Source organism: Roseibium aquae (genome assembly GCF_008711285.1).
Classification (GTDB): domain Bacteria; phylum Pseudomonadota; class Alphaproteobacteria; order Rhizobiales; family Stappiaceae; genus Roseibium; species Roseibium aquae.
In genome coordinates this window covers 1-114557 of sequence record NZ_VXDC01000012.1, presented here as the reverse complement: position 1 = coordinate 114557, position 114557 = coordinate 1, and the positions used below count along the sequence as shown (strand labels likewise).

Annotated in this window: 99 protein-coding genes and 4 tRNA genes; 84 read left to right on the top strand and 19 right to left on the bottom strand. The window is 61.4% G+C overall.

The window, feature by feature from the left end; translation table 11 throughout:
• Positions 1 to 69: 69 nt before the first annotated feature.
• Complete coding sequence (locus tag F0184_RS17685) at positions 70 to 888, bottom strand: substrate-binding periplasmic protein (RefSeq protein ID WP_172972158.1); 819 nt, start codon at positions 886 to 888, stop codon at positions 70 to 72.
• Positions 889 to 1113: 225 nt separating this feature from the next.
• Positions 1114 to 2367: a tyrosine--tRNA ligase gene (tyrS, locus tag F0184_RS17680; RefSeq protein ID WP_150497528.1), complete on the bottom strand. Its 1254-nt coding sequence runs from the start codon at positions 2365 to 2367 to the stop codon at positions 1114 to 1116.
• Between the two features lie 336 nt (positions 2368 to 2703).
• Here tyrS and F0184_RS17675 point away from each other — a divergent pair, with 336 nt between their 5' ends.
• On the top strand, positions 2704 to 3309 hold the full coding sequence (locus F0184_RS17675; RefSeq protein ID WP_150497527.1) for a thiamine phosphate synthase: 606 nt from the start codon (positions 2704 to 2706) through the stop codon (positions 3307 to 3309).
• A 94-nt stretch (positions 3310 to 3403) separates the two neighbouring features.
• Here the strand turns inward: F0184_RS17675 and F0184_RS17670 are convergent, their stop codons facing one another.
• From F0184_RS17670 to F0184_RS17660, 3 genes are all read right to left on the bottom strand, one after another.
• Positions 3404 to 4201 (bottom strand): substrate-binding periplasmic protein, encoded by a 798-nt coding sequence (locus F0184_RS17670; protein ID WP_150497526.1) that lies wholly within the window; start codon positions 4199 to 4201, stop codon positions 3404 to 3406.
• A 336-nt stretch (positions 4202 to 4537) separates the two neighbouring features.
• Positions 4538 to 5947 carry a type I glutamate--ammonia ligase gene (gene glnA / locus F0184_RS17665; RefSeq protein ID WP_150497525.1) on the bottom strand — a complete coding sequence of 470 codons (1410 nt, stop codon included), beginning with the start codon at positions 5945 to 5947 and terminating at the stop codon, positions 4538 to 4540.
• Between the two features lie 115 nt (positions 5948 to 6062).
• The gene (locus F0184_RS17660; protein ID WP_150497524.1) at positions 6063 to 6401 is read right to left on the bottom strand and encodes a P-II family nitrogen regulator; all 339 of its coding nucleotides are present in this window, start codon (positions 6399 to 6401) and stop codon (positions 6063 to 6065) included.
• 408 nt (positions 6402 to 6809) lie between these two features.
• On the opposite strand from F0184_RS17660, the gene F0184_RS17655 reads away from it, so the two are divergent.
• The gene (locus F0184_RS17655) at positions 6810 to 8330 is read left to right on the top strand and encodes an NAD(P)H-hydrate dehydratase (protein WP_244299308.1); all 1521 of its coding nucleotides are present in this window, start codon (positions 6810 to 6812) and stop codon (positions 8328 to 8330) included.
• A gap of 110 nt (positions 8331 to 8440) precedes the next feature.
• Positions 8441 to 8525 (top strand) — tRNA-Leu (locus F0184_RS17650).
• Positions 8526 to 9547: 1022 nt separating this feature from the next.
• Here the strand turns inward: F0184_RS17650 and F0184_RS17645 are convergent.
• Positions 9548 to 10822, bottom strand: coding sequence for a hypothetical protein (locus tag F0184_RS17645; protein WP_150497523.1), 1275 nt, complete (start codon positions 10820 to 10822; stop codon positions 9548 to 9550).
• Between the two features lie 512 nt (positions 10823 to 11334).
• Here F0184_RS17645 and tig point away from each other — a divergent pair.
• The 47 genes from tig (at position 11335) to F0184_RS17410 (ending at position 62937) form a co-directional block, all read left to right on the top strand.
• The gene (gene tig / locus F0184_RS17640) at positions 11335 to 12684 is read left to right on the top strand and encodes a trigger factor (protein WP_150497522.1); all 1350 of its coding nucleotides are present in this window, start codon (positions 11335 to 11337) and stop codon (positions 12682 to 12684) included.
• 225 nt (positions 12685 to 12909) lie between these two features.
• Positions 12910 to 13545, top strand: a complete 636-nt coding sequence (locus F0184_RS17635; RefSeq protein WP_150497521.1) for an ATP-dependent Clp protease proteolytic subunit — start codon at positions 12910 to 12912, stop codon at positions 13543 to 13545.
• A 265-nt stretch (positions 13546 to 13810) separates the two neighbouring features.
• Positions 13811 to 15076, top strand: coding sequence for an ATP-dependent Clp protease ATP-binding subunit ClpX (gene clpX, locus F0184_RS17630; protein WP_150497520.1), 1266 nt, complete (start codon positions 13811 to 13813; stop codon positions 15074 to 15076).
• 391 nt (positions 15077 to 15467) lie between these two features.
• The gene (lon, locus tag F0184_RS17625; protein WP_150497519.1) at positions 15468 to 17894 is read left to right on the top strand and encodes an endopeptidase La; all 2427 of its coding nucleotides are present in this window, start codon (positions 15468 to 15470) and stop codon (positions 17892 to 17894) included.
• 185 nt (positions 17895 to 18079) lie between these two features.
• The gene (locus F0184_RS17620) at positions 18080 to 18355 is read left to right on the top strand and encodes an HU family DNA-binding protein (protein ID WP_150497518.1); all 276 of its coding nucleotides are present in this window, start codon (positions 18080 to 18082) and stop codon (positions 18353 to 18355) included.
• A 230-nt stretch (positions 18356 to 18585) separates the two neighbouring features.
• Positions 18586 to 18661 (top strand) — tRNA-Val (locus F0184_RS17615).
• Positions 18662 to 19164: 503 nt separating this feature from the next.
• A tRNA-Asp gene (locus F0184_RS17610) sits at positions 19165 to 19241 on the top strand.
• Positions 19242 to 19290: 49 nt separating this feature from the next.
• Positions 19291 to 19367, top strand: a tRNA-Asp gene (locus F0184_RS17605).
• 432 nt (positions 19368 to 19799) lie between these two features.
• Positions 19800 to 20165, top strand: a complete 366-nt coding sequence (locus F0184_RS17600; protein ID WP_150497517.1) for an NADH-quinone oxidoreductase subunit A — start codon at positions 19800 to 19802, stop codon at positions 20163 to 20165.
• Positions 20156 to 20737: a NuoB/complex I 20 kDa subunit family protein gene (locus F0184_RS17595; protein WP_150497516.1), complete on the top strand. Its 582-nt coding sequence runs from the start codon at positions 20156 to 20158 to the stop codon at positions 20735 to 20737. Before F0184_RS17600 ends, F0184_RS17595 begins: the two co-directional genes overlap by 10 nt.
• Positions 20738 to 20811: 74 nt before the next feature.
• Positions 20812 to 21417: an NADH-quinone oxidoreductase subunit C gene (locus F0184_RS17590; RefSeq protein WP_150497515.1), complete on the top strand. Its 606-nt coding sequence runs from the start codon at positions 20812 to 20814 to the stop codon at positions 21415 to 21417.
• Between the two features lie 14 nt (positions 21418 to 21431).
• Positions 21432 to 22616: an NADH-quinone oxidoreductase subunit D gene (locus tag F0184_RS17585; protein ID WP_150497514.1), complete on the top strand. Its 1185-nt coding sequence runs from the start codon at positions 21432 to 21434 to the stop codon at positions 22614 to 22616.
• Positions 22617 to 22619: 3 nt separating this feature from the next.
• Complete coding sequence (locus F0184_RS17580) at positions 22620 to 23615, top strand: FkbM family methyltransferase (protein ID WP_208998547.1); 996 nt, start codon at positions 22620 to 22622, stop codon at positions 23613 to 23615.
• 25 nt (positions 23616 to 23640) lie between these two features.
• On the top strand, positions 23641 to 24846 hold the full coding sequence (locus tag F0184_RS17575; protein WP_150497513.1) for an NADH-quinone oxidoreductase subunit E: 1206 nt from the start codon (positions 23641 to 23643) through the stop codon (positions 24844 to 24846).
• Positions 24847 to 24856: 10 nt separating this feature from the next.
• Positions 24857 to 26158 carry an NADH-quinone oxidoreductase subunit NuoF gene (gene nuoF / locus F0184_RS17570; RefSeq protein ID WP_150497512.1) on the top strand — a complete coding sequence of 434 codons (1302 nt, stop codon included), beginning with the start codon at positions 24857 to 24859 and terminating at the stop codon, positions 26156 to 26158.
• A 27-nt stretch (positions 26159 to 26185) separates the two neighbouring features.
• Positions 26186 to 28255 (top strand): NADH-quinone oxidoreductase subunit NuoG, encoded by a 2070-nt coding sequence (nuoG, locus tag F0184_RS17565; protein ID WP_150497511.1) that lies wholly within the window; start codon positions 26186 to 26188, stop codon positions 28253 to 28255.
• A gap of 15 nt (positions 28256 to 28270) precedes the next feature.
• A complete protein-coding gene (gene nuoH, locus F0184_RS17560) occupies positions 28271 to 29323 on the top strand; it encodes an NADH-quinone oxidoreductase subunit NuoH (RefSeq protein ID WP_150497510.1) in 1053 nt (350 codons plus the stop codon).
• Positions 29320 to 29556, top strand: a complete 237-nt coding sequence (locus tag F0184_RS17555; RefSeq protein WP_150497509.1) for a hypothetical protein — start codon at positions 29320 to 29322, stop codon at positions 29554 to 29556. The genes nuoH and F0184_RS17555 overlap by 4 nt, the downstream gene beginning before the upstream one ends.
• A gap of 22 nt (positions 29557 to 29578) precedes the next feature.
• Positions 29579 to 30067 carry an NADH-quinone oxidoreductase subunit NuoI gene (nuoI, locus tag F0184_RS17550; protein ID WP_150497508.1) on the top strand — a complete coding sequence of 163 codons (489 nt, stop codon included), beginning with the start codon at positions 29579 to 29581 and terminating at the stop codon, positions 30065 to 30067.
• Between the two features lie 92 nt (positions 30068 to 30159).
• Positions 30160 to 30774: an NADH-quinone oxidoreductase subunit J gene (locus F0184_RS17545; protein ID WP_150497507.1), complete on the top strand. Its 615-nt coding sequence runs from the start codon at positions 30160 to 30162 to the stop codon at positions 30772 to 30774.
• Positions 30775 to 30879: 105 nt separating this feature from the next.
• Positions 30880 to 31188, top strand: a complete 309-nt coding sequence (gene nuoK, locus F0184_RS17540) for an NADH-quinone oxidoreductase subunit NuoK (RefSeq protein WP_150497506.1) — start codon at positions 30880 to 30882, stop codon at positions 31186 to 31188.
• 6 nt (positions 31189 to 31194) lie between these two features.
• Complete coding sequence (nuoL, locus tag F0184_RS17535) at positions 31195 to 33189, top strand: NADH-quinone oxidoreductase subunit L (protein WP_150497505.1); 1995 nt, start codon at positions 31195 to 31197, stop codon at positions 33187 to 33189.
• On the top strand, positions 33189 to 34733 hold the full coding sequence (locus tag F0184_RS17530; RefSeq protein ID WP_150497504.1) for an NADH-quinone oxidoreductase subunit M: 1545 nt from the start codon (positions 33189 to 33191) through the stop codon (positions 34731 to 34733). Before nuoL ends, F0184_RS17530 begins: the two co-directional genes overlap by 1 nt.
• An 18-nt stretch (positions 34734 to 34751) precedes the next feature.
• Positions 34752 to 36191 (top strand): NADH-quinone oxidoreductase subunit NuoN, encoded by a 1440-nt coding sequence (gene nuoN, locus F0184_RS17525; RefSeq protein WP_150497503.1) that lies wholly within the window; start codon positions 34752 to 34754, stop codon positions 36189 to 36191.
• 8 nt (positions 36192 to 36199) lie between these two features.
• Positions 36200 to 36979, top strand: a complete 780-nt coding sequence (locus F0184_RS17520) for a biotin--[acetyl-CoA-carboxylase] ligase (RefSeq protein ID WP_150497502.1) — start codon at positions 36200 to 36202, stop codon at positions 36977 to 36979.
• 40 nt (positions 36980 to 37019) lie between these two features.
• Complete coding sequence (locus F0184_RS17515) at positions 37020 to 38699, top strand: ribonuclease J (protein ID WP_150497501.1); 1680 nt, start codon at positions 37020 to 37022, stop codon at positions 38697 to 38699.
• Between the two features lie 33 nt (positions 38700 to 38732).
• Positions 38733 to 39137 carry a methylmalonyl-CoA epimerase gene (gene mce / locus F0184_RS17510; protein WP_150497500.1) on the top strand — a complete coding sequence of 135 codons (405 nt, stop codon included), beginning with the start codon at positions 38733 to 38735 and terminating at the stop codon, positions 39135 to 39137.
• 7 nt (positions 39138 to 39144) lie between these two features.
• Positions 39145 to 39417, top strand: coding sequence for a DUF1467 family protein (locus tag F0184_RS17505; protein ID WP_150497499.1), 273 nt, complete (start codon positions 39145 to 39147; stop codon positions 39415 to 39417).
• A gap of 614 nt (positions 39418 to 40031) precedes the next feature.
• Entirely contained in the window at positions 40032 to 41360 is a 1329-nt protein-coding gene (proS, locus tag F0184_RS17500; protein WP_150497498.1) for a proline--tRNA ligase, read from the top strand.
• Between the two features lie 72 nt (positions 41361 to 41432).
• On the top strand, positions 41433 to 42734 hold the full coding sequence (locus F0184_RS17495) for a lipoprotein-releasing ABC transporter permease subunit (protein WP_150497497.1): 1302 nt from the start codon (positions 41433 to 41435) through the stop codon (positions 42732 to 42734).
• On the top strand, positions 42734 to 43477 hold the full coding sequence (locus tag F0184_RS17490) for an ABC transporter ATP-binding protein (protein ID WP_150497496.1): 744 nt from the start codon (positions 42734 to 42736) through the stop codon (positions 43475 to 43477). The genes F0184_RS17495 and F0184_RS17490 overlap by 1 nt, the downstream gene beginning before the upstream one ends.
• Before the next feature lie 689 nt (positions 43478 to 44166).
• The gene (gene dnaE / locus F0184_RS17485) at positions 44167 to 47646 is read left to right on the top strand and encodes a DNA polymerase III subunit alpha (protein WP_150497495.1); all 3480 of its coding nucleotides are present in this window, start codon (positions 44167 to 44169) and stop codon (positions 47644 to 47646) included.
• A gap of 205 nt (positions 47647 to 47851) precedes the next feature.
• Positions 47852 to 48655, top strand: coding sequence for a 30S ribosomal protein S2 (gene rpsB, locus F0184_RS17480; RefSeq protein ID WP_150497494.1), 804 nt, complete (start codon positions 47852 to 47854; stop codon positions 48653 to 48655).
• 144 nt (positions 48656 to 48799) lie between these two features.
• Positions 48800 to 49717 carry a translation elongation factor Ts gene (tsf, locus tag F0184_RS17475; RefSeq protein ID WP_150497493.1) on the top strand — a complete coding sequence of 306 codons (918 nt, stop codon included), beginning with the start codon at positions 48800 to 48802 and terminating at the stop codon, positions 49715 to 49717.
• Positions 49718 to 49785: 68 nt separating this feature from the next.
• Positions 49786 to 50505, top strand: a complete 720-nt coding sequence (gene pyrH, locus F0184_RS17470) for a UMP kinase (protein WP_150497492.1) — start codon at positions 49786 to 49788, stop codon at positions 50503 to 50505.
• A 112-nt stretch (positions 50506 to 50617) separates the two neighbouring features.
• On the top strand, positions 50618 to 51181 hold the full coding sequence (gene frr, locus F0184_RS17465; RefSeq protein ID WP_150497491.1) for a ribosome recycling factor: 564 nt from the start codon (positions 50618 to 50620) through the stop codon (positions 51179 to 51181).
• Positions 51182 to 51219: 38 nt separating this feature from the next.
• Positions 51220 to 51987: an isoprenyl transferase gene (locus tag F0184_RS17460; RefSeq protein ID WP_150497490.1), complete on the top strand. Its 768-nt coding sequence runs from the start codon at positions 51220 to 51222 to the stop codon at positions 51985 to 51987.
• Positions 51984 to 52853 (top strand): phosphatidate cytidylyltransferase, encoded by an 870-nt coding sequence (locus tag F0184_RS17455; RefSeq protein ID WP_150497489.1) that lies wholly within the window; start codon positions 51984 to 51986, stop codon positions 52851 to 52853. The genes F0184_RS17460 and F0184_RS17455 overlap by 4 nt, the downstream gene beginning before the upstream one ends.
• Positions 52854 to 52866: 13 nt before the next feature.
• Positions 52867 to 54108, top strand: coding sequence for a 1-deoxy-D-xylulose-5-phosphate reductoisomerase (gene dxr, locus F0184_RS17450; protein WP_244299305.1), 1242 nt, complete (start codon positions 52867 to 52869; stop codon positions 54106 to 54108).
• A gap of 108 nt (positions 54109 to 54216) precedes the next feature.
• The gene (rseP, locus tag F0184_RS17445; protein ID WP_150497488.1) at positions 54217 to 55353 is read left to right on the top strand and encodes an RIP metalloprotease RseP; all 1137 of its coding nucleotides are present in this window, start codon (positions 54217 to 54219) and stop codon (positions 55351 to 55353) included.
• A gap of 168 nt (positions 55354 to 55521) precedes the next feature.
• Positions 55522 to 57900: an outer membrane protein assembly factor BamA gene (gene bamA, locus F0184_RS17440; RefSeq protein ID WP_150497487.1), complete on the top strand. Its 2379-nt coding sequence runs from the start codon at positions 55522 to 55524 to the stop codon at positions 57898 to 57900.
• Between the two features lie 98 nt (positions 57901 to 57998).
• The gene (gene lpxD, locus F0184_RS17435) at positions 57999 to 59036 is read left to right on the top strand and encodes a UDP-3-O-(3-hydroxymyristoyl)glucosamine N-acyltransferase (protein WP_150497486.1); all 1038 of its coding nucleotides are present in this window, start codon (positions 57999 to 58001) and stop codon (positions 59034 to 59036) included.
• 50 nt (positions 59037 to 59086) lie between these two features.
• Positions 59087 to 59551 carry a 3-hydroxyacyl-ACP dehydratase FabZ gene (gene fabZ / locus F0184_RS17430; RefSeq protein WP_150497485.1) on the top strand — a complete coding sequence of 155 codons (465 nt, stop codon included), beginning with the start codon at positions 59087 to 59089 and terminating at the stop codon, positions 59549 to 59551.
• Positions 59552 to 59557: 6 nt separating this feature from the next.
• Positions 59558 to 60355, top strand: coding sequence for an acyl-ACP--UDP-N-acetylglucosamine O-acyltransferase (gene lpxA / locus F0184_RS17425; protein ID WP_150497484.1), 798 nt, complete (start codon positions 59558 to 59560; stop codon positions 60353 to 60355).
• Between the two features lie 6 nt (positions 60356 to 60361).
• Positions 60362 to 61228, top strand: coding sequence for an LpxI family protein (locus F0184_RS17420; protein ID WP_150497483.1), 867 nt, complete (start codon positions 60362 to 60364; stop codon positions 61226 to 61228).
• On the top strand, positions 61221 to 62414 hold the full coding sequence (gene lpxB / locus F0184_RS17415; protein WP_150497482.1) for a lipid-A-disaccharide synthase: 1194 nt from the start codon (positions 61221 to 61223) through the stop codon (positions 62412 to 62414). Before F0184_RS17420 ends, lpxB begins: the two co-directional genes overlap by 8 nt.
• A gap of 208 nt (positions 62415 to 62622) precedes the next feature.
• Positions 62623 to 62937 (top strand): Dabb family protein, encoded by a 315-nt coding sequence (locus F0184_RS17410; protein ID WP_150497481.1) that lies wholly within the window; start codon positions 62623 to 62625, stop codon positions 62935 to 62937.
• Positions 62938 to 63204: 267 nt separating this feature from the next.
• On the opposite strand, the gene gltA is transcribed toward F0184_RS17410, so the two are convergent.
• Positions 63205 to 64497 (bottom strand): citrate synthase, encoded by a 1293-nt coding sequence (gene gltA / locus F0184_RS17405; protein WP_150497480.1) that lies wholly within the window; start codon positions 64495 to 64497, stop codon positions 63205 to 63207.
• A gap of 264 nt (positions 64498 to 64761) precedes the next feature.
• Positions 64762 to 66183 carry a glutamate--tRNA ligase gene (gene gltX, locus F0184_RS17400; protein WP_150497479.1) on the bottom strand — a complete coding sequence of 474 codons (1422 nt, stop codon included), beginning with the start codon at positions 66181 to 66183 and terminating at the stop codon, positions 64762 to 64764.
• A 151-nt stretch (positions 66184 to 66334) separates the two neighbouring features.
• Between gltX and F0184_RS17395 the strand changes: the two genes are divergently transcribed.
• Positions 66335 to 68656, top strand: coding sequence for a ComEC/Rec2 family competence protein (locus tag F0184_RS17395; RefSeq protein WP_150497478.1), 2322 nt, complete (start codon positions 66335 to 66337; stop codon positions 68654 to 68656).
• A gap of 17 nt (positions 68657 to 68673) precedes the next feature.
• On the opposite strand, the gene F0184_RS17390 is transcribed toward F0184_RS17395, so the two are convergent.
• The 4 genes from F0184_RS17390 to F0184_RS17375 are packed head-to-tail and all read right to left on the bottom strand — an operon-like array spanning position 68674 to position 72559.
• Positions 68674 to 69501 carry a heme ABC transporter ATP-binding protein gene (locus tag F0184_RS17390; RefSeq protein WP_150497477.1) on the bottom strand — a complete coding sequence of 276 codons (828 nt, stop codon included), beginning with the start codon at positions 69499 to 69501 and terminating at the stop codon, positions 68674 to 68676.
• A 12-nt stretch (positions 69502 to 69513) separates the two neighbouring features.
• Entirely contained in the window at positions 69514 to 70620 is a 1107-nt protein-coding gene (locus tag F0184_RS17385) for a FecCD family ABC transporter permease (RefSeq protein WP_150497476.1), read from the bottom strand.
• A complete protein-coding gene (locus tag F0184_RS17380) occupies positions 70617 to 71552 on the bottom strand; it encodes a heme/hemin ABC transporter substrate-binding protein (RefSeq protein ID WP_244299303.1) in 936 nt (311 codons plus the stop codon). Before F0184_RS17380 ends, F0184_RS17385 begins: the two co-directional genes overlap by 4 nt.
• Entirely contained in the window at positions 71549 to 72559 is a 1011-nt protein-coding gene (locus tag F0184_RS17375; protein WP_244299309.1) for a hemin-degrading factor, read from the bottom strand. The genes F0184_RS17380 and F0184_RS17375 overlap by 4 nt, the downstream gene beginning before the upstream one ends.
• Before the next feature lie 373 nt (positions 72560 to 72932).
• Between F0184_RS17375 and F0184_RS17370 the strand changes: the two genes are divergently transcribed.
• The 8 genes from F0184_RS17370 to lexA all read left to right on the top strand — a co-directional run bounded on the left by F0184_RS17370 (position 72933) and on the right by lexA (position 80251).
• Positions 72933 to 75038: a TonB-dependent receptor domain-containing protein gene (locus F0184_RS17370; RefSeq protein ID WP_150497475.1), complete on the top strand. Its 2106-nt coding sequence runs from the start codon at positions 72933 to 72935 to the stop codon at positions 75036 to 75038.
• A gap of 53 nt (positions 75039 to 75091) precedes the next feature.
• Complete coding sequence (locus tag F0184_RS17365) at positions 75092 to 75547, top strand: hypothetical protein (protein WP_150497474.1); 456 nt, start codon at positions 75092 to 75094, stop codon at positions 75545 to 75547.
• 9 nt (positions 75548 to 75556) lie between these two features.
• Positions 75557 to 76240 carry a MotA/TolQ/ExbB proton channel family protein gene (locus F0184_RS17360; protein ID WP_150497473.1) on the top strand — a complete coding sequence of 228 codons (684 nt, stop codon included), beginning with the start codon at positions 75557 to 75559 and terminating at the stop codon, positions 76238 to 76240.
• Positions 76230 to 76613, top strand: coding sequence for an ExbD/TolR family protein (locus F0184_RS17355; RefSeq protein WP_172972156.1), 384 nt, complete (start codon positions 76230 to 76232; stop codon positions 76611 to 76613). Before F0184_RS17360 ends, F0184_RS17355 begins: the two co-directional genes overlap by 11 nt.
• Positions 76614 to 76617: 4 nt before the next feature.
• On the top strand, positions 76618 to 77031 hold the full coding sequence (locus F0184_RS17350; RefSeq protein WP_208998545.1) for an ExbD/TolR family protein: 414 nt from the start codon (positions 76618 to 76620) through the stop codon (positions 77029 to 77031).
• The gene (locus F0184_RS17345; protein WP_150497471.1) at positions 77028 to 78149 is read left to right on the top strand and encodes a TonB family protein; all 1122 of its coding nucleotides are present in this window, start codon (positions 77028 to 77030) and stop codon (positions 78147 to 78149) included. The genes F0184_RS17350 and F0184_RS17345 overlap by 4 nt, the downstream gene beginning before the upstream one ends.
• Before the next feature lie 332 nt (positions 78150 to 78481).
• Positions 78482 to 79324: an FkbM family methyltransferase gene (locus tag F0184_RS17340; RefSeq protein ID WP_172972155.1), complete on the top strand. Its 843-nt coding sequence runs from the start codon at positions 78482 to 78484 to the stop codon at positions 79322 to 79324.
• 204 nt (positions 79325 to 79528) lie between these two features.
• Positions 79529 to 80251, top strand: a complete 723-nt coding sequence (gene lexA, locus F0184_RS17335) for a transcriptional repressor LexA (protein ID WP_150497469.1) — start codon at positions 79529 to 79531, stop codon at positions 80249 to 80251.
• A gap of 138 nt (positions 80252 to 80389) precedes the next feature.
• On the opposite strand, the gene F0184_RS17330 is transcribed toward lexA, so the two are convergent.
• Positions 80390 to 81934: an alpha/beta fold hydrolase gene (locus tag F0184_RS17330; RefSeq protein WP_208998544.1), complete on the bottom strand. Its 1545-nt coding sequence runs from the start codon at positions 81932 to 81934 to the stop codon at positions 80390 to 80392.
• Between the two features lie 166 nt (positions 81935 to 82100).
• Here F0184_RS17330 and F0184_RS17325 point away from each other — a divergent pair, with 166 nt between their 5' ends.
• Positions 82101 to 82388 (top strand): hypothetical protein, encoded by a 288-nt coding sequence (locus tag F0184_RS17325; RefSeq protein ID WP_150497468.1) that lies wholly within the window; start codon positions 82101 to 82103, stop codon positions 82386 to 82388.
• Positions 82389 to 82576: 188 nt separating this feature from the next.
• On the opposite strand, the gene F0184_RS17320 is transcribed toward F0184_RS17325, so the two are convergent.
• The gene (locus F0184_RS17320; protein WP_150497536.1) at positions 82577 to 82903 is read right to left on the bottom strand and encodes a PilZ domain-containing protein; all 327 of its coding nucleotides are present in this window, start codon (positions 82901 to 82903) and stop codon (positions 82577 to 82579) included.
• Positions 82904 to 82968: 65 nt separating this feature from the next.
• On the bottom strand, positions 82969 to 83472 hold the full coding sequence (locus tag F0184_RS17315) for a hypothetical protein (RefSeq protein WP_150497467.1): 504 nt from the start codon (positions 83470 to 83472) through the stop codon (positions 82969 to 82971).
• Between the two features lie 235 nt (positions 83473 to 83707).
• On the opposite strand from F0184_RS17315, the gene flgB reads away from it, so the two are divergent.
• From flgB to F0184_RS17230, 17 genes are all read left to right on the top strand, one after another.
• Positions 83708 to 84085 carry a flagellar basal body rod protein FlgB gene (gene flgB / locus F0184_RS17310; protein ID WP_150497466.1) on the top strand — a complete coding sequence of 126 codons (378 nt, stop codon included), beginning with the start codon at positions 83708 to 83710 and terminating at the stop codon, positions 84083 to 84085.
• A 4-nt stretch (positions 84086 to 84089) separates the two neighbouring features.
• Positions 84090 to 84512, top strand: a complete 423-nt coding sequence (gene flgC / locus F0184_RS17305) for a flagellar basal body rod protein FlgC (RefSeq protein ID WP_150497465.1) — start codon at positions 84090 to 84092, stop codon at positions 84510 to 84512.
• Positions 84509 to 84850: a flagellar hook-basal body complex protein FliE gene (fliE, locus tag F0184_RS17300; protein WP_150497464.1), complete on the top strand. Its 342-nt coding sequence runs from the start codon at positions 84509 to 84511 to the stop codon at positions 84848 to 84850. The genes flgC and fliE overlap by 4 nt, the downstream gene beginning before the upstream one ends.
• A gap of 40 nt (positions 84851 to 84890) precedes the next feature.
• The gene (gene flgG / locus F0184_RS17295; RefSeq protein WP_150497463.1) at positions 84891 to 85679 is read left to right on the top strand and encodes a flagellar basal-body rod protein FlgG; all 789 of its coding nucleotides are present in this window, start codon (positions 84891 to 84893) and stop codon (positions 85677 to 85679) included.
• A gap of 23 nt (positions 85680 to 85702) precedes the next feature.
• On the top strand, positions 85703 to 86167 hold the full coding sequence (gene flgA / locus F0184_RS17290; protein WP_150497462.1) for a flagellar basal body P-ring formation chaperone FlgA: 465 nt from the start codon (positions 85703 to 85705) through the stop codon (positions 86165 to 86167).
• Position 86168: 1 nt separating this feature from the next.
• Positions 86169 to 87269 (top strand): flagellar basal body P-ring protein FlgI, encoded by a 1101-nt coding sequence (gene flgI, locus F0184_RS17285; protein WP_150497461.1) that lies wholly within the window; start codon positions 86169 to 86171, stop codon positions 87267 to 87269.
• A 150-nt stretch (positions 87270 to 87419) separates the two neighbouring features.
• The gene (locus tag F0184_RS17280; protein ID WP_244299301.1) at positions 87420 to 87956 is read left to right on the top strand and encodes a MotE family protein; all 537 of its coding nucleotides are present in this window, start codon (positions 87420 to 87422) and stop codon (positions 87954 to 87956) included.
• Positions 87956 to 88660, top strand: coding sequence for a flagellar basal body L-ring protein FlgH (gene flgH, locus F0184_RS17275; protein WP_150497460.1), 705 nt, complete (start codon positions 87956 to 87958; stop codon positions 88658 to 88660). Before F0184_RS17280 ends, flgH begins: the two co-directional genes overlap by 1 nt.
• A 20-nt stretch (positions 88661 to 88680) precedes the next feature.
• The gene (locus tag F0184_RS17270) at positions 88681 to 89223 is read left to right on the top strand and encodes a flagellar basal body-associated FliL family protein (protein WP_208998542.1); all 543 of its coding nucleotides are present in this window, start codon (positions 88681 to 88683) and stop codon (positions 89221 to 89223) included.
• A complete protein-coding gene (fliP, locus tag F0184_RS17265; protein WP_150497459.1) occupies positions 89223 to 89963 on the top strand; it encodes a flagellar type III secretion system pore protein FliP in 741 nt (246 codons plus the stop codon). Before F0184_RS17270 ends, fliP begins: the two co-directional genes overlap by 1 nt.
• Positions 89964 to 90298: 335 nt before the next feature.
• Positions 90299 to 91234 carry a flagellin N-terminal helical domain-containing protein gene (locus F0184_RS17260; protein WP_150497458.1) on the top strand — a complete coding sequence of 312 codons (936 nt, stop codon included), beginning with the start codon at positions 90299 to 90301 and terminating at the stop codon, positions 91232 to 91234.
• A 693-nt stretch (positions 91235 to 91927) separates the two neighbouring features.
• Positions 91928 to 93577, top strand: a complete 1650-nt coding sequence (gene fliF / locus F0184_RS17255; protein ID WP_150497457.1) for a flagellar basal-body MS-ring/collar protein FliF — start codon at positions 91928 to 91930, stop codon at positions 93575 to 93577.
• Positions 93577 to 94212 (top strand): hypothetical protein, encoded by a 636-nt coding sequence (locus F0184_RS17250; RefSeq protein WP_150497456.1) that lies wholly within the window; start codon positions 93577 to 93579, stop codon positions 94210 to 94212. The genes fliF and F0184_RS17250 overlap by 1 nt, the downstream gene beginning before the upstream one ends.
• The gene (locus F0184_RS17245) at positions 94212 to 95735 is read left to right on the top strand and encodes a MotB family protein (RefSeq protein ID WP_208998541.1); all 1524 of its coding nucleotides are present in this window, start codon (positions 94212 to 94214) and stop codon (positions 95733 to 95735) included. Before F0184_RS17250 ends, F0184_RS17245 begins: the two co-directional genes overlap by 1 nt.
• Positions 95732 to 96958 (top strand): chemotaxis protein, encoded by a 1227-nt coding sequence (locus F0184_RS17240; protein WP_150497455.1) that lies wholly within the window; start codon positions 95732 to 95734, stop codon positions 96956 to 96958. The genes F0184_RS17245 and F0184_RS17240 overlap by 4 nt, the downstream gene beginning before the upstream one ends.
• Positions 96959 to 96961: 3 nt before the next feature.
• Positions 96962 to 98239, top strand: coding sequence for a flagellar hook-length control protein FliK (gene fliK / locus F0184_RS17235; RefSeq protein ID WP_150497454.1), 1278 nt, complete (start codon positions 96962 to 96964; stop codon positions 98237 to 98239).
• The gene (locus tag F0184_RS17230; protein WP_208998540.1) at positions 98172 to 98771 is read left to right on the top strand and encodes a transglycosylase SLT domain-containing protein; all 600 of its coding nucleotides are present in this window, start codon (positions 98172 to 98174) and stop codon (positions 98769 to 98771) included. Before fliK ends, F0184_RS17230 begins: the two co-directional genes overlap by 68 nt.
• Before the next feature lie 63 nt (positions 98772 to 98834).
• On the opposite strand, the gene F0184_RS17225 is transcribed toward F0184_RS17230, so the two are convergent.
• Entirely contained in the window at positions 98835 to 99656 is an 822-nt protein-coding gene (locus tag F0184_RS17225; RefSeq protein WP_150497453.1) for a DUF1194 domain-containing protein, read from the bottom strand.
• A gap of 146 nt (positions 99657 to 99802) precedes the next feature.
• Between F0184_RS17225 and F0184_RS17220 the strand changes: the two genes are divergently transcribed.
• A complete protein-coding gene (locus tag F0184_RS17220; protein ID WP_208998539.1) occupies positions 99803 to 103021 on the top strand; it encodes a 2Fe-2S iron-sulfur cluster-binding protein in 3219 nt (1072 codons plus the stop codon).
• Between the two features lie 4 nt (positions 103022 to 103025).
• Here the strand turns inward: F0184_RS17220 and F0184_RS17215 are convergent, their stop codons facing one another.
• From F0184_RS17215 to F0184_RS17205, 3 genes are read right to left on the bottom strand one after another with little or no spacing between them, the layout of a single operon-like run.
• Entirely contained in the window at positions 103026 to 104384 is a 1359-nt protein-coding gene (locus F0184_RS17215) for a TRAP transporter large permease (RefSeq protein WP_150497452.1), read from the bottom strand.
• 4 nt (positions 104385 to 104388) lie between these two features.
• A complete protein-coding gene (locus F0184_RS17210) occupies positions 104389 to 104931 on the bottom strand; it encodes a TRAP transporter small permease (protein ID WP_244299298.1) in 543 nt (180 codons plus the stop codon).
• On the bottom strand, positions 104932 to 105975 hold the full coding sequence (locus tag F0184_RS17205; RefSeq protein ID WP_150497451.1) for a TRAP transporter substrate-binding protein: 1044 nt from the start codon (positions 105973 to 105975) through the stop codon (positions 104932 to 104934).
• Between the two features lie 379 nt (positions 105976 to 106354).
• Here F0184_RS17205 and F0184_RS17200 point away from each other — a divergent pair, with 379 nt between their 5' ends.
• From F0184_RS17200 to F0184_RS17175, 6 genes are all read left to right on the top strand, one after another.
• Positions 106355 to 107872 (top strand): malonate--CoA ligase, encoded by a 1518-nt coding sequence (locus tag F0184_RS17200; RefSeq protein WP_150497450.1) that lies wholly within the window; start codon positions 106355 to 106357, stop codon positions 107870 to 107872.
• A gap of 664 nt (positions 107873 to 108536) precedes the next feature.
• Complete coding sequence (locus F0184_RS17195) at positions 108537 to 110138, top strand: ABC transporter substrate-binding protein (RefSeq protein WP_150497449.1); 1602 nt, start codon at positions 108537 to 108539, stop codon at positions 110136 to 110138.
• 67 nt (positions 110139 to 110205) lie between these two features.
• Positions 110206 to 111189, top strand: a complete 984-nt coding sequence (locus F0184_RS17190; protein ID WP_150497448.1) for an ABC transporter permease — start codon at positions 110206 to 110208, stop codon at positions 111187 to 111189.
• Positions 111190 to 111305: 116 nt separating this feature from the next.
• On the top strand, positions 111306 to 112220 hold the full coding sequence (locus F0184_RS17185) for an ABC transporter permease (RefSeq protein ID WP_150497447.1): 915 nt from the start codon (positions 111306 to 111308) through the stop codon (positions 112218 to 112220).
• Positions 112221 to 112223: 3 nt separating this feature from the next.
• On the top strand, positions 112224 to 113207 hold the full coding sequence (locus F0184_RS17180; protein ID WP_150497446.1) for an ABC transporter ATP-binding protein: 984 nt from the start codon (positions 112224 to 112226) through the stop codon (positions 113205 to 113207).
• Positions 113200 to 114189 carry an ABC transporter ATP-binding protein gene (locus F0184_RS17175; RefSeq protein WP_150497445.1) on the top strand — a complete coding sequence of 330 codons (990 nt, stop codon included), beginning with the start codon at positions 113200 to 113202 and terminating at the stop codon, positions 114187 to 114189. The genes F0184_RS17180 and F0184_RS17175 overlap by 8 nt, the downstream gene beginning before the upstream one ends.
• Positions 114190 to 114557 lie beyond the last annotated feature (368 nt).

The following is a 114557-nucleotide window of genomic DNA, read 5'->3' as shown; positions in this document are numbered from 1 at the left end:
TCATCGATCCGGATCACGTTGCTCATCTCTTTGCCGTCGTCGTCATCAGTCATGCCATGCTCCCTTCAATCAGAATAAAGGGAACCGTACCAACCTGAAAATGTGCGAAAAATTTTGTACGTTATCCCGGTAATCCGGTCTTGAGATGACCCGCTTGTGCGCCTCCCAAAGATCAGCAAGCAACTGTCCGCCGGGATCTTTGATCTTGGAGGTGATCAAAAACATTGGTGTGTTCCGGTAGGTGGCATGCTGAATAGCCGACACGCCCTCGATGCCCTTCGAATTGATTTGAAAGGCGGGACCGTAGTTCAGCAGATAGTCGGCGCGGCCGGCAAGCAGGAATTTGATGGCCGCCCCGTGATCGGGGATATCATAGACCTGAGCATTGCTTTCCTCGCTCCTCAAATATCCCGCAAGCCCTCCATAGTCATATCCCGTGATGAGAACCAGGGACTTGCCTGCGAAATCCTCCTGGCGCCGGATTTCTGGCACGTTGTGCAAACCATACACGTTCAAGGGGAGCACTTCGATCGGCTGGGGACTGACGTTCACCTTGCCTTGAAACTCCGGATAGCTTTTCGCGCCCCAAAGGAGGTCGTGTTTTCCGTCCGCGACAACGTGGACATAGCGCCGGATGGGAAGGGGGGTAAAGGAGATGCCGTATCCGGCCTCGGTTGCGACGGCAGACATGTGGTCGGGCAGAAATCCCTTGATCTTGCCCTGCACAATATCGACCGAGGGCGGAAAGGAAAAGACGGCCATGGAGATCTGCCGTTTTGCCTGATCCGCCTCGGCCCGGTCTGACGCAAGCGGAGTGAACCCTCCAAACAGGGCAAGGCAGCACAAAAAGCCCAAGGCTCTGGAATGCAAGATCTTTCCGCGCCGCATCTGTGTTTCCCCCATGTGTTTTTGGCCAGATTGAAGCAAGAAATAGAATTAAACGTTCAAATCCTTTTCCTTGGCCAAACACATTTCTTTTCTCTTGTGCATCCCTACCGTACTTCCGGCGAATTAAATATTCGCTTAATTGGCGTGCATACAAGCTTGAACAGGACACTGATCCGGTCGAAGGGCCGCTGCGGAACGCGTTGGGCGGCCGGGTTCGTCACGCCGTCAAACCGGCTTGAGCAACACGTGCTTCTTCTTGCCCAGCGACAATTTCACGACGCCATCTGCCGTTACGTCGTCCAGGGTCAACTGGCGGTTCGCATCCTGCTCGACAGCGTCGTTGATCCTCACGCCGCCGCCCTTGATGTTTCGGCGGACATCGCCGTTCGAGGCGCAAAGACCGGCGAGAACGAAGGCGCTCAGAACGCCGAGCCCGGCTTCCAGCCCGGATCGGGCGATCTCGACTGTCGGCAAGCCTTCGGCTGACTGGCCTTCCTCGAAAGCCTTGCGCGCTGTTTCCGCAGCCTCCTCGGCCTTGTTCCGGCCATGCATCAGTGCGGTAGCCTCGGTTGCGAGAATCTTCTTCGCCTCGTTGATTTCGGACCCTTCCAGCGCGGCAAGGCGTTTGATCTCGTCCATTGGCAAGATGGTGAAGAGCTTCAGGAAGCGTTCGACATCCGCGTCCTCGGTGTTCCGCCAATACTGCCAGTAGTCATAGGCCGAAAGCTGCTCTTCATTGAGCCAGACGGCGCCGTCGGCGGTCTTGCCCATCTTGGCGCCGGAGGAGGTCGTCAGCAGGGGCGAGGTGAGGGCAAAAGCCTCGACCGCGACCTTGCGGCGGATCAGATCAACCCCGGACAGAATGTTCGACCATTGATCGGAGCCGCCCATCTGCAGGCGGCAGCCGGTGCGGTTGTAGATCTCCAGGAAGTCGTAGCCCTGCAGCAGCATGTAGTTGAATTCAAGAAAGGAAAGATGCTGCTCGCGCTCAAGGCGCAGGCGAACCGAATCGCGCTGGATCATCTGATTAACGGAGAAATGCCGGCCGATGTCGCGCAGGAAATTCATGTAGTTGAGGCCAAGCAGCCAATCGGCGTTGTCCATCATCAAAGCGTCGGTCGGACCGTCACCGAATGTCAGAAGCTTGTCGAACACCTTCCGGATGCCGGCTTTGTTGTCCTCGATGGTTTCATCCGACAGCACTTTCCGGCTTTCATCCTTGCCGGTCGGATCACCGACCCGCGTCGTGCCGGAGCCCATCAGGGCAATCGGACGGTGCCCGGTCTGCTGGAGCCAGTACATCATCATGATCTGGACAAGCGACCCGACATGAAGACTCGGGGCCGTGCAATCAAATCCGATATAGGCAGTCACCGTTTCCTTGGCGCACAGCGCGTCCAGCCCCTTTGGATCGGACACCTGATGGATATATCCGCGCTCGGACAAAACCGTCAAAAACTCCGATGTGTACTCGCTCATGTGCCATGTCCATGTTTGTCAATCCGATCCGGGGGCAGACCCGATGGATGTGGCTCTATACCGATGGGCGGGCAAAGTAAATTCCAACGGTTCCGTGCCTGGGACGAGCTTGTCCGGCCGGGCGCGCAAAGAGATCGAGTGGCGGCCGCTTCCTTCGCCGCCGACAGCCCGAAACGGGGGCGGTCAGCAAGCCAAGCCCGGCCCGCAAGCCCAGGCGGCAAGCCCGGGTGGCAAGCCAAGCCGAGACCGAAAGATTGTGTTTTGCCGCTGCCTGTCGTAGTCGGGCCTTCCCGAAAACGGGCGCTTTCGCCCGTGCCGCCCATGAACGGAGCCCTCATGACCCTCGATCCCTTTTACCTCATCGTCGGCCGGGCCACCTGGATCGACCGGCTTGCACCGCTCGGCCTCAAGCTGGTGCAACTGCGCGTCAAGGACATGGAGGGCGAGGCCCTGTTACATGAGATCATCACCGCGAAGGCGGCAGCGGACCGGTTTGGCGTCACGCTGGTGATCAACGATCACTGGCAAGCAGCGATCGAGGCTGGCTGCCAATGGGTGCATCTGGGACAGGAAGACCTGCTTGAGGCGGACCGTGCCGCGATCAGGGCCGCCGGCCTGAAACTCGGTCTGAGTTCCCATGACGGTCCGGAACTCGAAGCCGCGCTCGCGGCGGACCCCGACTATATCGCGCTGGGGCCAATTTTTCCGACGACGGCGAAACAGCTGAAATGGGAGGCCCAGGGACTGGAGAAATTGCGGACCTGGAAGAAGAAGATTGGAGAAATGCCGCTGGTCGCGATCGGTGGCCTGACGCCGGAACGCGCCGTCGCCGCGCTCGAGCACGGGGCGGATAGCGCCGCGGTGATCACGGATGTGGTCGGCGCTGAGGATCCGGATGCCCGTACCCGGCAGTGGCTGGATGCGACCAAACGCTGGCGGTGATCCAAGAGAGGATGGTCCGGCCTTGGATTGATCCGTGCCGGCAGAACAACCGCGGGGATGGCGTGCCCCGGGTCCGATCAGGCCAGGATGGTTTTCAGGAACATGCAGCCATTTGAGCCTGGCTGTGCGGTTCATTGAATGCCTGGATCGGCGGCTCAAGGCCGGCGGCTATGAAAATCCGGTCAACGGTTCCGTTCACGCGGAGCTGGTAAATCGCGCAATTGAGATCCTCAAAATACCGGGCGTGATCGCCGGTTCTTGGCACAGAAAAATACCGGCCATTCAAAAGAACCTCTTTATAGGGCGCGGGTTCGAAATGTCCGTCAAACGGCAATCCTGCAGCTTCCGCATTCTCCCGGAACAAGGATGAATTGTCGCTGATAACAAGATCGATGCGCCCGGCGGCGAGCATCTTGATGAGGATTTTTTCGTCGGTGGCTTCGATCTTCCGCAACTGTCCGCTTTCGTTGAACCGCGGATAATAATAGGCACCCGCCCTGTGGCCGATGAGGTAGGGGGCGAGGTCGTCAAAAGACCGCGGGTCGGCATCGCCGTCCTTTCTCCGGATGAACGAGACCTCACGCCGCTCGTAGCCATATGGCATCGGAGACAGAAATGCGGCCCTGTCTTCATCCATGGAGTGCCGGATGAGCATGCCGGCTTTGCCCTGTTGTGCAAGAACGATGCTTCGTTTCCACGGCACGGTCACATATCTGGCCGTGTTGCCGGTTTCCGCCATGATGGCTTCGACAAGGTGGAAGACGGGTCCGGAAATCCGGCCGTCCTCAACAATCAGGTCGGGTGGCCGGTTTCGGATTTCAACAGTAATGGTGGCCGCCTTCGCTGATGCGAGGCCCAGGAGCGAAATCGCAAGGATGGCCAAGACTTTCACGGCATGCTTCCCAAGGGTTCAGCGCGATTGTTCCGGCATCGCCATGAATATAGGGTAAAGGGCTGGGACACCCACCAACGCGGCGGGGCGGAGGCACGTTCGTTTTTGTTCTCGTGTTGACGAACCGGGCCCTAATCCCATCCCATCGTCAGGTGAATGGACGGATTGCCAACCTAATGCACTGCGGCAGGGTGCAAAGGTCGGCGTCTCGCTGCAAAAGGCGCGGTTCTCCAGAACCGCCGTACCCGCGCTTTGCGGCGGTTCAATAAAGATCTGCCCGCAACAAAAAACCCCGGCCTGTTGGCCGGGGTCTTCCAGTCTTGAGCCTGATTGGGATCAGACGGAGTAGTACATGTCGAACTCGACCGGGTGCGGGGTCATTTCGAAACGCTCGACTTCTTCCATTTTCAGCTCGATGTAAGCGTCGATCTGGTCGTCGTCGAACACGCCGCCAGCCTTCAGGAACTCCCGGTCCGCATCGAGGCTCTCGAGCGCTTCGCGGAGCGAACCGCACACGGTCGGGATCTCGGCGAGTTCTTCCGGCGGCAGGTCGTAAAGGTTCTTGTCCATCGCGTCGCCCGGATGGATCTTGTTCTTGATCCCGTCGAGGCCGGCCATGAGCAGCGCGGAGAAGCACAGATAGGGGTTCGCGGAAGGATCCGGGAACCGGACCTCGATGCGCTTGGCTTTTGGCGACGAGGTGAACGGGATCCGGCAGGACGCGGACCGGTTGCGCGACGAGTAAGCCAAGAGAACCGGCGCCTCATACCCGGGAACCAGACGCTTGTAGGAGTTGGTCGACGGGTTGGTGAAGGCGTTGAGGGCCTTGGCGTGCTTCAGAACACCGCCGATGTAGAACAGGCAGGTTTCCGAAAGGTCCGCATAGAGATTGCCCGCGAAGACCGGCTCGCCGTCCTTCCAGATCGACTGGTGGCAGTGCATCCCTGTGCCGTTGTCGCCAAAGACCGGCTTCGGCATGAACGTTGCGGTCTTGCCGTAGGCGTGGGCAACCTGGTGAACCACGTACTTGTAGATCTGCATGTGGTCGGCGCAGGTCGTCAGCGTATTGAACTTCATGCCGAGCTCGTGCTGGGCAGCGGCCACTTCGTGGTGGTGCTTTTCCGTTGCCACGCCCATGTCGGCCATCACGGAGAGCATTTCGGAACGAATGTCCTGGGCACTGTCGATCGGCGGGACCGGGAAATAGCCGCCTTTGGTACGCGGGCGGTGGCCAAGGTTTCCAGTCTCGTATTCGGACCCCATGTTGGACGGCAGCTCAACCGAATCCAGCACGAAACCTGTATTGTAGGGGTCGGCGTTGAAGCGGACGTCGTCGAACATGAAGAACTCGGCTTCCGGACCGACATAGATGGTGTCGCCGATGCCCGAGGCCTTGACATAGGCTTCCGCTTTCTTGGCGGTCATGCGCGGGTCGCGGTTGTAGCCTTCGCCGGTGACCGGGTCGACCACGTCACAGAATAACGCCATGGTGGACTGGGCGAAGAACGGGTCGATGTGAGCGGATTCCGGATCCAGGATCAGCATCATGTCGGACTCGTTGATCGCTTTCCAGCCGGCGATGGACGAACCGTCGAATGCCACGCCTTCGGCGAACATCTCCTCATCGACAAGGGCTACGTCCATCGTGACGTGTTGCATCTTGCCCTTTGGGTCGGTGAAGCGCAGGTCGACGAACTTGACGTCCTTGTCCTTGATTTCCTTCAGCACTTCTGCGGCTGTTGTCATTTGTAGTCATCCCTTGTCGTTGTGAACTGTGGGTCTGGGTCGTCCCTGGCCGGTCCTTCCTGCGGGGTCGGGCCGGTGCGGGAGAGGGGGGATCACGGCAGGGCCGCGGAGAACATCAGATGGCGTCCATGCCGGACTCGCCGGTCCGGATGCGCACGGCCTCCTCGATGTTTGAAACAAAAATCTTTCCATCGCCGATCCGGCCGGTTTGGGCCGCGGAGCGGATGGCTTCAACGGCCTTGTCGACCATGTCCGCGCCAAGGACGATCTCGACTTTCACCTTGGGGAGAAAATCGACGACGTATTCAGCGCCACGGTAAAGTTCCGTGTGCCCCTTCTGACGTCCGAAGCCCTTGGCCTCGGTCACCGTAATGCCCTGGAGGCCAACTTCCTGGAGAGCTTCCTTCACTTCGTCCAACTTGAAGGGCTTGATGATCGCTTCGATCTTTTTCATCACGTTAAATCTCTCCAAATCGCCTGGTCGAAAACTTGAGTGGACATCCCGCGCCTGCATCGTCCCGAACCGGAAAGGTCGGGTGTCGTGTATTTAGCATGATCCGTGCCAAACGGATCGGTCCGCCGTGTTTTTGTAAGGGATGCGGATTTCCGCCAAAAAAAAGAGCAGCTGGCGCGCGTCAATCCGATCAGCCTGCACGCTTGCGGGTTTTATTTGCATAAAAATTGCTCAAAGTGAACATGAAATAGGCAAGTCAACGTGACCTTCGGACTTTCTCACTCGACCAGAGGCCGGTTTCTGTGTCAATCAACATCCCATGACGGGCATGCCCTGGAACGCATCGGGCAATTGCCGGGCAATCAGCAGGCTGTCGCCGGACAGTGGGCAGGAGTGTTGGGGACGCCGATGGACGAAAACCCTCAGGAAACCGGGTCGGAACTTCTCACGCCGGAGGAAATGGGGGAGGCCGACCGGTTGACCGTCGATGCGGGCGTGCCCGGACCTGTGCTCATGGAACGGGCAGGGGGCCATGTGGCCGAAGCGGTCATGCGCCGCTGCCGGGCCGGTTCGAAAATCCTGATCCTCAGCGGGCCGGGCAACAACGGCGGCGACGGCTTCGTGGCCGCGCGGGTTCTTCATGAAGCGGGATACCGGTGCCAAGTTTTTCTGGCCGGGGAGGTGGATCGCCTGGCGGGCGATGCGCGCCTTGCCTTCGACGCCCTGCCGGTCGCCGTCTCGCCGCTTGATCCGGACCTGGTCGCCTCGGTCCTCCCGGGTGCCGCGGTCGTGGTCGACGCTTTGTTCGGTGCGGGGCTGGATCGGCCGCTGGACGGGGCGGTGGCCCAGCTGATCGACGCGGTGAACAAAGCGGATGTCTTTGTGATCTCGGTCGATCTGCCATCCGGCATCAATGGGGAAACAGGCGCGGTGATGGGGTGCGCCGTCGAGGCGAAAGAGACCGTCACGTTTTTCCGCTTTAAGCTAGGCCATTTTCTGCTGCCAGGCCGGCTTGCCTGCGGCCGCCTTGTGTGCGGACAGATCGGCATCGACCCCGCCGTGCTCGACAAGATCGCCCCTTCGGCATTCCGCAATACGCCGTATTTGTGGCGGTCCGCCTGGCCCCAGCCCGCCCTTGATGGGCATAAATTCACCCGTGGCCATGCCCTTGTCTTTTCCGGGGGGATGACGACATCGGGTGCCGCGCGTCTTGCGGCCGGGGCTGCTCTTCGGTGCGGCGCCGGATTGGTCACGCTCGCCGCGCCGCCCTCCGCCGTCATGGTCAATGCCGCCCATTTGACGGCGGTCATGCTGACCCCGGTGGCGGGTCTTGCCGGTATTGAGGCCGTTTTGGAGGATCCGCGGCTGAATGCGGCTCTGATTGGTCCCGGTTACGGCGTGTCGCCGGAAACCCGGCAGGCGGTCGGGATCCTGCTTGGGTCGGGCCGTGCGGTCGTTCTCGACGCGGATGCCTTGACGAGCTTCGAAACCGAGCCGCAGGCGCTGTTTTCCCGGATCAGGCAGGCTGCGGGGCCGGTAGTGCTCACCCCGCATGGCGGCGAATTTCGCCGGTTGTTTCCGCATCTGGCTGGCCGGGACAAGCTGTCGGCCGCGCGCGCGGCGGCCGCGGACAGCGGAGCAGTCGTCGTCTACAAGGGCGCGGATACCGTTATCGCCAGTCCGGACGGCACAGCGGCGATCAACGGCAATGCGCCCGCCTGGCTGGCCACAGCAGGATCCGGAGACGTTCTGGCGGGCATCATTTGCGGTTTGCTGGCGCAGCGCATGCCGGCTTTTCAGGCGGCATCCATGGGCGTGTGGTTGCATGGGGCGGCGGGAAGCGCGGCAGGGCCCGGCCTCATCGCCGAGGACATTGCTCCTGCCTTGCGTCCGGTGTTGGCTCGCCTTGTGGAAAACCCGGAGGGCTGAGCGCGCAAAAAACGGCGCGGGTGCTTTCCACCCATCAAAGCCGGTGCTATAGAGGCCGCGCTTCGCTGGCGGTCCACCGTTTCAGGCCCGACCGCTTCGAGCGATGCAACGCGGATGTGGCGGAACTGGTAGACGCACTGGATTTAGGTTCCAGCGCCGCAAGGCGTGGGGGTTCGACTCCCTCCATCCGCACCATTTTTCTCGTAAAATCTCGGTTTGACGTGGCCGGTTGGCTTGGCGCGGGTCGGGTCCGGCGGACGATTTCCTGTTGATTGGCGTTCGTGCAGAAGGACTGACCGTTTCAGCGGTCTCGGTTCGCGTCGAGACCGAAGGGCACGTGAGTGGATCGCTTGCGCCGCGGTCCTTGCCGCTTCAGCATCATCGGGAATGCGACTTTGATTTTGCAGCCGCCGGTTTTGCTAGAAAAAAACCTGCCACAGAGGCCGGAGCCCCAGGGCAGGCTTGAAGGTGTGTGCACGTGGCCCCATCGACCACTGGCGTCAATATCGGCTTGTCGATTTATTTCGCAATACTGTAAAAAATACCAGAATGTTGATCAATCACGCGTTGCTGTCTCCCGGAACGGGCGGGAAAGACCTTCCATTGGCGGTCGGATTTTGGTGGATTTATTCGCGGATAAGATGCGGATAGGGACTTTCCAAAACCATGGCGAGGCATCGCCGTCGCCGAAATATCAAGTAAATTCGAAAGAATGCCAGGAGATTACCGTAAGTTTCTAGGTTTCCGTCCGGACTTTCGGTAAGAATTTGATAAAGGCGGCTAAATAGCCTTTCGACCATCCGGAAAACCGGAGGGCAATGTGCACGTACCCCAGACCACCGACCCCGTACACGGTGGAGCGTTGAAAAGCGCGGGAACCGGATCCGCTCTCCAGGTTGCGAGCGGATCCGGTCCTGATGTGTTCCGGACACCGGGGCCGGGTCTCTCGCGGGCTGCTTCAGGCTGTGGTGGCGTCTTTGGGGCGAAGAGGGTCGTCCGGTCACCTGAACCTGAACAATCCATTTTCAGCATGTCCGCCCCTGCGGGACTTGCGCTGCGGAGGAGCCGACTTGAGCAGGCGACCCTCCTCGACTTGCGGAGCAGCCCGGTCCCACGAAGACTTGCAAGGATTCCGGCGGCTTCGGATCGTGGTGCGGCTCTGCGGGCGCAAACCGCATCTGGCGCTGCCAAGCGGGGTTGTCACGCGACAAGGCGTTTCAGATCCCGGCTGACGGCGGGATCAGGTGGCGCAGGATATGGCTTTGCAGATCCGGCGAAACGGGCACAGCCTCTGGGCCGTATATCTCCAGAAGGACCCAATCGCCGCGCCGGGTGCTCGCAAGGGCCAAAATCGCCGGATTGCCTGGCGCTTGCCATTCGTAGAAGTAGAGCTCGCCGAGCAGGACATGGGGCAGAAACTGCATCAGATCGGTGCCTGCCCTGACGCCGGCGCCTCGCAGGGCTTCGGGGGTCATCAACGCGCGCAGAGGTTGGCCCGCTGCCAGCGGCGGCGATGGAAAGGGACGGCTGCGTCTTGCAAGATCGGAGACGGATTTGAACCACCATTGCAGCGCCTGAAGAGAACGGACTTCAGACAACGCGCGCCGGGCCGCCGCGTGCTCTGCCCTCTCCAGTGCGTCAAATCCGGTTTCGACGGTGTAGAAAAGCCGTGCCGGTGAGATCCGCCCGCCGATCAGGCCGGACAGGCCCGGATAGTCTTTCAACGGGGCTGTCTTGAAGAACCTGGACAGCGCGCGCACTGTGGCGCTTTCGATCACCTGGTCGAAGACATCCACCCGCTCGCAGTCCTGAAGCTGGCGCAATTCGGCCGGTGTCATGAAGCACTGGCCGGGCGGAAGCTGATCGAGCCGCGCGAGCGTTTGGACAGGCACGCTTGCGTGAAACAGGCTCCGTGCCAGTTGTTCGCGCTCAAAGTCCCGAAGCTGTTGCCCGAGATCCTGCCGGGCGTCCGGCCCGCGTTGGGCGGCGCCCCGGAACCGGTCGAGCGCGATCGATAGAAGGCCCAGCCGCCCTTGGGCGGTTTGCCGGACCAGTCTGCGCCACAGGCCTGGCGTGCGCCGTGTCAGATCCAGCAGCAGCCACTGGGAAGCCCCGAACGGGGTGGCAAGCCGTGTGAGAACTGTGGGCTGGCTGGCCAGGTAGTCCATAAAGGCGAGTTCGGAGCGGGGGCCGGGGAGAGTGAGCGGCCCCAGGCTGCGCGGCAAATGTGCCAGAAGGCTCACGGTTTCCGAAACGGCGCCGAACGCGGGCGCATCGAACAAGGGCCAGTCGATGACCATGTCGATCGGCCGGTAGCCATGGCGCAAGAGCGCGCAGCCAAACCCCTGGTCCCAGTATCGATACAAGACGGCGTCGCCGCCCGCCGTTTCGCGCAGTCCTTCGCCGGTCCATTCGTAACTCGCGTATACGGGCGGCGTATGGGGCGTGAGTTCCCCGAAAAGGGGAAGGGGCGCGTGTCCTTTTCCTGCCATGCGGCCTCCGCAACGCCATCACGTCCATTCAGGAGGCGGCGATTCTACCGCCCCTTCAACGGACCAGTGCTCGTTCTGCTGCAGTCATGCACAGATCATGGAGAAATATCCGTTTAAATTCCAATATCTTATCAAGTTCATGCTTGTCATTTTCCGCATGTCTTGCGCTGAGGCATCCTCCGGGGAGGCGGCAGCCGAGCAGGCGGCGCATCACGTCCGCCCGCTAGGGCCGCCGCCGGGCGCTGGTCACCTGCCTAGGGCAGGGAGGTCCGTCCCGGACGCGCCGCATCAAGTGCCGGTTTCCCTTCGGTCGCGGACTGTTGCTCTTGACACCTAACGGTCCCTCCGGTATCGCGCTGTCCATCGTGCGTCGCGGCTTTCGCCGGGACCGGCCATGCCATTTCGGATCGCCTGCCGGTTCGCAAAAGCGGTATGGCGGAAAACGGATTCACCAGGAAACAAACCCTCCGGGGCGGTTGTCCGCCCGGGACTGAGGATGAAGCAAAAACATCATGCAGGTCACCGAAACCCTCGCCGAGGGCCTCAAGCGAGAGCTCAAAATCGAAATCCCGGCCGGCGACCTGGCCGCCAAGCTCGATGCCTATATGGAGGACATGAAGTCCAAGGCTCAGATCAAGGGCTTCCGGCCGGGCAAGGTGCCAGTGGCCCACCTCAAGAAAATGTATGGCCGTCAGGCCATGGCTGAGATCCTGTCCAACACGATCCAGGAAACCTCGCGTCAGGCGATCGAGGAGCGGGACGAGCGTCCGGCTCTCAATCCGGATATCGACCTTCCCGAAGATGAGGCCGAGAAGATCCTCTCCGGCGAAGCCGATCTTTCCTTTTCCATGAAATACGACATCCTGCCGAGCTTTGAGATCATCGACTTTTCGACGATCGAGATCGAGCGTCCGGTGGTCGAGGTTGCGGAAACGGAAGTCGATGAGCGGCTCAATGAGATCGCCCAGAACAGCAAGCCGTTCGAGCAGAAGGATGGCGCCGCTGAAAATGGCGACCGGGTGACGATGGCGTATGTGGGCAAGCTCGAAGGCGAGCCTTTCGAGGGCGGGGCCGACGAAAATGGCCAGCTCGTGCTTGGATCGGGTCAGTTCATTCCCGGCTTCGAAGAGCAGCTCGTGGGTGTGAAGGCCGGGGACGAAAAGACGATCGACGTCACCTTCCCGGAAGACTATCCGGCAGCGCATCTGGCCGGCAAGACAGCTCAATTCGACATCACCGTCAAGCAGATCGACGCGCCGGGCGACATCGTTCTGGACGACGACTATGCCAAGTCGCTGGGGCTCGAATCCATCGACAAGCTGAAAGAGATCGTCCGTGACCAGATCGAGGGCCAGTTCGGCCAGATGACCCGTCAGCGGGTAAAGCGCCAGCTTCTCGACAAGCTGGATGAGGTCTACACGTTCGACCTTCCGGAAAAGCTGCTGAATTCCGAGTTCGACGTCGTCTGGCGGCAGGTCGAGGAAGACATGCAGCGCAGCGGCAAGACCTTCGAGGACGAGGAAACGACGGAAGAAGAAGCGCGCGCGGAATACCGCAAGATTTCCGAGCGCCGCGTCCGTCTTGGTCTCGTTCTGTCGGAGATCGGCGACAAGAACAGCATTCAGGTCACCGATGAAGAGCTTCAGCGGGCGCTTTACGACCGCGTGCGCCAATTCCCGGGGCAGGAACAGCAGGTGTTCGAGTTCTACAAGAACAATCCGCAGGCTCTGGCTTCGTTGCGCGCACCGATCTACGAAGAGAAGGTCGTCGATTTCATTCTCGAACTGGCGAAGGTCAGCGACAAGACGGTGACCAGGGAAGAGCTGGAGAAGCTCATCTCCGACGACGAGGAAGTGGCCTGAGCCTCTTTCTGGTAATAGGTGTGTGGACGCGGCGGGGTTTTAACTTTGCCTTCATGCCGCGTCTGAGATGGCTTTGCGTTGAGGGCGACATCCCCTATGTATGGGGTGTCGCTTTTTTCGAATGAGGACCTTCGTTCCGGCGTCTGGCAGTTTGGGCCGTTGGTCTCCCCGCACTAGGTTTTGGACGATATGTCCACGTGTCCCCTCAAAGCATATGGATAAGGTATGAAGGATCCTGTCGATACTTACATGAGCACTCTCGTTCCCATGGTCGTCGAGCAGACCAACAGGGGCGAGCGGGCTTTCGACATCTATTCGCGGCTTCTAAAGGAGCGCATTATCTTCATCACCGGCCCGATTGAAGATCACATGGCGGCGCTGATCAGTGCGCAGCTCCTTTATCTGGAGTCGGACAATCCGACGAAGGAGATCTCGCTCTACATCAACTCTCCCGGTGGTCTTGTGACGTCCGGGCTGGCGATTTACGATACCATGCAGTTCATCCGTCCGTCGGTCTCCACCTTGTGCATCGGCCAGGCGGCCTCCATGGGGTCTCTGCTGCTGGCGGCCGGTGAAAAGGGGCATCGCTTCTCTTTGCCGAACGCGCGTGTGATGGTGCACCAGCCGTCGGGCGGGTTCCGCGGCCAGGCCGCCGACATCATGCTTCACGCCCAGGAAATCCTTGCGATGAAGCGCCGGCTCAACGAGATCTACGTCAAGCACACCGGACAAACCCTCGATCAGGTTGAAGAAGCGCTGGAGCGCGACAACTTCATGACGGCTGAAAGGGCGAAAGAGTTCGGAATTGTGGATAGCGTGATCAGCGACCGTGCCTCGCTCATGGAAGACGGGCAAGGCTAGGCACCAGGACGGGAAACGCCCCTGATATTGGCTGTTGGCCCGTCGTGAAAGTCCGGGATAGACCCTGGTCTCTGTCTTCGCCTTAAACCTATGTTGATTTTTAGTGGCGAAGCATGGTGACATCAGCGACGATGGAAGCTAAGCGCTCCAGGGCGTCCCATTGACCGCCGGTCAAGGCTCACGCGGGCCTGAACCGGCCAGAAAAGGAAAGACCTTGAGGTCCGCAGTGGATATCATGGCTTTCGAGAAACGCGGGGTTGAATAGATGACCAAGGCCAGCGGCAGCGATTCCAAGAATACGCTTTACTGCTCCTTCTGCGGCAAGAGCCAGCATGAGGTGCGCAAGCTGATCGCCGGCCCGACTGTTTTCATTTGTGATGAATGTGTCGAGCTGTGCATGGATATCATCCGTGAGGAAAACAAGTCCTCGCTGGTGAAGTCCCGGGATGGGATCCCGACTCCTCAGGAAATCCGGAATGTTCTGGATGATTACGTGATTGGCCAGGGCAAGGCGAAGAAGGTCCTGTCGGTCGCCGTTCACAACCACTACAAGCGCTTGAATCACGCCTCCAAGAATCCGGACGTGGAACTCGCCAAGTCCAACATCCTGCTGGTCGGCCCGACAGGCTGCGGCAAGACCCTGCTGGCTCAGACCTTGGCGCGGATCCTCGACGTTCCGTTCACAATGGCCGATGCGACCACGCTGACGGAAGCGGGTTATGTGGGTGAGGATGTCGAAAATATCATCCTGAAGCTGTTGCAGTCCGCCGATTACAATGTGGAACGGGCCCAACGCGGCATTGTTTATATCGACGAGGTCGACAAGATCAGCCGGAAGGCGGACAACCCGTCGATCACGCGGGACGTGTCTGGGGAAGGCGTCCAGCAGGCGCTGTTGAAGATCATGGAGGGCACGGTCGCGTCCGTTCCCCCGCAAGGTGGCCGGAAACACCCCCAGCAGGAATTCCTGCAGGTGGATACGACGAACATTTTGTTCATCTGTGGCGGCGCGTTCGCGGGTCTCGACAAGATCATCTCCGACCGTGGCACACAGACGTCCATCGGTTTCAAGGCGAAGGTCCACGCTCCGGAAGACCGCCGGATTGGGCAACTCTTCTCCGAGCTTGAGCCGGAGGATCTCCTGAAATTCGGTCTGATCCCGGAATTTGTCGGACGCTTGCCGGTGATCGCGACCCTTGAGGATCTCGACGAAGAGGCCTTGATCACCATCCTTACCGAACCGAAGAACGCGCTTGTCAAGCAGTATCAGCGCCTATTCGAGATGGAGGAGGTCGAGCTGTCGTTCCACGAGGAAGCGTTGCGCTCGGTTGCCTCGCGGGCGATCGAACGCAAGACTGGTGCCCGCGGCCTGCGGTCCATTCTGGAAGCGATCCTTCTGGACACGATGTACGAACTGCCGGGCCTGAAGGGGGTCAAGGAAGTGGTGATCTCGCCGGAAGTGGTGAAGGGCGAGGCCCGGCCGCTGTACATCTATGAAGACCGCGAGGAAACGTCGGTCAACAGCGCCTGACGGCTGCTTCGGCACAGATTGAGCCCGGTTCTCGTCGAGTTTTGGCCAAGCGTCGGCTTATTGACGAGGATACGTGGAAATGCCGCCGATGGGCGGCATTTTCGTGTTCTGCCGGCCGGGCCGGACTTTGCTTCCGGGCTGAGTGACACAGGGGCGGGCCGAAGTGAGTCGTCAACAGGGATTGATTTGGGTGCTTGTGAGCGCGCCTTGACACTGACCTGAGAGGTGTCCACCTATAAGCATATCGAAACGGTCCGGCGGCGTAGCGGATGCCCACGATGGGGTTTGCTGCTCCGGCCACGCAAGGTTTAATCCTTGCGGCCGTCCCTCCAGTGCCTGGCACCGCCTCTTGCGATTTTGGGGGTACCGGCACCCAGCGAAAGGATAAAAGATGAGCGACCCAGAAACCCGCTCCTTCAATGAGGACGGCTCGGCCGTCTACCCTGTGCTACCCTTGCGCGATATCGTGGTTTTCCCGCACATGATCGTGCCGCTCTTCGTGGGCCGTGAAAAATCCATTCGCGCGCTCGAAGAGGTCATGACCAACGACAAGCACATTCTTCTGGCGACCCAGATGAATGCGGCGGACGATGATCCCAATCCGGACCAGATTTACAATGTGGGCACCCTTGCGACGGTCCTGCAGCTGCTGAAACTGCCTGACAACACCGTGAAGGTGCTTGTCGAGGGTGGTGCGCGCGCGCAGATCGGCGCCTATGGCGAAAGATCCGATTTTTACGAGGCGATGGCGACGGTGCTGCCGGAGCGCGACGGCGAGGATGTCGAGGTCGAGGCGCTGGCCCGTTCGGTCCTGTCCGAATTTGAAAACTACGTCAAACTGAACAAGAAGGTGTCCCCGGAGGTCCTGGGCGCGGTCAATCAGATCGACGATTACTCCAAGCTGGCCGATACAATCGCGTCCCATCTTGCGATCAAGATTCCGGAAAAGCAGGAAATACTCGGGGTCGTCTCGGTATCCGAGCGGCTGGAGCGTGTGCTCGGCATGATGGAGAGCGAAATTTCCGTTCTTCAGGTGGAGAAGCGCATCCGCTCGCGCGTGAAGCGCCAGATGGAAAAGACCCAGCGCGAATATTATCTGAATGAGCAGATGAAGGCCATTCAGAAGGAGCTTGGTGATAGCGAGGATGGCAAGGACGAGGTCGCCGAACTCGAGGAAAAGATCCGGAAGACCAAGCTGTCGAAGGAAGCCAAGGAGCGGGCCGCCGCCGAGATCAAGAAGCTCAAGCAGATGAGCCCGATGTCGGCCGAAGCCACCGTGGTGCGGAACTATCTCGACTGGCTGATCGGCATTCCCTGGAACAAGAAATCCAAGGTCAAGAACGACCTGTCGCTCGCCGAAAAGGTTCTCGATACCGACCACTACGGCCTCGACAAGGTCAAGGAACGGATCGTTGAATATCTGGCCGTTCAAAGCCGGGCCAACAAGTTGCGCGGACCGATTCTCTGCCTTGTCGGGCCTCCGGGCGTCGGCAAGACCTCGCTCGGGAAATCCATCGCCAAGGCAACGGGCCGTGAATTCGTGCGCATGTCCCTGGGCGGCGTGCGCGACGAGGCGGAGATCCGCGGCCACCGCCGGACCTATATCGGCTCCATGCCGGGCAAGGTCATCCAGTCGATGAAGAAGGCCAAGAAATCGAACCCGCTTTTCCTGCTCGATGAAATCGACAAGATGGGCATGGATTTCCGCGGCGATCCGTCCTCGGCATTGTTGGAAGTGCTGGATCCGGAACAGAACTCGTCCTTCATGGACCATTATCTGGAGGTTGAATACGACCTGTCGGATGTGATGTTCGTGACTACGGCGAACACGCTCAACATTCCGGCACCGCTGATGGACCGGATGGAGATCATCCGCATCGCGGGCTACACCGAGGATGAAAAGGTCGAGATCTGCAAACGGCACCTGATTCCGAAGGCGGAGAAGGATCACGGTCTGCGCGAAGGGGAATTCGCTATCGAGGAAGAGGCCCTTCGGTTTGTGGTTCGCCGCTACACCCGTGAGGCCGGGGTCCGGAACCTTGAACGGGAAATGGCAACGCTTGCGCGCAAGTCGGTTAAGGACATCCTGATGACAGCTGCGACGTCCATCACAGTGACGCCCGAGGTTGTCGAAAAGTACCTTGGCGTTCCCCGCTACCGCTATGGCGAGGCGGAACTGGAAGACCAGGTCGGCGTTGTTACAGGTCTTGCGTGGACCGAGGTTGGCGGCGAACTGCTGACCATCGAAGGCGTGATGATGCCGGGCAAGGGCAAGATGACCGTGACCGGTAATCTGAAGGACGTGATGAAGGAGTCCATCTCAGCGGCGGCGTCCTATGTCCGCTCCCGGGCTGTGGACTTTGGCATCGAGCCGCCCTTGTTCGACAGGAAGGACATCCACGTTCACGTCCCGGAAGGCGCGACGCCGAAGGATGGCCCGTCAGCGGGTATTGCCATGGCGACCGCCGTGATCTCCACGCTGACCGGCATCCCGGTGCGCCGTGACGTCGCCATGACCGGGGAAATCACCTTGCGCGGACGGATTCTGCCGATCGGCGGTCTGAAGGAAAAGCTGCTTGCGGCCCTTCGCGGCGGGATCAAGACCGTGATGATCCCGGAAGACAATGCCAAGGATCTGGCTGATATTCCGGACAGTGTGAAGAACACTCTGGAGATCATTCCCGTGTCGGGCATGGACGAGGTTCTCAGGACGGCTCTGACGCGCCAGCCGGAGGCCATCGAGTGGGACCCGGCGGCGGAAGTTGCAACAAAGACGAGTGCATCTGAGGAAGATGCAACCGCGATGATGCCGCACTAGCGCCATATTCACTGCAGCTGATGGAGAAGCCCCGGCCTCGCCGGGGCTTTTCTTATGATTTATCCCCGAAATTGGCTGATTTCCGCCAAATATGGCTTGCGTTCGCGTGGTTTTAGCGTGAATTTCCGGCAACGGCGCCGACGGGAATCGTCGGCCTTCTGCCGTTTGTGAGAAAGGTATCTGCTATGAACAAGAACGATCTGATCACAGCCGTCGCCGAAAAGACGGGCCTGACCAAGGCTCAGGCGGGCGAAGCTGTCGACGCGACTTTCGACACGGTTACGGAGACCCTGAAGTCTGGGGACGAAGTCCGCATCATTGGCTTCGGCAATTTCACTGTCTCCGAGCGCGCTGCCACCGAAGGCCGCAATCCGCGCACCGGCGAAACGATTCAGATCCCGGCGTCCAAGACTCCGAAATTCAAGGCCGGCAAGGGCCTTAAGGATGCTGTGAACGCTTAAACAATCGTTCAAGCTTCAGGCCGTCAGGCCCAAAGCCTCGGGCGCCAGAGCGGCGCTCGGGGCTTTTTCATGCTTTCGGTTGCGGGTGTGAAGGTGGGACAGGCAAGGATCTGCGTGGGAATCCGGTCACGAAACACCGCCGCTTTCAAAACTCTCCACAGGTCCGGTGGCACGCTTGATTTGCGCTTGCAATGCCCCGACAAACTCCCTAAAAGCTGCGTCACCGCGACGGGCGGTTAGCTCAGTTGGTAGAGCGCCTCGTTTACACCGAGGATGTCGGGAGTTCGAGTCTCTCACCGCCCACCATTTCATCAAGACAATCCAGCGGTTTTCCTGCAAAAAATACAAGCTTGCGATGATGGCTCGCCGGGATGCGGCATACCTGGCACCCATTGCCCTTCGGCTCGAGCACCTGCCACCGGCCGCATGGCCCGCATGTCCTGGTGCGCTCACTGCCGCTGCCGGTGCCATTCCGAGCGGTCCTGCTTCCCATTCTAGATGCGCCTTCATATACCTTCACCCGCCTGAAGGCAGTCATTGCGCGAGTGAGCCCCCGGGAAAACGGCAAGCGCATCAGTGCGCAGAGGCCAGATCTCTGTGCGCGCCCGCCCGTGCCGACCCGACCCGGCCCGGCCCGGCCCGGCCCGTAGAATCTATCCACAGGATAGACGCGCGCGCCACGGGCCAAATCCGCTTGATCGGGCGGGTTTCAAAAAAACGACACACAAGCTGGTTCTCGGTGCTTGACTTCACTGTCTGTGCGCCGTACATCAGCGCCACTTCGCGGCGACAACAGATCGCCGACGGAAGCGGGTGTAGCTCAGTTGGTTAGAGTGCCGGCCTGTCACGCCGGAGGTCGCGGGTTCGAGCCCCGTCACTCGCGCCACTTTTCAGGCTCTTGGGAGCGGAACAGTGGCGCATACTACCGTGAATGTGCGGGTGTAGCTCAGTTGGTTAGAGTGCCGGCCTGTCACGCCGGAGGTCGCGGGTTCGAGCCCCGTCACTCGCGCCACTCACGGTTGTCTCATTCCCTTTTCTGACAATGAGAATCATGGCGGGTCCAGGTCCCATCTGGATGATGCGTCACGGAAGTTGGCCCTAAATCCGGCCCGGCCGCGCATCGCTTGGGCGAATCTTGCGTTATCCGATCCGGATCGCCCCTGCCGGACGGCATAGGCCTGTGCAGAACTTTTCATTCGCACTATAATCTTGCGGAAACCCTTTGTTGGGAAGCAGGCCGGATAATCCGGTTTGAAAATCGGCAATTGTTTGAACGGCAAGAGGTCTTGCGTTGCATCGGGTCCTCCTATAAGCGTGCCCTCGCATGATGGTTTGAACCAATGCCGAAGGGCGTCAAACGGCCTGGCGGCGACAGGATCAAAGAGGGACGCGATGAAGGGGGCGATGAGCTCTCGCCGCGGACCGATGCAAGGACGCGAAAGACATGGAAGAATTGTTGCGGGACTACGCCCCGATCGTCGTGTTCATCGGCATATCGCTGGTGATCGGTCTTGCCCTGCTGATCTCGCCCTTCGTTGTGGCCTACAAGAATCCCGACCCGGAAAAGCTGTCCGCCTATGAGTGCGGCTTCAATGCGTTCGACGATGCGCGCATGAAGTTCGACGTGCGCTTTTACCTGGTGTCGATCCTGTTCATCATCTTCGATTTGGAAGTTGCTTTCCTGTTCCCGTGGGCCGTCGTGTTCGGTGACCTGGGCTGGTACGGCTTCTGGTCCATGATGGTGTTCCTCGGCGTTCTGACAATTGGATTTATCTACGAATGGAAAAAGGGAGCGTTGGAATGGGACTGACCACAACCTCCAAGCCGTTGATCGCGCAAAGCCCGAAGGGTGTCATTGACCCGAACACCGGCAAGCCCGTCGGGGCAAACGACCCGTTCTTCATGGATGTCAACGACGAGTTGGCGGACAAGGGCTTTCTGGTGACGTCGACCGACAATCTCATTCAGTGGGCCCGCACGGGCTCGTTGATGTGGATGACGTTCGGATTGGCCTGCTGCGCGGTGGAAATGATGCAGATGTCGATGCCGCGCTACGACGCGGAGCGCTTCGGGTTCGCGCCGCGCGCATCACCCCGCCAGTCCGACGTCATGATCGTCGCCGGGACGCTGACCAACAAGATGGCGCCCGCGCTGCGCAAGGTCTACGACCAGATGCCCGAGCCGCGCTATGTGATCTCCATGGGATCCTGCGCCAATGGGGGCGGCTACTATCACTATTCCTACTCGGTGGTGCGCGGTTGTGACCGGGTGGTGCCCGTGGATATCTATGTTCCCGGATGTCCGCCGACGGCCGAGGCGCTGCTATACGGCGTACTGATGCTGCAAAAGAAGATCCGGCGGACCGGCACGATCGAACGGTAAGCTCCGCGCTTGTGTGACGCGAAAGGCCGGCCTCGGACAGCGACCGGTTTGGTATGGGGTAAGGACCGAGAAATATGGATGAAGCGCTGAACGAACTCGCAGAGCATATTCAGATGGGGCTGGGCGAGTCTGTTTTGTCTTGGGCCACCGACTACGGGCAGCTGACAATCACCGTGTCCGCCTCGGATATTCTCGATGTCGTTCGTTTCCTCCGGGACAACAGCTCCTGCAAATTCGTGAATCTGACGGATATTTGCGGGGTGGATTGGCCCGGCCGTGAGAAGCGGTTCGACGTGGTCTACCACTTCTTGTCGCCGGTTCAGAACCAGCGGATCCGGGTCAAACTGGCAACCGATGACGAGACGCCGGTTGCCTCCATAACGCCGCTGTTTCCCGGTGCCGAGTGGTTTGAACGCGAAGCCTACGACATGTACGGCATCTTGTTTTCCGGTCACCCGGATCTGCGCCGTATCCTGACGGATTACGGTTTCGACGGTCACCCCTTGCGCAAGGATTTCCCGCTCACAGGTTATGTCGAAGTGCGCTACGACGACGAGAAGAAGCGGGTTGTCTACGAGCCGGTCCAGCTCAGCCAGGAATTCCGGAACTTCGATTTCCTCTCGCCATGGGAAGGCACGGATTATGTGCTGCCCGGCGATGAAAAAGCCAACACCAACTAAGGCGGCCGTGATCCATGGCAGAAGCTCAGGTTCGTAACTTCAACATCAACTTTGGTCCGCAGCATCCGGCGGCCCATGGCGTCTTGCGTCTCGTCCTTGAACTGGACGGTGAGGTGGTGACCCGGGTCGATCCCCACATTGGCCTCCTGCATCGCGGGACCGAGAAGCTGATCGAGCACAAGACCTATCTGCAGGCCGTGCCCTATTTCGACCGGCTTGACTATGTGGCGCCGATGAATCAGGAGCATGCCTTTGCTCTGGCCGTTGAACGCATGCTCGACATCAAGGTGCCGATGCGCGGGCAGTTGATCCGCGTGCTCTATTCGGAAATCGGCCGGATCCTGTCGCACCTTTTGAACGTCACGACGCAGGCGATGGACGTGGGCGCGCTCACACCCCCGCTGTGGGGCTTCGAGCCGCGCGAGGAGCTCATGGTTTTCTATGAGCGCGCCTGCGGCGCCCGGCTTCACGCCGCGTATTTCCGGCCCGGCGGGGTCCATCAGGATCTGCCGCGCGATCTTCTCGACGACATCTGGGATTTCTGCGACCCCTTCCTCCAGACCCTTGACGATATCGAAGGGCTGCTCACCGATAACCGCATCTTCAAGCAACGGAATGTGGACATCGCGGTCGTTGATCTCGACGACGCCTGGGCCTGGGGCTTTTCAGGGGTGATGGTTCGCGGGTCCGGCGCGGCATGGGATCTGCGCAAGGCGCAGCCCTACGAATGCTATGCCGACCTCGATTTCGATATTCCGGTCGGCAAGAACGGCGACTGCTATGACCGGTATCTCATCCGCATGGACGAGATGCGGCAGTCGATCCGGATCATGAAGCAGTGCCTGGAGAAGTTGACCGTGGAAACCGGTCCGATTTCATCCACGGATGGCAAGATCGTTCCGCCCAAGCGGGGCGAGATGAAGCGGTCGATGGAAGCCCTGATCCACCACTTCAAGCTCTACACGGAAGGGTACCACGTGCCCGCCGGCGAGATTTACGCTGCCGTCGAAGCGCCGAAGGGCGAGTTCGGGGTCTATCTTGTCGCCGATGGCACCAACAAGCCGTATCGCTGCAAGATCAAGGCGCCGGGATATTCCCATCTGCAGGCCATGGACTTCTTGTGCAGGGGACATCAGCTGGCTGACGTGTCGGCGGTCCTTGGGTCGATGGACATCGTGTTCGGCGAGGTGGACCGCTAACCGATGCCTGACATGGACCTCCCCATCCTTCTTGACCGGCAGACCGGTGGCATTTCCAACGCCACGGCGGTGGAGCGGCTTGGCCTGAAGGCCATGGCGCTTGCCCATGTCTGTTTGCGTCCGTTGGGCGGGCTGGGGTTTTCGATTGTCGCTCGGGCAATTGCCGGCGTGTTCCGCAGCAACCGTCAGGTCTGCGCGCTGTTCGGCGACGATTGCCGGTTTTCGTTTCCCTATGGCGATGCCTATTGGAGCATCCTGACCGACCGGTCTCATACCTATGAGCCGGGCGTGGAGCGTGTGCTGCGCCGGTTCAAGGATGTGCGCTACGCCTTCGTCGATTGCGGGGCGAACTATGGCTACTGGTCATGCCAGGTCACCAGCAAAAGCTTCGGATCGAAAGAGGCAGTGGCGATCGAGCTCGATCCCGCGACATTTGGTCAGCTCGTCCACAACGCTGCTGAGAATAAATCCCGGTTCGAGGTGGCGAACCGCGCGGTGTCGGACACGGATGACGAGTGGCGGCCAATTTACGGGACCAAGCACGAGGCGCGGACGCTGGTTCAGGGCGGGCTTGGTGGCGTTTCGCAGGCCTCGACCGTCACCATTCGGCTGGATACGCTGGTTGGCTCGCGCGCGAACCTTGCGGATATGCCGCTCATTATCAAACTCGACGTTGAAGGCGTCGAGATCGAGGCCATGGACGGCGCCGGCAGCCTGCTGGATGGGGAACTTCTGTTCATCTACGAAGATCACGGCTCGGACCCGACCCATTCCGTGACCAGGCATGTGATGGACACTCTGGGGATGCGTGTGTTCGGTCACTCCGTCCAAACGGGCCTCTTCGAACTCCGCTCGCTCGATGAGTTGAGCCGGATCAAAACGAACCGGCGATGGGGATATGATTTTTTCGCCACCCGCGACAGCACCTGGCTGGAGCGGCTGACATCCCTGTTCGCAGCACAAGACAGACGGCAAGACGACCTTGCCGCCGTTGCGTGAGAGTTAAGGAAACGGGAAGAAGAGCATGGCAGTTCGCAGACTTGCCGCGGAACAACCGGAAAGCTTCGCGTTCACCGAGGAAAACCTCGTCTGGGCGAAAAAGCTGATCGATCGGTATCCGGAAGGACGCCAGGCCTCGGCGGTGATTCCGTTGCTGTGGCGGGCGCAGGAGCAGCATGACGGTTGGGTTTGCGAACCGGCGATCCGCTATGTCGCGGACCTTCTGGAGATGCCGTATATCCGGGTCATGGAAGTGGCAACCTTCTACACCATGTTTCAGCTTCAACCCGTTGGGAAAAAAGCCCATATTCAGGTTTGTGGCACGACACCCTGCATGCTGCGCGGGGCGGGCGACCTGATAAAGGTCTGCAAGTCCCGCATCGCCAAGCACATGCACGAACTCTCCGACGACGGCTTGTTTTCCTGGGAAGAGGTGGAGTGTCTGGGGGCGTGCGTGAACGCGCCCATGGTGCAGATCTTCAAGGACACCTATGAGGATCTGACCGAAGAGAGCTTCAACCGGCTTTTGGACGACATCGAAGCGGGGCGTGAGGTGACGCCCGGGCCGCAGAACGGCCGCCGGTTCGCCATGCCGGAAGGGGGCGCGACGACCCTGACCGAGATTGAGGACGATACCGTCGGTGCCCTTCCGGTGCCTCATGTGGTCGATGGCGCGGAAAAGGCCTCGCATGCCTTTGCCGGTGCGGCGATCAATGCCGGTGGACAGGATTATCGCGGCGTACCCGTTCCGGCGGAAGAGGCCGTTGCGAAAGTGCGCGCGGCGCATGCCGCGGCTCATGGCGGCGCGGTTGCCGAACCGGCCGCCAAGACATCCCCTCCGCCGAAGCCGACGACGATGGATGCCCCCAAGTCCGCCGAAGCGAAAGCCGCGACGCCGGAAGCCAAGTCTGAAAACGCCGCCAAGCCGGACAAGCTGGATCGCGCGGAAGTCGAAGTCGCCCGCTCCGGTGGTGCAGAAGCCGGCGAAACGGCGCCCGCTCTGCTGACCGAAGCCCGCGGCGGCACGCCGGACGACCTGCAGCGGTTGAAGGGCGTCGGCCCGAAACTGGAAGCGCTGCTGAATGAGTTGGGCATCTTCCATTTCGATCAGGTTGCAGCCTGGGGACCGGAAGAGATCGCTTGGGTGGACAACAGGTTGAAGTTCAAGGGCCGGATCGAGCGCGACGGATGGATCGACCAGGCCAAGGAACTGGCCAAGGGTAACGGATAAGGGGGAAGACATGCTGAAAGATCAGGATCGCATCTTCACCAACATTTACGGCATGCACGATTGGGGGCTGGACGGCGCCCGCAAGCGCGGCCATTGGGATGGCACCAAGGCGCTGATCGAAAAAGGACGCGACTGGATCATCCAGGAAATGAAGGACAGCGGACTGCGCGGGCGCGGCGGCGCCGGGTTTCCGACCGGTCTGAAATGGTCGTTCATGCCAAAGGAATCCGATGGACGTCCGGCCTACCTTGTGGTCAACGCGGACGAGTCCGAGCCCGGCACCTGCAAGGACCGGGAAATCATGCGCCATGACCCCCATACACTGGTGGAAGGCTGTTTGATTGCCGGGTTCGCGATGAACGCGATTGCCGCCTATATCTATGTGCGCGGCGAATTCATCCGCGAGCGCGAGCGGCTGCAGGCCGCCATCGATCAGGCCTACGATGCGGGCCTGATCGGAAAGAACAACAAGAACGGCTACGATTTCGACATCTACGTTCACCATGGCGCCGGCGCTTACATCTGCGGTGAGGAGACGGCGCTTCTGGAGAGCCTCGAAGGCAAGAAGGGGCAGCCGCGTCTCAAGCCGCCGTTTCCGGCGAATGTGGGCCTTTATGGCTGCCCGACGACGGTCAACAATGTTGAGTCCATCGCAGTCGCGCCGACGATCCTGCGCCGCGGCGCCTCCTGGTTCTCCGCGATCGGGAAGCCGAACAATGCCGGGACCAAGCTGTTTTGCGTGTCTGGTCACGTCAATCAGCCGGCGACCTTCGAAGATGCGCTTGGCGTTCCCTTCCGCGAGCTGATTGACCGCCACTGCGGCGGGATCCGGGGCGGCTGGGACAATCTTCTCGCGGTCATCCCGGGCGGGTCGTCCGTGCCATGTCTGACGGCTGAGGAGGCCAAGGAAGTTCCGATGGACTTCGACAGTCTGCGCGCGCTCGGCTCTGGTTTGGGGACCGCTGCGGTCATTGTCATGGACAAGTCCACGGATATTATCGCCGCGATTGCCCGGATCAGCTATTTCTACAAGCACGAAAGCTGCGGCCAGTGTACACCGTGCCGTGAAGGAACCGGTTGGATGTGGCGCGTCTTGGAACGCATGACCAAGGGCCAGTCATCCTACGAAGAGATCGATATGCTGTTCAACGTGACGAAGCAGGTTGAAGGCCATACGATTTGCGCCCTCGGCGATGCGGCCGCATGGCCGATCCAGGGCCTGATCAAGAATTTCCGCCCGGTGATCGAACAACGCATCGATGACTATGTCGCCAAGTCGCGTCCGGCGTCGGCGATGGTGGCAGCGGAATAAGCGGAACGGGATTTGGAGATCCAAAAGATGACAAAGCTCATCATCGATGGCATCGAGGTTGATGTCCCCTCCGACTACACGCTGCTTCAGGCCTGTGAAGAAGCGGGCGCCGAGGTGCCGCGCTTTTGCTATCACGAACGCCTATCGATCGCCGGCAATTGCCGCATGTGCCTGGTGGAGGTAAAGGGCGGCCCGCCCAAGCCAACCGCGTCCTGCGCCATGGGCGTCAAGGATCTGCGCCCGGGCCCGAATGGCGAGCCGCCGGTGGTGCTGACCAAGAGCCCGATGGTCAAGAAGGCCCGCGAGGGCGTGATGGAATTCCTCCTGATCAATCATCCGCTGGATTGCCCGATCTGCGACCAGGGCGGCGAATGCGATCTTCAGGACCAGGCCATGGCCTATGGCGTGGATGGCTCCCGTTTTCACGAGAACAAGCGCGCGGTTGAAAACAAGAATATCGGGCCCCTGATCAAGACGATCATGACCCGGTGCATTCACTGTACCCGCTGCGTGCGCTTCACGACCGAAGTCGCCGGTGTAACGGACATGGGCCTGATCGGCCGGGGCGAAGACGCCGAGATTACCACTTATCTGGAAGCAGCGGTTTCGTCCGAGCTTCAGGGCAACGCGGTTGACTTGTGCCCGGTCGGGGCGCTGACCCACAAGCCGTATGCCTTCCACGCCCGTCCCTGGGAGTTGACCAAGACCGAGAGCATCGACGTCATGGACGCCGTCGGCTCCGCCATCCGGGTCGATACGCGCGGCCGGGAAGTGATGCGCGTCATGCCGCGCCTCAATGAGGCCGTGAACGAGGAGTGGATCTCGGACAAGAGCCGCTATATCTGGGACGGGCTCAAGACCCAGCGTCTGGATCGGCCCTATGCCAAGAAGGACGGGCGGCTCCAGCCGGTTTCCTGGATGGAAGCGTTCCAGATCATCGCCGAAAAGGTGAAGGCAACGACGCCGGACAGGATCGGCGCGCTGGCCGGCCAGCTTGCGGGCGTCGAGGAAATGTTCGCGTTGAAGGCGCTGATGCATGGCCTTGGCTCGGCGAACACAGAGGCCCGTTTCCCCGGTTCTCCGCTCCATCCGAAAAATGGCCGGGCAAGCTATATCTTCAACACGACGATTGAAGGCATCGATGAGGCCGATTCACTGCTTCTGATCGGGTCCAACCCGCGCCATGAAGCGTCGGTGCTGAACGCACGGATCCGCAAACGCTGGGTCAATGGCGATCTCGACGTGACGGTCGTTGGGGAGCAGGCGGACCTGACTTACGGCGCAGCCTATGCTGGCGCGGGCCCCGATAGCCTGAAGGAACTGATCAAGTCGGCCAAGCAGACCCACAAGAACCCGATGGTTGTTGTCGGGCAGGGGGCTTTGAACCGGCCGGACGGAGCGCAAATCCTGGCGCTGGCCGCCGAATACGCCCGAAAGGCCGGCGCTCTCCGCACGGACTGGAACGGCTTCAACATCCTACACACGGAAGCTTCGCTTGTCGGCGCGCTCGATATCGGCTTCGTTCCGGGCGAGGGCGGCAAAGACACGGGCGCCATGCTGGAGCCGGGTGGCATGGATGTTCTTTTCCTGCTTGGCGTCGATGAGGTCGAGGTCCCGGCTGGTGCGTTCGTTGTCTATCAGGGCACCCATGGGGACCGTGGCGCGCACCGGGCAGATGTGATATTGCCATCCGCAGCTTACACGGAAAAGTCCGCACTCTACGTCAATACGGAAGGCCGGGTGCAACTGGCGGAACGGGCAGGTTTCCCGCCCGGAGAGGCCCGGGAGGACTGGGCGATCCTGCGGGCGCTTTCCGCGGTGACCGGCGAGGCCCTGCCGTTTGATTCCCTGACCGAATTGCGGTCGAAACTGTTTGAAGCGCATCCGCATTTGTCGTCGATAGACATGATCGAGCCGGGTGCGGTTGCCGATATCGAGGCATTGGCGGACGAGGCGGCGTCGGCGAAACCGGCGGCCACACCTTTTTCCAATGCGATCGCCGATTTCTATCTGACCAACCCGATCGCGCGGGCGTCCAACGTGATGGCCGAATGCTCTGCGCTCGCCCAGGCCCGGGCGGCGGAAGCGGCGGAATAGGGGCAGGGGACCGTTATGGATTTCATGACCACCTACGGCTGGCCGTTCCTTTGGATCGCTTTTCAAAGCGTGCTGCTGCTGGTCTTTCTGTTGTTGATCGTCGCATATGTCCTTTATGCGGATCGCAAGATCTGGGCGGCGGTTCAGATCCGGCGCGGGCCGAATGTGGTCGGCCCCTGGGGGCTTCTCCAGAGTTTTGCCGACCTTTTGAAGTTCGTCTTGAAAGAACCGGTGATTCCGTCGGGCGCCAACAAGCCGTTGTTCCTGCTGGCCCCGCTTATCACCGTGCTGCTGGCCCTGTCCGCCTGGGCGGTGATGCCGGTGGCAGAGGGATGGGTGATCGCGGACATCAATGTCGGGATCCTTTACATCTTCGCCATTTCATCCTTGTCGGTTTACGGCATCATCATTGGTGGATGGGCATCGAACTCGAAGTATCCGTTCTTGTCGGCGCTCCGCTCGGCCGCACAGATGGTGTCCTACGAGGTCTCGATCGGCTTCGTGATCGTGACCGTTCTGCTGTGCGCCGGGACCCTGAACCTGACGGGGATCGTGAACTCGCAGCAAACCGGACTTGCCGACCTGCTTGGTATCCCGTGGGCGACGTTCCTGAACTGGTATTGGCTGCCGCTTTTCCCGATGTTCGTGGTCTTTTTCATCTCCGCGCTGGCGGAAACGAACCGGCCGCCCTTTGATCTGCCGGAGGCCGAATCCGAACTGGTCGCCGGTTTCATGGTGGAATACGGCTCAACCCCCTACATGATGTTCATGCTTGGCGAGTATGTTGCGATTGCGTTGATGTGCGCGCTCATGACCGTCATGTTCATGGGTGGATGGTTGCCACCGTTTGATTTCGCGCCGTTCACGTGGGTCCCAGGTGTCGTTTGGTTCCTGTTGAAGGCGTTTTTGGTGTTCTTCATGTTCGCGATGGTCAAGGCGATGGTTCCGCGCTACCGCTATGATCAGCTGATGCGTCTGGGTTGGAAAGTGTTCCTTCCGCTGTCGCTGGCCATGGTCGTGATCGTGGCCGGGGTGCTGATGGTGACGGGCTGGGCGCCCCAATCATGAGTGTTTCCGTTGCCGGTCTGATCGGAGCTGGGCTTGGGTTGTACCTGGGCTGGCTCGATCAGAAGATCCTGAAAGGGATGCTTCAGGCAGCGGAGATGAAGAACAGGCAGGCAGGCGGCGACGGGGGCGTTGCCGCCCGGTACCGGGCACCGCTCCTGGTGCTCATTTATGGAGTTCCGATGATCGGGTTTCCGCTCGTCGGGTATTGGGCCGGCAGTTCACTTGTCGGCTGAGGGAAAAGGAAGGCAACGATCGATGGCACTGGATCAGGCCGCCAAATCGCTGTTCTTGAAGGAGTTCGTCTCGGCGTTCATCCTCGCCATGCGCTATTTCTTCAAGCCCAAGCCAACGGTGAACTACCCGTTCGAAAAAGGGCCGGTGAGCGCGCGTTTCCGCGGCGAACACGCGTTGCGGCGGTACCCGAACGGTGAAGAGCGCTGTATCGCCTGTAAATTGTGCGAGGCCATATGCCCCGCCCAGGCGATCACCATAGAAGCCGGGCCGAGGCGGAATGACGGAACCCGGCGGACAACCCGCTACGACATCGACATGGTCAAATGCATCTACTGCGGCTTTTGCCAAGAGGCTTGCCCGGTGGACGCGATCGTGGAGGGGCCGAATTTCGAATTCGCGACCGAGACCCGAGAAGAGCTTTACTACAACAAGCAAAAGCTGCTTGAAAACGGCGACCGTTGGGAACGTGAAATCGCCCGCAATATTGAAATCGACGCTCCTTACCGCTAGGAGCATGACGCATCATTGGTGATCCCCGGGCGCAAGGTCGTGCACGGTGCTCATTCCGGCCGGTTCCGGTCACACGACACACAGGCCTTCACATGTTCCTGCAAGCCTTCTTCTTCTATCTATTTGCCGGGATCACCGTCGCTTCGGCATTCATGGTCATCGCGTCGCGCAATCCGGTTCACTCGGTGTTGTTCCTGATTCTTGCCTTCGTGAACTCGGCCGGGCTCTTCGTGCTTCTGGGCGCAGAGTATCTGGCGATGCTCCTGATCGTCGTCTATGTCGGCGCCGTCGCAGTCCTTTTCCTGTTCGTCGTGATGATGCTGGATGTGGATTTCACGGAGCTCCGGCAGGGTTTCTTGCAATACCTGCCGATTGGCGGTCTTGTCGGGTTGATCCTCCTGGTGGAACTCCTGCTCGTGCTTGGGGCATGGGTCATCGCACCCGAGGTTGTGGCTCAGGGGGCTGAACCGACGCCGCCGCTCAACGAGGTGTCGAACATCGAGGCCATCGGCCACGTGCTTTACACGAAATACGTCTACTTCTTCCAGGTGGCTGGCCTGGTGCTTCTGGTTGCCATGATCGGCGCGATCGTTCTGACCTTGCGCCACAAGCCATATGCCAAGCGTCAGGATGTCGGCCAACAGGTCGGCCGGACCCGTGAAGCGGCCGTCGAGCTGCGCAAGGTCGAGTCGGGCAAAGGTCTTTAAAAAAGTGCGGCGCTCGCCCGCACACGTCACATAATCTGGATCCTGGCGGTTTCCTCCGCGCCTTGGTCCGGTTGGGGTAAATCAAGGGGAGCACGCGAGGCGCCCATGGAAATCGGTCTGTCGCACTACCTGTCGGTCGCGGCGATCCTGTTCACGATCGGGATCTTCGGGATCTTTCTGAACCGGAAAAACGTGATTGTTATTCTCATGTCCGTGGAGCTTTTGCTCCTGGCGGTGAACATCAACTTCGTCGCCTTTTCGTCGTTCCTCGGCGATTTGATGGGGCAGATTTTCACCTTGCTGGTGCTGACCGTGGCCGCAGCAGAGGCGGCGATCGGCCTTGCCATTCTGGTGGTGTTCAACCGCAACCGCGGCTCCATCGCGGTTGAAGACGTGAACATGATGAAGGGTTAAGGCGCCATGTATACCGCGATCCTGTTTTTACCCCTTGTCGGGTTCCTTATTGCTGGCCTTTTCGGGCGTTCCATCGGAGCGCAGGCAAGCGAATACATCACCAGCGGCCTGGTGATCCTCGCGGCCCTTTTGTCCTGGGTGGCGTTTTTCTCGGTCGGCTACGGCGAGACCGGCCTTTACCAGATCCAGTTGCTGCGCTGGATGACCGCCGGAGCGCTCGACGTCTCTTGGTCGATCAGGGTGGACACGCTCACCGTGGTCATGCTTGTGGTGGTCAACTCGGTCTCCGCCCTCGTGCATGTCTATTCCATCGGCTACATGCACCATGACCCGCACCGTCCGCGCTTCTTCGCCTATCTGTCCCTGTTCACCTTCGCCATGCTGTCGCTGGTGACCGCCGACAATCTGATGCAGATGTTTTTCGGCTGGGAGGCTGTGGGGCTTGCGTCCTATCTGTTGATCGGCTTCTGGTACAAGAAGCCGTCCGCCAATGCGGCGGCCATGAAGGCCTTCGTGGTCAACCGGGTTGGCGATTTCGGCTTCGCCCTCGGGATCTTCGGTGTCTTCTTCCTGTTCAACAGCATCGACCTGTCGACCATTTTCGCCAATGTCGGCCCGTTCATGGAGAATGCCGGAACCGAACCGGTCATGACCTTCCTTGGCTACCATCTGCACGCGGATACGGCCCTGACCGTGGTCTGCCTGCTGCTCTTCATGGGCGCCATGGGCAAGTCGGCGCAGTTCCTGCTGCACACCTGGCTGCCCGATGCAATGGAAGGCCCGACGCCGGTTTCCGCGCTCATCCACGCCGCCACGATGGTGACCGCCGGTGTCTTCATGGTCGCGCGCTTGTCGCCGATCTTTGAATATTCCCAAACGGCGCTTGTCGTTGTGACATTCTTCGGGGCAACGACCGCTTTCTTTGCGGCCACCGTCGGCCTCGTTCAGAACGACATCAAGCGGGTGATCGCCTATTCGACCTGTTCGCAGCTCGGCTACATGTTCGTGGCGCTCGGGGTCGGCGCCTATTCGATCGGTGTCTTCCACCTGTTCACGCATGCCTTTTTCAAGGCGCTCTTGTTCCTGTGCGCCGGATCCGTGATCCATGCGGTGTCCGATGAGCAGGACATGCGCAAGATGGGCGGTCTTCGCAAACATCTGCCCTACACCTACTGGACGATGATGATCGGTACCCTGGCTTTGACGGGAGTCGGCATTCCGCTCACCTATATCGGTTTTGCCGGTTTCATCTCCAAGGATGCGGTGATCGAGGCCGCGTACGCTGCGGCCAGTGGAGAGCGGGTCAACCCGATGGCACTCTACGGCTTCTGGCTGACCGTGGTCGCGGCCGCCCTGACGTCTTTCTACTCCTGGCGGCTCACCTTCATGACATTCCACGGCAAGCCCCGCGCGCCGGCCGATGTCATGAAACACGTGCATGAATCGCCGTGGATCATGGTCGTTCCGCTGCTTCTTCTCACCGTCGGGGCGGTTTTGGCAGGGATTGTTTTCCGCTCGCCATTCATTGGCTACGGCTACGACGCCTTCTGGAAGGGGGCTTTGTTCCTCGGTGCCGACAACACTGTCATGGACACGTTCCACGAGGTGCCGAAGTGGGTGAAGGTTTCGCCGTTCGTCGCGATGCTGGGCGGTTTGCTTGTCGCTTACCACTTCTATATCCGCTCGCCGGAAACGCCCAAGCGGCTCGCCGAACAGCACTCGGGCCTCTACCAGTTCCTTCTCAACAAGTGGTACTTCGATGAATTGTACGACTTCCTCTTTGTCCGTCCGTCCATGTGGATCGGCCGGCAACTCTGGAAGAAAGGCGATGGCACTGTGATTGATGGTTTCGGACCTAACGGGATCGCCGCGAGGGTGCAGAATGTCACGACGTGGGTCGTGCGGCTGCAGACCGGCTATCTCTACCACTATGCCTTTGCGATGCTGATCGGTGTGGCCGCGCTCATTACCTGGTCCATGTTCACCGGAGGAGCCCAGTAATGTTCGTCGATTGGCCCATCCTAACGGTAACGACGTTCCTGCCGCTTCTCGGCGTGCTGTTCATCTTGCTTGTGCCCGGCAATGACGACGCGGCAAAGCGCTCCATTCGCATGGTGGCCCTGGTCACAACGGGTTTCACCTTCGTGCTGTCGCTTTTCATCTGGTTCGGCTTCGATTATTCGAATCCCGGGTTCCAGATGGTCGAAAGCTATGACTGGCTGGTTGTGGGGGACGAGGACGGCACCGGCACCATCGGCTACAAGATGGGTGTCGACGGGATTTCCATCTTGTTTGTGATCCTGACCACCTTCCTGATGCCGTTCTGTATTCTGGCCTCCTGGGAGAGCATCCAAACCCGGGTCAAGGAATACATGATCGCGTTTCTCATTCTGGAAACGCTGATGATCGGTGTGTTCTGCGCGCTCGATCTGGTCCTGTTTTACATCTTCTTCGAAGCCGGACTCATTCCGATGTTCCTGATCATCGGGGTGTGGGGCGGTGCCCGGCGCGTCTACGCCTCCTACAAGTTCTTCCTCTACACGTTGCTCGGCTCTGTGCTGATGTTGGTCGCCGTGATGGCGATGTATTGGGAGGCGGGGACAACGGACATTCCCGCGCTGATGCAGCATTCCTTCCCGGCAGAAATGCAGACCTGGCTCTGGTTGGCGTTCTTCGCGAGCTTTGCGGTGAAAATGCCGATGTGGCCGGTTCACACCTGGTTGCCCGATGCGCACGTCGAGGCGCCGACGGCCGGTTCTGTGATCCTGGCCGGCATCCTGTTGAAGCTCGGCGGCTACGGCTTCCTGCGCTTCTCCTTGCCGATGTTCCCACTGGCTTCGGACATGTTCGCCCCGTTCGTCTTCACCCTGTCGGTGGTCGCCATCATCTACACGTCTTTGGTGGCGCTCGCGCAAGAAGACATCAAGAAACTGATCGCCTATTCCTCCGTGGCGCATATGGGCTACGTGACGATGGGGATCTTCACCATGACCCCGCAGGGGCTCCAGGGCGGGATTTTCCAGATGCTGTCCCACGGCATCATCTCGGGCGGTCTCTTCCTGTGCGTCGGCGTGATCTACGACCGGATGCACACGCGGGATATCTCCGCTTATGGCGGTCTGGTGAACCGGATGCCGAAATATGCTGTGGTCTTCCTGGTCCTGACCATGGCGAATGTCGGGTTGCCGGGCACGTCCGGGTTCGTGGGCGAGATCCTGACCCTGATGGGCGCTTTCCAGGTCAACACATGGGTGGCGTTCTTTGCCACGACCGGCGTCATCCTGTCGGCGGCCTACGCGCTGTACCTTTACCGGCGTGTCGTCTTCGGGGAACTGACCAAGGAAAGCCTGAAATCGATCCTGGATTTGAATCTGCGCGAGCGGTTCATTCTGATCCCCATGATCGTGCTCACCATTTTCTTCGGCGTGTATCCGATGGCGATCCTTGATGTAACGCAGGGCGCTGTTGACAACCTGATCACCCAATACACCGCTGCCCTGGAAGCCGCTGGCACCGTCCAACAGGCTGCGGCTGGCGCGCAATAACGGTTTGAGGCTAGTTTGATGTCGGAAGTGACCCAAGTTCCTGATCTCATGCCCGTTATGCCGGAAATCATTCTGGCACTCGGCGCCATGGCCCTGTTGATGATCGGCGTGTTTGGCGGCAAGTCGATCACCCACCTGGTGTTCGGCCTGGCCATGGGGCTTCTCGCCGGCACCGGGCTTGTCATGCTGTTTCTGCCGACCCTTGGCGTGACGTTTGGCGGGTCTTTCGTGGCCGACGAGTTCAGCTACTTCATGAAGTTGCTCGTGCTGACCGGGTCGTTCTTCGCGATTGCCATGTCGTGGGCCTATGCCAAGTCGCAGAGCTTCGACAAGTTCGAATATCCGGTTCTGATCTTGCTCGCGACGCTCGGCATGATGCTGATGCTGTCGGCCAACGACATGATCGCGCTGTATCTGGGCCTTGAGCTGCAAAGCTTGGCGCTTTATGTCGTCGCGGCGATCAACCGTGACAGTGTCCGCTCGACCGAAGCCGGCCTGAAATACTTTGTGCTGGGAGCCTTGTCATCGGGCATGCTGCTTTATGGCATGTCGCTGGTCTACGGCTTCACCGGCCAGGTTGGCTTCGAGCAGATCGCCGGAGTGCTGGCCCAGGAGGGGGCATCCCTAGGCCTTGTTGTCGGCATGGTTTTCATCCTTGCCGGCCTTGCCTTCAAGATTTCCGCGGTTCCCTTCCACATGTGGACGCCGGATGTGTACGAAGGCGCGCCGACACCGGTCACCGCTTTCCTGGCGGCGGCGCCGAAGGTTGCCGCGATGGGCATGACCTTGCGGATCGTGATTGACGGGTTCAGCCCCGTGACCCACGAGTGGCAGCAGGTTATCGTCTTCGTGTCGATCGCGTCCATGGCGCTTGGGGCCTTCGCCGCGATCGGCCAGACCAACATCAAGCGCCTGATGGCCTATTCCTCGATTGGCCACATGGGCTACGCGCTCGTTGGCCTGGCGGCCGGCACACCTGCCGGCGTGGAAGGCGTAATCTTCTACATGACCGCCTATCTGGCCATGACACTCGGTGTCTTTGCCTGCATCTTGTCGATGCGCCGCAAGGACGGCATGGTCGAGGACATCTACGAATTGTCGGGCCTGTCGCGCACCAATCTGCCGATGGCGGTGATTCTGGCCATGCTGCTCTGGTCGCTGGCCGGTATCCCGCCGTTTGTCGGCTTCTTTGGCAAGTGGTTTGTGTTTTCCGCCGCAGTTGAGGCCGGGTTGTATCCGCTCGCGGTGATCGGTGTTCTGACGTCGGTGGTGGGCTGCTATTATTACCTGCGGATCATCAAGGTCATGTTCTTCGACGAGCCGGCCGAGAAATTCGATGCCATGCCAATGGAGTTGCGTGTCGTGCTTGGATTGTCCGGTGCCTTCATCGTCCTCTTCGCCATCATGCCGGGTCCGATTGTTTCGGCGGCTGAAACGGCAGCGGGGTCGCTGTTCTGATTGAACGTGTGACAAAAGAACAGGGACTTGGCCCGGCGTTCGATGCGCCGGGCTTGCGCGTTGAGCGCCATGACACGGTGACGTCCACGAACACCCTGGCGTTCGAACGTGCGCGCGGCGGTGATCCCGGCGGGCTCTGGATTGTCGGTCAGGAGCAGACCCAGGGCAGGGGCCGGCGCGGCCGTCATTGGTTTTCCGGACGCGGCAACCTATATGCCAGTCTGTTGCTGATTGATCCCGAGCCGGCACAGCGCATTGCGGAGTTGCCGCTGCTTGCTGCGGTGGCCCTGAGCGAAGCAATCGACGCGGCCTGCGGCACGCACAAGCTGGCAAGGCTCAAGTGGCCAAACGACCTTCTGGTCGACGGCGCGAAAGTGTCGGGTATCCTTCTTGAAGCCGAGAACCTGGGCGACGAACGGCAAGCGGTGGTGCTCGGTTTCGGCGTGAATGTGGCGGTCCATCCGGCAGACGGTCTCTATCCCTGCACCGGCTTGTCAGCACTTGGATACAGGTCGGATCCAGACAGCGTTTTTCAGCATCTGGCCGGGGCGCTGTCCCTGTGGCTTGGAATTTGGGCCAAGCCTGACGGTTTCGCCCATGTGCGGACAGCATGGCTTTCGCGCGCCGCGCATCTTGGCCAGCAGATTACCGTGCAGAACGGATCCCGCGAAGTGACCGGCGTGTTTCGCGACCTGGACGATCAAGGGCATCTTGTCCTTCAGCCCGCCGATGGCGGTCTTATGACCATCTATGCCGGAGACGTTTTCCTGCCTGGCTCGCAGCGTTAAACGCTCGCCAGGCATTTCTCTCAGACTTGGAGCAAACCAAATGGCGAAAGCCAGAACCAAATCGGACGATCTGATCTTTCTTCCTCTCGGAGGTGTTGGCGAGATTGGAATGAACCTTGCCCTTTATGGGGTCGGTCCCGAAGACGCCCGGTCGTGGCTGATTGTGGATTGCGGCGTAACATTCGCCGGTCCGGATCTGCCGGGCATCGATCTTGTCGTCCCGGATATCAAATTTCTGGAAGACGAAGTCGACAACATTGTCGGTATGGTGATTACCCATGCCCACGAGGATCACTACGGCGCCGTTCTTCACCTGTGGCCTTTCCTAAAGGTACCGGTCTACGCGACGCCGTTTACAGCCGGTCTTCTGGCCGCGAAGGTGGAGTCGGAGCCAGGGGCGGAGGAAGTGCCGGTCACCGTTGTCAATCAAGGCGACCGGATCGATATCGGCCCGTTTGATGTCGAGTTCGTCGCGATGGCCCATTCCATCCCCGAACCATGTGCGCTTGCGATCCGCACGCGCTCGGGGATGGTCCTGCACACTGGTGACTGGAAGATCGATATGACCCCGGGCGTGGGGAAGCCTATTGATCTTGCAAGATTGGCCGAACTCGGGCGGGAAGGCGTGATGGCCCTCGTCTGCGACAGCACGAATGCGATCCGCGACGGAATGAGCCCGTCCGAGGCCGATGTCGGTGTTGAACTGACGAAAATCATGAAAACGGCAAAGAACCGCGTTGCGGTCACCACGTTCGCGTCGAACGTCGCGCGGATCCGGGCCATCGCGGAAGCGGCAGCGGCCGCCGACCGTGAAGTGGTCGTCGTCGGCCGGTCCATGCACCGGGTGATCGAAGTGTCCAGTGAACTCGGCTACATGGACGGGCTCAAACCCTTCCGCGACGAAGAGGCTTACGGGTATTTGCCGCGGGACAAGGTGGTGCTGCTGTGCACAGGGTCCCAGGGTGAAGCCCGGGCCGCGCTTGCGCGGATTGCCGCCAACGATCACAGGCATATCGCCCTTTCCAAGGACGACATGGTGATCTTTTCGTCCAGAACGATTCCCGGCAACGAAAAGGCCGTGATCGACGTCATGAACAATCTCGCCCAGCAGGACATCGAGATTGTCACCGACCGCGATGCGATGGTGCATGTCTCTGGCCATCCGCGGCGTGGTGAGCTGGAGCAGCTCTACAAGCTCGTCCAGCCCAAAGTCGTGGTTCCGGTTCATGGCGAACCGATGCATCTTTCCGCGCACGCGGCCTTTGCCAAAGCCCAGGGCGTTCGGGAAGTGGTGCGGGCCAAGGATGGGGATATCGTGCGGTTGAACGAGGGCGCTGCTGGGGTGATCGACGAGGCGCCCTTCGGGATCATGGTGAAGGATGGCTCCATCCTCGACGATCCGGAGGTGACCGGCGTGAATGAACGGCGCAAACTCTCCTTTGCCGGCGCGGCGGTGATTGCTTTGGTCGTCAACCGGGCCGGGGACCTGTTGGACGATCCTCAAGTTGCGCTGATGGGGCTGCCTGATACCGATGACGAGGGCGAGCCGATGGAGGATATCGTGTCCAAGGCTGTCGTGGGAGCGGTTTCCAGCATCCCGAAAGCCCGGCGTAAGGACAAGGCGCTGGTCGGCGAGGCGGCCCGGCGTGCCGCGCGCAGCGCGGTTTTGGATGTGTGGGGCAAAAAGACGCTTTGCAAAGTGATGGTAAGCCAGCTTTAACACGCGTCCTGGCCAAAGCGGGGGAGGAGTGAAATGATTGGACGGTTGAACCACGTCGCCATTGCGGTGTCCGATATCGAAGCGGCGGCTGCCGTTTACCGGAATACGTTGGGCGCGGAAGTGTCAGACAAGGTGGCGCAGCCCGATCACGGGGTCAGCACCGTCTTCATCAACCTTCCCAATACCAAGATCGAGCTTCTGGAGCCGCTGGGACCGGATTCGCCGATCGCCAAGTTCCTGGAAAAGAACCCGTCCGGCGGCATTCACCATTTGTGCTATGAAGTCGAGGATATTCGTGCGGCCCGGGACAAGCTTGTCGCGGAAGGGGCCCGTGTCCTTGGAGACGGTGAACCGAAGATCGGCGCGCACGGAAAACCGGTTCTGTTCCTTCACCCCAAGGATTTCTGTGGAACCTTGACCGAACTGGAAGAGGCGTAACTCAAAAATGTCGATCGTCTACGGCATGGCCGTGTTTTTCATGATCTGGTGGATCGTGCTGTTTGCGGTCCTGCCTTTCGGTGTCCGCCAGTCTCAGCATGAGGCGGGAGATGTGGTTCCCGGATCGGAACCGGGCGCGCCGGACATGCCGCGCATGCTGCGCGTGATCATCGGAACGACCATTGTGACGACCGTCATCTTTCTGTCCTACCTGTGGGTGCGCGAATCCGGTTTCTCGCTAGACGATATTCCGTTTTTCACCCCGCCCAGTGACAGATAGTCCGCTTCTGATCCGTTTCAGCGCCTGAGCCTTGCCCGCTTCCGCCCGTCGAGTGCGGATGAACAGGGATGCCCTGTGGAGCAGGAGGCCGCGGCTGCGTGCGAACTGTGGGCAGTTGAATCAGATGCGAATTGACGGGCTCAAAGAAAAAAGGCAGAGCGCTGCTCTGCCTTTATCGAGTTCACGCGTCTAATATCTCTCTGTCCAGCCCTAGCTTATTTGCCATTTTGCTGGAGGCTGCAGCCCTTTCGGGGCGCCCGAGAGATCTTCCTCCCAAGACTCAGACCGCGATGTCTGTCTGAGTGCCTTTTTTGTTTGCGACACTCATTTTTATTGCTGTGAACATTATATGACCAAAAACACGTTGTCACGTATTTGTGCGGTGTAGCTTAAATTTTAAGCTTGCTTAGAACAATGGCAAAAAATCCCAAGGCTAGATTGGTCTCAAGGCCGCGCGCGGATAGCCAGGATTGCGGGGTAGGGCCGGTTCGGCAGAGGCGCGATTTTTGCCCAAAACCCGGTCACGCCGACGCGGCAGGGCTTGTTTTTGTGCCGCGCATGCGGTTTGACTGCGCACCACTTGGCCGATGCCCAGATTTGTTGAGAGAGTTTGCATGCGCCTGACCCGATTTTTTCTGCCGATCTTGAAGGAAACCCCCAAGGAAGCCGAGATCGTCTCCCACCGGATGATGTTGAGGGCCGGGATGGTTCGCCAGCAATCTGCCGGAATCTATTCCTGGTTGCCGCTCGGTCTGCGGGTGTTGCGCAAGATCGAACGGATTGTCGAGGAAGAGCAGGCCCGCGCCGGCGCGGTGCAACTGCTGATGCCGACCATCCAGTCGGCCGATTTGTGGCGCGAGAGCGGGCGCTATGACGCCTATGGCAAGGAGATGCTGCGGATCACCGACAGGCACGACCGTGATATGCTCTACGGCCCGACCAACGAGGAAATGATCACGGATATCTTCCGTGGCTATGTGCGCTCCTACAAGGATCTCCCGCTGAACCTTTATCACATCCAGTGGAAGTTCCGGGACGAGGTCCGGCCCCGTTTCGGCGTGATGCGCGGGCGCGAGTTCCTGATGAAGGACGGCTATTCCTTCGACGTCGACAAGGAAGCGGCGCGCCATGCCTATAACAGGATGTTCGTCTCCTACCTTCGGACCTTCGCGCGCATGGGCCTGAAGGCCGTGCCGATGAAGGCCGATACCGGCCCGATTGGCGGCGACATGAGTCACGAGTTCATCATCCTCGCGGAAACGGGCGAGAGTGAAGTGTTCCTCGACAAGGCCATCCTCGGTCTTGAGATCCCCTCGCAGGACACCGACTTCTTCTCCGATCTGACCCCGATCGTGGATGCCTGGACCGCGCCCTATGCGGCCACCGACGAGATGCACGACGCGGCCGCGTTCGAAGCGCTCGGCCCGGACCAGCGCGTGTCGGCCCGGGGGATCGAAGTCGGCCACATCTTCTATTTCGGCACCAAATACTCCGAAGCGATGGGCGCCAAGGTCGCCACCGCCGACGCCGGTGACGTACCAGTCCACATGGGATCCTACGGCATTGGTGTTTCCCGCCTTCTTGGCGCCTTGATCGAGGCGAACCATGACGCTGAGGGAATCATCTGGCCGGCGGCGGTGGCCCCCTTCCATGTCGGCCTTGTGAACCTGAAATCGGGCGATGAGGAAACGGACAAGGCGTGCGAGGACCTTTACGACAGGCTCACCGCGGCCGGTGTGGAGGTGCTTTACGACGACACCGACAACCGGGCTGGCGCCAAGTTCGCCACGATGGACCTGATCGGCTTGCCCTACCAGCTGGTCGCCGGTCCGCGTGGCCTCAAAAACGGCGTTGTCGAGGTCAAGACCCGGGCAACGGGCGAAAAGGAAGAACTCAGCCCCGATGCGGCCGTGAACAAGCTGCTCGCGGCATTGACGCGCTGAACCGTCTTCGGGATCCTCTGCTCAAGGGATTCGCGGCAGGGCGGGCCAGGCGCGGCAGGAATGGGACGGGACATGAACGCGGTCGAGACGGCAGAAGACGAAGCACGGTCCGGAAAGGGCGCCACCCGGCCCTTTGCTCCATATGAATGGATGATTGCCGGGCGGTATCTGCGCTCTCGGCGGAAAGAGGCATTCATCTCGGTCATCGCCGGGTTTTCCTTCGCCGGAATCATGCTGGGCGTGGCCACGTTGATCATTGTCATGGCGGTGATGAACGGGTTTCGCAACGAGCTGCTGGGCAAGATTCTCGGGATCAATGGGCACATGCTGGTGCAGCCCGTGGACCTTGCCCTGACCGACTACGATCCTGTCGCAAAGCGCCTGGAGGGCGTTCCGGAGGTCATGGCGGCGATCCCCTTCGTGGAAGGGCAGGCGCTGGTGAGCGGCCCGGCCGCCAGTCTTGGGGGGCTGGTGCGCGGCGTTCAGGAACGCGATCTGCGCCGCATCCCGCTGATTGCCGAAACGATCCAGCGCGGCACGCTCGACAATTTTGATGACGGAACGGGGGTCGCGATCGGGTCGCGCCTTGCCCAGAACCTCGGGGTGACCGTCGGCGACCATATCACCATCCTTTCGCCCAATGGCAGCGTCACGCCCATGGGCATCACCCCGCGGCGCAAGTCCTATCCGGTCTCGGCGATCTTCGAGATTGGGATGAGCGAGTATGACGGCACCTTTGTCTTCATGCCGATAACCGAGGCGCAGGCCTATTTCAACATGGAAGGCCGGGCGACGGGCATCGAACTTTATGTGGCGGATCCCGACCGGGTGGGTCTGTTGCGCGCCGCGGTGGAAGAGGGCGCCGGACGGCCGACTTTCGTGACCGATTGGCGTCAGCGGAACGTGACGTTCTTTTCCGCGCTCGAAGTGGAGCGCAATGTGATGTTCATCATTCTCACCCTGATTGTGATCGTCGCCGCTCTGAACATCATTTCCGGCCTGATCATGCTGGTGAAGGACAAGGGGCGGGATATCGCCATTTTGCGGACCATGGGCGCGACGCGCGGCGCGGTCATGCGCATCTTCCTGATCACGGGCGCGAGCATCGGCTGTGTCGGCACGATCGCGGGTTTCCTGCTGGGCCTGGTTGTGTGCTGGAACATCGAAAGCATCCGCCAGTTCATTTCCTGGATGACCGCGACGGAGCTTTTTGATCCCACGCTTTACTTCCTGTCGCGGCTTCCGGCGGATATCGACAATGGCGAAACGGTCACGGTGCTGATCATGGCGCTGGCCCTGTCGCTTTTGGCGACGCTCTATCCGGCCTGGCGGGCAGCGCGGCTCGATCCTGTCGAAGCCTTGAGGTACGAGTGATGAACGCGCCCACCCAGCCCTTGCACCCGGCGGGACAGACCGGGCCGGACGACGCGGGCCGGCGCACCGCCGTGCTCCGCCTTGTGAATGTGACCCGTACGTTCCAGGAGGGCGGCAGGCCGCTTCAGATCCTCAGCGGCGCGAACCTGCAGATGGATGCGGGCGAAATGGTGGCGCTGGTTGCCCCGTCGGGCACGGGCAAGTCGACCCTGCTGCACATTGCCGGCCTGCTGGAACATCCCGATGGCGGCGATGTCTATGTGGGCACAACCAATTGCTCGGAGCTGAGTGACGACGAACGCACCTCCATCCGGAGGAATGACGTGGGTTTCGTCTACCAGTTCCATCACCTCCTGCCCGAATTCACGGCGCTTGAAAACATCATGATGCCGCAGATGATCCGCGGACTGCCGAGAAAAGTGGCGGCCGAGCGGGCGCAGGAGCTGCTCGATTACCTGCGGATGGGGGCAAGGGCAAGCCACCGGCCGTCGGAACTGTCGGGCGGCGAGCAGCAGCGCGTGGCCGTTGCCCGCGCTGTCGCCAATGCCCCGAAAATCCTGCTGCTGGACGAGCCGACCGGCAATCTTGACCCGAAGACGGCGCATTATGTCTTTGACGCCTTGCAGGCCCTGGTGCGGGCCTCGGGCGTGACCACCTTGTTCGCGACCCACAATATGGAACTCGCCGCCCGGATGGACCGCGCGATCACCCTGGAAGCCGGGCAAATCCGTCCCTTCACCTGAACCGCACATCGCCCAGGCGCCCGCCACGGCACGGCCGGCCGATCGCGTGGAATCCCGCATGAACAAAACAGGACCGGCGAAAATCGGTGGCGGATTGTGCGGATCCGGAAAGATGAACAAAAAGGACTTGAAAGAAGTACAAAAATAGAACAATATCGCTTTGTCGGATTGTCCCGGGTTGGAGGATGTGATGGGATACCTAGCGCGCGATGTTGTCGCTTTCGGTTCGCTCGTTTGCTTTTGCGCCACACTGGCCGTTTGGGGGGACGTTCTCCTCGCGGTCGGCTAACGGCCGGTCTCGCCAGCCGCGGCGGTCCTGGCGGTACCCTGGCCGTCTGGCCGTTGGTCCATTTGGCCATCGGGACATGAGCTCCAAGGCCCTACTGCCCGAGAAGAGTGACCCGGGAAGGCTGAGGATCGAAGACCATGGTGGGGGCAGGGCCTGCCCAAAAACCATTTGCGCTCCAGGGTCATCTGTCCGTGATGCATCCTCGGTGCTGATGGATCATCTGTCTCTGAAGGCCTATCGGTGTTGAAGGGCAGGGGCGCCGAGATATCGGGCCCCAAAGCATCTGTTCAACAAACGTCTGTCTTAAAACATCGGGGACAGTGTGCCGCCGGTTCTCGACATTGGTCGCCAATGACCGTTTGTATGCGCTAGGTGTTCATCACGGCGGCGGGAAGAGGGCATGTCCATCGGCACGGGTGCGGTTCAAGACGGCGTAGATCCAAAAGGCCCGGGCTTTGTACACCTGAGGGTTCATTCCGCCCTGTCGCTGCTGGAAGGCGCGCTGCCGATCAAGAAGCTGCTGGATCTGGCCAAGGCCGACGGTCAACCTGCGCTCGCCATCACCGATACCGGGAACCTGTTCGGCGCGCAGGAATTTTCCACAAAAGCCTGGGGGGCGGGCATTCAGCCGATCATCGGCTGTCAGCTGGCCGTTCTGTTCGCCGATGAGCTTGAAAGCGACCGGAGGGGCGAACTGCCTCTGTCGGATCTTGTGCTGCTGGCGGTGTCCGAGACCGGTTACGAGAACCTGATGGAGTTGTCGTCGCGGGCGTTTCTTGACACCGAACCCGGACTGCGGCCCCACGTCACCAGCCGGTATCTGGCTGAAAAGGCAGAGGGCATTATCTGTCTCACAGGCGGCGTGACCGGTCCTGTCGGTAAGGCGCTTTTGGCCGGGCGCAAGCCTCTGGCCCGGTCCCGCCTCGAAGAATTGGCGGCCGCGTTCGCCGGGCGCTGCTATGTGGAGATCCAGCGCCATGGCATGGAGGCCGAACGGCGGACGGAGCCGGCCTTTCTGGATCTTGCTTACACGCTCGGCCTGCCAATCGTCGCGACCAACGAGGCGTTTTTTCCAGTCCAAGAAGACTATGAGGCCCATGATGCGCTGATCTGCATCGCCGAAGGCCGTGTGCTGGTTGAAGACAACCGCCGGCGCCTGACTCCGGAGCATTATTTCAAGACGCGCGCGGAAATGTGCGCTTTGTTCGCCGATCTGCCCGAAGCGCTGGCCTCATCGGTGGAGATCGCGCGCCGTTGCCGCTTCCGGCCCTTGCGGCGCGACCCAATCCTGCCCCGCTTCGCTGGCGCCGATGCGGATCCTGAAAACGCCGAACGCGCAGAGGCGGCCGAACTCAAACGCCAGGCGAGCGAGGGTCTGCGGCGGCGCCTTGAGGCTAACGGGCTGGCCCCGGGTCTGGAAGAAAAGGACTACTGGGACCGGCTCGAGTATGAGACCGGCGTCATCGAGCGCATGAAGTTTCCAGGCTACTTTCTCATCGTGGCCGACTTCATCAAATGGGCCAAGGCCCAGGACATCCCGGTCGGTCCCGGGCGCGGGTCGGGGGCGGGGTCGCTGGTTGCCTGGGCCCTGACCATCACCGACCTTGATCCGATGCGGTTCTCCCTGCTGTTCGAGCGCTTTTTGAACCCGGAACGGGTTTCCATGCCCGATTTCGACATCGATTTCTGCCAATCCCGGCGGGAAGAGGTGATCCGATACGTCCAAGAGAAATACGGCCGGGGCCAGGTTGCGCAGATCATCACGTTCGGATCCCTGCAGGCCCGCGCGGTTCTGCGCGATGTCGGCCGTGTGCTCCAGATGCCTTATGGCCAGGTGGACCGGCTGTGCAAGCTGGTGCCGGCCAATCCGGCCAACCCGGTCACCTTGGGACAGGCGATCGAGGACGAGCCGCGCCTGCGGGAGGCTGCCCGCGAAGAGGAGATCGTCGACCGGCTCCTGACCATGGCGCAAAAGCTCGAAGGGCTTTACCGGCATGCCTCCACCCACGCCGCCGGCGTTGTGATCGGCGACCGGCCGCTGGAGCAGCTCGTTCCGCTCTACCGCGATCCGCGTTCGGATATGCCGGTCGCGCAATTCAACATGAAAATGGTTGAAGACGCCGGACTGGTGAAATTCGACTTTCTCGGCCTCAAGACGCTAACCGTCATTGATACGGCCGTCCGCCTGATCGCCCGCAAGTCGGACAAGATCGATGTCGCGGCGCTGCCATTGGACGATCCCAAAACCTACAAGCTGCTGGCCGCTGGCGAGACATTCGGTGTCTTCCAGCTGGAAAGCCAGGGCATGCGCCGGGCCATCGCCGGCATGAAGCCGGACCGGTTCGAGGACATCATCGCCCTTGTCGCGCTGTACCGGCCCGGCCCGATGGAAAACATACCGGTCTACAATGCGGTGAAGCACGGGGAGCAGGAGCCGGACTGTCTGCACCCGCTGCTGGAGCCGATCCTGATGGAGACCAATGGCATCATTGTCTACCAGGAGCAGGTGATGCAGATCGCCCAGGTCCTGTCCGGCTATTCCCTGGGCGAGGCGGATTTGCTGCGCCGGGCAATGGGCAAGAAGATCGCGGCCGAAATGGAGATCCAACGGGCCCGTTTCGTGGATGGCGCCGTGGAACGGGGCATCGACAGGGCGCAGGCCGGGACGATTTTCGATCTGGTGGCGAAATTCGCCAATTACGGCTTCAACAAGTCCCATGCCGCAGCCTATGCGCTGGTGTCCTATCATACGGCCTGGCTGAAGGCGAACCACCCGGTCGAATTTCTGGCGGCCTCGATGACGCTCGATATGGGCAACACCGACAAGCTGGGCGACTTCCGTCAGGAGGCACGCCGGATGGGAATCGACATCGTTCCGCCCTCGATCAACCGCAGCCAGGTCTATTTCGACGTGTCGAAAGGCAAGATCTTGTATGCCATGGGCGCCATCAAGGGCGTGGGGGAACAGGCCGTCGACCACATCGTTTCAGTTCGCGGCGACAAACCCTTCCGCAGCCTTGGCGATTTTGCCCGCCGGATCTCGCCGCGTGCGATCAACAAGAGGACGCTGGAAAATCTCGCCGCCGCAGGAGCCTTCGACGAGCTGGAGCCGAACCGGGCCCGCGTCCTGGAGGGCCTCGACCGGATCATGGGGCTGGCGCAGCGCACCGAGGAAAACGCGGCCCTCGGACAGAACGAGCTGTTTGGCGGGGGCAGTGCCGAAGAAGACCTTCAACTGCCGGAGGCACAGGCCTGGAGCGCGGAGGAAAAGCTGCAGCGCGAGCACGCGGCGATCGGGTTCTACCTGTCGGCCCATCCGCTGGATGAATATGGCGTGCTGCTGGAGAAGATGCGTGTCCAGCCCTGGGCGAAATTTGCCGAGGCGGTAAAAAAGGGCGCATCCGCTGGACGGCTTGCCGGAACGGTGATCTCCCGGCAGGAACGCAAGACGAAAACGGGCAACCGCATGGGCATTGTTCGCCTGTCCGATTCGACAGGCCAGTTTGAAGGCCTGCTGTTCAAGGAAAAGCTCGAGCAATACCGCGATGCGTTGGAGCCGGGGCGTTCGGTCGTGCTGCTTGTCGGCGCGGACATGCGCGACGACGAACCCTCGATCCGGATCGAGCAGGTTGATCCGGTCGACAAGATGGCGGCGAACATCCAAAGAAGCCTGCGGGTGTTCGTCCGTGACGACCGGCCGGTCCAAAGTCTGGCTCGCCACTTGTCCACACGCGGGGAAGGGGAGGTAACGGTCGTGGTCCTGCTCGAAGAGGTCGGCCGCGAGGTGGAGGTCAAGCTGCCCGGCCGCTACCGTTTGTCGCCCGAAATCGCCGGGGCGCTCAAGGCTGTGCCGGGCGTGACCGACGTGCAAATGGCCTAACGGGGCAGGCCCGCCCCGGGAAACCGGGAATTTGGTCTTGAACTGTCCCTCAAGCCCCCCTATAAGGCGCCCATCCCACACGCAAGGGTCGGATCCCGAGTTGATCGGTGTGTCCTTCCGGTGACGATCGCCTGCGCGCTAAGTGCAAACGACGCTTCACAAGCCCTTGCGGAGGTCAAACCGGAAAACGCAGGAGTTCAGGGCCATGGCATTGCCCGATTTTTCCATGCGTCAGCTGCTGGAAGCTGGCGTTCACTTTGGTCACCAGAAGCACCGCTGGAACCCGCGCATGGGTCCTTACATCTTTGGCGTGCGCAACGATGTGCACATCATCGACCTGGCGCAAACCGTTCCGCTGCTTCATCAGGCTCTCAAGGCTGTCAGTGACACCGTGGCCGGCGGTGGTCGCGTTCTGATCGTTGGCACCAAGCGTCAGGCTCAGGAAGCCGTTGCAGCCTCTGCCCGCAATTCCGCGCAGTATTTCGTGAATGCGCGCTGGCTCGGCGGCATGCTGACCAACTGGAAGACCATTTCCCAGTCGATCCAGCGTCTGCGCAAGCTGGAGGAGACCTTGTCTTCCGACCAGGCGAACGCCTTGACCAAGAAAGAGCGTCTGTTCATGGACCGCGAGCGCGAGAAGCTTGAGCGGAACCTGGGCGGGATCAAGGACATGGGCGGTATTCCCGACCTTCTGTTCGTGATCGACACCAACCGCGAAGCGATCGCCATTCAGGAAGCCCGCCGTCTGGGCATTCCGGTTGCCGCGATCCTCGACACCAACTGCAGCCCGGAAGGGATCACCTACCCGGTGCCGGGCAACGACGATGCAGGCCGTGCGATCACGCTTTACTGCGACCTGATCGCCCGTGCCGCGATTGACGGCATTTCTCGCGCACAAGGCGCTTCCGGTATGGATATCGGCGCGTCAGAAGAGGCTCCGGTCGAAGAGGCGCTTGCCGAGGCTGGCGAGGAAGCTGCTGCCGAAGCGCCGGCTGCCGCGGAAGCCTGATAATGGTGTGCCGCCCGCCGGGCGGCATTTCCCTGTGAGTGATTTGGGTGGGGCTGCATTTTGTTGCAGTCCCGTCATAATGGCGCGGAAAGCCGTCGGCTACACCGTGTGATATCTTTCAACCCCCCATCCACGAGGCGATCGATGAGCATTACCGCTGCGATGGTAAAAGAGCTCCGCGAAAAATCCGGCGCGGGCATGATGGACTGCAAAAAGGCCCTGGCCGAAAACAATGGCGACATGGAAGCCGCCGTTGACTGGCTGCGGACCAAGGGCTTGGCCAAGGCTGCCAAGAAAGCGGGCCGTGTTGCCGCTGAGGGGCTGGTCGGTGTGGCCTCCGAAGGCAACAAGGCTGCCGTGATCGAGTTGAACTCGGAAACTGACTTCGTTGCCCGCAACGAAGGGTTCCAGGATCTGGTCGGCAAGATCGCTCTGGCCGCACTGGGAACCGGTGGCACACTTGAAGCCGTCTCCGCTTCCGATATCGATGGCAAGCCCGCGACCGACGCGATCACCGATGCGATCGCGACCATCGGTGAGAACATGACCTTGCGCCGCACGGCCAAGCTCGAGGTTTCCGAGGGCGTGGTCGCAAGCTACATCCACGGCGCTGTTTCCGAGGGCAAAGGCAAGATTGGGGTCCTGGTCGCACTGCAATCGTCTGGCGATGCCGCCAAGCTCGAAGCGCTCGGCCGCCAGATTGCGATGCACGTGGCTGCGTCGAGCCCGTTGTCGCTGAACACGGAAGAACTCGATCAGGCTGTGATCGAGCGTGAAAAGTCCGTGTTCGTCGAGCAGGCCCGTGAATCCGGCAAGCCGGACAATATTATCGAGAAAATGGTGGAAGGCCGCCTGCGCAAGTTCTACGAGGAAGTGACCCTCGTGAAGCAGGCTTTCGTGATCGACCCGGACAAGACGGTCGAACAGGCCGTCGACGCCCTGGCCAAGGAACTGGGGACGGACGTGAAGCTGACCGGCTTCGTCCGCTTCGCCCTTGGCGAGGGAATCGAGAAGGAAGAGCAGGACTTTGCGGCCGAAGTGGCCGCTGCCTCGGGGCAGTAAGCACACTGAAAAGCGCCGGCATCGACCGGCGCTTTTTTTTGAGACCAACAAGAATCGCAGGTGCTGCCATGACCAAACCTTTGCGCTGGAAACGCGTTCTCCTGAAGCTCTCCGGAGAGGCCTTGATGGGTTCCCAGTCTTTCGGGATCGATCCGATGATCGTGCAGCGCATCGCCAAGGAAATCGCCGATGCGGTGGCGTTGGGAGCGCAGGTCGGTGTGGTCGTTGGCGGCGGAAACATCTTCCGCGGTGTCGCCGTTGCGGCCAAGGGCGGCAACCGGGTAACCGGCGATCACATGGGCATGCTCGCTACGATCATGAACAGCCTGACGCTGGCGGATGCCTTGCGGCGCCTCAAGGTCAATGCGCGCGTTCTGTCCGCCGTCGCGGTGCCGTCCATCTGCGAGACCTTTTCACAGCGCGTCGCGGACCGCTATATGGAAGACGGCGATGTTATCGTGTTTGCCGGCGGGACGGGCAATCCGTTCTTTACGACGGACAGCGGCGCAGCGCTGCGGGCCGCGGAAATGAAGTGCGATGCATTCCTGAAGGGCACGCAGGTCGACGGCGTCTATTCCGAAGACCCCAAGATCAACCCGAATGCGGACCGCTATGACAAGCTCGGGTACGATGAGGTGATCCAGCGGGACCTGAAGGTGATGGACACCACCGCCATTGCGCTTGCCCGCGACAACGACATCCCCGTGATTGTTTTCTCTATCCACACTCCTGGCTCGCTCGTCAGCGTTCTTCAGGAGACCGGAACCTATACGGTTGTCGGCGGTTGATTCTTTTGCCAATAAGCCTTTGAACGGCTCTTGTGTTTCGCCACGGCTGTGCCATTTTTGGCGCCGGCTGCGGCGTCCGATAGCCATCTAACAAGAATGAAGCGAGGACAGTATGTCGGTTGTAGGTGTGGACCTGGATGATTTGTCTCGGCGGATGCAGAGCACTCTCTCTGTTCTGAAAACGGAATTTGCCGGCCTGCGTACGGGGCGTGCGTCGGCATCCATGCTGGAGCCAATTTCGGTCGATGCTTACGGGCAATCGATGCCGATCACTCAGGTTGCGACCGTCAGCGTTCCGGAACCGCGCATGGTCGCCGTGCAGGTTTGGGACAAGAGCATGGTTTCAGCGGTCGAGAGGGCCATCCGCGAGTCTAGCCTCGGCTTGAATCCGGTTGTCGACGGGCAATTGCTGCGCCTGCCAATTCCCGAGTTGAACCAGGAACGCCGTCAGGAACTGATCAAGGTTGCCCACAAATATGCCGAACAGGCCAAGGTGGCCATCCGTCATGTGCGGCGGGACGGCATGGATTCGGCCAAGAAATCCGAAAAAGACGGTGATATCAGTCAAGATGACCTGCGTGTGGCCTCAGATGAGGTGCAGAAACTCACTGACAGCATGATCGCTGAAGTCGATACCATGTTGGCAAAGAAAGAGCAGGAAATTGCACAGGTCTGATTGAAGGACCTCAGCCTTGTCTGTTTGCGGGGGAATTCATGACCGCCATCCCTGAAAGGCTCCAGGAGAGCGTCGACCCGGTCCCCGGGCGCCGCACCTTGCCCAGGCATGTGGCGTTCATCATGGATGGAAATGGCCGTTGGGCCAAGGCGCGCGGCCTCCCCCGGACAGAAGGTCACAGGCGCGGGCTGGAAGCCTTGCGGGAAACGGTGCGCCATGCCGGCGAACTGGGGATCGAGTTCATGACGATCTACAGTTTTTCCTCCGAGAACTGGAACCGTCCCGAGACCGAAGTCAATTTCCTGATGGGTTTGCTGCGCCGGTTCTTGCAACGGGACCTGAGCGAACTGCACAAGGCGAACATCCATATTCGCGTCGTGGGTGAGCGCAACGACCTCGAGCCAGGCATCCGCCGGCTCTTGGAGGAAGCCGAAGCGATCACCCGCCACAACAGCGGCATGACGCTTGTGGTGGCCTTCAATTACGGTGGGCGCAACGAACTGGTGCGCGCGGCACAAAGGCTTGCGGCCCAAGTCGCGTCGGGAGCCATCGAAGCGGACGACATCGACGAAAATGCGATGGCCGCGGCACTCGATACAGCCGGTATTCCCGATCCGGATCTGTTGATCCGAACGAGCGGGGAACTGCGCCTGTCCAATTTCCTCTTGTGGCAATCCGCCTACACCGAGTTCCATTTCACCCCGGTATATTGGCCCGATTTCGATGCCAGCTGCTTCGACGCGGCCCTTGAGGACTATTACGGGCGGGACCGTCGATATGGCGGGCTGACCGCACAGGTCCGATGAACGCGTCCGGACCCGCTCACAATGGACACTCCGGTGGTGCCAAACCGAAATCTGCCTCTGATCTGAAGTTGCGGCTCGCTTCGGCCGTAGTGCTGGGGCCGTTGGTGTTGGCAGCGGCATACCAGGGCGGGCTGATCTTTGTGCTGGTCGTTCTCGCGGCTGGACTGCTTTTTTTGCTCGAATGGCTGACGATGACCGGCACGGCGAAAATGTCGGTTGTCAGCACGGTCGGTTTCTCAACGGTCTTGGCGGTCGGTGTTCTTTACACGCAGGGGTTTCCGGCCGCGGCGTTGCTTTCCGTATGCGCTGGCGCCGGACTGGTTTTGGTTTTATCTGGATTTGACCGGGCCGGACGCTGGGCGGCCGAAGGGACAGTCTACAGCGCCTTGGCGGTGTATGCCCTGCTTGCATCGCGCGCGACAGCCGAGGGAGCGTTTTTCCTCTTCTTCCTCCTGATCGTGGTGTGGGCGACCGATATTTTCGCCTATTTCACAGGCCGCTCGCTCGGTGGCCCGAAACTGTGGCGGCGTGTTTCTCCGAACAAGACATGGTCCGGTGCGATTGGCGGTCTGATCGCGGCCGTCGTGCTGTCCGCCGCCCTGGCGCTGGTGTATGGCCAGGGGCAAATCTGGAAATGGGTGGCGCTTGCGGTCTTTCTGTCGGCTGTCTCCCAAGCAGGGGATCTTCTGGAATCCGCTATCAAACGGAGATTCGCCGTCAAGGATTCAGGCGGGCTCATTCCGGGCCATGGCGGCATCATGGACCGCGTGGACGGCCTCGTGGCAGCGGCGATCGCTGCGGTCGTGATAGGATTGGTGGCCGGAGGGTCCATCGCGGATCCGATCTCAGGTTTGGGGCTAGGCTGACAAAGGGGTAGACTTGGATATCCGTACACATGAACAGGCCGGCCCAAAGGGCTCTGACCAGGAATTGGCCGGCGGAGAACCGGTCAGGGTGATCCTGCTGGGCTCCACCGGATCCGTCGGCAAGAGCGCGATAGACGTGATCCTGCAAGCCCCCGGCCGCTACAAGGTTGTGGCGCTGGTCGCCAATTCCAATGCCACACTCCTGGCCGAACAGGCCAAGGCCGTGCGCGCGGACTGCGCCGTTCTTGCCGACCCCGCGCAACAACCGGTTTTGGAGCAAATGCTTGCGGGCAGCGGCATTGAGACTGGAACCGGGCGTGGGGCGGTTCTTGAAGCTGTCGACCGGCCCGCCGGTATTGTAATCGGGGCGATTGTTGGTTCGGCCGGTTTGGAGCCGACACTTGCCGCCTTGAAGCCCGGCCGCACCCTTGCCCTGGCCAACAAGGAATGTCTTGTGTCGGCTGGCGATCTGTTCATGGAAAAGGTCCGGGCGACCGGAGCCCGGGTGCTGCCAGTCGACAGTGAGCACAACGCGATTTTCCAGGTGTTCGAACGCCACAACGCCGATCGGATAGACAAGATCATTCTTACGGCGTCCGGGGGCCCATTCCGGACACTGTCCCTGGAGGAAATGGCCCGCGTAACGCCTCAAGCGGCGTTGAAACACCCGAATTTTTCCATGGGAAACAGGATCACCATCGATAGCGCCACCATGATGAACAAGGGGTTCGAGGTCATCGAGGCCTTTCATCTGTTCCCCGTGGAGCGCCATCAGCTCGATATTCTGGTTCATCCCCAGCAAATTGTGCATGGGCTCGTGCAATACACCGACGGCTCGCTGCTCGCCCAGATGGGCGCTCCGGACATGCGCACGCCAATCGCCCATTGTCTTGCCTACCCCGGGCGGATGGAGACAACCGTGGAGCGCTTGGATCTGGCCAAGGCAGGTTCCTTGACGTTCGAGGCGCCGGATCTCATGCGATTCCCGGCCTTGGCGCTCGCGCTGTCAGCTTTGGATCGCGGCAACGGCGCGACCGCAGCCCTGAATGCAGCCGATGAGGTTGCTGTGGGCGCCTTTCTGGCCGGGCGCATCGGATATCTGCAGATCGCGGATGCCATTTCCCACGCGATCGAAACGGCGGACAAGGCGGGGCTTCTGGTGCCGCAGGCCGCACTTGGTCATGTGCTGGAGATCGACAAACTGGCTCGGATCTCGGCAGAACAATGGATCGAGCGGGCAGGGGTGCCTATCTAGTGGACATGACCGGTCCGCCAGATCGGACCTGAACATCACGCCGCCGCATTTGTATCTGTTAGTCCGCCTGATGGAAGACCAGCCCCAAGCCAAAATGGAACCGAATTGATGGACATACTCACTACGGCATACGATCTCGTGATCGGCTACATCCTGCCGTTTCTGTTCGTGCTCACGATCGTTGTCTTCTTCCATGAGCTGGGCCACTTTCTGGTGGCCCGCTGGTGCAACGTCAAAGTCTCCGACTTCTCTGTGGGTTTCGGGCGGGAAATTTTCGGTTTCAACGACAGGCACGGGACCCGCTGGAAGCTCTCGCTCATTCCGCTTGGCGGATATGTGAAGTTTGCCGGGGACGAGAATGCCGCAAGTGTCCCGGACCGGGACCTTCTTGCCCAGATGAGCGCAGAGGAACGGCGCACCGCATTTGTCGCAAAGCCGGTCTGGCAAAGGGCGGCTGTGGTGGCGGCCGGACCGTTCGCCAACTTTCTGTTGGCCATCGCCATTTTCACGTTCATCTTCATGGTGTTCGGCAAAACGGTGACGGCACCGATCGTCGATGAGGTTCGGGAGAACAGCGCAGCGGAAGCGGCCGGGCTCCTGCCAGGCGATGAAATCCTTGCGGTAAACGGCCGTGGCATCGAGACGTTCAATGATCTTCAGCGGATTGTGTCTGCAAGCGCCGAGGTCCCTCTGGAGTTGGAGGTCGCCCGGGGAACGACGGTGCTGTCCATCACGGCGGTGCCGCAATACCGTGAAGTCACGGATAATTTTGGAAATTCCCAGCGGATCGGTCTCTTGGGAATCACGCGAAGTGTTGACCAGAACTCTCTGATCCAGAAAGATTTTGGCCCATTAGAGGCTGTCGCCGAAGGGACGCGGGACACGGTTTATGTCGCAGGCCGCACCCTCGACTACATTTGGGGCGTGATTTCGGGCCGCGAATCCGCTGATCAGCTTGGGGGACCAATCCGGGTGGCCCATGTCTCTGGGCAGGTTGCCGATCAGGGGCTTCTCCCCCTGCTGTCTCTCGCGGCCGTTTTGTCGATCAGCATTGGTTTGATCAACCTGATGCCGATACCGATGCTGGACGGCGGACATCTGGTCTACTACGCGGCAGAAGCCGTGCGGGGTAAACCGCTCAGCGAACGGGTGCAGGAAATCGGTTTCCGCGTCGGTTTGGGGATTGTGCTGTTCCTTATGGTGTTCGCGACATGGAACGACGTCCTGCATTTGAGCCGGCTATAGGCGCAGGCGTGACAAAGCCGCAACGCCTTCAAGGCAAATCGGTTTCGGGGCTGGGCACCGGTTGCGTATTTGGCAAAAGTTTGTAAAACGATTGCGGCTGTTGAGAATCTTGCGCGGCGGCGCGGCATCTCGGGCGGGTATTTAGAACAACAAAGGCATAGCGCAAACATGCAGCGATTGCAGAAACTTGGTAGAGCCGCGCTTTTGTCGGCAACATTCCTTTCCGTGACCGCGCTGGTGCCGGTGGGGCCCGGACCGTTCTCGGTCACGACCGCGGAGGCTGCCGTTGCCCGCACCATCGAGGTGCGCGGCAATACCCGTATCGAAAGAGAGACTGTTCTCAGCTATCTGACCATCCAGCCGGGACGCAATTACACCTCGTCCGACATTGATGAATCCCTGAAAGCACTTTTCGCGACGGGGCTGTTCGCAACCGTCGATATCCAGCCGCGCGGCGGTACGGTCGTGGTCACGGTGACGGAAAACCCGATCATCAATCAGGTAGCGTTCGAGGGGAACCGGAAAGTCAACGACAATGCGCTGAGGACGGCGATCCGCTCGCAGGAGCGCTCGATGCTGACCCGCGCGCGCGTCGAATCCGACGTTCAGAACATTCTCGAGGCCTATCGGAGGTCGGGCCGATTCGACGCATCCGTCGAGCCGAAGATCATCGATCGCGGGAGCAACCGCGTGGATCTGGTTTTCGAAATCAACGAAGGCGACAAGACCGGCGTCGAGCGGATCAGTTTTATTGGCAACAATTCGTTCAGCGACGGCCGCCTGCGGGATGTGATCAGGACCCGTCAAAGCGGGCTGCTGAGCTGGTTGCGCAGCACCGATACCTATGACCCGGATCGTTTGGCCGCTGACCAGGAAGCTTTGCGTGAATACTACAATCGCAAGGGTTACGCGGATTTCCGTGTCGTCTCCGCAACTGCGGATCTTGACCGTGAGCAGAACGTCTTTTTTGTCACCTTCACGGTCGATGAGGGGGAGCGGTATGAGTTCGGGGATGTGGAGGTCGTCTCGTCCATTCCCGATATCGACGTTAATGACCTTTATTCCGAGGTTCGCACGCGTCCTGGCAACCGCTTCGATTCCCTGCGGGTTGAGCAGTCGGTCGAAGATCTGACGCTGAAGGCTTCTGAACTGGGCTACGCGTTCGCCCAGGTCCGCCCGCGTGCCTTGCGGAACTACGAAGACAACACCATTTCCCTGATCTATTACATTGAGGAAGGTCCGCGGGCCTATGTCGAGCGGATCAATATCATTGGCAACGACCGGACCCGCGAATATGTGATCCGCAGGGAGTTCGATCTTGCTGAGGGCGATGCCTTCAATCGGGTGCTGCTGGACAAGGCGGAACGCCGCCTGAACAACCTTGATTTCTTCGATAGTGTCCGGATTTCGACCGCGCGCGGCAGTGCGCCGGATCGGGTCGTGATCAACGTGGAAGTCATGGAAAAGGCGACCGGCGCGGTTTCGTTCGGCGTGGGCTATTCGACATCCGATGGCGTGATCGGTGACATCTCGGTGTCCGAGCGCAATTTCCTCGGGCGCGGTCAGTTCGTGAAGGTCGGCGTAGGCGGAGGCACGGATACGCAGACCTACGAGTTCCAGTTCGTCGAGCCGTTTTTTCTTGGCCGGCGGATCGCACTCAGCCTCGATGCATATCGAAGGGTGCAAGATTCCAACGACTACCGGTCCTTTAACGAGGAGCAAACCGGTGGCGGCTTCGGATTCACGCTTCCGCTCCGCGAGGAAGAACTCCGCCTTCGTCTCTACTACAACATCTTCCAGGAGAAGAACGAAGATCCGGATAGCAAGTCGACCGGTGTCGGTAACTGCGACACATCACGCCTATCCCTTGCGGTCTGCGACTCGCTCGGTGAGTACATGACCTCGCTTGTCGGCTACCAGTTGATCTACAATACGCTGAACCGGAACATTAACCCGACCGATGGCTTCTATGCGTCCTTCGGGCAGGAATTTGCCGGACTTGGCGGCGACAGTACCTGGATCAAGACGACAGCCAAAGGCCGCGCTTTCCATGAGGTACTTCCGGACTACGGGATAGTAGGGGCGGTCAAGCTGGAAGGGGGTCATATTCACGCCTTGACCGATGACCGTCTCCGCGTTCCTGAGCAATTCATGCTGGGCGGAAATCTGGTTCGAGGGTTCGAAAATCGGGGTATTGGACCCCGAGACAGCTCGACCGACGATGCGATCGGTGGACGTTTCTACGTGGCTGGCTCTCTTGAGGCCACGTTCCCGTTCCCGATCCTTCCGCCTGAAATCGGCTTGAGCGGGTCCGTGTTTGCCGATGCAGGTTCCGTCTGGGATGCGGACGACGACCTGGTGAATATCGTGAACGGTGGCCCAGGCACGGTTCTGTCCAACGGGTTCGACATTCGTTCATCGGTTGGCGTTGGTATTCAGTGGCAATCTCCGTTCGGTCCTCTTCGGGCCGACTTTGCCTGGCCGGTGTCAAAGCAGGACGAAGACAAGACTCAGCTGTTCCGTTTGAGCGGCGGAACCCGCTTCTAAGCCGCAATGACCGTATGTTGAAACGGCCACCGTGGTTGCGGTGGCCGTTTGCCGTTTGACGGACTGTTTTGCCGAGGGCCAACCGTAGGAACCCGATCATGACCGAGCCGACATTCTTTGAAACGCCGCAACCGGTGGATCTCGCAACGATCGCGGAGTGGGCCGGAGCCGAATTGGTGCGCGGCGACGGGGCCGCTGAAATCACTGGCGTCGCTCCGGTCGAGGCCGCACGGCCCGGCATGTTGGTGTTTTTCGACAACATGATCTATGCCGACCGCCTTGCAGCAACCGAAGCCGCCGCCTGCCTCGTTACCAAAAAGCATCAGGCAAAGGTGCCCGATCATGTCGCTGTCCTTGTGTGCAAGGACGCCTACAAGTCCTGGGCACAGGTCCTGTCCAAGCTTTATCCCGCCGCGGTCGTTCCCGCCGATCCGGGTCCGAACACCATTTCAGAACGGGCTTTGGTCGATCCCGCCGCGCGGCTTGAGCGCGATGTCCGGGTCGAGGCGGGGGCCGTCATCGGCGCGGGTGTGGAAATCGGGTCTGGCACGGTTGTGCGCGCAAACGCGGTCATTGGCCCCGGTTGCCGCATCGGCCGCCATTGTGTGGTCGGGCCGAATGTCACGGTGCAGCATGCGCTTATCGGTGACCGTGTGTATCTTCATCCCGGCGTGTGCATTGGCCAGGATGGATTCGGGTATGCCATGGGGCCGCAAGGGCATTTGAAGGTTCCGCAGATCGGCCGGGTCGTCATTCAGGACGATGTCGAGATCGGCGCGAACACGACCGTCGATCGGGGTGCCAACCGGGACACGGTCATCGGTGAGGGCACCAAGATCGACAATCAGGTCCAGATCGGACACAACGTCGAAATCGGCCGGCATTGTGTGATTGTGTCCCAGGTTGGCCTGTCCGGTAGCTGCAAGCTCGAGGATTTCGTTGCGATCGGTGGCCAGTCGGGTGTGCGCGGACACGTGACCATTGGAATGGGTGCCCAGATCGCTGCGGTCAGTGTGGTGAATGACGATGTTCCCGTCGGTGGACGTTACGGTGGAACGCCGGCAAAACCGGTCAAACAGTGGTTTCGTGAGGTCACCGCCCTGCGGAAGCTTGCCGAGCGGACCCCATCGACGTAAACGAAGTCTTAACAGGATCGCGCCGGAGCCGACACTAAGGGAAAACGGGAATGGACGCACAACAAGACAAGACGCTCACTAGCGCCGACATCATGAAAATCATGCAGCTGCTGCCGCATCGCTATCCCTTTCTGCTGATTGACAAGATCATTGAAATGGATGGCGATGAAAGCTGCATCGGGATCAAGAATGTCACGGTCAATGAACCCCAGTTTCAAGGGCATTTCCCGGAAAGGCCGATCTTTCCCGGCGTGCTTTTGATTGAGGCCATGGCTCAGACGGCCGGGGCGCTCTGCGTCCACTCGCTGGGTGCCGATAGCCCTCCGCAGCTCGTCTATTTCATGACCATTGACAAGGCCAAGTTCCGCAAGCCGGTGGAGCCGGGGGACCAGGTTCATTTCCACGTCAAGAAAATCAAGCAAAGGTCCAACATCTGGAAGTTCGAGGCGATTGCCAAGGTGGACGGGGCGAAGGTCGCCGAAGCCGAGATCAGTGCAATGCTTGTGGACGCGTGAGGTCATATGGCTGAAATCCATCCGTCCGCGGTCATCGAGGATGGCGCTAGAATCGCGGAGACCGCCAAGATCGGTCCATATTGTGTTGTCGGCGCGAATGTGGACCTCGGCGAAAACGTCGTTCTGGAATCGCATGTGGTCGTCACCGGGCATACGAGCGTCGGTGAAGGCACGCATATCTTTCCGTTCGCAAGCATCGGTCATCAGCCGCAGGATCTGAAATACGCCGGCGAGCACACGACACTGGAAATCGGAAAAAACAATCGGATCCGCGAGCACGTCACGATGAACCCGGGCACCGCCGGTGGCGGCGGTGTGACCCGGGTCGGTGACAATGGGCTGTTCATGATGAGCTCGCATGTCGGCCATGACTGCCTGGTCGGCGACAATGTCATTCTAGCCAACAATGCCACGCTTGGTGGTCACGTGGAACTGGCCGATCACGTTATCCTCGGCGGTTTGAGCGCTGTTCGCCAGTGGACGCGGATTGGAACCGGCGCCATCGTTGGCGGGATGACCGGGGTTGAATTCGATGTCATTCCGTTTGGCTCGGTCATCGGCGATCGCGCCAAACTGGCCGGGTTGAATCTGGTCGGCTTGAAGCGCAAGGAGGTCCCGCGCGAGCAGATTCATGCCCTGCGGGCCGCCTACAAGGAGCTTTTCGATCAGGAGGAAGGCACATTGCGCAGCCGGGCCGAGGCGCTGGCTGCGCGAAGTGAGAACCAGCCGCTGGTGAAGATCGTGACGGACTTCATTCTGAACAAGGATGACCGGCGGTTCTGTACACCGCGCAGCGGCGAGTAAGCCCCCATGCCGTCGCCGGTCGCGGTGATCGCGGGAAATGGGTCCCTTCCAGGGGAAGTGGAGGCGGCGCTGCGCGCCAGCGGCCGTGTCGCCTGCATCATCGCGATCCGGGGCGAGGCGGCCGAGAGCACCCGAGCGCGGGCGCAGATCGAGCTTGGGTGGGGCGAGATCGGGCGGCTCTACCGGTTTTTGCGCGAGGCCGGTTGCAAGGATGTATTGCTGATCGGGGGCGTTTCGAGGCGTCCGGATTTTACCTCGATCCTCGGTGACCTCGGCACCTTGCGCCGGTTGCCGGCTATCCTCAAGGCGTTGATCGGCGGCGACGACAGTCTTTTGACCAAGGTCATCGGCCTGTTTGAAGTGGAGGGATACCGGGTGGTGGGTATTCAGGACGTAGCGCCCGAGCTTTTGGCGGCACCAGGAGTTTTGGGCCGGATAAAGCCGGCGGAGGACTCGATTCGGGATCTCAAGATCGCTCTGCAAGCGACGGAAAAGCTTGGAGAACTCGATATTGGGCAGGCGTCTGTCGCGACCCATGGCCGTGTCATTGCTCTCGAAGGGGCGGAGGGCACGGATGCCATGCTCCAGCGCTGCGCGGACTTGCGAAACAGCGGCCGTGTGAAGGCCAAGGGCAAAACCGGTGTGCTCGTGAAGGCGGCCAAGCCGCATCAGGACCTGCGGGTGGATCTGCCGACCATCGGGCCGAGAACGGTGGAACTTGCCGCTGCCGCTCAGCTGGCGGGCATCGCGGTCGAGGCCGGTCGCGCGCTGATTTCCCAGCGGGAGGAAACCTTGAGAATGGCGGATGCGGCGGGTCTTTTCATCTATGGCATCGACCGGCAGGCGCTTTGGCCCGGGGAGCGGCATGGATAAGGAACGGCGCCCGCCGGTCATCGCCATCGTGGCCGGCGAGGAATCCGGAGACAATCTGGGCGCCGATCTGGCCGAGGCGCTGAATGCCCGTCTGCCGGTGGCCCCGTCTTATATCGGCGTCGGCGGCGCACGGCTCACGGCGCTGGGTCTCAAGAGCTTCTTCGACATGAGCGATGTCTCGGTGATGGGGTTGACCGCTGTTCTCCAGCGCCTGCCGCTGATTGTGAAGCGGGTGTATCAGACGGTCGACGGGATCGTTGCTGCCAATCCAGACATTCTCATCATCATCGACAGTCCCGATTTCACGCACAATGTTGCCAACCGGGTGCGCAAACGCGCCCCGCATATTCCCATTGTCGGCTATGTCTCGCCGTCCGTGTGGGCCTGGCGGCCGGGACGGGCCCGCAAGATGAGCCGGTATGTCGACGACCTTCTGGCGCTGCTGCCGTTCGAACCTGCGATCCACAAAAAGCTTGGCGGCCCGCCGACCCATTACGTCGGGCACCCATTGAGCGAGAATATCGGAGATTTGCGCCCGGCTGCCGGAGAACGCCCGCCAGTTGACGGGCAGCGCAAGACCTTGCTGGTGCTCCCGGGAAGCCGCACCAGCGAGATTTCCCGGCTTTTGGATCCGTTCGGTGAAACCGTTGCAAAGGTTTCGGAGGCTGTACCTGATCTGGAACTCGTTCTGCCGGCGGTCCCGCATCTGGAGGATAAGATCCGGACAGGCGTGGCAAGCTGGACCGTCCAGCCTTCCATCATTGCCGGGCCGGAGGAGAAGCAAGCCGCCTTCCGCCGGGCTCACGCGGCCCTGGCGGCGTCCGGCACAGTGTCGCTTGAGCTTGCATTGGCCGGTGTGCCGATGGTGGTCGCCTACAAGGTCGATTGGTTTTTCCGGCGTCTCAAGGATCTGAACCGGATCTTCAAATTCGCAAGCGTCGACAGTTTTGTGCTCCCCAACATCATCCTCGGTGAGAAGGCGATCCCGGAATTTCTGGACGATGAAGCCAATCCGGATGCCTTGAGCGCCGCCCTCGCGCCCTTGTTGGCCGATACCCCGGATCGGCAGCGGCAGATCGATGCGTTCACCCGCCTGGGCGAGGCGATGTGCTTGGCCGATGGCGCCAGCCAGCGCGGGGCGGCGGCTGATGTGGTGATCAAGCGGATGGCATCGGGCCGGAACTGACCGCCTTCAAGGGCCACAAATGTGTCGGCTGGCGAGCTTGAATGGTCAAGCAGGCCGGAACTACAGGCTTTGGGTCTGGACACGGCGTGTCCACATGGATTTCATTTCTGGATGGAACACTGTTTCAGGTCTGTCACGATTTCATTGATCCTGCCGTTTCCGTATCAAGGAGATCGATCAGGCCGTCCGGCGAACGAAAGAGGCTTTTATGATACGCCACATGGTGCTCACCAAGTTCAAACCGGAAACCGATGAGACAACCATTCGCCACATCTTTGACGGCTTGTGTGCGCTGGTAGCCACGCTCCCGGGCGCGAGCGGGTTTGTCGCCGGTCCTTCGGAAAGCCCGGAACAGATGGAGCGAGGCTACACGCATGCTTTCGTGATCGATTTCGAATGCTGGGCAGCGCTGGAAACCTATGCCGTGCATCCGGACCATTTGGCTCTGGGCGCAATTCTCGTTGACAACACGGTCGGTGGTATCGACGGATTGCTGGTGCTCGATCTTGATGTGCGCGTGTGACCGGTAGATCAAACGACGGATGATTCCTGCCGATCATTAGCTGATTGAAAACCACAGCTTCAATGCCGGTGAGGAGGCCGGACGCTTGCGGCTCGTTCTGGACGGGTTGCTGGGGTATCGCTATCGATGCCCGCAAAGCCCGTCACGGTGTTCATTGAACAGCCGGTCCGGCTGAAGTGGCGGCGGTTGCGTGGGCCTCATCGCCGAAAAGCCAAAACCCCGGACCAATGATCCGGGGTTTCTTATGCTCAAGTTCGTGGGGACCGATCAGCGGCGCTGGTCTATCGGTGTGTAATCGCGTTGCGGGGCGCCCGTGTAGAGCTGGCGCGGGCGGCCGATACGCTGGGACGGATCCTCCACCATTTCCTTCCACTGGGCGATCCAGCCCACGGTCCGGGCCAGGGCGAACAGAACCGTGAACATGTTGGTCGGGAAGCCGAGGGCCCGCAGCGTGATGCCCGAATAGAAATCGATGTTCGGATAGAGCTTCTTCTCGACGAAATACTCGTCGTTGAGAGCGATCTTTTCCAGTTCCATCGCGATGTCGAGGAGCGGGTCGTCCTTGATGCCGAGCTCGCCGAGCACTTCATGGCAGGTGGTCTGCATGATTTTAGCGCGCGGGTCGTAATTCTTGTAGACCCGGTGGCCAAAGCCCATCAGACGGAACGGATCGTTCTTGTCCTTGGCGCGGGCGACATATTCCGGAATGCGGTCGACCGACCCGATTTCCGAGAGCATGTTCAATGCCGCCTCGTTGGCGCCACCATGGGCCGGACCCCACAGGCAGGCAATGCCTGCGGCAATGCAGGCAAACGGATTTGCACCTGAAGAACCGGCCAGCCGCACGGTGGAGGTCGACGCGTTCTGCTCGTGATCCGCATGGAGGATGAAGATCCGGTCCATCGCCCGCGACAGCACCGGATTGACATTGTACTCCTCACACGGGACCGAGAAGCACATCCGGAGGAAGTTGGTCGAATAGTCCAGGTCATTGCGCGGATAAACGAAAGGCTGGCCGATATGATACTTGTAGGCCATGGCCGCAATGGTCGGCATTTTGGCGATCATGCGCAAAGAGGCGATCATGCGCTGATGTGGATCTGTGATGTCCGTGCTGTCATGGTAGAACGCGGACAGGGCGCCCACGGTGCCGACCATGATGGCCATCGGGTGGGCATCGCGGCGGAATCCGGCAAAGAAACGGCTCATCTGCTCGTGGATCATCGTGTGGTATGTCACACGGTGGACGAAATCGTCCTTCTCGGCCTTGGTGGGCAACTCGCCGTAGAGCAGCAGGTAGCAGGTTTCCAGGAAGTCGCCGTGGTTGGCCAGCTGATCGATGGGGTAGCCGCGGTACAGAAGCGTGCCTTCGTCGCCGTCGATATAGGTGATCTTCGACTCACAGGACGCCGTGGACGTGAATCCCGGATCGTAGGTGAACATGCCGCTTTCTTTGTAGAGCGCGGAGATGTCGATCACGGACGGGCCAATGGTGCCATCCATCACTTTGAAAGCGTGATTGCTTTCACCAGCATGAAGTTCAGCTGTTTTGTCGGCCATACAGGTTACCCCCTTTGGTAGCGCTCCCATAGCCGCCCAAATGCCTGAAACCGCTGTTAAAACACAACGGCGCCCTGCAGGATCGGACGGTGCAGGAGGAATGGTTGGCCTTTGCCTATCCCATTTACCGCAGTGCCGCAAGCTGCAGGGGCTAGCGCTTTGGTCAAAGGATCGCCGGAATGGCGTCACGCCATTGGGAAGCAACGGGAAATGGCGCCCGGAAGGAGGGCCGCCAATCCCCGGTGTCCGTTGGAGCCGGACGGGTTAAGCGGCGGCCTGATCCTTGATCCGGGCCAAGGATTCTTCCCGCCCGAGCGCTATCAGAACGTCGTAGATGCCAGGGGAGGTGCCGCGTCCGGTCAGAGCGGCGCGAAGAGGTTGGGCGACCTTGCCAAGTTTGAGGTCCCGTTCGGCGGCATGAGCCTTGACGGCCTCTTCGAGCGCGTCCGCTTCCCAGGCCGGAACGCTCTCAAGCACGCCGTGGACAGCGCCGAGGATCGCGCGGCCCTCGTCGTCGAGGAGCTTGGAGGCCTTGTCGTCCAGATCCAGGGGGCGCTGGCGCCATAGATAGGACGCGCTTTCGGTCAACTCCACCAGGGTCTTGGCGCGCTCCTTGAGGCCGGGGAGAGCGGCAAGCGCAATCGCTTTATTAGCGCTCAGCCAGTCGAGGACCGGCTGGCCGCCCTCTGCATGAGCCAGATACACTTTCCAGTGCTTGAGCAGCTCCGTGTCAGCGGTGGAGCGCATGTACAGTCCGTTGAGGTTTTCCAGCTTCTTGACGTCGAAACGCGACGGGGACTTGCCAACCGCCTCCAGTCCGAACCAGCGGATCATGTCCTCGGTCGACATGACCTCCTCATCGCCATGGCTCCATCCGAGCCGGGCGAGATAGTTGCGCATTGCCGCCGGCAAATAGCCCATGGCCCGGTAGGCATCCGCGCCCAGCGCACCGTGCCGCTTGGACAGTTTCGCGCCATCGGGGCCGTGGATCAGGGGGATATGGGCCATGACCGGGATATCCCAGCCCAGTGCCTGGTAGAGAAGTGTTTGCTTGGCGGAATTGGTCAGGTGATCGTCCCCACGCACCACATGGGTGACCCCCATGTCATGGTCGTCGACGACCACGGCCAGCATGTAGGTCGGCGTGCCGTCCGAGCGCATGATGACAAAATCGTCGAGATCCTTGTTCGGAAACGTGACCGTGCCCTGCACCTGATCCGTCACGACCGTGTTGCCGTCGAGAGGCACTTTCAGGCGAATAGCGGGATCAATGCCCTGGGGTGCTTCGGCCGGATCGCGGTCCCGCCATCGTCCGTCATAGCGGGGCGGGAGGCCTTGGGCCGTCTGCGCCTCGCGCATCTGGGTCAATTCTGCGGCCGTTGCATAGCAAGGATAGGCCGCGCCGGTCTCCAGAAGCTTGCCGACCACTTCCTTGTGCCGGTCGAGGCGTGAGAACTGGGAAACGGGGTCTCCGTCCCAATCGAGTTCCAGCCATGTCAGGCCATCGATCAGAGCATCGACAGCTTCCTGTGTTGAACGGGCGCGATCCGTGTCCTCGATCCGCAGCAGCATCTTGCCGCCGCCATGTTTGGCCAAAAGCCAATTGAAGAGTGCGGTCCGGGCCCCACCAATATGAAGGTAGCCGGTGGGAGAAGGCGCGAAGCGCGTGACGATGTTCTGAGCCATGGTTCTTTTCGTGGGTCTCTGCCAGAATGGTGGGAGACGGACAGGCCGTCCGCTGTGGCCGGGTCTTAACACGGGCGTTGAACCGGCGCAAAAGGCGGAGCGGCCGTTCCGCGAGATCATCCCCGGTGCGCGGGTACCGGACTGATGGGAGGTGACGTCGGCCGGAAGGAAGGAACCATCGCCGGGCAGAAGCCGCATCGCCTCCGGGGCAGTGGATGTTGATGCGCTGGCGGTAATAGTTCCCGGCCAGTCTTCCGGTGGTCATCCTCCTTGGCGGCGGTGGATCGCGGCGGCCCTGCCAGAACCGGTCCATCCCAGCACCGGAAGCTCGCAGACCCGGCGCCGGCTGGACAGACTGCTGGAGCTTCACCGCCTGCTCCTGGTCGCTCTTGGGTTTTCAGCCGGCATATGGGGCTACTTCTCCCTGCCGGAAGAGCCGAACCTCATTATTGTTCTTTCTTTGTTCTCTATCTCCCTTGTTGCCGCGCTGAACCGCTGGCACGGCGGCCGACTGGGCCTGGGCACCCTTCTGGTGGTGGCGGCGCTGGGCGGGGCGGCCAGCGGCACGTTGCGCACTGCCTTGGTTGATGCACCGCGCTTGACAGAGGAGGCGACCGTTACCGTCACCGGCCGTGTCAGCGCGGTTGGCTGGACGGATCGCGGCCAGCGGATCGTGCTGGAGGTGACCGCCATGCAGGCCCCGGCCTATGCGGTTCGAAACGGCATTCCAAACCGGGTGCGGCTGTCTCTTCCGAAGGACACGCGAAGCGCGGTCGGGGAGGGGCTCCGTGTCCGTGCGCGTTTGTTTCCCCCGTCAGGTCCTGTTCGCCCCGGCGGATATGATTTTGCTTTTTCAGCTTATTTTCAGGGGCTCGGTGCCACGGGTTTTGCCTATGGCGCTCCTGAGCCGGTCGAACTGTCCTCGTCTGGCTGGACCGGAGAGGTCTGGACCGGATTGCAGGCGGTGCGCGGCGGGATCGCGCAGCGGATCCTCGGCTTGTCGGAGGATCCCGACACCGCGGGCGTTGCCATCGCGCTGCTGGTTGGCAACCGGGACCGGATCACCCAAGAGGCGGAAGACAGTCTGAGAGAGGCGGGGCTGGCGCATATTCTGGCGATCTCGGGTCTGCACATGGCACTGTTTGCCGGCGGCGCCTATTCGGTGTTTCTTTTTGCGCTGGCCCTGAGCCAGACGGCGGCGCTGACCTGGCCCATCCACCGCATCGCGGCTGTCGCGGCGCTAATCGCGGCGACCGGATATCTGGCCCTGTCCGGAGCGTCCGTTGCCACGCAGCGCTCCTACTTGATGATCGCCCTCGTGTTCCTCGGTATTTTGGTGGGCCGCCGCGGCCTGACCTTGCGCAGTGTCGCGCTGGCGGCGCTTGCACTTCTGATCCTGGGTCCGGAACGGCTGTTTCATCCAGGCTTCCAGATGTCCTTCGCCGCCGTCTTTTGCCTGGTGGCCGCCTACGATCAGCTTCGTCAATGGCAGCCGGGGTATCTGCGGCGCTTCCACACATCGGGTTTTCTGGGGCGGGCCACCCGAACCACCTGTGTCTGGACAGGCGGGCTGTTTATCACGGCAGTGGTCGCCGGGCTGGCGACAGGAATTGTCGGTGCGCACCATTTCGGCCGGATCGCGCCGTACGGTTTGGTCGGAAACATGCTCGGCATGCCGGTGTTTTCCCTGCTGGTCATGCCGATGGGGGTGCTGACCCTGCTGGCGGTGCCGTTTGGCCTGGCTGCCTATCCGCTGGCCTTGATGGAGGCGGGACTGTGGCTGGTTCTGGAAATCTCCCGGTTCACGGCGGGGCTTGACGCGGGCGAAGGATATCTTGTGCCCCCCGGCACTTGGGCCACACTTGGCCTGTTTGCCGGCCTTGGAGTTTTGCTGCTCCTGCCGGGACGGTTCAAGCTGGCCGCGATGCTGCCGTTGCTGGTTGCCGCCGGAGCGCTGGGCACAGCCCGGCCACCGGACATTCAGGTCTCCGACCGGGGCATGGCTGTCGCTGCGCGCGACGCGGCCGGGGTTTTGCGTCTTTCCCAAAGGCGGTCCGGCTTTGCCTCCGACATGTGGCTCCAGGCCGAGGGACTGGCGCCATCCGCGTTTTCGAGCAGAAAGATGACGCAGGATCAGCGCCGGTGTGACCCCTCCGGTTGCGTGGTCCGGGCCTATCCGCGCCCGGCGGCGGGCGGCCGCCCGGATTTGCAGGCTCGGCCATTTCTGATTGCCTTCCCCAGGACGGCCGCGGCGCTCGCGCACGATTGCCGGCGTGCCGATATGATCGTGACCGATCTAACCGTGGGCGATTGGTGCTCCGCCAGCATCGTCCTGGACGCGGCCGGACGCGCACGGTCCGGGTCCGTCTCCATCTGGCTGCAAATCGCTGAGAACGCGGATGGCACCGAGATGCCATCGGTCCGCTCCCTCCGGCGCGCCAAGAGCGATCCTCCAAGGCCATGGCACCGGTAAAGGGTGGGGGCGCCCTTTTATCGACCGTTGGGTGCGGAGTGGGCGGACAAGGTCTGCGCGATCGGCAGGACGAACGGGATTCCGTCCTGCGGGACCGCGTTCACCCGCACCGGATGGTCATAGGCCTCGCTCAGGACCGTTGTTTGGAAAACGTCCGCCATGTCCCCGAAGGCGGTCATCCGACCATGTTTCAACACCATGATCTTGTCGGCATAGTGGGCGGTCAGGTTCAGGTCGTGCATGATCGCCACAACGCCCCCGCCGGCATTGGCATAGGCCCTTGCGATCTCCATGATCTGGATCTGGTGACGCACATCAAGGCTTGAGACGGGCTCGTCCAGAAACAGCCAGCGTGGCTGCCCGGCCGCCGTATCGACCGGGTTCCAGACCTGAACCAGCACGCGAGCCAGTTGCACGCGCTGCTGCTCGCCGCCGGACAGGTCATGATATCCGCGGGTTTCGAACCCGGCGAGGCCGACACGGCCAAGGGCCGTTCGTCTGCGCGCTTCCTGTGCCCATCGGCTGCCTTCCGGCACCACCTGCCCAAGGCGGACGACCTCGTCCACGGTGAGTGGAAAAGCCAGGCTGGTCTGCTGCGGCAGGACGCCGCGAAGGAACGCGAGCGTTGCCGGATCGGCCTGTGCGAGATCGATGGTCCCCAGGTGCGCCGCGCCGGAGAAGGCAAGCTCACCGGTCACCGCCTTCAAGAAGGTGCTCTTGCCGGCCCCGTTGGCCCCTACGACCGCGGTCACCTGTCCGGCAGCAAAGGCAGCGGAGATCTGGTGGACGATTTCCCGTCCCCCAAGCCGTACGGTCAGATTCTCAAAGGTGAGTTGCTTGGTCATTGTCAAAGTCCGTCAAAATCCGACGGGTCCCTTCTTGCGCAACAGGATCCAGAGGAAGAAGGGCGCCCCCGCGAACGCGGTCAGGATGCCGATCGGGAGTTCCGCCGGAGCCACCAGGGTCCGGCTGACCGTGTCCGCCAGAATGAGGAGACTTGCGCCCAGGAGCGCGCAGGCGGGTAAAAGATAGCGGTGATCGGGTCCGATGGTCAGCCTGAGAAGATGGGGGACAACAATCCCGACAAAGCCGATGCCGCCGCTCACAGCGACCGATGCGCCCGTGGCGGCCGCAACGCTGAGAATGGCAAGATTTTTCAGCCGCTGGACCCGAATGCCGATGTGCTGTGCCGCCGCTTCGCCAAGCATCAGGCCATTGAGGCCGCGCGTCAGGAAGAACACCGTCACGAAAGCGCAGGCGATGATGGGACCCGCTGCCATCAGCTTGTCCCAACTCGCTCCAGCGAGCGATCCCAGGCCCCAGAAATTCAGGTCGCGCAACTGCTGATCGTCCGCGATATAGACGAGCAGTCCGGTGGCGGCCCCTGCCAGCGCGCCCAGAGCGATGCCCGCCAGAAGCAAGGTGGCGATTGACGTGATGCCCCCGCGCGTTCCGTTTTTGTAAAGGAGCCACGTGGTGGCCAGTCCGCCGAAAAAGGCGGCCAGCGGGACCGCGTAGATCCCGAGCAGATTGGCGATGGGCGCCAGGGTGCTGCTGCCGAGAACAATGAAGCTGGCCGCTCCCAGTCCGGCACCCGCCGAAACCCCGACCAGCCCGGGATCGGCGAGCGGATTGCGGAAGAGGCCCTGCAGCACAGCCCCGGTCACCGCGAGGGCGGCTCCGATCAGCCCGCCGAGCAAGACCCGGGGCAGGCGGATGTCCAGAAGAACGATCCGGTCCCGGATGGCGGCCGGATCGTCCAGTGAATAGGTCCCGGTCAGCAGGCCCAGCAGCATGTCGAAGACGGGCAACTGGATCGGCCCTGTGGCCAGACTGAACAAGGCCACGCCGACAAGTGCGATCGCCAGCCCGCCGATGGCCGCGCCAGCGGCCTGGTCCCGGGTCCATCCGGTCCGGGTGGCCGGTCCGTCGGAGTCGAGGCTCAAGGTGTCATCCGTGCTCATGTGTCCTTGCCGGGCTTGTCCGATGAAAAGGCCTTTACCCGTGTGGCCAGTTCCGAAACGGCCTGGGCGGTCCGGGGTCCGAACCCGAGCAGATACAGACCGTCCATGCTGACCACATGGCCGTTCCGGACGGCGGCGGTCACGCTGAGAGCCGGGATGGCCTGCAGCTTTTCCAAGGTGACCGCATGGTCGCCGCTGCGGTCCATGATCAGGATCACATCCGGATCGGCCTGGATCAGAGCTTCATTGGACAGCGGCTTGTATCCTTCAAACCCGGAAACCGCATTTTGAAGACCGGCCAATTCAATCACACCGGCCGCGGCAGTCCCGTCTCCGGAAGCCAGAATGCGGCCGCCGTTGAGGGACAGGATGAACAGGACGGTCTTTGAGGGACCGCTTCCTTCCACCATGTCTTCCAGCGTCTCGAAATCGGCCTCGACGGACGCGATCAGGGCTGCCGCCTTGTCCTCGACGCCCATGGCCCGGCCGACACTCTGGATCCTGTCGACTACCCCTTCAGCGGTATACCGGTCCGGGACCGTGACCAGCGGAACATCCGCGCCCTTCAGGACACTCAGTGCCTCCGGTGGTCCGGCACCCTCAAGCATCAAGATAAGGTCCGGATTGAGCGACAAGACGCCTTCTGGCGACAAGGCGCGGATGTAGCCGACATCCGGCAGTTCGGATGCCGCCGGTGGATAACTGCTCGTCGTATCGCGTCCGACAAGGCGGCCGGCCTCACCCAAGGCGTAGACGATCTCGGTGATGGCACCGCCGACGGCAACCACACGGTCCGGTTTTGCCGCATCCCCCGCGTTGGCCTGATGCGCACCTTGAAACGGAGCAAGAATGGCGGCCGCGGTCAGCGTGCTTGCGGCCAGCACCGGAAGGACGGCGCGTCTCAGGGCCGGGGTCAGAAACATTGAAGTCATTGGGAGCCTCCCAGGCTGACAGGTTGATCAAGTCTGGGAAGACGGTTCACCAGTTCCCGCCAATCCGCGCGTTCGGCCTGTCCCTCGCTCCGCGTTCCAAAAAACTGGATGATGAGGTTGCCGGCGGCATCGTAGGCCTCGACCGAGGTGACATGCTCGATATCGGCCGGCTTGCGGACCGCCCAGACGTCGGAAATGTGATCCGTGCGCAGGTGAAGGTGAAAACCGGGATCCAGCACGTTGATCCAGGGCCCCTTGTCCAGAACCCGTGCGATGGGACCGGAGTGGATCTGAATGCATCCGCGGTTTCCGACAAAGCACATGATCGGCAAGCCGTCTTCCGCCGCATACCGGATCAGGGCGGAGACCGCGCCGCCATCAAGTTGCCAGGCAAGATCCGCACCGGCGAGTTCGAATGCCGAGAGCCGGTGGAGCTTCAAATCCTTCAAGAGCCCATGGAATTGATGCGGGTCGGTCAACGCGCGCCAGCGGCTGTTCAGGGTTTGCGTGAGCGCGCGGTCCGGCAGGGCGCGGGGCAAGGGCGCGGCTGGCTCGGGCCTGTCGCGCAATCCGGGGAACTGGTCAGGGTGTTTCAGTTTGGAAACGAGCCTTGCCCAGGCGGCCATGTCGCTCTCCGGCCGGGCATGGATCTTCTGGACCGCCTCGCCATGCGCGTCGAAGAATTGCAAAGAATGACGGGTTTCGCCTTCGCCCGTTTTTTCGACGGCAAAGCCATGAACCCAGTTTTTGGGGAACATGCGCGTGTCGATGTCCGCTCCGAGCATCAATGCGGCATGGGTGCCATTGATGAACTTTTCAAAGTGGCCGATTTTCTCGTGCACCGCGCTTTCGTTGCGTGTCAGCGCCATGACCTCTCCGACCTGCGACAACCCGGGGAAGAGATCGGGAAACCGGGGCTCGATCCGGGTCGCTTCGCTTCCACAGAAGCTGGCGACATAGTCCGCCTCGGTGATGCCGATGACCCGTGCCAGGTCCCGCTCGCGCATTTTCGGATTGCTGGCGCGGATCTTTCTGATGTCCTCAGGGTCGATTGTTTGGCCGCTGCGCGCGGCAGGAATATCTGTTTCGGCTAGGGTCACTTTCGCCTCCCTGTCAGGCCTTGGACAATGCATGGTGAAGCTGGAAGCGCCGGTGGAGTTGTTTCCCATGAAACAGGCAAGAGCCTGATTTCATTTTAGAAAAATTCCAGAATTGAACGTTCAGCTTCCGGCGTTCAGCCGCGAACTAATACTTGACTTCTATACTCATGTTTCATATTCGAAGCAATACATGAGTTAAAGACTCAGGAAATAATTCAACACGCCAGCGGGCCTTTCCCTCTCTCCGCCTGCCAGCCTCAAACCAACTTGGAGATGTCCCATGCGCCCTGTAACCGGCAGGCGAACCGCTTTGTTTACGACTGTGGCCGCAAGCGCCTTGCTTCTGGCTCCCCCCCTTCATGCGCAAGACGCTGGAACGCCGGCCGCATCGACGCTACTGCAGCGCATTGTGGTTGGCACCGGCGTGGAAAAGGTGGCCATCGACACGCCTCAGGCTGTCACGGTGCTTGATCAGGCCGCGATCGACGAGCAGCAGCCGGAAACAATCGGCGATCTCTTTCGCGAAATTCCGGGCGTTTCGATTGTCGGCAGTGACTCGGTGCTCGGTGAGAGCATCAACATCCGCGGCATCGGGGAAGCGCTGGCCGGCGATGAAAAACGCATTATCATTCAGGTCGATGGCGTGAACAAGTTCTTCGAGCAGTACCGGATGGGCTCGTTCTTCTCCGATCCCGAGCTTTACAAGCAGGTCGAGGTCTTACGTGGCCCCGCGTCCTCGACGCTTTACGGGGCAGGGGCGATGGGCGGTGTCGTCACCTTCCAGACCAAAGACGCAAGCGACTTCCTCGATCCCGGCGACAAGTTCGGGGGACGGGTGAAAGGCACATGGGATTCGAACGGAAATGGTTGGCTCGGCAGCACCATTCTGGCGGTGCAGCCTCTGGAGAACCTGGAAATCCTTGGAGCGTTCAACTACCGCCAGTCCCAGGACAAGACCGATGGACATGGCGACAAGCTGAACGACACCGATTTCTCATCGCTCAACGGTCTTGCGAAGGTCCGCTATACATTTGGCGAAAACGCCGATCAGTCTGTTTTCGCCTCCTATCAGCGCTGGTCCAGCGATGAGGACAACCAAAACTACGACCAGACGGCATGGGGAACGGGGTTCGGCACCGTGGACCGGACGGTAACCGACCAAACCGCGATTGTCGGCTATGAGAACTTCTTCTTTGGCAATGACCTGCTGGACTTCAAGGCCCAGGTGAGCTGGTCCGACACCCTGGTCAAACAGGACAACCAGGACCCGGTCTGCTTTTCTCCGACAAGGTGTGTCTATCCCTTCGGCTTGAGCGCGGAGTATCAGTACAAGACCTGGCAGGCCAAGGCTGACAACACCGCGACCTTCCAACTGTCGGACAGCTGGATGGCCTATTTGACCACCGGGATCGACGGCCAATACCAAGAGCGGCTCAACCCTCGGACCTGGTCGAACGGAACCGCGAACGGATCGGGGGCCCACCCGGAAGGGGAAACCACACTCGTGGGAGGTTATGCGCAGGCGGAATTGGCCTGGAACGACCGTGTCTCCATCATTCCCGGCGCGCGTGTCGATTATTCGCGGCTCCATGTCGGATCGGCTCAGGTCTACAATTCGGGAACCGGCCGGTTCAATACGATCAACCTCGACCGCACGGAAACGAAGGTGGCCTTCTCCCCCAAGCTGGCCGCGCTGGTGAAGATGAGCGACTGGTTTGGTGTCTTCGGGTCCGTCGCCCGCACCGAACGCATGCCGACCCTGGATGAAGTCTTCAACAATTACATGGTCAACGACGTGGAGAAGGAGGTTTCGACCAACTTCGAGCTGGGCTTTACCGTCAGCTTCAACGATGTGATCCACGATGGCGACGGCTTTCAGCTGAAAACGACGGCCTTCCGCAACAGCATCGACGACTACTATGCCAGCTTTTGGGATGGGTCCCAGGTGCAGACCGATGTCATTCCAGAGGCGCTGTATGAAGGGGTTGAACTGGAAGCGGCCTATGCATCCGAGGCCTGGTACGGCAGCCTCGGCGCGTCGCTCGTGCGCGGCCGGAATGAGACGAGCGGTGGCAATCTGAACGCTGTTCCCGCCGATAGCGTGTTCATGAAGCTGGGCTACGTTTACCAGCCCTGGGATCTTGATTTCGGCTGGCGCGGCGACTTTTTCGCCACCCAGGACCGGGCCGGCGCGAACGAATCCCAAACCGCAGGCTATGCGCTTCACAATCTCTATGCGGCCTGGACGCCGGAAGAAGGCCGGTTCGCGAACAGTGAATTGCGGTTCAACGTCGACAACATCTTCGACAAATCCTACCGCAACCATCTGGCCACGAACGAAGGGACGGGCCGGACGTTCAAACTGAGCTTTTCGCAGCGATTCTAATTCTCTGGCCGGTCCGGCGCGGACCGGCCGTTCCCTGTTTGAAGGAGGTTGGGATGAAGTCCTGGTCGGTGTTCATTGAAATTGGCCGCTGGACGGCGGCAGCGCTTGTTGCGGTTCCACTGACCGCAATGACGGCACTGGCGGATCCGCCTGTTCCGGCAGCCTCAGCCGGCGCCTTGAAACTGGAACTCAATCGTGCCGAAACAACGCCGGCCGGATGCCGGCTGTCTTTTCTGGCCGTGAACAGCACGGGGAAGGCACTGCAGGCGCCCGCCTATGAACTCGTGTTCTTCAGCCCGGACGGCATCATCGAGCAACTGACGGTCTTTGACTTTGGCGCGATGCCGGAAGGCAAGACGGTGGTTCGCCAATTCGATGTGCCGGGCTTGGGCTGCGGCGCGGGCCGGATCCTGTTGAACGGCCCCGTGGGCTGCGAGGCAGAAGACGCGGCACATTGCGGGGCGGCGCTGGAACTAGCCAGCCGCACCGCGCTTTCCTTCGATAAATAGGAGTTCCCCATGCCCGTTCTTCAGAAAATTGCGGATTTGCTCACGCTCGGCGGACCGGTTGTCGGGCTGTTGGCGGCGCTGTCGGTGGTCGCGCTCGCGCTGGTCCTGATCAAACTCTTCGAGTTCGGCCGGGCACGTGTTGGTCAGCCGGGTCATGCGCGAAGGGCCGCTGCCGCCTGGGCGCAAAACCGGTGGCCGGAAGCCCGGCAGCTTGTCGCCACTCCGCGCAGTGCGGCCGAAGCCGCGGTCGCGATGGCGATGGCGTTCGGCGGGTCAAGCGTGGCCAAGGCCGAGATCGAGGAGCGCATCGCCGCGCAGGCAACCGAGGACCTGCACCGCTTCTCGAGGGGCGTGCGCGCTCTTGAAGCCATTGCCCAGATTGCGCCCCTGATCGGTTTGTTCGGGACCGTCCTTGGCATGATCGAAGCCTTCCAGGCGCTTCAATCCGCCGGGGCCAATGTCGATCCGTCGCTGCTGGCCGGTGGCATCTGGGTGGCGTTGATGACCACGGCGGCCGGGCTTGCCGTGGCCATGCCGGTCTCCGCCGTTGTGACCTATCTGGAGGGTCGTCTGGAAAGCGAGCGGGTGGCTGTCGAGACGCTTGTGGCCGCCGTCTTGTTCCGCACCAATCCCGACACATCCGGTCATTCGGATGCACGCGCCGCGGGCTGGCAGGTCGTCCATGCACCTTGAGCGTCCGCTCCGCCGGGTGCGCCCCATTTCCCTCACGCCGCTTGTCGACGTCATCTTTTTGCTGCTCCTGTTCTTCATGCTCACTTCGACATTTACCCGGTTCGCACACCTGGAGATCGGAGCGCCCCCGGGTGTGGGAGGAACCGGCGCACCGCCGGAGGCGATCCTGAGCCTTGCCGGAGAAAGCCTGCGTCTCAACGGACAAACCCTCAACATTGAGGACCTGACAGCCCATGGCGGCCGTTTGGTCGAGGAAACCGGAGCGGAGAGCTTGCTGGTTCTGGTGCGCGGCAGCACCTCGACCCAGCAACTGGTGGCGGTTCTGGACGTTTTGCGGGCGGTTTCCGGTCTCACGGTTACGGTTGCGAGATAGTCCCATGATGCGTGTTCCCCGCAAGCCGGCAAAACGGCAAATGGAAAGCACGATCTCGCTGATCAATGTCGTGTTCCTGATGCTGATTTTCTTTCTCGTCGCGGGGCAGCTTTCGCCCCCGGCGGATCCCGAGGTCACGTTGTCCGAAACCCGCGATGCACCGCCGCTTGCCCCGCCCGAAGCGCTCTATGCGCGCGCGGATGGCGTGCTGATGCACCGGGAAAAAGCTGTTACGGCTGAAACCTATCTGACCGCGCTGGCGGGTCAGGAGGACCGGGAGGATGGGCGGGAAAAGCCGCTGGTCAAGCTCGCTGCCGATGAGGCGCTCCCGGCGGTCAAGCTGTTGGACCATGTCGACGCGCTTTATGCCGCCGGCGCCGGCAAGGTGGTGCTTGTCACCCAGCGGGGCACGCAATGAGGGCGCCGGCACGCTGGTGGGCGGCCGGGCTGTGCGCGTCCCTGGCCGTTCACCTCGTGGCGGTTGCGCTCACACTGGAGCCGGTTCCCGCCGTTCAAGTGGCTGGCGGGGGCGAGGTGCGGGCCCCGGTTCTCGGCCATGCGCCCTTCAACACGATCCAGGCGGGAAGTGTTTCCGGACAGGTGCAGGCAGCCGCCACCGCGGCGCAGCGGGCGGAACCGGTGAGGGCCACTCAGATCGGTCAGGCCCAACCGGCGAAGGTCTCCACCGCCATCAACGCGCGGCTTGCCGGGGCGGAGAGCGTTCGGCCCACCCTCGCTCTGGTGGCCGGAAGACCTGCGTATTCCGCCGACCAGGCTCCGGCGCCGCCGGTCGAAAGGACGGACCCCGCACCAGCGTTGTCAGCAGTCGACCAGGCCCAGGCAGCGCAAGTTCCAGCGCCCATGGCCGCCGGAACCGAGGCGCCAACACGTCGGGCCCGGCCGGCAGAACCGGCGCGGGTCGGGCCGGAACCCGTCCAGGCGGACACCGCGCAGGACGTTCTGGCTCACGCTCAGGCAAGTCCAGCCGTTGAAATGGCGCGCGTTGCGCCGCTTGCCCCTGCCTCGCCGATCGAAGCGAGGGATGAACCCCATTCGAACATACCCGCCCCCAGGAGGCGTCCGGCAGACATTCCGCTGAAAAAGGCACCGGCTCACCAGGCTGCAGAACCAAAACAACAGCAGCCCAAGCCGAACCGGGATTCCCGGGGCGTGGCTGACGGGGCGAACGGACAGGCCGGCCAGACGGCCCAGAAAGGCGGGTCCCAGCGCCGCGGCGCGGGCCAGCAGGCCGGGAATGCGGATGTGACCAACTATCCCGCGCAAGTCCAGCGCCGGCTGAGCCGCGCGGTCCGGGCGCCGCGCTCGGGGCGCCGGGCAGCCGGGGACGTTGTCGTGACCTTCACGGTGGCATCGTCCGGAGCGGTCAGCGCGGTCCGCATCGCGCGCTCGTCCGGGTCCCCGGCTCATGACGAGGCGGCCCTTTCGTCTGTGAAGCGGGCAGCTCCCTTTCCCGAGATACCGGCGGCGGCGGGGCGGTCCAGCTGGACTTTTTCGTTGCCGATCCGCTTCCGCTAGAAACGCCTCATCCGGGGTCCATGCCGCCCCCAATCGGACCCTCGTGTCACTGCCATGTCGCGGAAGATTGCGGTCTACGCCGGCATATGGCAGGGCAGGTACCGGTGGGGGAACCCGGCCATGGACTTTGCATAGCCCGCCGCGGCCAGGGCACGGACCGTTCGGCGCCGGGTTACCGGCCTCCTTGGATGAACCACAATAGCGGATTACTTACATGGCGGACCAGGATGTTTCACCGGTCTTTGGTAGACAACAGCCCGCTGGAGGGTTGTTTTGCCCTGGATTGTGCTCTACGCGCTTTTCACGTTTCTATGGGAGGCGCGAATAGCGTGATGCGGCTTAAGTTCTGGGACGACACCTTCTTGGGGCTAAAAAAGAGTTTTGCAAGTCTTGGCTTTTTTCGCCGGGTTTTGTTTCCGATCGCGCGTCAGCTGGATTTCAGGTTTACCTGGAAACACGACATCACCGGCCGCCCGTTTTCGCTTCTGACCTGGAGCCACAAGGGCTATTGGTTCTATGGCGCCGACCGTGAGAAAGACGAAATTGACGGGTTTCGCCGCCACATCGCCGAGGGTGACCGGGTCCTCGAGATCGGTGGTCATATCGGCTACGTGACCCAGGTTTTCGAGGATCTCGTTGGCGAGAACGGGCAGGTTTGCGTCGTCGAACCCACCTTGCAAAGCCGGCTTTTCCTGGAGCGCAATGTTGGAAAGAAGACCCGCGTGCTGCCCTATGCGGTTTCCAACGCCAGCGGCACAGTGACCCTCTATACCGAGCGGTTTGGTGGGTTCACCAATTCGATCGTTCGGGAATTCATTGAAGAAAGCGTGACGACCCTCAATGAGTCCCAGTCCGCCAACAGACATGACATCGAGGGCGTGCGTGTTGAGGCAATCACCCTTGACGCCTTGTGCGAGGGGCAAGACTTCCAACCGGATTTTTTGAAAATTGACATCGAAGGCGCCGAGCTGCTGGCCCTGCAGGGTGGCTCAAAAATGCTCGGCAAGCTGAAAGCGGCCATGATCGAGATATCGCGTGATGCCGAGGAAACGATGGCGCTGATGCAAGGCCTTGGCTTTGCCGCGTACCGGCCCGATGGCTCGGCTCTCAAGCCCGGTGAAACGGTGTTGGGGAATGTGTTCTTTGTCCGGGAAACCTTGATTCGGACCCAGTGATCCAAAAGCCCGCCTTTTCCAAGCCAGAACCGGCGGCCCTGCGGCGCACCGGAACGGAACCGCCATCGTCGATGGGCAGCATTGCGCTCATGGGATCGGTAACGCCCCAAGCGGGAAAGCGATCCTTAACCATTGTAGAACACAGTGAGAACAGGTAGAGTACGTTCATGATTTGTACCTGATCGAAGGCGGGTGGAGACGTCGATGCTGACGCGTAAGCAATATGAGCTTCTGATGTTCATTCATGAGAGACTGAAGGAAAGCGGCGTTCCGCCGTCCTTTGACGAAATGAAGGATGCGCTGGACCTGCGCTCCAAATCTGGCATTCACCGGTTGATCACCGCCCTTGAAGAGCGGGGCTTTTTGCGCCGTTTGCCCAACCGGGCCCGGGCGATGGAAGTGATCCGGCTGCCTGACTCGATCGCGCCGGGCCTAGGCAAGCCGCCGGCCCGCGGCACATTCGCCCCCGAAGTGATCGAGGGCTCGCTTGGAAAGTCGGCCTCCAAACCAGCGCCGGCAGAAGCGGCTGCGCCCGACACCTTCGGGCTGTCGGAAATTCCCGTGATGGGCCGGATTGCGGCCGGGGTCCCGATTGAGGCCATCCAGACCCATAGCCATTCCATTAGCGTGCCACCGCAGCTTTTGGGGAAGGGGGAGCACTATGCGCTGGAGGTGCGCGGAGATTCAATGATCGATGCCGGGATCCTTGATGGGGACACGGTCTTGATTCGCAAGACTGACACTGCGGACAGCGGCGATATCGTCGTTGCCCTTGTCGACGAGGAGGAGGCGACCTTGAAGCGCTTGCGCAAAAAAGGGCCCTCAATCGCGCTGGAAGCTGCGAATCCGGCTTACGAAACGCGGATTTTCGGGCCAGGCCGGGTTCGGGTGCAAGGCCGCCTGGTGGCGCTTTTCCGCCAGTATTGATCCCGCCCTTTCGCGGACCGGGGAGGCTTTTGCCGGATCCGGTGTCGCGGCACCTGCGGCCGGCCGGCCTGCTTGCGCGCCTGTGCGGCCCATTTTCGGGCCGGACCGCGCGTCGGTCACCTCGAGCAGCGCGGAAAATCAATCTGTCGCGAAAAGCGGCGTGGAGGCCGCGATCGACCAGGCCAGAATGATCCCCAGGGCAAGGGCAGGGCCAGTTGGGCCGGCGCGGCGCGCCACCCAGCGGCCCATGGTTCCGTAAACCAGATAAAACAGCGCCAGCACGGGCAGGACCGTGAAACCGACGCCCAGGCTCGTGGGCAAGATGGACATGACAGCGCCAAGCGTCACGAGCGGGGCGACCCGGAGCAGCCAGACCCGCCACAGCGCGGCCCGGTCGGTCAGAAGCTGATCGGCGATCAGAAACGGCACCGTGCCCAAAGTCAGCAGTCCGAACAGGGCCAGCCGGGGGCCGCTCGGAACGAAAGCGGCCCAGATCGCATCCATCGCAAGTGCAAAGACACCGATACTCCAGACAAGCAGCAGACAGGCCGCGCCGATGTCGATCCGCCGGAGGGTAAACGAACTCGGACGCAGCAGCGCGAGCTGCAACCCGCCCCAAACAGCAAAAAAGGCGGTCAGCGGGCCGAAGATGGCAAGATCATGGGGGGCGGGAACTGGCAACACCAGGACGAGCCCGGCCGGGAGGGCGGGCAGCAGCGCGCAGCCGATGAACCGCCGGGCGGGTACCGCCGCGGGGGCGGGGCTGTCGTTCGCAAGCAGGCGGGACACAGGCCAGAACAAGGCCCACAGACCGGCAAGCGTTCCCAGGATCCAAAGCCCCGGCCGGGGCATGGTTGCAGCCAATCCGGTGGACGGGGCCGGTGCGCCGCCGATCCAGCTCACCGCTTCGGCCAGTGTTTGGGGACTGTAGAGGACCCCGACATGTTCCGTCAGCGGGGCATAAACGGCCCGGCGTTCGGCCGTTGGCGATGTCACGGTTGTGTTTTCGGCGGCGCCGGGCTGCACAAGACGCAGTTTTTCAAGGGCAATTGCCCGCAAATGCGGTTCCCATTGGCCAGAAATGACCAGCAATCTGGCCGGAAATGCCTGCGTGACCGCATCGGAATACATGGAGATGGCGACGACGGGTCCTGTCTCGCCGGTCTCACGGGCCGCGCGGACCACGATATCGGTCGCCATGGAATGGCCGAGCAAGGCAACGGCGTCCTGGGCGCCAAACATCGTGCGGGCAGCGGCGAGCATGTCGATCGTCTGGGTCACAAGCTGGCGGGTCGTTCCCTCGATCTGCGTCACTTGCGGCGACAAGGGCTTTGGATGACGGCCATGGCCGATGAAATCGAAGGCGAGAACCGGGTGGCCCGCGCGGGCGAGCGCGCTCGACAGGGCCTCCATCATTTGCCGGGAGCCGCCAAACCCGTGTGCGACCAGAACCGGCAGTTTTTCGTGCGGCATCTGGCTGGCACCGATCGGCCGGTACACTGTAACGGGCGTGTCCCCGATCCAGGTCGTTTGTGTCTGCACCCCGTCGAATTGCTGGCGAAGCTGCAGCAAGCACATAAGGACAAGGACAATCAGCGGACCGGCGACGGCCACCGTCACCATGACCCTCGCCCTGGACCCCTTTTGGGTCCCGCGTTCACCCGTCCCCGTCGACTTCAGCATGCTTGCCGGTCCAATCTTCTGCGCACCCCCGCCATAGTGTCGCACAAAAGCCATCGGGAAAACCGCTCAGTGCCTTTCGCCCGTAGTTATACGGTCATGGGTCCTGCCGGATTGGCCGGCAACCCTGGCTTGGAAGAGGCCCCACTCGGACGGGACAGGTTTTTCGATGCGCCGCAGACTGATTTACGGACTTGTTTTTTGCTATGTGGCGGTCCTTGCGGCATGGCAGCTGATCGCGGCGGACCGTGCCGATGCCAGCTTTGCGGCCCGGACGTTCGTGCTGTTTTTTCCGATCCTCGGCTTGTTTTTCGGCGCGCGGATCATTCTGTTGAAAGCTGGCGGCGAGCCCCTGCTGAAAAGCCTTGTCACGATTTCCTCCGCGATCGGGATGGCGGGGATCGCTTCGGCCATGCTGACCGGAGGAATTTGGGGGGCTGCGTGGCTTCTGTCCTGATCGAACTGGGGCACGCCAGTGCGCGGCGGCTCAAGCAAACCTTGAGAGGATGTTCCGATGCCCCGGCAGCGGCCCGCCCCTGGGCGGCAGCCTCGGCCCACCCTCGTCCGGGGATCTGACACCTCAGAATGGCGAGCGAGTAGTTGGTCAGATTGGAGCGTGCCGCCTCAACCTGACCGGGAATAGCTTTAGTCGGTGACCCCGTAATACCGGCGGGTCAAACCGCGCAACTGCTCGGAACTGAACAGCTTGAGATCGGCCGGGGGCAAGACGTAGGCGACGCCGATATACAGGCCGTCGCGCCACCGGACCTCTGCCTCGGCCACCGTGTTCTGCACCTCGTCCAGAACGATGATCTCGTCGGGGATCACCACATTCGGAGCGACGCGCAAGCGGGCTCCGGCATCCGACACATCGTAGATGGTGCACTCGCACAGGAAGGTGTTTCCCGTGGTGGCGATCTTGCCGGGGCGGAGGCGTGTCCGCCGGCGCGGATGGAGTCTCTGGTCCTTCATGCCGTTCACGCTGGCACTGTTTCCTTGCGCCAGTCTTACGCTGCGTTAAAAGTCCACGGCGGGCCTTAATCGCCCGCCCGAGGCATGGCAGGCTCCAGCGGTGCCGGTGGGCGCGCGGGAACCGGAGGATAGGCCGGCCGGGCCAGGGGCGGGCGGTAAGCCGGATCGCCAAGACTGCGCGGACGGTGCTCGACGGGAGAATTGCGCCGCATGCACTCCTGATAGGCCATGTCGTAGAGCCCTTGCCAGCCGCCGGGGTAGGTTGCCAGATTGTCGAGAACCTCAAGAGCCGCGCCCGCCCGCGCACCGCGCCGGGCCCCGCTGTCCCCGCGCCATTCCCCGCCCGCAACAGCGCCGCCCATGGCTCCGTCCAGAATATCAAGATCCCGGTTTCCGCGTCCAAGATAAGAGTCCGCATAAGCCCGCGCCTGCGCATCGCAGTCAATCGATTGGGCGGCCACGCTCGTTCCGCCGGCGAGCGGAAGGAGGGCCAGAAGCAACAGCGGCGGCCAGGCCGCCAGACGGAGCCGGAGTTTGGCCGGGGGCAAATGGCAGGGGAAGGCGGTCATGCGGGGACACCTCTCGACAGGGCCGGTCTCAAAGGCCAGATCGTGCCGCGTTCAAATTGTCCGGAGCTTGCGGCGGCCGGTTCCGGCCAGGCCAGCACCGGCCAGGCCAACACCGGCAACGCCAGCACGGGACAGAGGCCATCGTGGACCGGGAAACCCTCATCCATGGTCCAAAAGCCTCGGACAAGCTTCCCCGGCTAGCTGTAGAGGCGAACCAAACGGCTTGGAGGCATTCATGGAACCGGTGTTCCTGAACAAACTCGTCTCGGAAAACAACAACTGGCTGTCTGTCCGCCAGGCGACGATCGCCGAGAACATGGCGAATGCGAATACCCCCGGCTACCGTGCGAAGGACATCGAGCCTTTCACCTCGGTGATCAGCAAGACGCAATTGGCCATGAAGGCGACCCACACCAGCCACATGGGCGGGATCGTCGAGGTCGCGCGGCAGTCTGAGGTCAAGAAGTCGGAAAGCTGGCTCGTCACCCATTCCGGCAACTCTGTCAGCATCGAACAGGAGCTGATGAAGGCCGGTCAGGTGGCGCGCGACCACTCGCTCAATGCCGGGATCGCCAAGTCGTTTCACCGCATGTATCTGTCCAGCTTGAGGTAGCCCCATGATCGATCCGCTCAGCGCGACCATGCAGATTTCCTCCTCGGCCCTCAAAGCGCAATCCGAGCGCTTGCGGGTGGTTTCCGAAAACCTGGCGAATGCCCGGTCCACCGGCGAGGCCGCGGGGGACGATCCGTATCAGCGCAAGACCGTAACCTTCGAAAGCGAATTCGACCGTGCCTCCCGCGCCGACATGGTCAAGGTGAAGGACATCGGCGTCGACAAGTCACCGTTCACGGTCGAGTACGAGCCGGGCCATCCGGCGGCTGACGAGAACGGCTATGTCAAGATGCCGAATGTCAACATGCTCATGGAGCTCGCCGACATGCGCGAGACCAACCGCTCCTATGAGGCCAATCTGAAAGTCATGACACAGGCGCGCGAGATGGTGATGCGCCATATCGGGCTGTTGAGGGATACAGGATGATCGATCAAATCAGCGCTTTGTCGTCCGCGACGGACGGCATTTTGAAGTCCACGAACCAGACCCGCTTCGCGGTCCAGCCGGGTGAACTTGGCAACATGGGCGGCACGGCGGACGTGCCCGGCGCCAGCTTTTCGCAGACCATGGCGGCTGTGTCGCAAGACGCCATCGACCGGGTCAAGCAGGGCGAGGCGGCCGCGCTGGCCGGTGTGGACGGGCAAGCATCCGTCCAGCAGGTCGTTGAAGCCGTGATGGCCGCCGAGACCTCCTTGCGGACGGCGATCGCCATCCGCGACAAGGTGGTGACTGCCTATCAAGAAATCAGCCGCATGACGATCTGAGGGCCCTCCCTCCGATCCCAGACCATTTCGGGAGACTAGCATGAAGGCCCTGGCCATCGCCGCGACCGGCATGAGCGCGCAGCAGCTCAATGTTGAAGTTGTCGCAAACAACATCGCCAACATGAACACCACCGCCTTCAAGCGGGCCCAAGCGGAGTTTTCGGACCTGCTTTACCAGGCCGAACGTCTGCAGGGTGTGCCGAACCGCGGCGGCGAGGATCCGGTGCCCGAGGGCGCTCAACTCGGTCTCGGGGTGAAGACGGCCGGGATCCGGAAGCTTCATGTTCAGGGGACCATGACCAATACGGGCAACCAGCTGGATGTCGCCCTTGATGGGCGCGGCTGGTTCGAGGTGACCGGGCCGGACAACGAAATCCTTTACACGCGGGCCGGCTCGTTCAACAAGAATGCCGACGGTCAGCTGGTGACCATCGACGGTTATCAGGTGGAACCGGCCATCGTGTTCCCCGAGAACACCATCGATATCGTGGTCAATGAATCGGGTCAGGTCTTTGCCCAGATCGATGGTGAGCAGCAGCCCCGGGAACTGGGCCAGTTGACGCTTGCCAACTTCGCGAATGACGTCGGGCTTGAACCGGTCGGCGGGAACCTGTTCCGTGAAACGGACGCATCCGGCGAACCGGTCGCCGGCGTGCCCGGGGATCCGGGCTTTGGGATCGTCCGGCAGGGATATCTCGAAGCGTCGAATGTTGATCCCGTAAAGGAAATCACGGCCCTGATCTCTGCGCAGCGCGGCTATGAAATGAATTCCAAGGTGATCAAGGCCGCCGACGAAATGGCGAACACCGTGACCAACGGCATCCGCTAGAAGGCGGGAGGAACAGGCTGGCCATGAGCATCAGACAACGACTTTCCGGTTCCCTTTTCGGCCTGGGCATCCTCCTGACCGGTGCTGTGGCGCAAGCCTCCAGCGTTCAACTGCCCGTTCCCCGAACCACCATTCATCCGGGCGATGAAATCACCCACCAGCATCTAATCGAGCGCAGGTTTCCAAGCAGAACCGCGCAGGAGTTCACCGTGGTGCCGCACAGGAACGATGTTGTCGGGAAAACCGCCCGCCGAACCTTGCCGCCCGGCCGTCCAATTCCGGTCAATGCGGTGCACGATGAAGTCCTCGTCAAGCGCGGGGAGCCGGCGCGGCTGGTCTTTCAGGAGCAGGGGCTGATGATCATCATGCAGGTCGAAGCGCTGCAGTCCGGATCGGCCGGGAAGACCGTGCGCGTGCGAAACGTCGACAGCGGTTTGGTCGTGACTGGCGTCGTTCAGAACGACGGAACCATCCGTGCGGAGAACTAGTATGCGCGTTTTCTTGGCGGCCCTTCTGTCCGTTTGTTTGCTCCACCCGGCCATGGCGATGGTTCGGATCAAGGATGTGGCTTCGCTGCAGGGGGTCCGGGACAACCAGCTTGTCGGGTACGGCCTTGTCATTGGCTTGAAGGGATCCGGCGACAGTCTGCGCAACTCCCCCTTCACCGAGCAGTCGCTGCAATCCATGCTGGACAGCCTGGGGGTGAATGTCCGGGGGGCCAGGCTGCGGACCCGGAATGTCGCGGCGGTCGTTGTCACCGCGGAGCTTCCCCCGTTTGCCGGAAAAGGCTCGCGGATCGACATCAGCGTGTCCTCGCTCGGCGATGCCACATCGCTTGCCGGGGGCATGCTGGTCGCAACGCCGCTTCTGGGCGCGGACGGCCAGGTTTATGCGGTCGGGCAGGGACCTGTGGCGGTTTCCGGGTTTTCCGAGCAGGGTCTCGCCGAAAGCCTGACCCAGGGCATCCCCACGTCCGGCCGGGTGCCGAACGGGGCTCTGGTCGAGCGCGATGTCGGAGCCGAGTTGCGGCAGATCCCCAATCTCGTTCTTGAACTGAACAATCCCGATTTCCGCACCGCCGTGCGGATCGCCGATGCCATAAACCGGTATTCGCTGGAGCGCTATGGCGTGCACACCGCCCGCGAGCGGGATTTGCGGACCGTCGACCTGACGCCGCCGCTCGATGTGAGCAAGACGCGCTACATCGCCGAAATAGAAGCGATACGGATACGGCCGGATCAGATCGCCCGGGTGGTGATCGATGAGCGCACGGGGACCGTGGTGATCGGCGCGGACGTTCAGATTTCCACCGTTGCCATCACGCATGGCAACCTGACGGTGCGGATCACGGAAGCCCCCGAAGTCTCCCAGCCCGGTCCGTTCTCGGAAAACGGTCAGACCGTGGTCGTTCCCCGGACCTATGTCGATGCCCAGGAAGCGGGCGGTCAACTGGCCGTCGTGGGCGGCACGGATCTTCCGACCCTGGTGCGCGGCCTCAACCGGATAGGTCTCAGGCCAACCGGTATTATCGCCATCTTGCAGGCGATCAAGACAGCTGGCGCGCTTCAGGCCGATCTGGTGGTCCAGTAGCAGGCGCGGCGCCCCTGGCGACAATGAGCAAAGGCCCCGGCTCGCCACCAGCCGGGGCCTTTTTTGGTTTGGCGAACAGGTGCCCGTCACCAGCCCCGCGCAAGCCGGGCCAGCGATGGTCCTTTCGAGACCGAAGCAAGAGGGGACACAATGTCCATGGTTCACTCTCCCGTGTTTGTCCGCCCGTCCTGGGCCGCCCTCCTTTTGAGCGGACTGTTTGTGCTGACTGGTGGTGCGGCAGTCAGCGCGCAGTCCGCGGGCGAGGAACCCGGCGCGGGACAGAGCGCGCGCAATGCCGTTTTGTATTGCCAGAACAACGCAGTGTCGGCCGCCGATGCGCGTGCCTCCTGGCAGGCCTGGAAACTGATTTCGCTGGAAGCGCGCCTCGCCCAGCGGATCGAGGAGCTTGCGCGGCGCGAAGTGGAATTCGAGGCCTGGGTGGAACGCCGTGAGGAGATGCTCGCGGCGGTCGAAGACCAGGTGGTGACGATCATCGCCCGGATGCGGCCCGAAGCGGCGGCCGCCCAGCTGGCAACGACCGATGACGACACGGCCGTGGGCGTTCTTCTGAAACTCAAGGCCCGCCAGGCGAGCGGTATCCTGGATGAGATGGACCCGGGCCGCGCGGCCCAACTGACCCAGACCATGGTCGGCATAAGCGATCCCAATTCGGAACGGAGCTTTTGATGCGTATTGTTCTTGGCCTCTTCGCGGCGCTTGGTGTGAGCGCTTGTGCGGGCCAGCTGGAGGATGTCGGCCGCGCGCCGACCATGACGCCGGTTGGTTATGGGCTCGCCTCGCAGCCACCGGCCATCTATCCGCTCAACACGTTCGGGCCGGATGAGCGGAAGGACTTCAATTCCCTGTGGGTGTCGGACCGGGAGAATTTCTTCGCCGATCCGCGCGCCCGCAAGGTTGGCGACGTGCTGACCGTTCTCATCGCCATCAACGACCGCGCGGAACTGGACAATTCCTCCAATCGGAGCCGGACGTCGGGCATCGGGCTGGGCGGATCATTCTCGGGCGGCATCGACAACAGTTCGACCAGCGGCGACGGCGCGTTGAGCGCCGATTCGTCCTCCACCACACGCGGTGAGGGCACGATTGACCGGTCCGAGGATATCCGCCTGTCCGTTGCCGCCGTTGTGACGGACAAGCTGCCCAATGGAAACCTTGTCATCTCAGGATCCCAGGAGGTGCGCGTCAACTACGAGATGCGCATTCTCCAGATCGGAGGGATCGTGCGGCCGCGCGACATCGGGAGCCGGAACACCATCGACTACAACAAGATCGCCGAAGCGCGGATTTCCTATGGCGGCCGGGGCCGCATCACCGAAGTGCAGCAGCCCGGCTGGGGGCAGCAGATCTACGACATCGTGACCCCGTTCTAGGCCGCAAAGGAGGTAGGGTTATGGCGAATATCATCCAATCTCCGGCCTCGGGGACAGGCTTGACGGGCCGCCGCCGCATGCGCACGGAGGGCGACAATTCCGAAATCACCTCTGCATTCTGGCTCAGCTTCACGCTCATGACCCTGATTTCCATCGGCGCCGGCGTGTTGCTGGCCACCCAGGTCGCGGATCACACGCGCACGAGGGTTCTGGCGGAAGTCGAGGCGCAGCGTGAACAGTTTCCCGAAGGCGCAAGCTATCCGGAAAACGCCCGGTTCAAGAAACTCGATCCGATCGTGACGAACTTGTCCGCGCCTGCGGATGCATTCGTCCGGATCCAGGCTTCGGTGGTGTTCAGCGAAGCGGTTGAACCGACCCAGATGGACGTGCTGTCCAGCCGGATCGAAGAGGACATTATCGCGTTTCTGCGCACTCTCACGATCACGCATCTGGAAGGCGGCGTCGCCCTGCAGCATCTGCGAGAAGATCTCAACGAACGGGCGAGAATCCGGTCTGAAGGGCATGTCGAGGAACTTATTTTAGAATCAATGGTGATCCAGTGATGCGTCTTTTTCTGGCGTTGATCGCGCTCGGGCTGCTGGCCGCTCCGGCGGCGGCTCAGATCCCGGACCTGTCCGCCCTGCTCCCGGAAGGCGAGGCAAGTGCAAGCGGCCGGATCATCCAGGTCATCGCGCTGCTCACGGTTCTGTCGGTGGCGCCCGGGATCTTGATCATGACCACGAGCTTCATCCGCTTCGTGGTCGCATTCTCCTTCCTTCGGGCGGGCATCGGCCTGCAGACCACGCCGGGCAATCTCATTCTCATCTCGCTCGCCTTGTTCATGACCTTCTACGTCATGGCACCGACATTCGACCGCGCCTGGCAGGAAGGGGTTGTTCCCTTGATGAACAACGAGATCACCGAAGAGCAGGCCTATGAGCGGATCACCGAACCTTTTCGTGAATTCATGCTAAGCCAGGTCCGTGAAAAGGATCTGGTTCTGTTCGATGATCTGGCCATCGGACGGGTGACCGACGGACCGGCGGCCTCGCCGGAAGAGGTTGAACTCCGGGTCCTGATCCCCGCCTTCATGATTTCGGAACTCCGGCGGGGCTTCGAGATCGGCTTCCTGATCGCGCTGCCGTTCCTGGTGATCGACATGATCGTCGCCACGATCGTCATGTCGATGGGCATGATGATGCTTCCTCCGACAGTCATATCTCTTCCGTTCAAGGCCCTGTTCTTCGTCCTGATTGACGGTTGGAACCTGCTTGTGGGCAGTCTGATACGCTCGTTTGTCTAGCGGCATACAAATAGGCCGGAACATCGGTGGCGCGGACCTTCGGGGCCGCGCTTCTTGCTTTGGCGCGGACCTTGCGGGCCCGGACCCAAGCGATTTTCCCAGTTCGTTGATCGGCCTTGGATGAGTTGGCCGTCCAAAGACCGGCTTGCGGCGAAAAAGCGGATGAGAAGGCATTGTCTGTTTCGCGGTAAGCTTCGCGAAAGGTATCGGCGCTAGTGTGGGCTCACACGACGGATTGAGCAAACCAACTGGCTCAAAGGCATGATGCTGACCCGTCGTCCCGGTGCAACTCCGGAATGTCCCAGTTCAACCTCTTTGAATGAAAGGGACATACCATGTCTAGCTTGCTTACCAACACCGCTGCGATGACTGCTCTGCAAACGCTGAGCATGACCAACAAGAGCCTGGCCGAAACGCAGAACCGGATCTCCACCGGCATGCGCGTTGCCAGCGCGGAAGACAATTCCGCTTATTGGTCGATCGCAACGACCATGAAGTCCGACAACCAGGCGCTTTCGGCTGTTCAGGACTCCCTCGGTCTGGGTGCGGCAACCGTCGACACCATGTACACGGCGATGAACAGCACCGTCGACAAGCTCACTGAAATGAAGAGCTTGCTGGTGACCGCGGCAACCCCGGGCACAGACCCTGGCAAGGTTCAAAAGAACATCGAAGCGATCCAGGCGACCCTTCAGCAGACCGCTGATTCCTCGGTCTTCAACGGTGTCAACTGGCTGGCCACGGACCTGACCACGACCAACACCGCTGAAATCGTGAGCTCGTTCACGCGGAACGCGGCCGGCACGGTGACGGTCTTGAAAACGACCGTCGATCTGACCTCCATCCAGCTCGTTGACCGCGCTGGCGGCGGTGCCGGCATCCTCGACACGGACCGCTCGGCTGCGATCACGGCTCCGGTGACCGGCACGTTGACTGGCACGACCATTCTCGACTGGGATGTCTCGGCCCTAAGCAATCAGGACGACACGGCGACGTTCGACACCCTGATTGCCGAGGTTGACGCGGCGCTGGCGCAGGTGATCGACTCCACGGCTGACCTCGGTGCCATCAAGGCCCGCGTTGACCTTCAGAAGGACTTCGTGAGCCAGCTCACCGATGCGATCGACCGTGGTGTTGGCCAGCTCGTCGATGCGGACATGAACGCCGAATCCACCCGCTTGCAGGCCCTCCAGACCCAGCAGCAGCTCGGCATTCAGGCCCTGTCCATTGCCAACGCTGGCAGCCAGAACATCCTGTCGCTGTTCCGGTAATCCTTCCGGTTTTTGGAAGCTTGGGGGCCGCGCTCATGGCGCGGCCCCTGGACTTTTTGTAAGGGTGCGACTTTCCCGACCCTCATCTTGAGGTGCGGCGCGGAGCGAAGCCTCGAAAGATGGGCGGTTAAATCGATAGGCTGCCGGAGATCCTTCGAGACGGTCCTCCGGACCTCCTCAGGATGAGGCGATCAACAGACTTTCCCGACCCTCATCTTGAGGTGCGGTGCGGAGCGAAGCGAAGCCTCGAAAGATTGGCGGTTAAATCGATAGGCTGCCGGAGATCCTTCGAGACGGCCCTTCGGACCTCCTCAGGATGAGGTGATCAGCAGGCTTTTTCAGACCCTCATCTTGAGGTGCGGCGCGGAGCGAAGCCTCGAAAGATTGGCGGTTAAATCGATAGGCTGCCGGAGATCCTTCGAGACGGTCCTCCGGACCGCCTCAGGATGAGGCGATCAACAGACTTTCCCGACCCTCATCTTGAGGTGCGGAGCGAAGCGAAGCTTCGAAAGATGGGCGGTTAAATCGATAGGCTGCCGGAGATCCTTCGAGACGGCCCTTCGGACCTCCTCAGGATGAGGCGATCAGCAGACTTTGTGATCAAGCCGGGCGGCCCGCCGGCAATCCCCGCACAAGCTCGCTGGCCAATAGTGGGCCGAGTGACCTTCAAAACGCTGTTTTAAGGGGTAAGGAATGCCGGGCCGCGAACAAGCCGAAAAACTATGGGCAAATCTGCTGGAGCTGGGGGTCAAGCGCCTGATCGCTCTGGCCTTGATCGGGATTGCAACCATCGCAACCGTTGGGGTGGGTGCGTATTATCTCAGCCGGCCCGAGCAAACGGTTCTTTACACCGGGCTGGAAGGCAACGACGTCACCCGCATGGGCGCCGCGCTCCAGGATGCGGGCGTTCCCTACGATGTCAATGCCGATGGCACGGCCATCATGGTCAGCCACGCCATGGGCTCCCGGGCCCGCATGCTGCTGGCGGAAAAAGGCCTGCCCCGCGGAGCCGGCAGCGGCTACGAGCTTTTCGATGAACTGGGATCCCTGGGGCTGACATCCTTCATGCAGGAAGTCACGCGCGTGCGGGCGCTCGAGGGTGAACTGGCGCGCACGATCCAGTTGATGCAGGGCGTGCGCGCGGCCCGCGTTCACATCGTGCTGCCGGAAAAGGGATCGTTCCGGAGGGACCAGCAACCGCCTTCGGCCTCGGTTGTCATCCGGTCGGAAATGCCGGACGACATTCGCACGGCGGATGCGATCCGGCACCTGGTGGCGGCGGCCGTCCCGGGCATGGACTCCGACCAGGTGACCGTGTTGGACACCTCCGGGGGCTTGCTTGCCAGCGGCAAGGATCCGGCCAATGCAACGGCCGGTCAGTTGGCATCGCTGGAAAGCGCCGTCTCGCAACGGGTTCAGGAGAATATCCGCAAGACGTTGACGCCCTATCTGGGTCTTGACCATTTCCAGGTCAGCGTGGCCGCCGAACTCAACACGGACCGGACACGTATCGCCGAAACCATCTTCGATCCCGATTCCCGGATCGAACGGTCCGTGCGCACCATCCGCGAGAGCGAGAACGCCCAGAACACCAGCACGGAAGCGCCGGTCACCGTGGAACAGAACCTTCCGGAGGAAGACGTTCCGGCGGAAAACGGCGAACGGTCGAGCGAGGAAAACCAGCGCCGCGAAGAAACCGTCAACTATGAAATCTCGTCCAAACTGATCGAGACCAACCAGGAGGGATACCGCGTCGAGCGGCTGTCCGTGGCGGTTCTGATCGACCGGGCGCGGTTGCATGACTCGCTTGGTGGCAATCCCGATGAAACCGCAGTGGAGGAACAACTGACGGTGATCCGCGAGCTCGCGGCATCCGCGGCCGGTCTCGACGCCGAACGCGGCGACAACGTGAAGGTTGCCGTCGTCGATTTTGTGGATGGCGGGCGCAACATGGAACCGGTTCCACCGCTCTCCGTCAGCGAGTATCTTCTGCGCCAGTCCGGCAATCTCATCAACGCGGCCGCCATTCTTGCTGTGGCCATGCTGGTGGTGTGGTTCGGCCTGCGTCCGGCCGTTGCGGCGCTCGTCCCGCAGGTCAAGACGGCGGCGGCCTCCGCCGAGATGTCGGAAACGCCATTGCTGGGCGATGGCAGCGAGGTGCCCGAGGCCGTGTTCTCGGCCCAGGATCTCCTGGCCCCCCCCAACCATGCCGATCTGCTTCAAGAACTGACGACCCGGATCAACCAGTCACCGCTCAAGAAGCTGGAGGCGATCCTCGAATACAACGAGGAGCAGTCGGCCGCGATCTTGCGCCAATGGCTTTATGATGCGGAGCGTGTGTGATGCCTTCTGGAATTGCCGCCGTCATCCCGGTGCTGTCTCAAGTGGACGTCGTCGATCCGACGTATGGTCAATCCGACGTGGCCGAATTCGAACCCCTGGCGCCGGCGCCCGAGCCGGAACTGTCCCTGGAAGACCAGCTTGCCGAAGCCTATCAGCGCGGGCGTCTGGATGCGGGCGAGGAGCTCAAAGACGCGTTTGAAACCGAACGCATGCGGTTGAAACGGGCCGCGGATGCGGAGATGGAAACCTTCCGGATTTCGTTTGAGGACGACCTGGCCGCCAAGGTGAGCGCCGATCTGGAGGCCGCCTTTGCGGCTCTGGAGATGAAACTGTCGGCGTCCGTGGCCCGATGCCTCGATCCCTTGCTCGACGATGCGCTCGTCGCTCATGTCGTTGCCGGATTCGAGGAAGCGTTGCGGCAGGTGTGGAGCGGGGAGGAAGGACGGGCCTTGAAGATTTCCGGTCCGCAATCCCTGCTCGAGCGTTTGGAAGCCAGTCTCGGCGCGGACGCAGGGCGCGTCCAACTCGAAGTGGCGGCGCGCACGGAACTGACGGCTTGCCTCGACGATACCGTGATTTCGACCCGTCTGTCCGATTGGCAGATGCACCTCCAATCCGCCCGGGAGACCCGGTGATGCTCCATCCAATGCCCCAAGAAATCATCATTGTCCGCCGCAAGCCCGCCTGGGAGGATGACCGCAAATCGGCCGGAGTTTGGAAGATCGCGCATGCGGATTTCATGACCGCGCTCATGGCGTTCTTTCTTGTGATGTGGCTGATCAATGTCACCGATGACAGCGTCCGCCAGGGCGTCGCGCAGTACTTCAACCCCGTTAAGCTCGCCTCAACCGCCTCGAGCCAGAAGGGCTTGCATGATCCCTTCGTCAGCGGCGTGACCAACGAGGGCGGTACCAGCACGCAAGACGGCGCGGAAAACGAAAAAGGCATGACTGGCTCTCCTCCGGGGGAGGAAGGGTCCACGAACGAGGCGGCCGAGGATGGCGCGCAGAAGAGGACTGGTCAAACGTCCGGCGAGTTCAGTCCGCGCTATTCCGAAAGCCGACTGTTCACCGACCCTTACGCCGTGCTCGACACCCTGGCGAAGATGGTCCAGATCGCCGAGGAGGGTGAAAGCAGCCCCGAGGGGATCGGGTCCGGTCTTGAAAAGCAGGCCGGTGCCCGCGGCGGCCAAGCCTATCGCGATCCCTTCGATCCCTTGTATTGGCAATTGGTTCCCAGCCGCGACATCGACGGCAAACCGGCTGCCGATGCCATGCAACTTTCGGATGGAACGGAAACCGGAATGGGCGAGGCCGGGACAGGACCTGCGGATCCGCGCGGGATCACCCAATCCGAGGGTCCCTACGCGCTGCCCGGTCTCCTGGTACCGGAGGGCGTTGTGGGCGACCGCCGGGCACTGACCGATGCGGCCGGCGAACCGATTTCCGAAACAGCGCGTGAATTTCTGGCGGCGCTGGAGGGCGAAGCGGATTCGCAAAGCCAAATGGCGCCGATGCAGGTGGCCGGCGATCAACCCCCGCAACCTGCGCAGAACGGAGCACAGTCTTCGAATGCGGCCCCGTTGGCGCCGCGCGCCAACGCCCCGGACCAGCCGGTGTCCGGTGTCCCGGCGGCACGGATGCCACCTCGGGACAAACCCGCGAGTGTGGATCCAGGCACGCGGCCGGGGTCGGATCTTGTCGCCGAACTTCGGGCGCAGCTCACCGCGGCCGGCGGCACCACCCTGGCGGAAACGGCGGGGCGGATCCAAGTCACGCAAGGGGCCGATGGCACGGCGCTAATCAGCCTGACCGACGATCAGAATTTCGGGATGTTCGCCGTGGGGTCGGCCGAGCCGCGCCCGGAACTGGTCGCGTTGCTGGAAAGACTGGGGCAGGTGATCGCCCAACGGCCGGGAGACATCATCGTCAAGGGTCACACGGATGCCCGTCCGTTCCGGTCGCGGGACTACGACAATTGGCGTCTGTCTTCGGCCCGCGCCCATATGGCTCTTTACATGCTCTCGCGCGGCGGTGTTCCCACGGATCGATTTGTCCGGGTTGAAGGATACGCCGACCGGGATCTGAAGAACCCGGATGATCCCTATGCGGCGGTTAACCGGCGCATTGAAATACTCATGAAGGAGACCCGCGGATGATCCCGTCGCTGGTTTGGCTTGGCCGCCCGCTGGAACGCTTGTCCCTTTTGCTCGTGATGCTGATCTGGCTGGCAGGTGCTGTGATCGGGCAAGTGGCGGCCCAGCAGATGCCCGAGCACCAACCTTTCGAGATGATCCGCACATTGCAAACGCTGCAATCGCAGGTCGCCGAAGGAAACAGCCAAGCTCATTCCGCGCAGCGGGCGCTGCTGATCCAAATGGATGGCGCCTTCATGGACGCGCGGCCCGAGGTCTGGCAGGAACCGCGCAATGCCCGCGCGGCCGTGATCCACCTCCTCAGCGGCGGCCATCCGGACGTCATGCGCCAGCTTTTGCGCTATGATCCGGCCCCTGCCGTGGATCCGCGTTTGATGCTTGCCGCCCTGGCATATGTGGAAGGGCGGGGAAGCGATCTGAACGACCTTCTGGTCGATGTCGATCCGATGGAACTGCCGCCCAGCCTCGGCGGCCACATCGCCCTGGTCAAGGCGACAGGCCTCATTCAATCTGAGCCGCGCGAGGCTTTGACCTATTTGGGGCAGGCGCGATTGCTGATGCCCGGAAGCCTGATCGAAGAGGCGGCGCTTCGCCGCGAGATTTTCGTTGCGGGGACCGTTGGTGAAGTCGAGCGGTTTCAATCCTTGTCGCTGAGATACCTTCGGCGCTACCGGAATTCGATGTTCGCAAGCGATTTCCGCCGCCGGTTCGCGATTGCCATCGATGCGCTCGGATTTGCCGAAAACCTGGAGCGGTTTTCCCTGCTGGAGGGGCTGCTCGCGGAATTCGACCAGGACACCCGCCGGGCGCTTTATCTGCGCCTTGCAAGGACGGCCGTTCTGGGCGGTCATCTCGACATCTCCCGGGAAGCCACCGAGCGCGCGGACCCGATCACGGTCGAAGGATCGCTCGCCGAAATGACGCTCCGGCTCTACCAGGCGGCCAGCATCATTGACCCCGAACGCATGACCGAGCGCCGCGACATCTTGTGGTCGATCGACCCCCGGCGCCTGAACCGCGAGGATCGGGAATTGGCCGATGCGGTCATGGAACTCACGAACAGAATCAGACATTTCCCCGACCCACCCGCGAATGTGATCGGAGAGTTCTCCGTTCCCGAAACCCTCCCGGCACCGGAGGATCCGTCCTGGGAACTCACCTCCATGCGCCGGGCGCAGGATCTCTTGGACAGAACGGCGGAATTGCTGAAGCGGGTGGAGGGTTGAACGATGAGCACTGGAATTCAGGGATCCATGCAAACGGCGAAGCTCGCGGAAACCAAACTGGGTAGAGGGAGCTCCGAAGCTGCCAGCGGCGAGGGGGCGAAGGACGCCGCCAAACAATTCACGGATCTGTTGGGCAATCTTTCCGGCCGCGGCAAGGGGGCGGTCGACGGTCAGGCACGGGACGGCGGCGGCGCGGACGGCAGGGCCGCGCGGGAGCCGGGCAGCGCGGCAAGGCCTGACCCGCGCGAGGGGCCGGCCGTGCGAGACAGCAAGGAAGACGCGGCCCGCGCCGAAGGGCAGGACGCAGCTGCAGCCAATCCGGCGCGCTTCGGCATTGAAACCCTGTCCGGTGCCTTGAACATCGTGTCGAAGGTCGTCGAAGGCTCAAGAACGGCCGGATCGCCCGAGATGCCGGTGCTTCAGCATCGTGCAGGTCAGCAAAAGCTTCAGTCATATCTGTCCAGTGGTCTTGCCCTGACACAGGTGACGTCCGGACCAAAGACCGCGAATGGGTCTGTTGCCGCGCCGCAGGGCGGATTGGGCAATGGCCAGCAGGGAACCAGCAGTCTGTTTGCCCAATTCGGTACGGAGCCGCAACGCATTGGCGATCCGCTTTTGAACGACGCGCGCAAGCTGGACACCTTTGCGAGGATCGAACCTGGTTCGTTGAAGGTTCTAAAGCAGGAGACCCATTTCGCCCCTTCCATGCGGCTGTCCCCGGTGCAGCAGGTTGGCCAGAGCCTCGTCGGGGCGTTGAATGAGGTCGCCGCCGGTCTGCGGACAGGCACGAGTGCCTTCGCAAGACCGGAAGGGCCGGTCTTGAAGACCCTCGAAATTCAGTTGACGCCGATCGAACTGGGCACGGTCAAGGTCACCTTGAAGATGGTCGACAACGCCGTTGCGGTGACATTGAAGGCGAGCAACCCGCAAACGGCTGAATTGTTAAAACAGGATCGGGGTCTCCTTGACCAGATGCTGCGGGTCACCGGACACAAGGCGGAAACAATCACCATTCAGACGGCTGCGGACGACCGGCCGCTTTTCGCGCCGCAAGCCTCGGGCAATGCAGGTCAATCACAATCTGCGCCGAACCAGGGCGCCGGAACCCAGCCGGGGCATCCGGGTTTTGATCAAGCCGGATCTGGCGGCGGTCAGGACCGGCATGACCGGCAGCACGATGACAGATTTGGTGTTGACGAGGGGTTGGTGCCCGATGACCGGAATCCGTCCGAGACGAAACAAGCCGCTTCTGGCAGCCATGTTGACGGGATTTATCTCTAGCGTTTCGCTGACAGTCGCGCAGCCGGCTTGGGCGGGGTTTGAGAATGTCTGTGAGCGCGAGATGGCGGCGGCTGCCCGCAAATACAACGTGCCGCTGGGGGTTCTTTACGCGGTGGGGCTGACCGAGACCGGCCGCGGGAAACAGCTCTATCCGCATGCGCTGAACATTGAAGGCAAATCCGTCTTTCCGCCCACCCGCGCGGCCGCCAGGGCCGACGTCCTCGCGGCCAAGCAACAGGGCAAGAAGCTGATCGACATCGGGTGTATGCAGATCAACCACTATTGGCACGGACAGGAATTCCGGTCGGTCGATCACATGCTCGAGCCGGGGGCCAATGTCGAATACGCGGCCAGGTTTCTCAAGGACTTGAAAGCCCGGCAGGGCTCCTGGACCATGGCGGTGGCCCGATATCACGCCGGACCGGACAACGACCCGGCGCAAAAGCGCTATGTCTGCAAGGTCATCGAGAACATGGTGGCCTCCGGTTTTGGCGCATGGACCAAAAACGCGAAAAGCTTCTGTCACGGATAAGGCGTAAAGGCGATCGGAAGTCGCGCGATTATATCGCGAGCGATTATCGGTGGATCGCGTGGTTTAAGGGAGAACCTGATCCGGCCGGTAAAACTGCTCCCAGATCTTTTCCCCGATCAGGCAGTCATATCCTTTCTCCCGCACGCCTGACCATGCGGTCGGGGTAACGGCCAGATCCGGCGGGACGTGGCCGGCAAGTTCAAGCACCAGTTTGCGCCGCACCGCCGATGGGAACTCCTGCCAGGTCCGCACGGGTATGGAAAAGGAAAGCGGACCGCCGATGACGCATTCGGCATAGTAGAGATCGAGGTCGTCCAGATGGAACCGCTGGCCGGCGCCTTCCCGTGTCATGAGCGGCAAGCCGTTGATCACGAACCCGCTTGCCACAAGGGCATCGCGGGCGGCCTCGATCGGGCCGCCGATGTTGTTCGGCCCGTCCCCGGACACGTCGATCACCCGCCGTTCTCCGACAAAGCCGTTCACTGCGAAGGAACCCGGCGCGTAGTCGAGCAAGGCGGATATGGATGTGCGCCGCAAGATCACCGGTGGACTGGTGGTGAGTGCGGCGGCGAACGCCGCCAGATCATCAGGCGTATCGATGAGGGTCCACGGCACAACGGTTCTTTGGGCCGAGACGCCGGACCATTCGATATAGGTGAGGGCGACCCGTTGGTGATAGCCGGTCTGAATGGCGGCGAAGACGTCCGGATCCCGCAAAGCCGCAGCATAGCCTTGGCGTTGAATTTCCTGTTCGCCGGCGGACATGGAATAGGACACATCCACGGCGAGCATCAGCTCGACATCCACCGGCAAGTCGTCAGCCCTGACCTCGTTGGACCAGGCAAATCCGGTAATGAGTGCCAGAACGCTTAGCAGATACCTCATGACCGCCTCCCTTTGGATCGCGGCAGTGTGGCGGCGCGGCATGCGGTTTGGCAAGAGGCTGGCGACCGGTGTGTCTGATGGATGCGGGGAATTGATTTGCGCAATCTTCCCAGATAGTTTCAATTGAAACCAAATCGGAGGGAGGGATGGCCTTGGGGGGAAAGTTGTTTTCGGACAGGAACCGGCCGGTTCATATGGGGCCGTATCCGACCGAGCGCCTCAAGCGGATGTCCGGCCGGGCCGACCTTGCAGGGGTGCCGAAAATGATGCCGGTGTCATTCCGGCGTCCGGACATGCCGGAAAGCCTGGTCAATGCCATGGCCGAGTATCAGGCCATGATGGACGCCATCCGGGATGGTCTGGTCAACAAGGCCGTTGCGGAGATCCCGGCGGATCCTGCCGAGCGGGCCAATCATCTGAAAGCGTTCGGCTATTTTTCCGATGCCTCGATGGTGGGCATGTGCCGGTTGCCAGGAGGGGCGATCCTGGAAACCCCGATCGCCAATCCGGATATCCCACGGCTGGCCCACGCGCTCAGGACGCGGCAGACCAAGACGCTGGCCTCAGGTATCGACGTGATCATGGCGGACCTCAAGGAGAGCATGGAGGCACCACCGACCACCATCGATGGGCATACCCATGCGATCGTGTTCCTCTACGAGAACCCGCGCGCGCCGGAAAGGGACGAGCCGGGCACCGAGTGGCTGGTCGATGCACTGGCGCAGCGGGCAGGCTTGCGGGCCAACGAAACGGCCGCCGTTCTGGCCAACTACATACGCCTGCTGGGGTTTGACGCGAAGTCGCACTCGGTGTCAGCCTCCGATGTCGATCTCGGCAAGCTGGCGGTGGCCAGCGGTCTGGCAACCGTGGAGGAGGGGCGCCTGACCGCGCCCTATATCGGGCCGTCCTTTGGATTGGCGGCCATCACCTGCACATTGGAGGTTGCGCCCGATCTGCCGTTGGCACCGATGGCCGAACAGCCTTATTTCAAGGCATTCGGTCCGGCCTGGTGGCTGGGCAATGGCTTTCAGAAATCGGCGTTCAATCGCGACCCTTTCAGAAAACGCCGCTTCGCTGATGGCCCGCATCCCTTCGAGACGCTGAAGCGGGTCGACGCGCCAACCACCTATATCGATGAAGCGCGGGTGGCCCGTGTTCCGAAACGGGCGGACATGTTCGCCCGCGCGCAATTCGGCGACATGGGCAAGGCGGTGCAGGACGGGGCCAAGGGCGGGCATTATGCGCGCAAGTCCGCGCCCAGTTTCGCGCAGCGCCGCGCGCTTGGCGCGTTCGTTCTGTTGCAGGATGGAGAACCGGACAAGTTTGCGGAGCGGCCCTCCGATCCTTTGCAAAACGCGCAGAACATCAAGGCGGCCTGTTATTTCCTGGGTGTCGACGCGGTTGGGATTTCGCGCTGCCCCGAGTGGACCTGGTATTCGCACGATGCGGCGGGCGCGCCGATCGACCCGCCGCACGATCAGGCGATCTCCATGATCATCGACCAGGGCTTCGAGACCATGGAGGGCGCGTCGGGCGACGACTGGATCTCCGTGGCCCAATCCATGCGCGCTTACTTGAGGTTCTCGCTGCTCGGCGGCGTGATCGCCAAACAGATCCGCAATCTTGGCTACAGGGCCAAGGCGCACACGGTTCTGGACGGGGAGGTGCTACAGCCGCCGCTGTTGCTGCTGTCTGGACTTGGCGAGGTCAGCCGCATCGGGGAGGTGATCCTCAACCCGTTTCTGGGACCGCGGCTGAAGTCGGGGGTGGTGACGACGGACATGCCGCTGGCCCACGACAAACCGATCGATTTCGGCCTGCAAAGGTTCTGCGAAACCTGCAACAAATGCGCGCGCGAATGCCCCTCAGGGGCAATCACCGCCGGGCCGAAGCTGATGTTCAACGGCTATGAGATCTGGAAATCGGACAGCCAGAAATGCGCCACCTACCGGATCACAACGCCGGGCGGAGCGATGTGCGGGCGTTGCATGAAGACCTGCCCTTGGAACCTCGAAGGCCTGTTCGCCGAAGCGCCCTTCCGCTGGGCCGCGTCCAACATTCCCTCCGCCGCTCCGGTGCTGGCGAAACTGGACGACCTTGCCGGCAAGGGCGGGCTCAATCCGGTCAAGAAATGGTGGTGGGACATCGAGCTTCAGGAGGACGGAGCCTATCGGCCGACCCGCCATCCGGTGAACCGGCGCGATCTTCAAAAGGATCTGAAGCTCAAATACGAAGATCAGACGCTGGCCGTCTATCCGGCGCCGCTTGCCCCCCACCCATGGCCCTATCCTTTCCCGATGGACCGGGAAGCGGGGATCGAAGCCTATCAGGCGATGGTGACGGCCAGGGAGTACAAGCTCAAACTCGCCCGCGGGGAGACGGACCATCTGCACAGCTATGCCCTGCCGGGGGATGCGCCGGTGATGCAGGTGGTCGTCTCGAAAGCTGACAAGATCGGGTCTTGCATCATCCGGTATGAGCTGAGCAGCCTGGATGGTACCGACCTGCCGGCCTGGACGGCGGGAGCCCATATCGACATCGTCGTGGCCCCGGAATATCTGCGGCAATACTCGCTGTGCGGCGACCCGGCCGACCGCAGCCGGTATGTGATCGGTGTCTTGCGCGAGGATGAGGGCCGGGGCGGCTCGCAGCTCATGCACCGGATCTTCAGCGAAGTGCGCAAGATCTTTATCTCCAAACCCATCAATCATTTCGAGCTTACGGAAGGCGCCGGGATGAGCCTTCTGATGGGCGGGGGGATCGGCATCACGCCGATGATTGCCTTTGCCAACCGGCTGCATGCTCTGGGGCGCGAATTCGAGCTGCATTATTCGGCGAAGTCGCGTGCCGATGCCGCATTTCAGCAGGAACTGGAGTCCGCGCCCTGGGCGGCGCGCGTGCGGCTCCATCTGTCGCAAGAGGGAAGCCGCGTGGATCTTCAGCGCCTCATGCGGCGCTATCAGTCCGGCTGGCATGTCTATACATGCGGACCCGACCGCTACATGGCGGCGGTGATGGACGCGGCGGAGGCGGCCGGTTTCCCCGATGAGGCCCGGCACCTTGAGTATTTCTCGGTGCCCGAGCAGCCGGAGTACCAGAACCATGAGTTTGTCCTGAAACTCCGGGATGGACGGGAAATCGCCGTCCCGGCGGACCGGACCGCGGCGGATGTCCTGAACGAGGCCGGTGTTCGGGTCGACGTGAAATGCGCGGATGGGATCTGCGGCGTATGCAAATGCGGGGTTCTTGCCGGCGCGGTTGAACATCGCGACTTCGTGCTGTCCAACAAACAGCGCGAGACCGCTCTGATCTTGTGTCAGAGCCGCGCGGCGGATCCCGGTGGCGTCATCGAAATCGATCTCTAATCCGCTAGCCGGACAGCAGCTTGGGCAGCCAAAGGACAAGGACGGGGAAGGAGAACAGGGTTGCGACCCGGATCAGTTCGGCCAGGAAGAACGGGGCCACACCCTTGAAGGTCTCGATCATCGGTGTGTCTTTGGCGAGGGCTGAGATAACGAAGACATTCATTCCCACCGGAGGCGTGATCAGCCCCAGTTCCACAACGATCAGGGCCAGGATGCCGAACCAGATTTTGAGATCCTCGGTCGACATGCCGAACCCGGAGCCCTCGGCGCCCGCGTAGAGCCCGCCGTTCAGGTCGACCAGAACAGGCCAGAAGAACGGGATGACAAGAAGGATCATGCTCAAACTGTCCATCAGGCACCCGAGCAGGATCAGGCCCAGCAGCAAGAGCATCAGAACCATCATCGGCTCCATGCCCGTGCCGATGATCCATGCCGCGGTTTCCTGGGGCAAACCGATGCGGCTCATGTAGATCTTCATCAGTTCCGCGCCTAGCAGGATCAGGTAGATCATGCCCGTTGTGCCGGCGGTCTCTTTCAGGGAATCGACAAGATCGCCGATCCGGATCTGACGGGTAATGGCCCCGTAAAGGCCGACCAGGGCGACGCCGACCGCCGCCGCGGGCGTGGGATTGTAAAAGCCGGCATAGATTCCTCCGAGAACCGTTCCGAAAATGGCAACAACCGGAAGGATGCCGATTGTCGCCGCCCGGAACTCCGCTCTTGCCACCCCGTCGTGCTTGGGTCCCGCATCCGGGTTGAGCGCCACATAGATCGCGATCGTCAGCATGAAAAACACCACGGCGAGCAAGCCGGGCAGGAGCGCCGCTGCGAACATGGTGACTATGTTGGCTTCGACAATGATGGCGTAGACCACCAGAACCACGGAGGGCGGAATGAGAATGCCGAGCACGCCGCCGGCGGCCAGGGATCCGGTCGCAAGAGCACCTGAATAGCGGTAGCGTTTCAATTCGGGAAGGGCGACACGCCCCATGGTCGAGGCGGTGGCAAGCGATGATCCGCAGACGGCGCCAAATCCTGCGCATCCGGCAATGGCCGCCATGGCGGTGCCGCCGCGCATCCAGCCGAGCCATGCGTTGGCCGCGCGGAACAACGCCTGGCTCAGCCCGGCCCGCGAGGCGAGCGCGCCCATCAGGATAAACATCGGGACGACGGACAGATCGTAGATCGAGAACTGTCCATAGGCCAAGGTCTTGAGCTGGCTAAGTACGAGCGCGGGCCCATTGACGATGGCGATCCCGATACCGCCAACCAGGATCATGGCATAGGCGATGGGCATGCGGATCGCGATCAGGAGGACAAGGACGGCAAGCGAGGCCAGTCCCATGAAGACAGGATCGGCCATGAATTCAGTTCTCCCGAACCTTCGGCGGTGTGACGGCGCGGCGCATGTCTTCCGTGAACGACACGAATGCGGCCAGGGCGAGCAGGGCGAGCGAGATCAGGATGGGCAGGAAGGCTAGCCAGATCGGAAACTGAAGGATGGTGGTCGTATACGAGTAGGCTTTTTGGTCCAGCATGCCGGCATACATACGCCACAGCAGGACGAGTGCGAAGCCGAACGCCACCAAGGAAGCAAGGCAGGTCAGGGCTGCCCGAGTGCGCACACCGGCGCCGGAGGTGAAAATGTCGGCCGTCACGTTGCCGCCTGTGATCTGTGTGTAGGGCAGGAAGCTGAAGGCGGCGACGGCGACGCCGATCTGGGTCATCTCGAAATCGCCGGGAAACGGAACCCAGACGATGCCGCCGATGACGGAGGCCACGTTCATGGCCACCACGGCAAGCAGGACAAGCCCGCCCAGAAGCGCCCAAAGCGTTGCCGCTAAGGCAACCGCGCCGGGAAATCCGGCGCGGCCCGTGGTCAGGTTCCAATCGCGAACGATGGACGGCACTCAATTGGCTCCGGCATTGGTGGCGATCAGTTGCCGGGCCTTGTCGACCAGCGCCGCGCCGTCGATGCCCTTGGACGACACGTCCTCGACCCACCGGTCGACCACCGGGGCAAGCGCCGCGCGAAAGGCGGCGGTCTCGTCCCCGGACAGAACAACATGGGTGTTGCCGCTGTCGACCGCCATCTTGATGCCGAAGTCGTCCGTGCCGCGCCAGATCGCGCCCACCTTGGCCAGCCATTCGCGGTCGGAGGCATCGCGGAACGCCTGTTTGATGTCCTCGGGAAGTGCATCCCAGCGCGCCTGATTCATTGAGACCTGGAATGTGGCGGTGCCGAAACGCTCCTCATTCGCGCCTTCGATCTGGAATTGCGTCTGTTCCTGGATGCGCAGCGGAGGAATGATTTCCCATGGAATGAAGGCACCGTCGACAACCCCTTTCTGCAAGGCGGTCGGCAGTTCGGGCACGGGCATGGCGACCGGGATCGCGCCGAGGGCCTCGATTACCCAGGCCCCGGTCCGCGTCGGAATGCGCATCTTCTTGCCGGCAAGATCGGCGGCACTGCGCACTTCGGTCTCGCGCATTTGCATTCCGTTGCCCGCGTGGACATGGAGAAACATGACTTCCACGCCCTTGTAGTCCTCTTTCAAGTCGCTCTCGAACAGGTCATAGGCGGCCAGATTCGCTGCCGCCGGATCGTTCTTGAAGACGGTCGGAAGTTCGAATACTTCCGTGCGCGGAAACAGGCCCGGTGTGTAACCGTTCACCGTCCAGACCAGATCCACAACGCCATCGCGGGCTTGCTGGATCAGCTCCGGCGGGCGCCCGCCAAGCGTCATCGACGGAAAGATTTCGATCTTGACCTTGCCGCCGGAGTTTTCCTCGACGGCGCGGGCCCAGGGTTCGAGCATCTGTGTGTGCGCCGGCGCTTTGGCGCTCAGGAAATGGTGGAGTTTGAACGTATGTTCCTGCGCCTGGGCCAGTCCGGCCCCGAGGGCGAGGGCGATGCCGCCGGCAAGGCCGACTAAATAGGTTGTACGCTTCATGGTTCCTCCCGAAGTTGGGGCGTGTGCGATCTGTTGTCTGGCGCCGCCTTTACCGCCCATGATGAAACCATAACGCCTTGAAGCCCAGGTCGGGAACGGGAAATTCAGAACAAAGAGCAGGACTTTCCCGTCGCGACCGCGTGCCCCGGCGCAAAGCGGGCTCCGGGGCGGCAACCTCGGCCGCAGCCCCGTCTGCCGTGTCTTTCACGCGCCTCACGCACTTCAAGGGCGACTCCCTGATGGCCATTTGAGGCAAGGGCCGAAGCCATTTCCAGAATCACGGCGGATCTGGCACCTTTCCGCGTCATCCGTAACGCGCCCATGCGCCTTTGCCAAATTCGCGGCTGATGCCGTGACCAATCCTTGAAGGGTCCTTCCAATGACGAACCCCATGTATGATCGCTTGTTCGGGCGTCACACGGGCAAGGAAACACCGTTTCTGAGACAGGCGGATGGTGCCATCCTGACCTACGATGCGTTTTTGAGACAGGCCGCGCGGTTTGCCCATGTCCTGGTCGATGCCGGCCTCCAGCCGGGCGACCGGTTGGCGGCGCAAATCGAGAAGTCGCCGGAGGCCCTTGCCCTTTACGCAGCCTGTGTTCAGGCCGGCGTTATTTTCCTGCCGCTCAACACAGCCTACACCGCCGGCGAGATGAGCTACTTCATCGAGAACAGCGGGGCGGCCTGCGTGGTCTGCGACCCGGCGCGGTCAGCCACTCTCGAACCGCTCGCGGCGGGTTTGGGAGCCAATGTCGAAACGCTGTCGGGCGAGGGGACCGGAACCTTGATGAACAAGGCGGCCTCCAAACCCTTTACGTTCGGGACGGTGGCCCGGTCCGGTGAGGATCTGGCCGCGCTGCTTTACACATCCGGGACAACTGGGCGCTCGAAGGGGGCGATGTTGACCCAGAACAATCTCTTGTCCAATGCCCAAACGCTGGTCGATCACTGGCGGTTCACGGCGAACGACGTGCTGGTGCACGCGCTGCCGATCTTTCACACCCATGGCCTGTTCGTCGCGACCAACGTGATGCTTCTGGCCGGCGGTGCGATGATTTTCCTGCCGAAGTTCGACACCGACGCGGTGATCGGCGCGCTTGCGGACGCGACCAGCATGATGGGCGTGCCGACATTCTACACCCGCTTGCTGGACGATGATCGTTTCACGGGGGAGCTCACCCGGCACATGCGCCTATTCGTCTCCGGCAGCGCGCCGCTTCTGGCCGAAAGCCACCGGCAATTCGAGCGGCGCACCGGCCACCGCATCCTTGAACGCTACGGGATGACGGAGACCAACATGAACACCTCAAACCCCTATGAGGGTGAGCGGCGGGCGGGGACGGTGGGGTTCCCGCTGCCGGGTGTTGACCTCAAAGTCACCAATGCCGAGACGGGCGATATGGTCCCGGAAGGGGAGGTGGGGCAGATTGAGGTGCGCGGTCCGAATGTCTTCAAAGGCTACTGGCGCATGCCCGAAAAAACCGCGGAAGAGCTGCGCGGGGACGGCTTTTTCATCACCGGGGACCTTGGGAGGATCGATGCCGACGGTTACGTCCATATTGTCGGGCGGAACAAGGATCTGATTATTTCCGGCGGCTACAATATCTATCCCAAGGAGATCGAACTGATCCTCGATGAACAGCCCGGGGTCGTGGAAAGCGCCGTGATCGGCGTGCCGCATCCCGATTTTGGTGAAACCGTCGTCGGGCTTCTGGTCGCCAAACCGGGCGAAGCGCCGGATCTGGATTCGGTCTTGGCAAAAACGGCCGCTTCCCTCGCCAAGTTCAAGCTCCCGAAAAAGTTGATCGTGGTCGATGCGCTGCCGCGCAACACGATGGGCAAGGTCCAGAAAAACATTCTCCGGGCGACCTATGCGGGCTTGTTCACCACAGCGTGAGACCCCGCTTCTGATTGTGGTCCGGAGGGATCGACAGGGCCGGATGGGAGCATGCGGACTGAAGCTCCCCCGGCAGAACGATGGCAATCTGCCCGTTGGCCGCTTTTCCGGCCAACTTGGCCGCCGGTATGGAGCCTTCGCCCGGAGACGGCTGGCCAACCCGTTTTCACGCAGGAGTTGGCCCCGATCGGTTTAGAGCGGATCAAAGCCGTGCCGGTCCGCGCGGTTTTTTTTCGCCAGAGTGCCGTGTCCGACAATGTCTGTGCTCCTGACCTATCTCTTGTGAAAACGCGTGCATTCCGGGAATAAATATATTCCGGGTTGTTTTGCCATTTGGTTTGCCTCGACGGGAACAGATCGGCCGATGGTTTTTTCGTGTTCCGCGGAAGGCCTGAAAACGACGGAAATTCATTGCGACGCTACGGCATTTTCCGGCGCGATGGCCTTGGAGCGGAATTCTCCCGCCAAAAATCATCATTAAACGTTGCAGGATGCTCCGTTGTTTTTCATAAGTGGGTCCACCTAAACTGGGACGCGGGGCATCGCGTGAGGATGGCTCCGCAAGAGAGGAAAAAAATTCCTCCAAAAGCCCACGAGGGGAACAGAGGTGTTCGGTTGCGCGCCATTGGGCCGGAACCAGGCATAATAATGGAAGGAGTGATTCATGGGGTTTGATTTTCTGCGGTCCGCGACGACGCGGCGCACGACCAGCGCGCTCGTTGCCAGCGCGGCACTGGCTTTCGCGCTTGCGCCCGCCAGCGCCGAAACGATCCGTTGGGCCCGCGTTGGCGACGCCCTGACGCTTGACCCGCATTCGCAAAACGAGGGCCCGACAACGGCCGTTATGCATCACATTTACGAGACGCTGGTAGATCGTGAAGTTGACGGAACGCTTGAGCCGCGCCTCGCAACCGAATGGTCCATTCATCCGGACGATCCGACCGTCTGGGTGTTCAAGCTGCGTGAAGGTGTGAAGTTTCACGGCGGTGAAGACCTGACCGCCGAAGACGTCGTGTTCTCCGTTGAACGCGTGCGTCATGAAGCGTCCGACTTCAAGGGCCTGCACGCCAATGTCGTGGGTGCCGAGGCAATCGACGACTATACCGTTCACATCAAGATGGACGGCCCGTCGCCGCTTTACCCGAACAACCTGACCAACTTCTTCATCATGGACAAGGGCTGGTCCGAGGCCAACGATGTCGTGGCGCCGCAAAACTATGACGCCGGCGAAGAAAAGTTCTCGACCCGGAACACCAACGGCACCGGGCCTTACAAGCTGATTTCCCGCGACCCTGAGGTCCGGACCGTCATGCAACACTTCGACGGTCACTGGGACGAGAAGCCGCAAGTGACGGAAATCATCTACACGCCGATCAAGGAAGAGGCGACCCGTGTCGCAGCGCTTCTGTCCGGCGAGGTGGACCTGGTCCAGGATGTGCCCGTGCAGGACATCGCCCGTCTCCAGAACACAGCGGGCATCAATGTCACGACCGGCCCGGAAAACCGGGTGATCTTCTTTGCCTACGACATGGGTTCGGACAAGCTGATTTCGGCCAATGTCGACGACAACCCGTTCAAGAAGCCGGAAGTTCGCGAAGCCATGGCCCTTGCCCTGGACCGCGATGCCATCATGAAAGTCGTGATGCGCGGCCAATCCCTTCCGACGGGTGTGGCCATGCCGCCCTTCGTGAACGGTTGGACCGAAGAACTCGACAAGTATGAGTTGCCTGATGTGGACAAGGCCAAGGCCTTGCTCGCGGAAGCCGGATATCCGGACGGGTTCTCGGTCGATCTGAACTGCCCGAACGACCGCTACTTGAACGACGAAGCGATCTGTCAGGCATATGTCGGGATGCTGGGCCGCATCGGCATCAACGCCAATCTGGTGTCGCAGTCGCGCAGCTTGCACTTCCCGCTGATCTCGAACCGGACGACCGACTTCTACCTTCTCGGGTGGGGCGTTCCGACCTTCGACAGCTCCTACATCTTCAACTTCCTGGTCCACACGGACAACGGCACGCTCGGCGGCTGGAACGGTTCGCGCTATTCCAACCCTGAACTTGACGAAATGATGCAAGCCATCGCAACGGAAGTCGATCTTGAGAAGCGCAACGAAATGATCGGTCAGATCTGGGCTCAGCTCCAGGCGGACCGCGTGCTTCTGCCGGTGCATAACCAGCTTCTGGCCTACGCGACCCGCGAAGGCGTGAAACTTGACGTGCACCCGGAAAACACTCCGAAAATGACGGACGTTGTCTTCGAATAATCAAAAACAGAACAAATCCGGAGGCCCTTGCTTGCAAGGGCCTCCGGCGCATTTCCGGGGTCTTTAAATGATCGCCTTCATCTTGCGCCGCATCGTCCAGTCCATCCTGGTGATGCTGGTCGTCGCATTGGTTTCTTTTTCCCTGTTCCGCTATGTCGGCGATCCGGTCGCGACGATGCTGGGGCAGGAGGCCACTCTTCAGGACCGCGCCGAATTGCGCGAGCGCCTGGGCCTGAACGATCCGATTGTCGTTCAGTTTTGGGATTTCTTATCCCGGGCCGTGACCGGCGATTTCGGCTTGTCCTACCGCTTGCAACAGCCCGTCATGGAACTGATCTTGTCACGCTTGCCCGCGACGCTGGAACTGGCACTGATTTCCGGGATTGTCGCCTTCATCGTGGGGGTGGGCCTCGGGGTCTATACCGCGTTGAACCGGCGCGGCGTGGGATCGAACTCCATCATGGCGGTGTCGCTCATCGGCGTCTCGCTTCCCACATTCCTGATCGGTGTCTTGTTGATCTGGGTCTTTGCCGTTGAACTCCAGTGGCTGCCAAGTTTTGGCCGGGGCGAGACGGTGGATCTCGGATCGTGGACAACCGGATTTTTGACCGAATCCGGCCGCGCGTCCCTGGTGCTTCCGGTCATTACCCTTGGCCTTTATCAGATGACGCTGATCATGCGCCTGGTCCGCTCCGAGATGCTCGAAGTCCTGCGCACCGATTACATCAAGTTCGCGCGTGCAAGGGGCCTGAGCAACCGCGCCATCAATTTCGGCCATGCCTTGAAAAACACCCTGGTTCCCGTGATCACGATCGCCGGTCTCCAGATGGGCTCGATCATCGCTTTCGCGATCATCACGGAGACGGTCTTCCAGTGGCCGGGGGTTGGTGCCTTGTTCATCAATTCGGTTCAGTTTGTGGACGTGCCGGTCATGGCCGCATACCTGCTGCTCATCTCCTTCATATTCGTGGTGATCAATCTGATCGTTGACCTCCTTTACTATGTCGTCGATCCGCGGTTGCGCGTCGACCGCGCGGCGCCCGGCCATTGATGGGATGACGCCATGTTGATCAGCCGTGTCCCATTCGCCTTTTTCCGCTTTGTGTCCCGTTCGTGCCGGACAGCCGCCCGCGCGGCGGCCACGGCCGCGCTTCAGGGAGAATTGAAATGAACCGCTTCGCCCGTGCCTGGGACAGCGATGTCGCCTATTCGTTCCGCCATTCACCGGTCGCCATGGTGGCCGCCATCGTGGCGCTGACGATTATTCTATCCGCCGTGTTGGCGCCCTGGATCGCGCCGCATGAGCCCTTTAATCCGGCCACCTTGAACCTGATGGACGGTTTCACACCCCCTGGGACGCCGAACGCGTTCACAGGCAACACGTTCATTCTCGGGACCGATGATCAGGGGCGCGATATCCTGTCCGCCATTTTGTACGGGGCGCGCATTTCGTTGTTCGTGGGCTTTGCCGCCGTCGTCTTCGCCATGGTCATGGGTATCACGCTCGGCCTGATCGCCGGCTGGCGCGGCGGCTGGGTGGACAGCCTGCTGATGCGGATTGCCGATGTGCAGATGTCCTTTCCCTCGATCCTGATCGCCCTGCTCATCTTCGGTGTGGCGCGGGGATTCATCCCGCAGGACATGCGCGAGGATCTTGCCATCTGGGTGTTGATCGTGTCGATTGGCCTGTCGGACTGGGTGCCTTTCGCCCGTGTTGTGCGCGGCTCCGCCATGGTGGAGAAGAACAAGGAATATGTGCAGGCCGCCCGCGTGATCGGCGTGCATCCGACACGGATTGTCGTGTCCCATATCCTGCCGAATGTTCTCGGTCCCGTGCTTGTGATCGCCACGATTCACCTGGCGCTGGCCATCATCGCCGAGGCGACGCTTTCGTTCCTGGGTGTCGGAGTACCGCCCACACAACCCTCGCTCGGAACCTTGATCCGCATTGGCCAGGGCTTCCTGTTCTCCGGAGAGTGGTGGATCCTGCTCTTCCCGTCCGTCGCCCTTCTGGCGCTGGCGCTTTCGGTCAACCTTCTGGGTGACTGGCTGCGCGATGCGCTCAACCCGCGTTTGAGGTAGGCCATGGCAGAGCCTCTTTTGTCCGTCCGCGACCTGGTCGTCGAGTTTCCGACCCGGCGCGGCACCCTGACCGCCATCAACAAGGTCTCCTTCGACATCCATCCGGGCGAAGTGCTCGGCGTGGTGGGTGAGTCCGGCGCCGGCAAATCCTTGACCGGCGCGGCCATCATCGGATTGCTTGAGCCGCCGGGCCGCATTGCCGGCGGCGAGATCCGCCTGCGCGGCGAACGGATCGATCATCTGACCCGCGAAGCCATGCGGCGGATCCGGGGCAAGCGGATCGGGATGGTCTTCCAGGACCCGTTGACGAGCCTCAATCCGCTCTACACGGTATCCCAACAATTGACCGAAACGATCCTGACGCACCTTCCAGTGTCCCGGAAGGAAGCCCGGGAGCGCGCCATTGCTCTGCTCGACCGGGTCGGTATTCCCGCCGCCCGCCGGCGGATCGACGATTATCCGCACCATTTCTCCGGCGGGATGCGCCAGCGCGTGGTGATCGCGCTTGCTCTGGCGGCGGAGCCGGAACTGGTGATCGCCGATGAGCCGACCACGGCGCTCGATGTGTCCGTGCAGGCGCAGATCATCGACCTGATCAAGGAGATTTGCATGGAGCGGGGCGCGTCCGTCATGCTGATCACGCATGACATGGGCGTGATTGCCGAGACTGCGGACCGCGTCGCCGTTCTCTACGCTGGCCGTTTGGCGGAGATCGGCCCGGTCCACGATGTGATCACGAAGGCCGAGCACCCCTATACCAAGGGCCTGATGGGGTCGATCCCCACGCTCAGCCACGATGAGGACCGGCTGGTGCAAATCCCCGGATCGATGCCGCGGCTGACCGCTATTCCCACAGGCTGTGCGTTCAATCCGCGCTGCGGCGAAGCATTTGCCAAGTGCCATGTCGACCGTCCGGATCCGATCGAGCGTCCGGACAACCGGCAAGTGGCCTGCTGGCTCTATGAAAAGGAGAGCGCACATGTCTGATGCGTTGGTCCGCGTCGAAGGGCTTTGGCGCCGCTTCGATGTTTCCAAACCCTGGCTGAACCGCGTGATCGAACGCGAGGAAAAACAGCTTCTCACCGCCGTTGCTGAAGTGAACTTCGAGATCAAGCGCGGCGAGACCTTCGCACTGGTGGGCGAATCTGGATCCGGCAAGTCGACCATTGCGAAAATGGTCGTCGGGTTGCTGCCTGTCTCTTCGGGGACAATCCTGTTCGACGGCCAGCCGATCACGGGAACGACCGGCGTGGCGATGCGGACCATCCGCCGCCGCTTCCAGATGATTTTTCAAGACCCGTTCGCGAGCCTCAATCCGCGCTGGCGGGTGGGGGATATCATCGCCGAGCCGATCCACACCTTCGGGCTGGCCAAGGGCGCTGAAGCGGCGAACCAGGTGGGGAAACTGCTCGACACGGTGGGCCTTTCGGCCAAGGACGCGGAAAAATATCCGCATGAGTTTTCCGGCGGCCAGCGTCAGCGGATCGCGATCGCCCGGGCCCTGTCGTCGAAGCCTGAGTTCATCGTCTGTGACGAGCCGACCTCGGCGCTCGACGTTTCCGTGCAGGCCCAGATCCTCAACCTCATGCGCGATCTGCAGGACGAGTTGGGGCTGACCTATCTGTTCATCAGCCACGACCTGTCCGTTGTGCGCCATATGGCCACGCGCATCGGTGTTCTGTATCTTGGGCGTCTGGTCGAGGTCGCGGAAGGCAAGACCCTGTTCCGCGCGCCCCAGCATCCCTACACGAAGATGCTCCTGGATGCGGTGCCGGATCTGGCCATGTCCGGCCGCCGGCGCAATCCGGTCGAGGGTGAGATCCCCAATCCTATCAGTCCGCCACCGGGCTGCGCTTTCCATCCGCGTTGCCCGCGGGCCATGGACCGGTGCAAGATCGAAACACCCGACGATTATGCGACTGCGACCGGCCGGGCCGCCTGCTTCGCCGTGGAAATGGAGGCAGCCTAGAGCAATTTCAGTAAAAGGTGGAGACTTTTACGCTTGCGAAATTGCGTAAAAACAGGAACATAGAGCATTTCAAGTGATTCAGCTTTCACGAGAAATGCTCTAGATCTGCGGGCAGTCGCCCGTCCCGGACGGGAGATCGAGACCATAACAAAGCCCCGGGGTGTCGCCGGGGCTTTTTCCGTTGGATTGCCTCCCGGAATTCGCGTCTTGGAAGATTTGCCTCGCGCACCCGGGGCGCTCAGATAACGTACAAAATTTTTCGCACATTTTCAGGTTGGTACGGTTCCCTTTATTCTGATTGAAGGGAGCATGGCATGACTGATGACGACGACGGCAAAGAGATGAGCAACGTGATCCGGATCGATGAA

Coding starts and splice junctions, on each gene's coding strand:
- F0184_RS17380 (WP_244299303.1), bottom strand. CDS start 71,552: ATGACTTCAATGTTTCTGACCCCGGCCCTGAGACGCGCCGTCCTTCCG.
- F0184_RS17505 (WP_150497499.1), top strand. CDS start 39,145: ATGTCGATCGTCTACGGCATGGCCGTGTTTTTCATGATCTGGTGGATC.
- bamA (WP_150497487.1), top strand. CDS start 55,522: ATGCAGCGATTGCAGAAACTTGGTAGAGCCGCGCTTTTGTCGGCAACA.
- F0184_RS17195 (WP_150497449.1), top strand. CDS start 108,537: ATGGGGTTTGATTTTCTGCGGTCCGCGACGACGCGGCGCACGACCAGC.
- F0184_RS17455 (WP_150497489.1), top strand. CDS start 51,984: ATGAACGCGTCCGGACCCGCTCACAATGGACACTCCGGTGGTGCCAAA.
- F0184_RS17685 (WP_172972158.1), bottom strand. CDS start 888: ATGCGGCGCGGAAAGATCTTGCATTCCAGAGCCTTGGGCTTTTTGTGC.
- dnaE (WP_150497495.1), top strand. CDS start 44,167: ATGTCCATCGGCACGGGTGCGGTTCAAGACGGCGTAGATCCAAAAGGC.
- nuoN (WP_150497503.1), top strand. CDS start 34,752: ATGTCGGAAGTGACCCAAGTTCCTGATCTCATGCCCGTTATGCCGGAA.
- F0184_RS17280 (WP_244299301.1), top strand. CDS start 87,420: ATGTCCATGGTTCACTCTCCCGTGTTTGTCCGCCCGTCCTGGGCCGCC.
- F0184_RS17340 (WP_172972155.1), top strand. CDS start 78,482: ATGCGGCTTAAGTTCTGGGACGACACCTTCTTGGGGCTAAAAAAGAGT.
- F0184_RS17365 (WP_150497474.1), top strand. CDS start 75,092: ATGAAGTCCTGGTCGGTGTTCATTGAAATTGGCCGCTGGACGGCGGCA.
- F0184_RS17635 (WP_150497521.1), top strand. CDS start 12,910: ATGAAGGATCCTGTCGATACTTACATGAGCACTCTCGTTCCCATGGTC.
- F0184_RS17205 (WP_150497451.1), bottom strand. CDS start 105,975: ATGAAGCGTACAACCTATTTAGTCGGCCTTGCCGGCGGCATCGCCCTC.
- F0184_RS17575 (WP_150497513.1), top strand. CDS start 23,641: ATGGCAGTTCGCAGACTTGCCGCGGAACAACCGGAAAGCTTCGCGTTC.
- F0184_RS17420 (WP_150497483.1), top strand. CDS start 60,362: ATGCCGTCGCCGGTCGCGGTGATCGCGGGAAATGGGTCCCTTCCAGGG.
- mce (WP_150497500.1), top strand. CDS start 38,733: ATGATTGGACGGTTGAACCACGTCGCCATTGCGGTGTCCGATATCGAA.
- pyrH (WP_150497492.1), top strand. CDS start 49,786: ATGACCAAACCTTTGCGCTGGAAACGCGTTCTCCTGAAGCTCTCCGGA.
- fliP (WP_150497459.1), top strand. CDS start 89,223: ATGCGTCTTTTTCTGGCGTTGATCGCGCTCGGGCTGCTGGCCGCTCCG.
- F0184_RS17190 (WP_150497448.1), top strand. CDS start 110,206: ATGATCGCCTTCATCTTGCGCCGCATCGTCCAGTCCATCCTGGTGATG.
- glnA (WP_150497525.1), bottom strand. CDS start 5,947: ATGACAACAGCCGCAGAAGTGCTGAAGGAAATCAAGGACAAGGACGTC.
- flgC (WP_150497465.1), top strand. CDS start 84,090: ATGATCGATCCGCTCAGCGCGACCATGCAGATTTCCTCCTCGGCCCTC.
- F0184_RS17545 (WP_150497507.1), top strand. CDS start 30,160: ATGTTCCTGCAAGCCTTCTTCTTCTATCTATTTGCCGGGATCACCGTC.
- F0184_RS17390 (WP_150497477.1), bottom strand. CDS start 69,501: ATGACCAAGCAACTCACCTTTGAGAATCTGACCGTACGGCTTGGGGGA.
- nuoL (WP_150497505.1), top strand. CDS start 31,195: ATGTATACCGCGATCCTGTTTTTACCCCTTGTCGGGTTCCTTATTGCT.
- nuoG (WP_150497511.1), top strand. CDS start 26,186: ATGACAAAGCTCATCATCGATGGCATCGAGGTTGATGTCCCCTCCGAC.
- F0184_RS17270 (WP_208998542.1), top strand. CDS start 88,681: ATGGCGAATATCATCCAATCTCCGGCCTCGGGGACAGGCTTGACGGGC.
- F0184_RS17655 (WP_244299308.1), top strand. CDS start 6,810: ATGGACGAAAACCCTCAGGAAACCGGGTCGGAACTTCTCACGCCGGAG.
- F0184_RS17585 (WP_150497514.1), top strand. CDS start 21,432: ATGGCAGAAGCTCAGGTTCGTAACTTCAACATCAACTTTGGTCCGCAG.
- F0184_RS17315 (WP_150497467.1), bottom strand. CDS start 83,472: ATGACCGCCTTCCCCTGCCATTTGCCCCCGGCCAAACTCCGGCTCCGT.
- F0184_RS17385 (WP_150497476.1), bottom strand. CDS start 70,620: ATGAGCACGGATGACACCTTGAGCCTCGACTCCGACGGACCGGCCACC.
- F0184_RS17180 (WP_150497446.1), top strand. CDS start 112,224: ATGGCAGAGCCTCTTTTGTCCGTCCGCGACCTGGTCGTCGAGTTTCCG.
- F0184_RS17490 (WP_150497496.1), top strand. CDS start 42,734: ATGAACGCGCCCACCCAGCCCTTGCACCCGGCGGGACAGACCGGGCCG.
- gltA (WP_150497480.1), bottom strand. CDS start 64,497: ATGGCCGACAAAACAGCTGAACTTCATGCTGGTGAAAGCAATCACGCT.
- F0184_RS17370 (WP_150497475.1), top strand. CDS start 72,933: ATGCGCCCTGTAACCGGCAGGCGAACCGCTTTGTTTACGACTGTGGCC.
- proS (WP_150497498.1), top strand. CDS start 40,032: ATGCGCCTGACCCGATTTTTTCTGCCGATCTTGAAGGAAACCCCCAAG.
- frr (WP_150497491.1), top strand. CDS start 50,618: ATGTCGGTTGTAGGTGTGGACCTGGATGATTTGTCTCGGCGGATGCAG.
- nuoF (WP_150497512.1), top strand. CDS start 24,857: ATGCTGAAAGATCAGGATCGCATCTTCACCAACATTTACGGCATGCAC.
- F0184_RS17530 (WP_150497504.1), top strand. CDS start 33,189: ATGTTCGTCGATTGGCCCATCCTAACGGTAACGACGTTCCTGCCGCTT.
- clpX (WP_150497520.1), top strand. CDS start 13,811: ATGACCAAGGCCAGCGGCAGCGATTCCAAGAATACGCTTTACTGCTCC.
- nuoK (WP_150497506.1), top strand. CDS start 30,880: ATGGAAATCGGTCTGTCGCACTACCTGTCGGTCGCGGCGATCCTGTTC.
- F0184_RS17250 (WP_150497456.1), top strand. CDS start 93,577: ATGCCTTCTGGAATTGCCGCCGTCATCCCGGTGCTGTCTCAAGTGGAC.
- F0184_RS17595 (WP_150497516.1), top strand. CDS start 20,156: ATGGGACTGACCACAACCTCCAAGCCGTTGATCGCGCAAAGCCCGAAG.
- flgI (WP_150497461.1), top strand. CDS start 86,169: ATGCGCGTTTTCTTGGCGGCCCTTCTGTCCGTTTGTTTGCTCCACCCG.
- flgG (WP_150497463.1), top strand. CDS start 84,891: ATGAAGGCCCTGGCCATCGCCGCGACCGGCATGAGCGCGCAGCAGCTC.
- tsf (WP_150497493.1), top strand. CDS start 48,800: ATGAGCATTACCGCTGCGATGGTAAAAGAGCTCCGCGAAAAATCCGGC.
- F0184_RS17220 (WP_208998539.1), top strand. CDS start 99,803: ATGGCCTTGGGGGGAAAGTTGTTTTCGGACAGGAACCGGCCGGTTCAT.
- F0184_RS17460 (WP_150497490.1), top strand. CDS start 51,220: ATGACCGCCATCCCTGAAAGGCTCCAGGAGAGCGTCGACCCGGTCCCC.
- F0184_RS17660 (WP_150497524.1), bottom strand. CDS start 6,401: ATGAAAAAGATCGAAGCGATCATCAAGCCCTTCAAGTTGGACGAAGTG.
- flgH (WP_150497460.1), top strand. CDS start 87,956: ATGCGTATTGTTCTTGGCCTCTTCGCGGCGCTTGGTGTGAGCGCTTGT.
- F0184_RS17185 (WP_150497447.1), top strand. CDS start 111,306: ATGAACCGCTTCGCCCGTGCCTGGGACAGCGATGTCGCCTATTCGTTC.
- F0184_RS17350 (WP_208998545.1), top strand. CDS start 76,618: ATGATGCGTGTTCCCCGCAAGCCGGCAAAACGGCAAATGGAAAGCACG.
- F0184_RS17230 (WP_208998540.1), top strand. CDS start 98,172: ATGACCGGAATCCGTCCGAGACGAAACAAGCCGCTTCTGGCAGCCATG.
- lpxD (WP_150497486.1), top strand. CDS start 57,999: ATGACCGAGCCGACATTCTTTGAAACGCCGCAACCGGTGGATCTCGCA.
- nuoI (WP_150497508.1), top strand. CDS start 29,579: ATGGCACTGGATCAGGCCGCCAAATCGCTGTTCTTGAAGGAGTTCGTC.
- F0184_RS17325 (WP_150497468.1), top strand. CDS start 82,101: ATGCGCCGCAGACTGATTTACGGACTTGTTTTTTGCTATGTGGCGGTC.
- F0184_RS17645 (WP_150497523.1), bottom strand. CDS start 10,822: ATGGCAGGAAAAGGACACGCGCCCCTTCCCCTTTTCGGGGAACTCACG.
- rpsB (WP_150497494.1), top strand. CDS start 47,852: ATGGCATTGCCCGATTTTTCCATGCGTCAGCTGCTGGAAGCTGGCGTT.
- nuoH (WP_150497510.1), top strand. CDS start 28,271: ATGGATTTCATGACCACCTACGGCTGGCCGTTCCTTTGGATCGCTTTT.
- F0184_RS17580 (WP_208998547.1), top strand. CDS start 22,620: ATGCCTGACATGGACCTCCCCATCCTTCTTGACCGGCAGACCGGTGGC.
- F0184_RS17345 (WP_150497471.1), top strand. CDS start 77,028: ATGAGGGCGCCGGCACGCTGGTGGGCGGCCGGGCTGTGCGCGTCCCTG.
- F0184_RS17240 (WP_150497455.1), top strand. CDS start 95,732: ATGATCCCGTCGCTGGTTTGGCTTGGCCGCCCGCTGGAACGCTTGTCC.
- F0184_RS17600 (WP_150497517.1), top strand. CDS start 19,800: ATGGAAGAATTGTTGCGGGACTACGCCCCGATCGTCGTGTTCATCGGC.
- fliK (WP_150497454.1), top strand. CDS start 96,962: ATGAGCACTGGAATTCAGGGATCCATGCAAACGGCGAAGCTCGCGGAA.
- lpxB (WP_150497482.1), top strand. CDS start 61,221: ATGGATAAGGAACGGCGCCCGCCGGTCATCGCCATCGTGGCCGGCGAG.
- F0184_RS17375 (WP_244299309.1), bottom strand. CDS start 72,559: ATGCGCGAGCGGGACCTGGCACGGGTCATCGGCATCACCGAGGCGGAC.
- F0184_RS17225 (WP_150497453.1), bottom strand. CDS start 99,656: ATGAGGTATCTGCTAAGCGTTCTGGCACTCATTACCGGATTTGCCTGG.
- fliE (WP_150497464.1), top strand. CDS start 84,509: ATGATCGATCAAATCAGCGCTTTGTCGTCCGCGACGGACGGCATTTTG.
- F0184_RS17620 (WP_150497518.1), top strand. CDS start 18,080: ATGAACAAGAACGATCTGATCACAGCCGTCGCCGAAAAGACGGGCCTG.
- tig (WP_150497522.1), top strand. CDS start 11,335: ATGCAGGTCACCGAAACCCTCGCCGAGGGCCTCAAGCGAGAGCTCAAA.
- tyrS (WP_150497528.1), bottom strand. CDS start 2,367: ATGAGCGAGTACACATCGGAGTTTTTGACGGTTTTGTCCGAGCGCGGA.
- lexA (WP_150497469.1), top strand. CDS start 79,529: ATGCTGACGCGTAAGCAATATGAGCTTCTGATGTTCATTCATGAGAGA.
- rseP (WP_150497488.1), top strand. CDS start 54,217: ATGGACATACTCACTACGGCATACGATCTCGTGATCGGCTACATCCTG.
- F0184_RS17360 (WP_150497473.1), top strand. CDS start 75,557: ATGCCCGTTCTTCAGAAAATTGCGGATTTGCTCACGCTCGGCGGACCG.
- F0184_RS17555 (WP_150497509.1), top strand. CDS start 29,320: ATGAGTGTTTCCGTTGCCGGTCTGATCGGAGCTGGGCTTGGGTTGTAC.
- F0184_RS17515 (WP_150497501.1), top strand. CDS start 37,020: ATGGCGAAAGCCAGAACCAAATCGGACGATCTGATCTTTCTTCCTCTC.
- flgB (WP_150497466.1), top strand. CDS start 83,708: ATGGAACCGGTGTTCCTGAACAAACTCGTCTCGGAAAACAACAACTGG.
- flgA (WP_150497462.1), top strand. CDS start 85,703: ATGAGCATCAGACAACGACTTTCCGGTTCCCTTTTCGGCCTGGGCATC.
- F0184_RS17410 (WP_150497481.1), top strand. CDS start 62,623: ATGATACGCCACATGGTGCTCACCAAGTTCAAACCGGAAACCGATGAG.
- lpxA (WP_150497484.1), top strand. CDS start 59,558: ATGGCTGAAATCCATCCGTCCGCGGTCATCGAGGATGGCGCTAGAATC.
- F0184_RS17260 (WP_150497458.1), top strand. CDS start 90,299: ATGTCTAGCTTGCTTACCAACACCGCTGCGATGACTGCTCTGCAAACG.
- F0184_RS17590 (WP_150497515.1), top strand. CDS start 20,812: ATGGATGAAGCGCTGAACGAACTCGCAGAGCATATTCAGATGGGGCTG.
- F0184_RS17245 (WP_208998541.1), top strand. CDS start 94,212: ATGCTCCATCCAATGCCCCAAGAAATCATCATTGTCCGCCGCAAGCCC.
- gltX (WP_150497479.1), bottom strand. CDS start 66,183: ATGGCTCAGAACATCGTCACGCGCTTCGCGCCTTCTCCCACCGGCTAC.
- F0184_RS17200 (WP_150497450.1), top strand. CDS start 106,355: ATGACGAACCCCATGTATGATCGCTTGTTCGGGCGTCACACGGGCAAG.
- F0184_RS17320 (WP_150497536.1), bottom strand. CDS start 82,903: ATGAAGGACCAGAGACTCCATCCGCGCCGGCGGACACGCCTCCGCCCC.
- F0184_RS17495 (WP_150497497.1), top strand. CDS start 41,433: ATGAACGCGGTCGAGACGGCAGAAGACGAAGCACGGTCCGGAAAGGGC.
- lon (WP_150497519.1), top strand. CDS start 15,468: ATGAGCGACCCAGAAACCCGCTCCTTCAATGAGGACGGCTCGGCCGTC.
- F0184_RS17675 (WP_150497527.1), top strand. CDS start 2,704: ATGACCCTCGATCCCTTTTACCTCATCGTCGGCCGGGCCACCTGGATC.
- F0184_RS17355 (WP_172972156.1), top strand. CDS start 76,230: ATGCACCTTGAGCGTCCGCTCCGCCGGGTGCGCCCCATTTCCCTCACG.
- fabZ (WP_150497485.1), top strand. CDS start 59,087: ATGGACGCACAACAAGACAAGACGCTCACTAGCGCCGACATCATGAAA.
- fliF (WP_150497457.1), top strand. CDS start 91,928: ATGCCGGGCCGCGAACAAGCCGAAAAACTATGGGCAAATCTGCTGGAG.
- F0184_RS17175 (WP_150497445.1), top strand. CDS start 113,200: ATGTCTGATGCGTTGGTCCGCGTCGAAGGGCTTTGGCGCCGCTTCGAT.
- F0184_RS17330 (WP_208998544.1), bottom strand. CDS start 81,934: ATGCTGAAGTCGACGGGGACGGGTGAACGCGGGACCCAAAAGGGGTCC.
- F0184_RS17215 (WP_150497452.1), bottom strand. CDS start 104,384: ATGGCCGATCCTGTCTTCATGGGACTGGCCTCGCTTGCCGTCCTTGTC.